General features: G+C 71.6%; 115 protein-coding genes and 7 pseudogenes. 59 read left to right on the forward strand and 63 right to left on the reverse strand.

Translation table 11 applies throughout. The features are described from left to right. Positions 1-234 precede the first annotated feature (234 nt). The 7 genes from PV410_RS33515 to PV410_RS33545 all read left to right on the forward strand — a co-directional run bounded on the left by PV410_RS33515 (position 235) and on the right by PV410_RS33545 (position 7,490). Positions 235-1,044 carry a DUF427 domain-containing protein gene (locus PV410_RS33515; RefSeq protein WP_500329550.1) on the forward strand — a complete coding sequence of 270 codons (810 nt, stop codon included), beginning with the start codon at positions 235-237 and terminating at the stop codon, positions 1,042-1,044. Between the two features lie 44 nt (positions 1,045-1,088). Beyond that, positions 1,089-1,601, forward strand: a complete 513-nt coding sequence (locus PV410_RS33520) for a molybdenum cofactor biosysynthesis protein (RefSeq protein ID WP_500329551.1) — start codon at positions 1,089-1,091, stop codon at positions 1,599-1,601. Between the two features lie 115 nt (positions 1,602-1,716). Beyond that, a complete protein-coding gene (locus PV410_RS33525; protein WP_500329553.1) occupies positions 1,717-2,670 on the forward strand; it encodes an endonuclease/exonuclease/phosphatase family protein in 954 nt (317 codons plus the stop codon). 413 nt (positions 2,671-3,083) lie between these two features. Then, positions 3,084-4,004, forward strand: coding sequence for a hypothetical protein (locus PV410_RS33530; protein WP_500329555.1), 921 nt, complete (start codon positions 3,084-3,086; stop codon positions 4,002-4,004). Between the two features lie 224 nt (positions 4,005-4,228). After that, the gene (locus PV410_RS33535) at positions 4,229-5,800 is read left to right on the forward strand and encodes an alpha/beta hydrolase (protein ID WP_500329557.1); all 1,572 of its coding nucleotides are present in this window, start codon (positions 4,229-4,231) and stop codon (positions 5,798-5,800) included. Between the two features lie 136 nt (positions 5,801-5,936). Continuing rightward, positions 5,937-6,821 carry a DMT family transporter gene (locus PV410_RS33540; protein WP_500329558.1) on the forward strand — a complete coding sequence of 295 codons (885 nt, stop codon included), beginning with the start codon at positions 5,937-5,939 and terminating at the stop codon, positions 6,819-6,821. 105 nt (positions 6,822-6,926) lie between these two features. Then, positions 6,927-7,490, forward strand: coding sequence for an Rv1733c family protein (locus PV410_RS33545; RefSeq protein ID WP_500329559.1), 564 nt, complete (start codon positions 6,927-6,929; stop codon positions 7,488-7,490). Between the two features lie 6 nt (positions 7,491-7,496). Here PV410_RS33545 and PV410_RS33550 read toward each other — a convergent pair whose 3' ends face one another. Both PV410_RS33550 and PV410_RS33555 read right to left on the reverse strand, forming a co-directional pair. After that, positions 7,497-7,712, reverse strand: coding sequence for a hypothetical protein (locus PV410_RS33550; protein WP_500329561.1), 216 nt, complete (start codon positions 7,710-7,712; stop codon positions 7,497-7,499). 153 nt (positions 7,713-7,865) lie between these two features. Continuing rightward, positions 7,866-7,988: a hypothetical protein gene (locus tag PV410_RS33555; RefSeq protein WP_500329562.1), complete on the reverse strand. Its 123-nt coding sequence runs from the start codon at positions 7,986-7,988 to the stop codon at positions 7,866-7,868. 401 nt (positions 7,989-8,389) lie between these two features. Between PV410_RS33555 and PV410_RS33560 the strand changes: the two genes are divergently transcribed. The 3 genes from PV410_RS33560 to PV410_RS33570 all read left to right on the forward strand — a co-directional run bounded on the left by PV410_RS33560 (position 8,390) and on the right by PV410_RS33570 (position 9,947). Beyond that, positions 8,390-8,797 carry an ArsR/SmtB family transcription factor gene (locus PV410_RS33560; RefSeq protein ID WP_500329564.1) on the forward strand — a complete coding sequence of 136 codons (408 nt, stop codon included), beginning with the start codon at positions 8,390-8,392 and terminating at the stop codon, positions 8,795-8,797. Beyond that, positions 8,794-9,432 (forward strand): SRPBCC family protein, encoded by a 639-nt coding sequence (locus tag PV410_RS33565; protein WP_500329565.1) that lies wholly within the window; start codon positions 8,794-8,796, stop codon positions 9,430-9,432. Before PV410_RS33560 ends, PV410_RS33565 begins: the two co-directional genes overlap by 4 nt. 68 nt (positions 9,433-9,500) lie before the next feature. Continuing rightward, entirely contained in the window at positions 9,501-9,947 is a 447-nt protein-coding gene (locus PV410_RS33570; protein WP_500329566.1) for a winged helix-turn-helix transcriptional regulator, read from the forward strand. Positions 9,948-10,072: 125 nt separating this feature from the next. On the opposite strand, the gene PV410_RS33575 is transcribed toward PV410_RS33570, so the two are convergent. Together PV410_RS33575 and PV410_RS33580 are read right to left on the reverse strand one after the other, a co-directional pair. Further along, positions 10,073-10,519: a nitroreductase family deazaflavin-dependent oxidoreductase gene (locus PV410_RS33575; RefSeq protein WP_500329730.1), complete on the reverse strand. Its 447-nt coding sequence runs from the start codon at positions 10,517-10,519 to the stop codon at positions 10,073-10,075. A 162-nt stretch (positions 10,520-10,681) separates the two neighbouring features. Continuing rightward, a pseudogene (locus PV410_RS33580) lies at positions 10,682-11,215 on the reverse strand (alpha/beta fold hydrolase); the annotation flags it as partial. Positions 11,216-11,445: 230 nt separating this feature from the next. Here PV410_RS33580 and PV410_RS33585 point away from each other — a divergent pair. Next, positions 11,446-12,039, forward strand: a complete 594-nt coding sequence (locus PV410_RS33585; protein WP_500329568.1) for a hypothetical protein — start codon at positions 11,446-11,448, stop codon at positions 12,037-12,039. Positions 12,040-12,156: 117 nt separating this feature from the next. Then, entirely contained in the window at positions 12,157-13,959 is a 1,803-nt protein-coding gene (locus PV410_RS33590) for a S8 family serine peptidase (RefSeq protein ID WP_500329570.1), read from the forward strand. A gap of 85 nt (positions 13,960-14,044) precedes the next feature. On the opposite strand, the gene PV410_RS33595 is transcribed toward PV410_RS33590, so the two are convergent. The 3 genes from PV410_RS33595 to PV410_RS33605 all read right to left on the reverse strand — a co-directional run bounded on the left by PV410_RS33595 (position 14,045) and on the right by PV410_RS33605 (position 16,437). Further along, positions 14,045-14,659 carry a class I SAM-dependent methyltransferase gene (locus tag PV410_RS33595; RefSeq protein WP_500329572.1) on the reverse strand — a complete coding sequence of 205 codons (615 nt, stop codon included), beginning with the start codon at positions 14,657-14,659 and terminating at the stop codon, positions 14,045-14,047. Continuing rightward, positions 14,622-15,833 carry a PP2C family protein-serine/threonine phosphatase gene (locus PV410_RS33600; RefSeq protein ID WP_500329574.1) on the reverse strand — a complete coding sequence of 404 codons (1,212 nt, stop codon included), beginning with the start codon at positions 15,831-15,833 and terminating at the stop codon, positions 14,622-14,624. Before PV410_RS33600 ends, PV410_RS33595 begins: the two co-directional genes overlap by 38 nt. A gap of 172 nt (positions 15,834-16,005) precedes the next feature. Further along, positions 16,006-16,437, reverse strand: a complete 432-nt coding sequence (locus PV410_RS33605; protein WP_500329576.1) for an ATP-binding protein — start codon at positions 16,435-16,437, stop codon at positions 16,006-16,008. Between the two features lie 198 nt (positions 16,438-16,635). On the opposite strand from PV410_RS33605, the gene PV410_RS33610 reads away from it, so the two are divergent. Continuing rightward, complete coding sequence (locus PV410_RS33610; RefSeq protein WP_500329577.1) at positions 16,636-17,400, forward strand: YqjF family protein; 765 nt, start codon at positions 16,636-16,638, stop codon at positions 17,398-17,400. A gap of 25 nt (positions 17,401-17,425) precedes the next feature. Here the strand turns inward: PV410_RS33610 and PV410_RS33615 are convergent, their stop codons facing one another. From PV410_RS33615 to PV410_RS33650, 8 genes are read right to left on the reverse strand one after another with little or no spacing between them, the layout of a single operon-like run. Beyond that, positions 17,426-17,824, reverse strand: a complete 399-nt coding sequence (locus PV410_RS33615) for a gas vesicle protein K (RefSeq protein WP_500329579.1) — start codon at positions 17,822-17,824, stop codon at positions 17,426-17,428. Beyond that, complete coding sequence (locus PV410_RS33620; RefSeq protein ID WP_500329581.1) at positions 17,821-18,048, reverse strand: gas vesicle protein; 228 nt, start codon at positions 18,046-18,048, stop codon at positions 17,821-17,823. Before PV410_RS33620 ends, PV410_RS33615 begins: the two co-directional genes overlap by 4 nt. Then, positions 18,045-18,848, reverse strand: a complete 804-nt coding sequence (locus PV410_RS33625) for a GvpL/GvpF family gas vesicle protein (RefSeq protein WP_500329582.1) — start codon at positions 18,846-18,848, stop codon at positions 18,045-18,047. Before PV410_RS33625 ends, PV410_RS33620 begins: the two co-directional genes overlap by 4 nt. Beyond that, complete coding sequence (locus PV410_RS33630; RefSeq protein WP_500329584.1) at positions 18,841-19,290, reverse strand: gas vesicle protein; 450 nt, start codon at positions 19,288-19,290, stop codon at positions 18,841-18,843. The genes PV410_RS33625 and PV410_RS33630 overlap by 8 nt, the downstream gene beginning before the upstream one ends. A 14-nt stretch (positions 19,291-19,304) precedes the next feature. Beyond that, complete coding sequence (locus PV410_RS33635) at positions 19,305-19,559, reverse strand: gas vesicle protein GvpG (protein ID WP_018559348.1); 255 nt, start codon at positions 19,557-19,559, stop codon at positions 19,305-19,307. A gap of 15 nt (positions 19,560-19,574) precedes the next feature. Beyond that, positions 19,575-20,288 (reverse strand): GvpL/GvpF family gas vesicle protein, encoded by a 714-nt coding sequence (locus tag PV410_RS33640; protein ID WP_500329731.1) that lies wholly within the window; start codon positions 20,286-20,288, stop codon positions 19,575-19,577. Between the two features lie 2 nt (positions 20,289-20,290). Next, positions 20,291-20,773 carry a gas vesicle structural protein GvpA gene (locus PV410_RS33645; protein ID WP_500329586.1) on the reverse strand — a complete coding sequence of 161 codons (483 nt, stop codon included), beginning with the start codon at positions 20,771-20,773 and terminating at the stop codon, positions 20,291-20,293. A gap of 29 nt (positions 20,774-20,802) precedes the next feature. After that, positions 20,803-21,165 carry a gas vesicle protein GvpO gene (locus PV410_RS33650; protein ID WP_500329588.1) on the reverse strand — a complete coding sequence of 121 codons (363 nt, stop codon included), beginning with the start codon at positions 21,163-21,165 and terminating at the stop codon, positions 20,803-20,805. Between the two features lie 126 nt (positions 21,166-21,291). On the opposite strand from PV410_RS33650, the gene PV410_RS33655 reads away from it, so the two are divergent. Beyond that, a complete protein-coding gene (locus PV410_RS33655; protein WP_500329589.1) occupies positions 21,292-22,035 on the forward strand; it encodes a histone protein in 744 nt (247 codons plus the stop codon). Positions 22,036-22,371: 336 nt separating this feature from the next. On the opposite strand, the gene PV410_RS33660 is transcribed toward PV410_RS33655, so the two are convergent. Then, on the reverse strand, positions 22,372-23,028 hold the full coding sequence (locus tag PV410_RS33660; RefSeq protein WP_500329591.1) for a class I SAM-dependent methyltransferase: 657 nt from the start codon (positions 23,026-23,028) through the stop codon (positions 22,372-22,374). 148 nt (positions 23,029-23,176) lie between these two features. Between PV410_RS33660 and PV410_RS33665 the strand changes: the two genes are divergently transcribed. Next, on the forward strand, positions 23,177-24,343 hold the full coding sequence (locus tag PV410_RS33665; protein ID WP_500329593.1) for a MalY/PatB family protein: 1,167 nt from the start codon (positions 23,177-23,179) through the stop codon (positions 24,341-24,343). 152 nt (positions 24,344-24,495) lie between these two features. Continuing rightward, positions 24,496-25,587 (forward strand): NAD-dependent epimerase/dehydratase family protein, encoded by a 1,092-nt coding sequence (locus tag PV410_RS33670; RefSeq protein ID WP_500329595.1) that lies wholly within the window; start codon positions 24,496-24,498, stop codon positions 25,585-25,587. Positions 25,588-25,630: 43 nt separating this feature from the next. Here PV410_RS33670 and PV410_RS33675 read toward each other — a convergent pair whose 3' ends face one another. Both PV410_RS33675 and PV410_RS33680 read right to left on the reverse strand, forming a co-directional pair. Beyond that, positions 25,631-26,599 carry a YihY/virulence factor BrkB family protein gene (locus tag PV410_RS33675; protein ID WP_500329597.1) on the reverse strand — a complete coding sequence of 323 codons (969 nt, stop codon included), beginning with the start codon at positions 26,597-26,599 and terminating at the stop codon, positions 25,631-25,633. Between the two features lie 83 nt (positions 26,600-26,682). After that, positions 26,683-27,204, reverse strand: coding sequence for a hypothetical protein (locus PV410_RS33680; protein ID WP_500329599.1), 522 nt, complete (start codon positions 27,202-27,204; stop codon positions 26,683-26,685). Positions 27,205-27,304: 100 nt separating this feature from the next. Here PV410_RS33680 and PV410_RS33685 point away from each other — a divergent pair, with 100 nt between their 5' ends. The 5 genes from PV410_RS33685 to PV410_RS33705 all read left to right on the forward strand — a co-directional run bounded on the left by PV410_RS33685 (position 27,305) and on the right by PV410_RS33705 (position 31,671). Further along, positions 27,305-28,786, forward strand: coding sequence for an AlkA N-terminal domain-containing protein (locus tag PV410_RS33685; RefSeq protein WP_500329601.1), 1,482 nt, complete (start codon positions 27,305-27,307; stop codon positions 28,784-28,786). Positions 28,787-28,890: 104 nt separating this feature from the next. Then, a complete protein-coding gene (locus tag PV410_RS33690; protein ID WP_500329603.1) occupies positions 28,891-29,406 on the forward strand; it encodes a methylated-DNA--[protein]-cysteine S-methyltransferase in 516 nt (171 codons plus the stop codon). Positions 29,407-29,417: 11 nt separating this feature from the next. Then, the gene (locus tag PV410_RS33695) at positions 29,418-30,155 is read left to right on the forward strand and encodes a 2OG-Fe(II) oxygenase (RefSeq protein ID WP_500329604.1); all 738 of its coding nucleotides are present in this window, start codon (positions 29,418-29,420) and stop codon (positions 30,153-30,155) included. Then, complete coding sequence (locus tag PV410_RS33700; RefSeq protein ID WP_500329605.1) at positions 30,152-30,988, forward strand: hypothetical protein; 837 nt, start codon at positions 30,152-30,154, stop codon at positions 30,986-30,988. Before PV410_RS33695 ends, PV410_RS33700 begins: the two co-directional genes overlap by 4 nt. After that, on the forward strand, positions 30,985-31,671 hold the full coding sequence (locus PV410_RS33705; protein ID WP_500329607.1) for an alpha-ketoglutarate-dependent dioxygenase AlkB family protein: 687 nt from the start codon (positions 30,985-30,987) through the stop codon (positions 31,669-31,671). The genes PV410_RS33700 and PV410_RS33705 overlap by 4 nt, the downstream gene beginning before the upstream one ends. On the opposite strand, the gene PV410_RS33710 is transcribed toward PV410_RS33705, so the two are convergent. Next, positions 31,625-32,839 (reverse strand): MFS transporter, encoded by a 1,215-nt coding sequence (locus PV410_RS33710; protein WP_500329609.1) that lies wholly within the window; start codon positions 32,837-32,839, stop codon positions 31,625-31,627. The two genes, PV410_RS33705 and PV410_RS33710, sit on opposite strands and share 47 nt — an antisense overlap. A 74-nt stretch (positions 32,840-32,913) precedes the next feature. Between PV410_RS33710 and PV410_RS33715 the strand changes: the two genes are divergently transcribed. The 3 genes from PV410_RS33715 (at position 32,914) to ddaH (ending at position 35,365) form a co-directional block, all read left to right on the forward strand. Continuing rightward, on the forward strand, positions 32,914-33,885 hold the full coding sequence (locus PV410_RS33715; protein ID WP_500329611.1) for a transcriptional regulator: 972 nt from the start codon (positions 32,914-32,916) through the stop codon (positions 33,883-33,885). 17 nt (positions 33,886-33,902) lie between these two features. Beyond that, complete coding sequence (locus PV410_RS33720; protein WP_500329612.1) at positions 33,903-34,406, forward strand: Lrp/AsnC family transcriptional regulator; 504 nt, start codon at positions 33,903-33,905, stop codon at positions 34,404-34,406. A 122-nt stretch (positions 34,407-34,528) separates the two neighbouring features. Beyond that, positions 34,529-35,365, forward strand: a complete 837-nt coding sequence (gene ddaH, locus PV410_RS33725; protein WP_500329614.1) for a dimethylargininase — start codon at positions 34,529-34,531, stop codon at positions 35,363-35,365. A 22-nt stretch (positions 35,366-35,387) separates the two neighbouring features. Here ddaH and PV410_RS33730 read toward each other — a convergent pair whose 3' ends face one another. Beyond that, on the reverse strand, positions 35,388-35,807 hold the full coding sequence (locus PV410_RS33730; protein WP_500329616.1) for a PaaI family thioesterase: 420 nt from the start codon (positions 35,805-35,807) through the stop codon (positions 35,388-35,390). Between the two features lie 35 nt (positions 35,808-35,842). After that, positions 35,843-37,432 carry an MFS transporter gene (locus PV410_RS33735; protein WP_500329617.1) on the reverse strand — a complete coding sequence of 530 codons (1,590 nt, stop codon included), beginning with the start codon at positions 37,430-37,432 and terminating at the stop codon, positions 35,843-35,845. A gap of 101 nt (positions 37,433-37,533) precedes the next feature. Here PV410_RS33735 and PV410_RS33740 point away from each other — a divergent pair, with 101 nt between their 5' ends. Beyond that, on the forward strand, positions 37,534-38,019 hold the full coding sequence (locus PV410_RS33740) for a winged helix-turn-helix transcriptional regulator (RefSeq protein ID WP_500329619.1): 486 nt from the start codon (positions 37,534-37,536) through the stop codon (positions 38,017-38,019). 63 nt (positions 38,020-38,082) lie between these two features. Here PV410_RS33740 and PV410_RS33745 read toward each other — a convergent pair whose 3' ends face one another. Both PV410_RS33745 and PV410_RS33750 read right to left on the reverse strand, forming a co-directional pair. Continuing rightward, entirely contained in the window at positions 38,083-39,051 is a 969-nt protein-coding gene (locus PV410_RS33745) for an SDR family NAD(P)-dependent oxidoreductase (RefSeq protein ID WP_500329621.1), read from the reverse strand. 46 nt (positions 39,052-39,097) lie between these two features. Continuing rightward, positions 39,098-40,126 (reverse strand): LacI family DNA-binding transcriptional regulator, encoded by a 1,029-nt coding sequence (locus tag PV410_RS33750; protein ID WP_500329733.1) that lies wholly within the window; start codon positions 40,124-40,126, stop codon positions 39,098-39,100. 444 nt (positions 40,127-40,570) lie between these two features. On the opposite strand from PV410_RS33750, the gene PV410_RS33755 reads away from it, so the two are divergent. The 3 genes from PV410_RS33755 (at position 40,571) to PV410_RS33765 (ending at position 44,279) form a co-directional block, all read left to right on the forward strand. After that, the gene (locus PV410_RS33755; protein ID WP_500329623.1) at positions 40,571-41,815 is read left to right on the forward strand and encodes a glycoside hydrolase 5 family protein; all 1,245 of its coding nucleotides are present in this window, start codon (positions 40,571-40,573) and stop codon (positions 41,813-41,815) included. 133 nt (positions 41,816-41,948) lie between these two features. After that, the gene (sthA, locus tag PV410_RS33760; protein WP_499509511.1) at positions 41,949-43,352 is read left to right on the forward strand and encodes a Si-specific NAD(P)(+) transhydrogenase; all 1,404 of its coding nucleotides are present in this window, start codon (positions 41,949-41,951) and stop codon (positions 43,350-43,352) included. Between the two features lie 150 nt (positions 43,353-43,502). Further along, the gene (locus PV410_RS33765; protein WP_500329625.1) at positions 43,503-44,279 is read left to right on the forward strand and encodes a class I SAM-dependent DNA methyltransferase; all 777 of its coding nucleotides are present in this window, start codon (positions 43,503-43,505) and stop codon (positions 44,277-44,279) included. A 391-nt stretch (positions 44,280-44,670) separates the two neighbouring features. Here PV410_RS33765 and PV410_RS33770 read toward each other — a convergent pair whose 3' ends face one another. After that, on the reverse strand, positions 44,671-44,931 hold the full coding sequence (locus PV410_RS33770; RefSeq protein ID WP_500329626.1) for an acyl carrier protein: 261 nt from the start codon (positions 44,929-44,931) through the stop codon (positions 44,671-44,673). 371 nt (positions 44,932-45,302) lie between these two features. Here PV410_RS33770 and PV410_RS33775 point away from each other — a divergent pair, with 371 nt between their 5' ends. After that, positions 45,303-46,526: an alpha/beta hydrolase family protein gene (locus PV410_RS33775; protein ID WP_500329627.1), complete on the forward strand. Its 1,224-nt coding sequence runs from the start codon at positions 45,303-45,305 to the stop codon at positions 46,524-46,526. A 32-nt stretch (positions 46,527-46,558) separates the two neighbouring features. Here PV410_RS33775 and PV410_RS33780 read toward each other — a convergent pair whose 3' ends face one another. Beyond that, positions 46,559-47,491, reverse strand: coding sequence for a 2-dehydropantoate 2-reductase (locus tag PV410_RS33780; RefSeq protein WP_500329628.1), 933 nt, complete (start codon positions 47,489-47,491; stop codon positions 46,559-46,561). Between the two features lie 68 nt (positions 47,492-47,559). On the opposite strand from PV410_RS33780, the gene PV410_RS33785 reads away from it, so the two are divergent. Further along, positions 47,560-48,192: a CGNR zinc finger domain-containing protein gene (locus tag PV410_RS33785; protein ID WP_500329630.1), complete on the forward strand. Its 633-nt coding sequence runs from the start codon at positions 47,560-47,562 to the stop codon at positions 48,190-48,192. Positions 48,193-48,201: 9 nt separating this feature from the next. Here the strand turns inward: PV410_RS33785 and PV410_RS33790 are convergent, their stop codons facing one another. The 3 genes from PV410_RS33790 to PV410_RS33800 all read right to left on the reverse strand — a co-directional run bounded on the left by PV410_RS33790 (position 48,202) and on the right by PV410_RS33800 (position 51,091). Further along, a complete protein-coding gene (locus tag PV410_RS33790; protein WP_500329632.1) occupies positions 48,202-49,101 on the reverse strand; it encodes a LysR family transcriptional regulator in 900 nt (299 codons plus the stop codon). A 137-nt stretch (positions 49,102-49,238) separates the two neighbouring features. Further along, complete coding sequence (locus tag PV410_RS33795; RefSeq protein WP_500329633.1) at positions 49,239-50,198, reverse strand: NAD(P)-dependent oxidoreductase; 960 nt, start codon at positions 50,196-50,198, stop codon at positions 49,239-49,241. Positions 50,199-50,629: 431 nt separating this feature from the next. Further along, the gene (locus tag PV410_RS33800; RefSeq protein WP_499509520.1) at positions 50,630-51,091 is read right to left on the reverse strand and encodes an ATP-binding protein; all 462 of its coding nucleotides are present in this window, start codon (positions 51,089-51,091) and stop codon (positions 50,630-50,632) included. 173 nt (positions 51,092-51,264) lie between these two features. Here PV410_RS33800 and PV410_RS33805 point away from each other — a divergent pair, with 173 nt between their 5' ends. After that, positions 51,265-51,501 carry a DUF397 domain-containing protein gene (locus PV410_RS33805; RefSeq protein WP_500329635.1) on the forward strand — a complete coding sequence of 79 codons (237 nt, stop codon included), beginning with the start codon at positions 51,265-51,267 and terminating at the stop codon, positions 51,499-51,501. Positions 51,502-51,590: 89 nt separating this feature from the next. Continuing rightward, on the forward strand, positions 51,591-52,499 hold the full coding sequence (locus PV410_RS33810) for a Sco1979 family transcriptional regulator (RefSeq protein ID WP_499509522.1): 909 nt from the start codon (positions 51,591-51,593) through the stop codon (positions 52,497-52,499). A 53-nt stretch (positions 52,500-52,552) separates the two neighbouring features. Here PV410_RS33810 and PV410_RS33815 read toward each other — a convergent pair whose 3' ends face one another. Next, the gene (locus tag PV410_RS33815; RefSeq protein ID WP_500329637.1) at positions 52,553-53,368 is read right to left on the reverse strand and encodes an SAM-dependent methyltransferase; all 816 of its coding nucleotides are present in this window, start codon (positions 53,366-53,368) and stop codon (positions 52,553-52,555) included. A gap of 238 nt (positions 53,369-53,606) precedes the next feature. On the opposite strand from PV410_RS33815, the gene PV410_RS33820 reads away from it, so the two are divergent. Together PV410_RS33820 and PV410_RS33825 are read left to right on the forward strand one after the other, a co-directional pair. Continuing rightward, positions 53,607-53,894 carry a DUF1905 domain-containing protein gene (locus tag PV410_RS33820; RefSeq protein ID WP_500329639.1) on the forward strand — a complete coding sequence of 96 codons (288 nt, stop codon included), beginning with the start codon at positions 53,607-53,609 and terminating at the stop codon, positions 53,892-53,894. Positions 53,895-54,033: 139 nt separating this feature from the next. Next, positions 54,034-54,417 (forward strand): VOC family protein, encoded by a 384-nt coding sequence (locus PV410_RS33825; RefSeq protein WP_500329641.1) that lies wholly within the window; start codon positions 54,034-54,036, stop codon positions 54,415-54,417. 655 nt (positions 54,418-55,072) lie between these two features. Here PV410_RS33825 and PV410_RS33830 read toward each other — a convergent pair. Both PV410_RS33830 and PV410_RS33835 read right to left on the reverse strand, forming a co-directional pair. Next, the gene (locus PV410_RS33830; protein ID WP_500329643.1) at positions 55,073-56,662 is read right to left on the reverse strand and encodes a site-specific integrase; all 1,590 of its coding nucleotides are present in this window, start codon (positions 56,660-56,662) and stop codon (positions 55,073-55,075) included. 26 nt (positions 56,663-56,688) lie between these two features. Then, positions 56,689-57,309 (reverse strand): helix-turn-helix domain-containing protein, encoded by a 621-nt coding sequence (locus PV410_RS33835; RefSeq protein WP_500329645.1) that lies wholly within the window; start codon positions 57,307-57,309, stop codon positions 56,689-56,691. 103 nt (positions 57,310-57,412) lie between these two features. Here PV410_RS33835 and PV410_RS33840 point away from each other — a divergent pair, with 103 nt between their 5' ends. Further along, positions 57,413-57,643: a DNA-binding protein gene (locus PV410_RS33840; RefSeq protein WP_500329646.1), complete on the forward strand. Its 231-nt coding sequence runs from the start codon at positions 57,413-57,415 to the stop codon at positions 57,641-57,643. 75 nt (positions 57,644-57,718) lie between these two features. Here the strand turns inward: PV410_RS33840 and PV410_RS33845 are convergent, their stop codons facing one another. Together PV410_RS33845 and PV410_RS33850 are read right to left on the reverse strand one after the other, a co-directional pair. Then, positions 57,719-58,024, reverse strand: coding sequence for a hypothetical protein (locus PV410_RS33845; protein WP_500329648.1), 306 nt, complete (start codon positions 58,022-58,024; stop codon positions 57,719-57,721). Between the two features lie 105 nt (positions 58,025-58,129). Next, on the reverse strand, positions 58,130-58,534 hold the full coding sequence (locus PV410_RS33850; RefSeq protein ID WP_500329650.1) for a hypothetical protein: 405 nt from the start codon (positions 58,532-58,534) through the stop codon (positions 58,130-58,132). A gap of 350 nt (positions 58,535-58,884) precedes the next feature. On the opposite strand from PV410_RS33850, the pseudogene PV410_RS33855 reads away from it, so the two are divergent. Beyond that, positions 58,885-59,091: pseudogene (locus PV410_RS33855) on the forward strand (ABC transporter ATP-binding protein); the annotation flags it as partial. Here the strand turns inward: PV410_RS33855 and PV410_RS33860 are convergent. Next, positions 59,071-59,151: pseudogene (locus PV410_RS33860) on the reverse strand (helix-turn-helix domain-containing protein); the annotation flags it as partial. The pseudogenes PV410_RS33855 and PV410_RS33860 sit on opposite strands and share 21 nt — an antisense overlap. 268 nt (positions 59,152-59,419) lie before the next feature. Here PV410_RS33860 and PV410_RS33865 point away from each other — a divergent pair. From PV410_RS33865 to PV410_RS33875, 3 genes are all read left to right on the forward strand, one after another. Continuing rightward, positions 59,420-60,367 (forward strand): NmrA/HSCARG family protein, encoded by a 948-nt coding sequence (locus PV410_RS33865; protein WP_500329652.1) that lies wholly within the window; start codon positions 59,420-59,422, stop codon positions 60,365-60,367. 58 nt (positions 60,368-60,425) lie between these two features. Then, positions 60,426-61,493 carry an MBL fold metallo-hydrolase gene (locus tag PV410_RS33870; protein WP_500329653.1) on the forward strand — a complete coding sequence of 356 codons (1,068 nt, stop codon included), beginning with the start codon at positions 60,426-60,428 and terminating at the stop codon, positions 61,491-61,493. 153 nt (positions 61,494-61,646) lie between these two features. Then, positions 61,647-62,504 carry a helix-turn-helix transcriptional regulator gene (locus PV410_RS33875; protein ID WP_500329655.1) on the forward strand — a complete coding sequence of 286 codons (858 nt, stop codon included), beginning with the start codon at positions 61,647-61,649 and terminating at the stop codon, positions 62,502-62,504. 226 nt (positions 62,505-62,730) lie between these two features. On the opposite strand, the gene PV410_RS33880 is transcribed toward PV410_RS33875, so the two are convergent. Further along, entirely contained in the window at positions 62,731-64,230 is a 1,500-nt protein-coding gene (locus tag PV410_RS33880) for an MFS transporter (protein WP_500329656.1), read from the reverse strand. A 168-nt stretch (positions 64,231-64,398) separates the two neighbouring features. Between PV410_RS33880 and PV410_RS33885 the strand changes: the two genes are divergently transcribed. The 7 genes and pseudogenes from PV410_RS33885 to PV410_RS33915 all read left to right on the forward strand — a co-directional run. Next, on the forward strand, positions 64,399-65,301 hold the full coding sequence (locus PV410_RS33885) for a LysR family transcriptional regulator (protein WP_500329658.1): 903 nt from the start codon (positions 64,399-64,401) through the stop codon (positions 65,299-65,301). A 282-nt stretch (positions 65,302-65,583) separates the two neighbouring features. Further along, positions 65,584-66,480, forward strand: coding sequence for an alpha/beta fold hydrolase (locus PV410_RS33890; RefSeq protein ID WP_500329659.1), 897 nt, complete (start codon positions 65,584-65,586; stop codon positions 66,478-66,480). 318 nt (positions 66,481-66,798) lie between these two features. Further along, positions 66,799-67,562: pseudogene (locus PV410_RS33895) on the forward strand (transposase family protein). Between the two features lie 245 nt (positions 67,563-67,807). Further along, a complete protein-coding gene (locus PV410_RS33900) occupies positions 67,808-69,013 on the forward strand; it encodes an IS110 family RNA-guided transposase (protein WP_500329661.1) in 1,206 nt (401 codons plus the stop codon). 40 nt (positions 69,014-69,053) lie between these two features. After that, complete coding sequence (locus tag PV410_RS33905; protein ID WP_500329663.1) at positions 69,054-69,272, forward strand: deazapurine DNA modification protein DpdA family protein; 219 nt, start codon at positions 69,054-69,056, stop codon at positions 69,270-69,272. Positions 69,273-69,645: 373 nt separating this feature from the next. Further along, a pseudogene (locus tag PV410_RS33910) lies at positions 69,646-70,694 on the forward strand (IS630 family transposase); the annotation flags it as partial. 132 nt (positions 70,695-70,826) lie between these two features. Beyond that, positions 70,827-71,267, forward strand: a pseudogene (locus tag PV410_RS33915) (DUF5959 family protein); the annotation flags it as partial. A 229-nt stretch (positions 71,268-71,496) separates the two neighbouring features. Here the strand turns inward: PV410_RS33915 and PV410_RS33920 are convergent. Next, positions 71,497-71,955, reverse strand: a pseudogene (locus tag PV410_RS33920) (DDE-type integrase/transposase/recombinase); the annotation flags it as partial. Between the two features lie 275 nt (positions 71,956-72,230). Further along, entirely contained in the window at positions 72,231-72,557 is a 327-nt protein-coding gene (locus tag PV410_RS33925; RefSeq protein WP_500329665.1) for a winged helix-turn-helix transcriptional regulator, read from the reverse strand. A gap of 357 nt (positions 72,558-72,914) precedes the next feature. Between PV410_RS33925 and PV410_RS33930 the strand changes: the two genes are divergently transcribed. The 4 genes from PV410_RS33930 (at position 72,915) to PV410_RS33945 (ending at position 77,134) form a co-directional block, all read left to right on the forward strand. After that, entirely contained in the window at positions 72,915-73,685 is a 771-nt protein-coding gene (locus PV410_RS33930) for an SDR family NAD(P)-dependent oxidoreductase (RefSeq protein ID WP_500329667.1), read from the forward strand. Between the two features lie 82 nt (positions 73,686-73,767). Further along, positions 73,768-74,328, forward strand: a complete 561-nt coding sequence (locus tag PV410_RS33935) for an NAD(P)H-dependent oxidoreductase (RefSeq protein WP_500329669.1) — start codon at positions 73,768-73,770, stop codon at positions 74,326-74,328. 631 nt (positions 74,329-74,959) lie between these two features. Next, the gene (locus PV410_RS33940) at positions 74,960-75,952 is read left to right on the forward strand and encodes an aldo/keto reductase (protein WP_500329671.1); all 993 of its coding nucleotides are present in this window, start codon (positions 74,960-74,962) and stop codon (positions 75,950-75,952) included. A 1,023-nt stretch (positions 75,953-76,975) separates the two neighbouring features. Then, positions 76,976-77,134, forward strand: coding sequence for a hypothetical protein (locus tag PV410_RS33945; RefSeq protein ID WP_500329673.1), 159 nt, complete (start codon positions 76,976-76,978; stop codon positions 77,132-77,134). A gap of 47 nt (positions 77,135-77,181) precedes the next feature. Here the strand turns inward: PV410_RS33945 and PV410_RS33950 are convergent, their stop codons facing one another. Then, positions 77,182-77,622: a winged helix-turn-helix transcriptional regulator gene (locus PV410_RS33950; RefSeq protein WP_500329675.1), complete on the reverse strand. Its 441-nt coding sequence runs from the start codon at positions 77,620-77,622 to the stop codon at positions 77,182-77,184. Positions 77,623-77,855: 233 nt separating this feature from the next. Here PV410_RS33950 and PV410_RS33955 point away from each other — a divergent pair, with 233 nt between their 5' ends. From PV410_RS33955 to PV410_RS33965, 3 genes are all read left to right on the forward strand, one after another. Next, entirely contained in the window at positions 77,856-78,800 is a 945-nt protein-coding gene (locus PV410_RS33955) for an aldo/keto reductase (RefSeq protein ID WP_500329677.1), read from the forward strand. A 361-nt stretch (positions 78,801-79,161) separates the two neighbouring features. Further along, positions 79,162-79,812 (forward strand): DsbA family oxidoreductase, encoded by a 651-nt coding sequence (locus PV410_RS33960; RefSeq protein WP_500329678.1) that lies wholly within the window; start codon positions 79,162-79,164, stop codon positions 79,810-79,812. An 808-nt stretch (positions 79,813-80,620) separates the two neighbouring features. Beyond that, complete coding sequence (locus tag PV410_RS33965; protein ID WP_500329679.1) at positions 80,621-84,337, forward strand: S8 family serine peptidase; 3,717 nt, start codon at positions 80,621-80,623, stop codon at positions 84,335-84,337. On the opposite strand, the gene PV410_RS33970 is transcribed toward PV410_RS33965, so the two are convergent. Continuing rightward, the gene (locus PV410_RS33970; protein ID WP_500329734.1) at positions 84,304-84,819 is read right to left on the reverse strand and encodes a transposase domain-containing protein; all 516 of its coding nucleotides are present in this window, start codon (positions 84,817-84,819) and stop codon (positions 84,304-84,306) included. The two genes, PV410_RS33965 and PV410_RS33970, sit on opposite strands and share 34 nt — an antisense overlap. Here PV410_RS33970 and PV410_RS33975 point away from each other — a divergent pair. Beyond that, positions 84,778-85,071, forward strand: a complete 294-nt coding sequence (locus PV410_RS33975; protein WP_500329681.1) for a MerR family DNA-binding protein — start codon at positions 84,778-84,780, stop codon at positions 85,069-85,071. The genes PV410_RS33970 and PV410_RS33975 overlap by 42 nt on opposite strands. Before the next feature lie 291 nt (positions 85,072-85,362). On the opposite strand, the gene PV410_RS33980 is transcribed toward PV410_RS33975, so the two are convergent. Then, a complete protein-coding gene (locus PV410_RS33980; protein ID WP_500329683.1) occupies positions 85,363-86,163 on the reverse strand; it encodes a GNAT family N-acetyltransferase in 801 nt (266 codons plus the stop codon). A gap of 157 nt (positions 86,164-86,320) precedes the next feature. Then, a complete protein-coding gene (locus PV410_RS33985; protein ID WP_500329685.1) occupies positions 86,321-87,136 on the reverse strand; it encodes a protein kinase family protein in 816 nt (271 codons plus the stop codon). A 157-nt stretch (positions 87,137-87,293) separates the two neighbouring features. On the opposite strand from PV410_RS33985, the gene PV410_RS33990 reads away from it, so the two are divergent. After that, the gene (locus PV410_RS33990; RefSeq protein WP_500329687.1) at positions 87,294-88,523 is read left to right on the forward strand and encodes an MFS transporter; all 1,230 of its coding nucleotides are present in this window, start codon (positions 87,294-87,296) and stop codon (positions 88,521-88,523) included. Positions 88,524-88,640: 117 nt separating this feature from the next. On the opposite strand, the gene PV410_RS33995 is transcribed toward PV410_RS33990, so the two are convergent. The 5 genes from PV410_RS33995 to PV410_RS34015 form a co-directional block, all read right to left on the reverse strand. Next, positions 88,641-89,069 (reverse strand): hypothetical protein, encoded by a 429-nt coding sequence (locus tag PV410_RS33995; RefSeq protein WP_500329688.1) that lies wholly within the window; start codon positions 89,067-89,069, stop codon positions 88,641-88,643. Between the two features lie 29 nt (positions 89,070-89,098). Continuing rightward, positions 89,099-89,791, reverse strand: a complete 693-nt coding sequence (locus tag PV410_RS34000) for a phytanoyl-CoA dioxygenase family protein (protein WP_500329689.1) — start codon at positions 89,789-89,791, stop codon at positions 89,099-89,101. After that, complete coding sequence (locus PV410_RS34005) at positions 89,788-90,288, reverse strand: hypothetical protein (protein ID WP_500329690.1); 501 nt, start codon at positions 90,286-90,288, stop codon at positions 89,788-89,790. The genes PV410_RS34000 and PV410_RS34005 overlap by 4 nt, the downstream gene beginning before the upstream one ends. Further along, positions 90,285-90,518, reverse strand: coding sequence for a hypothetical protein (locus tag PV410_RS34010; protein WP_500329692.1), 234 nt, complete (start codon positions 90,516-90,518; stop codon positions 90,285-90,287). Before PV410_RS34010 ends, PV410_RS34005 begins: the two co-directional genes overlap by 4 nt. A 179-nt stretch (positions 90,519-90,697) precedes the next feature. Continuing rightward, positions 90,698-91,936, reverse strand: coding sequence for a helix-turn-helix domain-containing protein (locus PV410_RS34015; RefSeq protein ID WP_500329693.1), 1,239 nt, complete (start codon positions 91,934-91,936; stop codon positions 90,698-90,700). A gap of 139 nt (positions 91,937-92,075) precedes the next feature. Here PV410_RS34015 and PV410_RS34020 point away from each other — a divergent pair, with 139 nt between their 5' ends. Both PV410_RS34020 and PV410_RS34025 read left to right on the forward strand, forming a co-directional pair. Beyond that, complete coding sequence (locus PV410_RS34020; protein ID WP_500329695.1) at positions 92,076-92,249, forward strand: hypothetical protein; 174 nt, start codon at positions 92,076-92,078, stop codon at positions 92,247-92,249. Positions 92,250-92,662: 413 nt separating this feature from the next. Next, positions 92,663-93,166, forward strand: a complete 504-nt coding sequence (locus PV410_RS34025) for a hypothetical protein (protein ID WP_500329696.1) — start codon at positions 92,663-92,665, stop codon at positions 93,164-93,166. 725 nt (positions 93,167-93,891) lie between these two features. Here PV410_RS34025 and PV410_RS34030 read toward each other — a convergent pair. Further along, the gene (locus PV410_RS34030) at positions 93,892-94,740 is read right to left on the reverse strand and encodes a GNAT family N-acetyltransferase (protein ID WP_500329698.1); all 849 of its coding nucleotides are present in this window, start codon (positions 94,738-94,740) and stop codon (positions 93,892-93,894) included. Positions 94,741-95,474: 734 nt separating this feature from the next. On the opposite strand from PV410_RS34030, the gene PV410_RS34035 reads away from it, so the two are divergent. After that, complete coding sequence (locus tag PV410_RS34035) at positions 95,475-95,984, forward strand: hypothetical protein (protein ID WP_500329700.1); 510 nt, start codon at positions 95,475-95,477, stop codon at positions 95,982-95,984. Positions 95,985-96,051: 67 nt separating this feature from the next. Here the strand turns inward: PV410_RS34035 and PV410_RS34040 are convergent, their stop codons facing one another. The 16 genes from PV410_RS34040 to PV410_RS34115 form a co-directional block, all read right to left on the reverse strand. Next, complete coding sequence (locus tag PV410_RS34040; protein ID WP_500329702.1) at positions 96,052-96,180, reverse strand: hypothetical protein; 129 nt, start codon at positions 96,178-96,180, stop codon at positions 96,052-96,054. Continuing rightward, entirely contained in the window at positions 96,177-96,542 is a 366-nt protein-coding gene (locus tag PV410_RS34045) for a hypothetical protein (protein ID WP_500329703.1), read from the reverse strand. Before PV410_RS34045 ends, PV410_RS34040 begins: the two co-directional genes overlap by 4 nt. Then, positions 96,539-96,772, reverse strand: a complete 234-nt coding sequence (locus tag PV410_RS34050) for a holin (protein WP_500329705.1) — start codon at positions 96,770-96,772, stop codon at positions 96,539-96,541. The genes PV410_RS34045 and PV410_RS34050 overlap by 4 nt, the downstream gene beginning before the upstream one ends. Before the next feature lie 15 nt (positions 96,773-96,787). Beyond that, entirely contained in the window at positions 96,788-97,723 is a 936-nt protein-coding gene (locus tag PV410_RS34055) for a LysM peptidoglycan-binding domain-containing protein (RefSeq protein WP_500329707.1), read from the reverse strand. Continuing rightward, positions 97,723-97,998, reverse strand: coding sequence for a hypothetical protein (locus PV410_RS34060; RefSeq protein WP_500329708.1), 276 nt, complete (start codon positions 97,996-97,998; stop codon positions 97,723-97,725). The genes PV410_RS34055 and PV410_RS34060 overlap by 1 nt, the downstream gene beginning before the upstream one ends. 10 nt (positions 97,999-98,008) lie before the next feature. Further along, a complete protein-coding gene (locus PV410_RS34065) occupies positions 98,009-98,533 on the reverse strand; it encodes a hypothetical protein (protein ID WP_500329710.1) in 525 nt (174 codons plus the stop codon). A 67-nt stretch (positions 98,534-98,600) separates the two neighbouring features. After that, a complete protein-coding gene (locus PV410_RS34070; RefSeq protein ID WP_500329712.1) occupies positions 98,601-98,963 on the reverse strand; it encodes a hypothetical protein in 363 nt (120 codons plus the stop codon). Between the two features lie 12 nt (positions 98,964-98,975). Further along, entirely contained in the window at positions 98,976-100,238 is a 1,263-nt protein-coding gene (locus PV410_RS34075; RefSeq protein WP_500329714.1) for a hypothetical protein, read from the reverse strand. A 123-nt stretch (positions 100,239-100,361) separates the two neighbouring features. Further along, on the reverse strand, positions 100,362-101,201 hold the full coding sequence (locus PV410_RS34080) for a hypothetical protein (protein WP_500329715.1): 840 nt from the start codon (positions 101,199-101,201) through the stop codon (positions 100,362-100,364). A 200-nt stretch (positions 101,202-101,401) separates the two neighbouring features. Beyond that, entirely contained in the window at positions 101,402-102,106 is a 705-nt protein-coding gene (locus PV410_RS34085; protein ID WP_500329717.1) for a glycine-rich domain-containing protein, read from the reverse strand. Positions 102,107-102,187: 81 nt separating this feature from the next. Further along, positions 102,188-102,643, reverse strand: coding sequence for a hypothetical protein (locus PV410_RS34090; RefSeq protein WP_500329719.1), 456 nt, complete (start codon positions 102,641-102,643; stop codon positions 102,188-102,190). Continuing rightward, complete coding sequence (locus PV410_RS34095) at positions 102,643-103,668, reverse strand: hypothetical protein (RefSeq protein WP_500329720.1); 1,026 nt, start codon at positions 103,666-103,668, stop codon at positions 102,643-102,645. The genes PV410_RS34090 and PV410_RS34095 overlap by 1 nt, the downstream gene beginning before the upstream one ends. 38 nt (positions 103,669-103,706) lie before the next feature. Beyond that, positions 103,707-105,026: a hypothetical protein gene (locus PV410_RS34100; RefSeq protein WP_500329722.1), complete on the reverse strand. Its 1,320-nt coding sequence runs from the start codon at positions 105,024-105,026 to the stop codon at positions 103,707-103,709. After that, the gene (locus PV410_RS34105; RefSeq protein WP_500329724.1) at positions 105,026-109,642 is read right to left on the reverse strand and encodes a hypothetical protein; all 4,617 of its coding nucleotides are present in this window, start codon (positions 109,640-109,642) and stop codon (positions 105,026-105,028) included. Before PV410_RS34105 ends, PV410_RS34100 begins: the two co-directional genes overlap by 1 nt. A gap of 57 nt (positions 109,643-109,699) precedes the next feature. Further along, positions 109,700-109,906: a hypothetical protein gene (locus tag PV410_RS34110; protein WP_500329725.1), complete on the reverse strand. Its 207-nt coding sequence runs from the start codon at positions 109,904-109,906 to the stop codon at positions 109,700-109,702. A 29-nt stretch (positions 109,907-109,935) separates the two neighbouring features. Continuing rightward, positions 109,936-110,487: a hypothetical protein gene (locus PV410_RS34115; RefSeq protein WP_500329727.1), complete on the reverse strand. Its 552-nt coding sequence runs from the start codon at positions 110,485-110,487 to the stop codon at positions 109,936-109,938. A gap of 148 nt (positions 110,488-110,635) precedes the next feature. Here PV410_RS34115 and PV410_RS34120 point away from each other — a divergent pair, with 148 nt between their 5' ends. Next, positions 110,636-110,857 (forward strand): hypothetical protein, encoded by a 222-nt coding sequence (locus PV410_RS34120; RefSeq protein ID WP_500329728.1) that lies wholly within the window; start codon positions 110,636-110,638, stop codon positions 110,855-110,857. Positions 110,858-110,953: the final 96 nt, after the last annotated feature.

Genomic DNA, 110,953 nt, shown 5'->3' on the forward strand with positions numbered 1-110,953 from the left:
CCCCGCGGCCCCGCGCTTCGCGGCGCTCGCCGCGCGCGTGCTGGCGCGGCACGGTGCGGTGGCCGAGGAGCGCAGCGCAGGCCCGGCTGCGGCGCCGGACGGGCCGCCGCGGCCGTGGTCGGTGGTGTTCGGCTGAGACGGCGGCGTGCCCCGGGCACCGCCGGGGTGGCCGATCACGCGGCCGCCGGAGAAGCTGGGCGTACGGAATCCGTGAACGGACCGAGGTGATCACCGATGGCGGACGAGAACGTGAACCATCCGGGTCTGATCGTCCCGGTCGGCCACGTCGAACCCGTCCCACGTCGCATCCGGGCACTGGTCGGGGGCCGTACCGTCCTCGACACCCGGCGTGCCGTGTACGTGTGGGAGTGGCCCGGCTATCCGCAGTACAGCATCCCGGTCGAGGACCTGACCGAGGGGGTGCTCACCGACGACGGCCGGGCCGGCCGGCTGGGCCCCGGCCCGGCACGCCGCCACTCGCTGCGCGTCGGCTCCGAGGTCCGCGAGGGCGCGGCCTGGGTCTGGGACGAGGGCTCACCGGACCGGCTGCTGGGGACCGCGCGCTTCCGCTGGGAGGCACTCGACGCCTGGTACGAGGAGGACGAGCAGGTCTTCGTCCACCCGCGCAGCCCCTACACCCGCGTGGACGCCCTGCGCTCCTCCAGCAGCGTGCGTGTGGAGGTCGACGGCACCGTCCTCGCCGACGCGCCGCATGCGGTGACCCTGTTCGAGACCGGCCTGCCGACCCGCTACTACGTCGAGCGCGTGCACGTCGACTGGACCCGGCTGCGTCCCTCCGACACGGTCACGCACTGCCCGTACAAGGGCACGACGAGCGGCTACTGGTCGTTCGACGGGGACGTCGCCACCCACAAGGACATCGCCTGGGCGTACGACTTCCCCACGGCGGCGTGCGCCCCCGTCGCGGGGATGGTCGCGTTCTACAACGAGCACGTGGACCTGTACGTCGACGGCGCGCCGCTCCCCCGCCCCATCGCGATGTCCCGGACGGAGTGGGACCGGCGTCGCCTCGGAAAGCCCTGAGACGCCCGCACCGGGCACGGCGGGCGGCGAATTAGGCTGGCCGCATGTCTCAGCAGGTCGAAGTCGTGCAATTGCTGGTGTCGCCCGCGCACCGGTACACGGGGCGGCCGTCGGAGGGGCCGTCGGCGGCGCCGGACGGCGAGCTCGTGCGGAGCGCCGAGGTGCGGAGCGGGCTCGGGCTCGTGGGCGACCGCTACTACGCGCGGCCGGCCCATCGGAACGCCGCCGTCACGCTCATGGCGGCGGAGAGCCTGCCGCTGGACATCGCTCCGGAGACCGACCTGCGGCACACCCGCCGCAACGTGCTGCTCCGAGGCGTCGACATCGACGCGTACGTGGGCACGACCGTGTCCCTGGACACCGGCGCGGGGCCCGTCCTGTTCGCGGTGCGGCGCCCCGCCCGGCCCTGCGCCTGGATGGACGCCGTCATCGGTCCGGGGGCCCAGCGCGCGCTGCGCGGCAAGGGCGGGGTGCGGTGCACGCCGCTGAGCGACGGCGTGCTCACGCTGGGGCCGGCGGAGTTCCGGGTCGTGGAGGACGAGAGGGAGACGGCGTAGCGGGGGCGTGCCGGCCCGTCACGGGGTACCACGGGAACCGGATCACGCGGCCCGGCGTGGTTGCTGCGTGCGATCACTGAGGCGGACGGTTCACGGGCGGGCCGATCACGGGCGGATGGACGCGGCAGGGGACGCCCGCGGATGGCGCGGCCCGCGGCGGTGGGACGGGCTCCTGGTGGCGCTTCCCCTCCTGCTGGCGCTGCTGCTCGTGTGCCACGCCTCGGTGCCGAACGGCCCCGGCCGGTGGGGGAGCCTGCTGGAGACGTTCCTGCCGTGGCTGGGGCTGGGCGTCCCGTTGCTGCTGTGCGCGGCCCTGTTGCTGCGCTCGGGAGTCGCCCTGTGCACGCTCCTGGTACCGCTGGCGGCCTGGCTCGCGGTCTTCGGTGATCCACTGGGCCCGCGCGGCGGGGCCGGGTACGACCTCGTCGCGGTGCAGCACAACGTCAGTGACGAGAACGCGGATCCGGCGGGTACCGCCGAGCAACTGATCTCGGCAGAACCGGACTTGATCGCCCTCCAGGAGCTGACGCCGTCCCTGCTGCCGGACTTCGGCGCCGTCCTGGACGCGGCGTACCCCCATCACGTGCGCTTCGGCACGGTCGGGCTGTGGTCGCGGTACCCCCTGGTGGACGGGCGCAGGATCGACATCCGGCCCGCGGACCTCGGCGAGGACTGGGACCGGGGCCTGCGGGCGACCGCCCGGATGCCGCGGGGGGACGTCGCCGTGTACGTGGCCCACCTGCCCTCGCTCCGCCTCGGCCCGTCCGGGTTCGGCTCCGGCAGGCGGGACGAGAGCGCGGCCCTCCTCGGCGCCGAGATCACGGCCGAGCGGCTGGACCGGGTGGTCCTGCTCGGCGACCTCAACGGCACCGTCGAGGACCGCGGGCTCGCCCCGCTCACCTCGCAGCTGGACGCTCCGGAGTCGGGGCTGGCGTTCAGCTGGCCGAGGCGGTTCCCGCTGGCCAGGATCGACCAGGTCCTGGCGCGGTCCGCGACGGTCTCGGACGTACGGACCCTGCCCGCGACCGGGAGTGACCACCTGCCTGTCGCGGCCCGCATCCGGTTCTGATCACGGGCGGCCCAATCCCACGCCCGCACACGGGGTCTGACGCACCGTCCGAACTCGATCGGGCCTCGCCCCACAGCCATGTCAGGGCACGACAAAGAACGCTGACGGACCATCAGCTTGAGCAGCCTCGGATGTCCCGAAGCTTCGCTGCCCTGCTGACGCAAGATTAGCTGATACTCCGTCACCCAGTTGGACATCTCTTCACATTTTTCTTATTCGGGCCACCACACCACCCCTGACCTGCAGAAACTTCCCGGGCGGCGGCGCGGCCCCACCCCATTCGGCCCTACCCCTCCGCCGGTCTCAGGGTGCGGAGCGGCTGCGGATGATCGCCATATAGGTCTCGAGGACGCGCTGGCAGTCGTGCCGGGGGCCACATCCCGCCTGCCCCGTCCACAAGGAGGTTCAGCTCCATGCGTGGTGCTCGCATCCTGGCCATGGCGACGATGACCGCTGCGGCCGTCATCCTTCCGAATTCGCAGGCCTTCGCCGTGGTCGACGTCAACGTCGCCCAGAACGGACGCTCCGTCACCGTCACCGCCAGTTCGGAGGTTTGCCAGGCGCCCGGCGCGATGGTGAACGCCAACGCCTTCCCGTCCGGCCTGCTGCGCAACGCCCTGTCCCTCAGCGCGGCGACCCCGGGCGGCCCCCTGACCGGCACGTTCACGATCCCCGAGGACGCGCCGGCCAACACGTACACCATCACCGTCAGCTGCATGATCGGCCCGAAGTCCGACCAGGGCAGCGTCGGCACCCTCACCGTTCCGGCTACGACCAGCACGGAGGGTGACCGCGACGGCGGAACCACCACGGACAACAACGGCACCAACACGAACACGAACAACAACACCAATAACAACAACAACGACTACGACAACGGCAACGGCAACGGCAACGGCAACGACGACGAGTACGGGGACGACTACGAGGACGACTACGGCAACTACGGCCGCGGCCACGACCGCGACAAGTGCTCGTGGGGTGGGCACGGCCGGGGCGGCCGGGGTGACGACCGCGGCGGCGACGACAACGGCCGCGGCGGTTACGGCGACCGGGGTGGCTACGGTGACCGCGGCGGCTACGGCGACCGGGGCCGCGACCACGACCGCAAGTGCTACAAGAAGCGTCACCACGGCCACGACCGTGACAACGACAACGACTACGGCAATGACAACGACAACGACAACAACGGCGGCGCGCCCGACACCGGCTTCGGCGGTTCGACCGGCATGAACACCGCCGAGAGCCTCACCGGCGCCTCCCTCCTCGCCGCCGCGGCGGCGGGCGGCGTGTTCCTCCTGCGCCGGCGTCGCACGCAGGGCGGCGAGGCCTGACCGCCCCGCAACCCCCGCGCACGACAGCACGGCACTCCGCCCCGGGCCCCGCACACGGGCCCGGGGCGGGCTGCTGTCCGCCGCCGGCCGGCCGTACGTTCCCGCCCCCGTCACGGCCCGGGCCCGCCCGCCGCGGTTCACTCCACCGGCGTACGCGAACGCTCCCCCGGACACGCTGCGTGGTGCACTGATCACGCACCGGAAGGTGAAGGAGAGACGTGGCGATGAAGGCAGCCCGGACGACCGGCCCCATATCCCCCGGACCCCGGCGCGGGCTCCACCACGCGGCGCTCGTCGCGCTCTGGGCCTGCGCACTCCTGGTGACCGCCTGCACGGCCGGTCCGCCGGGGCGGAGCGCGGGGCAAGGCCCCGCGGGGCCGCCGGGCGCCGCCGCGGCGACCGTTCCTCCCGCACTGGCCGGCTACTACCGGCAGAAGCTCGACTGGAAACCCTGCGCGGACGAGCCGTCGTTCGAGTGCGCCACCTTGCGGGCCCCGCTGGACTACACGCGTCCGTCGGCGGGCGACATCCGTCTGTCCGCCACCCGCAAGCGGTCCACCGGGACCGCCGCCCAGCGCATCGGGTCGCTGCTGTTCAACCCCGGCGGCCCCGGCGAACCCGCGATCACCTCGCTCTGGTCCTACGCCGGAACCTTCTCACCGGCCGTACGGGCCGCCTACGACCTGGTCGCGGTCGACCCGCGCGGGGTCGGCGACAGCACCCCGGTGCACTGCGGTACCGGCACGGCCGGCACCCGCCTGGGGGTGTGGGGCCTGCCCGGCGCCGACGCGCCGGACTTCGCCGCGGCCGACGAGGCGGCACGCGACACCGCCGCCGCGTGCGAGCGCGGCGCGGGGCGTCTGCTGCCGCACGTCGGCACGCTCGACTCGGCCCGGGACATGGAACTCGTGCGCGCCCTGCTCGACGACGAGCGGCTGCACTACCTCGGCTTCTCCTACGGCTCCTACCTCGGTGCGAGCTACGCCGGCCTCTTCCCGTCCCACGTGGGCCGCATGGTGCTGGACGGCGCCGTCGACCCCACGCTCGACGGCGTCCACAGCCTCCTGGGCCAGGCCCGGGGCTACCAGATCGCCTGGGACTCCTTCGCCGCCGACTGCGCCGCCCGCCCGGCCTGCCCCGTGGGTCACTCCGCCGACGGGGCGGGCCGCACCCTGGACGCCCTGGTCGAGACCCTCGACCGGAGCCCGTTGCGGCAGGGCAAGGACGTCGTGGTCGACGGCGACGCCCTCATCAGCGCGGTCACCACGGCGCTCATGGCGCCCGCGTGGGAGAAGCTGCGCGTCGCGCTCGGCGAGGTGCGCTCCGGGGGCACCACCACCGTGCAGGAACTCGGCGGGGCCTTCGGCGACTCCGGTTTCAGCGGTGACGCGTACGTCGCGATCAGCTGCCTCAGCGGCACCCTGGGACCACGGGCCACGCCCGCGCAAGCACGCGCGGCGTTCCCCGCGTTCGTCCGCGCCTCGCCCCGCTTCGGCGCGTACTTCGCGGACCAGTTGTCGACCTGCGCCCACTGGCCGGTCCCCGCGGACCAGCCGGCCGGTGCCCTCACCGCATCCGGCGCCGCACCGATCCTGGTCGTCGGCACCACCCGCGACCCGGCGACCCCCTACCCCGAAGCACGGACCCTGGCCCGCCTGCTCTCCTCGGGCCGGCTCCTCACCTACGACGGCGACGGCCACACCGCCTACCTCAGGTCGGTCGGCTGCGTCGACGACGCCGTCGACGGCTACCTGACGCGGGGCCAGTTGCCGCCCGCGGGCACGGTCTGCGCCTGACGCCCCCGACAAGGGTTCGGGGGCGGCTCGGGGTGGACCCTGATGCCCCGGCGGCGGCGCACACGATGTGCTGGGGGCCCGCGCCACCACCCCCGCACACCAGGAGGAGCCCCATGCCCGTTCGGAGGGTGCTCGCATGAACCCCGGCGTGCTGTCCCTGGCGGCGGCCCTGCTGTCGGCGGTCTGCTACGCGACGGCGGCGGTCGCCCAGGAACGTACGGCCGCTGCCGGGCGGAAGCCGACGGGCGGCCTGTGGACGCTGGCGCTGGTGCTCCAGGCCGCCGGGGCGGGGCTGCACGCGGTCGCCCTGCGGTACGGGTCGCTGACCGTGGTCCAGGCACTGGGCGCGCTGACCCTCGTACTGGCGCTGCCGCTGCACGCGGCCCTCGGCCGGCGCCGCGTGCGGCCCCGCGAGTGGGGCGGGGCCGGGCTGACCGTCCTGGGGCTGGTGGCCCTTGTGCTGTCCACGGCGCCGCCCGGTACGGAACGGGTACTGGGTGGTGCCGAGTTGGTCCTGCTGGCCGCGATCACGGCGGCGGCGTCTCTGGCCCTGACCCGGGTGCCGTGGGGGGCCGACCGTTCCGTGGTGCGCGCGCTGCGCTTCGCGACGGCGGCGGGCGCGGCGTTCGGAATCGCCTCGTGCCTGACCCAGGGTTTGGCGGTGCACCTGGCCGCGAGCGGGCTCGGAGCTGCCTTCGCCGACCCGATGCTCCTGGTGGCGGCCGGCTGCACCGGTGTCCTGGCGATCGCGGGGATGCTGTGGTCGCAGGAGGCGTACCGGGGTGGGCTGGGCGTCGTGCTGGCTGCGGTCACGCTGGCGAACCCCCTGGTCGCGGGGTGCGTCGGCGTCCTGCTGCTCGGTGAGGGTTTCCGGGGCGGCTCGGTGGGCCTGGCGGTGGCCCTGGCGGGGGCGGTGGCGGCGGGGCGGGGCGTGGTGGTCCTGTCCCGGCCGGCACCCGCGGCGGGCCGTGCGCACCGGGTCCCCGGTCCGCGGGCTGCGTCGCCTGCGGTCGCCGACTAGTAGGCAGCCAGGGGGGCGAATTCCCGGCGGGCGGCGGCCCCGCGGGTGCAGCATGTCGGCAGTCCGGTCGAGACCGGGCCGCGCGCCTCGTCCGAGGGGGGTCCCATGTTGCTCTGCGCCTGTCCTGCCGTGCTGCCGTCCCGGTGCCGCCCGTGCGCGCACACCCTTCCGCGGCTGGCCGCCTCCGCGCTGATGGTGCTCGCCGTACTCGTCTCGGCGTGCGCGGGGTTCGCCGTGCACCGGGCGGAGCGCGCGCAGGCCCTGGCCGAACGGGGCCACCGGCACCTCGTGGAGGGCACCGCGCTGTCCTCGACGGGGCCGGTCTTCCATGAGCACGGCATGCGGTCGTTACCGCCGGTGAGCGCCGGCTGGGAGTACCCGCACGGCCGTTCGCACACCGGACGGGTCCCGGTGGGGCGGCCCGTCGAGGCGGGCGAGCCGGTACGGATCTGGGTGGACGACCGGGGCTCGCCGGCGCCGGAACCCCGCAGTACGGCCGGAGCGCGGGGCGCGGGCCTGGTGCTGGGCATCATGTGCTTCCTGCTGTGGTCGGCCGTGGCCTGGGGCGTGCACCACGCCGTGGGCGCCCTCGTGCTGCGCGGGCGGCTGAGGACGTGGGAGCGGGAGTGGGCGCGCGTCGAGCCGGTGTGGTCCGGCCGGGCGCGCTGACCGGCGTCAGCGGAAGAGCCGCAGGACCCGCAGGCCTCGGACGTGGTCCTCGCCGGGACCCGCCCTGAGTTCCTGCGGGGGTTTCCAGTCGGCGTGCAGGGCGGCCCAGAAGTCGGTCCACGCCTGGGTCTCCGTCGGCCCGCGCCCGACCGCGTCGGTTCCCGGACAGGTGACCACGTAACCGTCGCCGTCCTGCCGGATCGTCACCGCTGGCTCGACCATGGCCACCTCGCGTCCCGGTGCACCCGAATCACGTCAAGGGTCACCCGGTCGGCGCCGACGCGCAACAGCGCTCCGCGTGGGCCGTCCGGGGGACCCCGCAGCGGCCCGCCGCGCCCCCGGGCACCCGGGGCGCGGCGCTGTCCGCCGGCCCCGTCACCCCGCCAGGGCCACGCGGCGGAAGCCCTCGGCGAGGTAGCGCAGCCGCCTCACCACGTAGGCGAAGACCGGGCGGAAGGCCGGGACGGTGCTCCCCGGCCGGTAGGACGTGTCGCTCATCTCGGGCGACCCTTCTGGACGTGCACGGTGTGCGTCGGGGGTGGGTGTCAGTACGGGAGGGGCTTCCCGGACGGTGTCCGCAGGTCGATCGGAGGGCGCGACGGCGCCGGCTTCTTCGGTCGCTGGACGCGGATGCGGCGCATGGTCATCACTCCTTCGGAAACGCGGCCCGTGGTGGGCGGACCCTTCCAGTCCTACGTCGTGGGCACTGTTGCCCGCGTCAGGGAACGTCCCTGAAGCCACCCCTATGCCCGGCATGTCCCTCCTCTCATGGGGTGAGTCCCGCGCAGGGTGCGTCGTGGCTGCTCAGGGACCCGGGGGAGGAAACGGAGATTTCCCTCACAAGCGTCGATACCGGTGGCCAATCTAAGTTCTTGCTTATATAAGCAGCTGCTGCCATAGTGACGGATGTGCATGCATTCGACGTACTCGGGGATCCGGTGCGGCGCCGCATCCTGGAGCTCCTCGCCTCCGGGGAACAGCCGTCCGGTGCGATCACCGAGGTCATCAGCGGGGAGTTCGGCATCTCACAGCCCGCCGTGTCCCAGCACCTGAGGGTCCTGCGGGAGAACGGCTTCGCCGCCGTGCGCGCGGAGGGGACCCGGAGGCTCTACGCCGTCCAGGCCGCGCCGCTGCGCGAGGTCGACGCGTGGCTGGAACGCTTCCGCGGTTTCTGGGAGCAGCGGCTGGACGCGCTCGGCACCGAGCTCGCCCGGGGGCGCCGGGAGCGCCGCCCGGCACAGGAACAGCAGCGACCGGGAACGGGACAGGCCCGAGACCCCGGGAAGGAACGGGAAGACACCGCATGAACATCGTCGACGAGATCAACGCCATCCACCGCGCGACCGGCAGCCGGGAGGTCTCCGGCGAGGAGGCGCGCACGGTGCTGCTGCGCCGTACGTACGACGCCCCGGTCGAGGACGTGTGGGACGCCTGCACCACCGCGGAGCGCATCGGGCGCTGGTTCCTGCCGGTCACCGGCGATCTGCGGCTCGGCGGCCGGTACCAGCTGCAGGGCAACGCCGGCGGGGAGATCCTGCGGTGCGAGCCGCCGGAACTGCTCCGGGTCAGCTGGGTCATGGGCGGGGCGCCCGGGTTCAGCGAGGTGGAGGTGCGGCTGACCGCGGAGGACGCGGAGCGTACGGTCCTGGAACTGGAGCACACGGCCGTGGTGCCGCCCGGCATGTGGGACCGGTTCGGGCCCGGTGCGGTCGGCGTCGGCTGGGACCTGGGGCTGCTGGGGCTCGGGCTGTACCTGGCCGGCGGCGGCATCGGGCCGGAGAAGGCGGAGGAATGGCAGTTCTCCGACGAGGCCCGGGACTTCATGACCCGCAGCAGCCGGGCCTGGGGCACGGCGTACGCCGCCTCGGGGGCCCCCGAGGACACCGTGGCCGCCGCGGTCACCGCCACGACCGGCTTCTACGTCCCGGCACGGCCCGAGTAGCCCCCGCCCCCGGTGCGGTGTTTGCTCCGCCCGACCTCTCGGTTTAAAGTCGCAACCGGGAGAGGGCGATGCAGAAGAAGGACTTCAGTGACGGACCGTGCCCGGTCGCGCGGACCCTGGGCATCGTCGGCGACTGGTGGTCGCTGCTGATCGTCAGGGACGCGCTCAACGGGGTGCGCCGGTTCAACGACTTCCACCGCAGCCTGGGCTGCGCCAAGAACATCCTGAGCAGCCGCCTCACCAAGCTCGTGGAGCACGGGGTGCTGCGCACGGTGCCCGCCTCGGACGGGAGTCCGTACCGGGAGTACGAACTCACCGAGGAGGGCAAGGGTCTGCGGCTGGTGCTGCTCGCCCTGCGTCAGTGGGGCGAGGCCAACCTCTTCGAACCCGGGGAGGAGCGGACCACCCTCGTGGACCGGGCGACCGGTCGCCCGGTGGCCCCGCTGGGGATGCGCGACGCCGACGGCCGGCCGCTCGGGCCCGACGACGTCGAGTTGCGGACGCCGGCGCCCTGACGACCCGCGGGTGCCGGACCGCGACGGGGGAAACGTGGCCCGGCACCCGCACCGCGCGCCTGTCCGCGATGACGCCGTTCATGCGCACCGGGCGCGGCCCGGTGCGCATCACCCCCGCGCCGCGCTCAGTGGGGACGGGCCGCCGGTTCCAGGACGAAGACCGGGATCTCGCGGTCGGTCTTCTTCTGGTAGTCCGCGTAGTCGGGGAAAGCCTCGACGGCCCGGTCCCACCACAGCGCCTTCTCCTCGCCGGACACCTCACGCGCCGTCATGTCCTGGCGCCGGGGGCCGTCCTGGAGCTCGACCCGGGGGTCGGCGACCACGTTGTGGTACCAGACCGGGTTCTTGGGGGCGCCGCCCAGCGAGGCGACCACGGCGTACTGCCCGCCGTGCTCCACCCGCATCAGGGGGGTCTTGCGGATCTTCCCGCTCTTCGCGCCGCGGGTCGTCAGGATGACCACGGGCAGGTCCCGCATCGTGGTCCCCTCGGTGCCCCCGGAGCTCTCGTACCGCTCGACCTGCTCGCGCGCCCACGTCTGCGGGCTCGGTTCGTACTCGCCCTCCAATGGCACGGGCTCCTCCTCGGTGTCGGTGGTGCTGTCCCGCCCCATCCTCCCCCGCCCGCCGCCTCGTTGCGACGCGCACCCCACCGCGTACGCGTGCTCACCCGGCCACGTCGTGCAGCAACGGCCGCAGGAAGTGCGCGAGTTCGACCGGGTGTGTGAGGTAGGGGGCGTGCGCGCCGGGGATGCCGACCAGCTCGGTTCCCAGCCTTCCCGCCAGCCACTCGGCCAGCGCACCAGTTCCTCCGGCGCGCCCCTCGGCCCGTCCGCCGCCATGCCCCGTTCGAAGGCACGGTCGAACCGGGCGCGCACCGCGCCGGGATCCGCGCTCACCGACAGGAGCGGGGGCTCGTGGACGATGGCTGCCCGCACCGTCTCCGGGTGGCGCAGCGCGAGGTTGAGCAGGATCACCGCCCCGCTCCCGGACCCCAGGACGGCCGCCGGACCGAAGCCGAGGCCGCGGAGCAGCCCGGCGGCGTCGTCGGCCTGCTCGTCGATGGACGTCGAGGTCCATCGCGGCGGACGCGGGCTGCGCGCGTTCCCCCTGCGGTCGTAGGAGACGACGGTGAACTCGTCCGCGAGCGCCTCGGCCGTCCTGGTCCACACACCCGCGTCGCCGCCCGCCCCGGAGACGCACAGGAGGGGCGGCCCCTGGCCGCGGCGCTCGTAGTGGAGCGCGACCCCGCCGACCTCGATCATGCCCATGGGGATGGTCTTCCCGCCGCGGCGCGCCCCCGGCGTGGGCCGTCCGGGTGAGGCGGCCACGAAGAGGTCGCTGCAGCTCGGCTGCCACGCACCCTCTGGTGGCGGTATGTCACGAGAAGCGCTTTTTGTCCGGTGGTGATTTGCTGCGCATGGCGGCGGACCGGTTCTGGGAGCCCCCTCCACGGAGCCGCCGTCTCATCCCTTTCCGTCACAGCTCAAGGAGGAGCTTGATGTCGGTCTACACCCCCCAGCAGTACGGTCAGCAGCTGCAGCAGCCGCACTGGCAGCAGTCCGGTCAGCAGCAGTCGCAGCCGTGGGCAGGCCAGCAGGGCTACGGACAGCAGGGCATCGGCCAGCCGTTCATGGGTCTGCAGGGCTACGGGCAGCAGCACTTCGGCCAGCCCGGCATCGGGCAGGGCCAGCAGCAGCTGCCGCTGCTGGTGACCGAGCTGTCGCTGCGCTGTGCGGCCACCGCGGTCAACGCCGTGGTCGAGCAGGTGCGCATCGACCCGCAGATCATGATGGGCATCCAGGCGCAGGGCCAGATCCCCCCGCACGCCTGGAGCAGCGTGCTCACCGAGTGCGCCCGCCGCATCGCGCCGGTCGTGCACAGCGCGCTGAGCCAGATCGCCCAGGGCCAGTCGCCGTTCGGCCAGTACGGCCAGCAGTTCGGCCAGCAGTTCGGCCAGTTCAGCCAGTACGGCCAGTTCCCGGGCCAGTTCCAGAACGGTCAGTTCCAGAACAGCCAGTTCCAGAACGGCCAGTCCCCGTACGGGCAGTCGCCGTACGGGCAGCACGTCGGTCAGATGCCGCTCGGCATCTGAGCGGTCTCCCGGTCGGCCGGGGCGGCCCTTGCGGCTGCCCCGGCCGACCGGGCCGTCCGGCCGCGGCAGCGGCGCGGTGTGGTCCAACGCAAGGTGATCGGTGAAGGCGGAAGCGTGATGAGTGAGCAGCAGGGCAACGGCGACATGGCGAAGGGGCACGGCGGCGCCAAGGGCGGCCGCAAGCCCGGTGCCGGATCGGAAGCCGGCGGGGCGAACGGACCGGTCGCGGCACCGGGCGACACGAAACAGGGCCCCGGGCACTACATGGGGATGGCGGGGACGCACGCCGGGCACCCGGGCCGCGCGGCCTGGGGCCGGTACCTGGTGGCACCCCGGCCGGTCCCCTGGCTGACCGCGGGCGTGCCGCCCGTCGAGGCCTCGGCGCTGTTCACGCTGCTCGAGGAGGATCCGGAGGTGGAGGTGGTCGCCCAGGTGCACCCCTCCCGCTCCCGCGGCCTGGAGGCGATCGCCGAACCCCACCCGGTGTGCCCCCCGGTGGCCGTGGTGACGATGCCCCACGAGCGCGCCCGCGCGCTGGCCGCCAACCCCCAGGTGGTGGTCGAGGCCGACCAGCCGCTGGCCTACACGCCGGCCCCCGCGACGCGGCCGGCCGCCGCGGCCGTGGACCCGGCGATGGAGGTCACCCTCCAGGAGCCGCCGCGGATCACGGTGCGCGTGACGAGTCGCGGTCAGGGCGTGCCCGACGCGCAGGTGTGGGCGACGGGCACCGGCACGACGGCGTACGCCGTCACCGGCGCCGACGGCCGGGCCGAGCTCGTCCTGCCGGCCGACACCCCGGCAACCCTCCGGTCCCTGTACGTGCGACCGGCGGGCGACCACTGGCCGGTGCGCACCGGCCGCCCCTTCCCGGACGACGACACCCTGTCCGGCGCCGAGGTGGAGGTGGTGGTCCGCTCCCTGGCGGAGACCTTCGAGGGCTTCCCGGACCGGCCGCTCACCGGCTGGGGCTGGCAGGCGATGCGCCTGCACGAGATCCCCCCGACCTACCGCGGCCACGGCGTGTCGGTGGCCCTGCTGGACTCCGGCGTCGACACCGCGCACCCGGACCTGAAGGACACCGTCCGCTCCGGCGCCGACTTCACCCCCGCCGCCGACGACGCGGGCTGGCGGACGGACGCGACCGGGCACGGCACCCGCTGCGCCGGGATCGTGGCCGCCGCCGACAACCGCACCGGGGTCACCGGCATCGCGGCGGACGCCACGGTGCACGCCCTCAAGCTGTTCCCCGGCGGCCGCGTCGCCGACCTGCTGCGCGCGGTGGATCACTGCATCTCCCACGACATCGACGTCGCGCAGATCAACGTCACCTACGACCAGCCCTCGCAGCTGGCGGCGTGGAAGCTGATGGACGCGCACGCGGCGGGCATCGCCGTCATCGCCCCGGCGGGCGACACCTCCGGTGCGCTCAGCCCGCTCGCCGCCCTGCCCACCGTGCTGGCCGCGGGCGCGCTCGCGCACACCGGCACGTACCCGCCGGACAGCCCGGCGGCCGCCACCCAGCCTCCGTGGCCCGGTCCGTACCCGGCGCCCTTCACGCCCACCGGGCCCGGCGTCGACCTCACCGCACCCGGAACCGCGATCGTCACCACGGCGCTCGGCGCCACCTACACGGTCGCCGAGGGCACCGCCATCGCGGCGGCCCATCTCACCGGGCTGGCCGCGTTGCTGCTCGCCCACCACGAGCAGCTGCGGGCGACGCCGCACCCCCGCGGCGCCGCGCGCACGGACCAGCTGATGGCGCTGCTCCGCGGTGCCAGCCGGCCGCTGCCCGTCACCGAACCGCTCCGCGTCGGCGCCGGGCTGCCCGACGCCCCGACCGCGCTCGGTCTCGCCGCCCCGACGGCGACGTTCGACGCGTCCGCCGACCCCCTGGCAACGGGCTCGTCCTCCCCCAACTGAGGCGCGCCCCGCACACCGGGCGGTGGTCCGGTCCCGTCTCCCGGACCACCGCCCCTCACGCGCCGCCGGCGTCGGGGGCGGACGGTCAGGGCGCCGCGCCGGGGGTGCGGGCGACGGTCAGCGCGACCGAGCGGTCGCCGATCCGGACGACGCGGGCGACCGGGGCGTGCAGGCCCGAGGCGGCCGCCAGGTCCGCGGCGTCGCGTGCCGTCACGGGGAGCGGCAGGTCGCGTGCGACGAGCGACGCGAAGGGGCCGGAGGCCCGGAAGCCGGACGCGAGGGGGAGGCTGTACCCGACACGGCCACCAGGCCGCAGGACGCGCCGCCAGTCGGCGAGGGCCCGCCCACCGAGGAAGTGCAGGGACGACGCGCACAGGACCAGGTCGAGCGCTCGGTCGGCGCAGGGCAGCGGCACGGCGTCCGCGACCCGCCAGTCGATCGCCCCGGGGGCCGCCAGGCGCTCGGCGCGCGCCCGGCCCGCGGCGATCATGGCCGCGGAGACGTCCACGGCCAGCACCGCGGGGTCGGCGGACGAACGGGAGCGGGCGAGCGTCAGGGCCACCGCCCCGGTGCCGCAGGCCACGTCGGCGACCCTCCGGTCCACCGGCGTGGGGTCCGCCAGCTCGATCAGGGCCGCGGCGACGGCGTCGTGATGGTCGTCGTCATAGTCCGCGGCCAGCAGGTCGAACGCCTGGCTCATCGGCGTCCGCTGCCGTGTCGGCTCCAGCGGGGGTCCGTGCATTTGGTGGCGGTCCTCCCAGGGCGTCGCGCACGATCGCGACCACGGCCATGTCGTCCTGCAGCGGGGCGGAGGTGTGGGCCAGCAGGTCGTCGGTCATCTCCCGTACGAGCTGGTCGGGGCCGCGGTCGCCCCACTCCGCGACCCGGCTGATGAGCGGGTAGAACTCCCCGTCGCCGTTCCGGGCCTCGGTCACGCCGTCGGTGTAGAGCAGCAGCCGGTCGCCGGGGGCGAAGGTGAAGGTGGTGGGAGCGTAGCTGCTCCCGGTCAGTCCGCCGAGTCCCAGCGGCGGCGCCGGTTCGGGGACGTCGAGGGTGGTGACCGTGCCGTCGTGGAGGAGGATCGGCGGCAGGTGCCCGCAGCTGACCACGTGCACGTACGGCTCGTCGTCGGGGATCTCGACGACGGCGGCGGTGACGAAGCGCTCCCCGACGTCGGTTTCGCCCGGCCCGTCCCACGCCTGGGTCAGCTCCCAGCGGACGCTGCCCTCCAGCGACTCCATCAGCTCCGCCAAGGGCGCCTGCCGGTGCGCCGAGGCGCGGAACGCCCCGAGGACGGTCTCGGTGTCGCCGATGGAACCCAGTCCCTTGCCACGCACGTCGCCTATGAGCAGGCGGGTGGCCCGGGCCGTGCGGGCGACGGCGTACAGGTCGCCGCCGATGCGCTCACCGTCGCCGGCGCTGCGGTACGCCGTGGCGATGGACACCGGCCCGGCTTGGCGCGGCAGCGGGCGCAGCAGCACGCCCTGGGTCGCCTGCGACACCGCGCGCAGCTCCGCGAGCTCATGTCTGCGGCGCTCGCGCAGGGCGCTGATGAGGACGAGCAGCAAGGAGAGCAGCACCAGGGAACCGAGCTGGACGAGGACGTTCTCGGTGAGGAGCGTGTGCCGCTCGGCGCCCGCGGCGACGAGGGCGAGCACCGCCGCGAGTCCCGTCAGGGCCCCGTACACGGCTCCGGCGAAGGCGGAGGCCAGCGCGACGGGGATGACCAGCACGTGGGCGAGGTGGATGTCCTCCGGGAGGAAGTGGTCGGCGACCGGCACCGCCGTGATGATCGCGATCATCACGGCGAGGAAGACCCTGCAACCCGATCCGATGGGATCCTGCATCGCCGAGAGACGGGACCCGAGCTCCATGCGGGTGCCTCCCTTCCCGCACCCGGGCCGGGTGCGACCACGACAAGCCCTCCCTCTGCGCGATCTCAACATACGGGCTTTTCGTTTTCTTCCGGACAAAATTCTCGTACGGGAATCCATCATCCGACGTCCGGAGGTATGGGCGGAAGATCCACGGGCACTTTCCGGGGGCTCAGGCGGCCAGCAGATCCGCCCAGCGCCCGCTGCCACGGCTGCGGGTACCGACGCCGGAACCGATGCCGAGGCTGTCGACGATGGCGGCTCCACGGCCGTGCTCGCCGGGGCCGCGGCCGGCGGCCCAGGTGCCGTGCCGCGGCGCGGGCCCGCCGTCGGTGACCTCGACGCGGATGATCGCCGTGCCGTCGACCTCGCCGCGGCGCAGGCGCAGGGCGACCGGTGGCAGCGCGTGCTCCACGGCGTTGGTCACCAGTTCCGAAACGACGAGGACGGCGTCGTGGACGGCCTCCTCCGGCACCGACCAGCCGGTCAGCACGGTGCGGGCGGTGCGTCGCGCGACGGCGACGGCCACGGCGCGGTGCTCGAGCTCGCACACGTACACGTCGGTGCGGCCGGCCGATGACGAGGTGGCGTACCAGTGCGTCATGTCCATCACTCCCCACGCCGAAGGGCTGCTCCGCAGCGTCACCGGTATGGGGAAGAACCCCCTGTCCGTCCCCAACGGATGCGGGGCCCCGGCACCCGCTCACATGGTGTACCCGGCTGTGACCTCCTGAACCCCACGTGTCACAGCGGTTGCGCAGCGCCTGCCGGAGGCCCGTGGCACGTCTGCGATGCTGGTCGCGTGCCGCCCCCGCAGACCACGCCCGAACCGATCACCGCGGACCCGCCCGACGTCGCCGCCGGCCCGCTGCTCACCCAGTCGTGGCTCGACCTGGCCTTCCTCCACTGGGCGGCCGACCCCGCCGATATCGCGCCGCTCCTGCCGGCCGGCACCGTCCCCGACACGCTCGACGGCGCCACCTACGCCGGCCTCGTCGCCTTCCGCATGCACCGCGTCGGCTGGTTCCGTCTCCCGGGCGTCCCCTACCTGGGCACCTTCCCCGAGACGAACGTCCGGCTGTACTCCGTGGACGCCCACGGGCGGCGCGGTGTCGTCTTCCGGTCGCTCGACGCGTCCCGGCTGATACCGGTGGCGGTCGCGCGCGCCGCGTTCCGCCTGCCGTACCTGTGGTCGCGGATGGCGATCCGCCGCGACGGCGACACCCTCACGTACACCAGCACGCGCCGTTGGCCGGGCCCGCGCGGGGCGCACTCGCGGATCAGCGTGCGCGTCGGCGAGCCCGTCGCGGAACCCACCGAGCTCGAGCACTTCCTCACCGCGCGCTGGGGACTGCACAACACCTTCTTCGAGCGGCAGCTGTACCTGCCGAACTCCCACCCCCGCTGGCCGCTCCACCGCGCCGAACTGCTCGAGTGCGACGAGAGCCTGATCACGGCCGCGGGCCTGCCCGCCCCCGTGGGCCCCCCGGTCAGCGTCCTGTACTCTCCCGGCGTCCCCGTCCGCTTCGGCCGCCCCTCCCGCCCGGGCGGCATCCCCACGCCCTGAGGCCTTGCGGCTCCGGGGCCGCGGCTCAGTCGGGCGGGAGGAGCGTGCCCAGGGGCCCGAGGTCGAGGTTGAGGTCGGACATGGACAGGCCGTACTGCACGCACAGGCCTTCCATGCGGTCGTGGAGGATCATCAACGTGGCGCCGAGGCGTTCCTCCTCCTCCTCGGTGAGGTCGCCCGCGTCGACGCGGTGGAGGGCCTGGCGTTCCATGAGCTGGCGGAGGAGTTCGACGAGGGTCAGGACGAGTTTCATCAGGTCGCGTTCGACCGTGTCGGGGTCGGTGCTGATGCGGCGCGCGGGGCGGGGGGACGGGGTGTCGCGCGGGACGGCGGGGAGCAGGCGGAAGGCGCGGGCGGCTGCGTCGGCGACCTCGCCGAGGCGGTCCGGGGGGTGGGCGTCGCCGGGGAGCGCCGGGGGTGTCATGGGCCGGGCCCCGGGCCCCACGGGGAGGGGGTGCGCTCGCTGACGGAGACGATCAGGGCGCGCAGGGAGATGCGGACGAGGTCGATGTCGGCGATGGAGAGCACCACGTCGCCGGTGAGGACGACGCCGCCGCTCAGGAGGCGGTCGAGCAGGTCGACGAGGGCCACCTGACGCTCCGCCAGGGGGTCGGGGGTCCGTTCGGGGGTCCGGTCGGCGGCGGTCACGGCGGCACGTCCGCCACGTCCGCGTCGGGGAGGGCGGCGAACGAGTACGGGGCCCAGGGGCCGGTGACGTCGACGCGCACCCCGGGCAGTCCTTCGCCGGCGGCAAGGACGCGGGCGCGGAAGGCCTCGGCCTGCTCGTCCGCGAGGAGGAAGGCGTCGTTGAGGACGTTCTCCCCCGCGCCGGCGGCGAGTTGCCCCTGCTGCACGCGGTGCCGGGCGTGCCCGGTGGCCAGTTCGCGGCCGATCGTCTCGACGCGTGCGGCGGCCTCCTCCGCCGCGCGGTAGGCCTCGTCGCGGGAGTGCCGCTGGGCGCGGCGGGCACGCAGGTAGGCGCGGCCAGGGCTGAGGTCCTCGCCGGCGCCGGCTCCGGCGGGGCCCGCGGACGCAGCCGCCGGGGCCTCCACGTAGATCTTGACCCCCCATTCGAGGTGTCCTGCGAGCCGCTCCAGGACCTGCGTGAACGCCGCGTCGTCGTCCCGCAGCACGGCCAGGACGCGTGCGTCGTCCAGGTAGACCGTGGCCAGCCGCAGGGGCAGCACGGTGGTGTGCGCCGAGAGCGCCTCGATGACGGTGTGGTGGGCGCGGGCGACGGTCTCCAGCCAGTCCAGGTCCTCCAGGTGGCGGCGGAGGGCGTCCTCCCGGAAGTCCGCGGCGGGCACCGGGCTGACGGCCGCGGCCAGCGGACCCGACGTCACGAGCCCCACCGGCGCCCCGGCGACGCCCGTCAGCGCGGCCAGGGCGCCCTCCGGAACGCCGCCGCCGCGCAGCACGGCGTACGCGTAGCTGACCCGGTCATCCATCGTCCGTCCCGGGATCGCCGCCGCGGCGGTGCGTCGCCGAGGAGGACCGCGTGCGGTGGCGGGAGGCCACGCTGCCCCGCGGCGTGTCCGTCAGCTCCCGCCCTTCCTTCAGTGCTTCGATCTCCTCGCGCAGCCTGCGGTTCTCCTGCGCGAGCGAACTCTCCCCGTGGGCCCGGGAGGACAGCGACGGATCGTGCTCCCACCAGTCGATGCCCATCTCCTTGGCCTTGTCGACGGAGGCCACCAGCAGTCGCAGCTTGATGGTGAGCAGTTCGATGTCGAGCAGGTTGATCTGGATGTCGCCGGCGATGACGATGCCCTTGTCCAGGACCCGCTCGAGGATGTCCGCCAGGTTGGCCGAGGACCCCTGCCCTTGGGCGTACTGCTGGGGAGCGGCCCTCGTGGGGTACGAGCCGAGCCGGCCCGCCGGGGAATCCGTCACTGCGTCACCTCGTCTCAGGGCGCGGGCTCACCGCGCCGGAAGGCCGCGATCTCGTCGAGCCGGTCGAGCAGTTCCTCCTCGCGGGCCTCGAAGGTCTCCTCGTCGATCCGTCCGGCGAGGAGCTCCTTCTCCAGGGCGGCGAGTTCGCGTTCGACGGGCTCGGGGTCGTAGTACTCCTGCTCCGCGGCCTCCAGTACGCGCTCGACCACCCAGCCCACCCCGCGCACCGGCGCCAGGGGGAGGGTGACGATCTGGGTGAACAGTCCCATGGGGGCCACTCCCTCTCACACGAAGCTGTACGGGGGCAGCGGTCCGAGCAGCCGGAAGTCGCACTCCTCGCCCACCTGGTTGGCGAGGCTCAGCTGCGTGGCCAGGAACATCTCCTCCTTGCTGTCGTCCACCAGGAAGGAGACGCTGAGGAAGTCCTGTCCGCCCGGCGGGGAGGCCACGTCGTCCCGGACGAAGGGGCGCAGCGCCTCGACGATGCCCGCCCCGAGGGCCTGCTGGCGGGCCTGCACCTCGTTGGCGAGCAGCTCGCCCAGCATCAGGGGGATGTCGGGGGACGCGGCTCCGCCGCGGATCTCCTCGTTCAGCCGGCGCGCCTCGTCGTTCTCCTCCAGGATCCGGCGCAGCAGGGAGTCCTCGTCCCACGAGACCTTCAGGTGGTACTCGGCGCAGCCCTGCAGGTTCTTCAGCTGCTCCCGGTACTCCACCGCACGGTCCTCCAGCGCGGCCTTCACGGCCTCCTCGTCGGGTGCCGTGAAGCCGAAGCGCAGTGGCAGCACGGCACCGTCGGCCATCAGCCGTTCCTGCACCTCCTGATGGGCGAGCACGTCCCTGCGCCGGGGACGCAGGTCCTCGGGGGCCTCGCTCACGACCGCGGAGAGCTCGGCATTCGTCACCGTGCGCAACTCCTGGCCCGATCCGCCGACGGCCGTGAGGCCGTCCAGGCGCAACGGGTGGTCCTTCGCGGTGATGGAGTAGACGTAGACGGCCATGCTCATTCCCTCTCCCGCCGGGAAGCCCGCCCGGTGCTCCTGCGCCGCGGCTGCCGGGGCTCCTCCTCGTACTCCGCTTCCTCCTCTTCGGGCTCTTCCTCGTACTCGTCCTCCTCCTCGTCCTCGTCGCTCCCGCCCTTCAAGGTGTCGGTCACGGCCTCGACGGCGCCGGACAGGGCACCCTTCGACTTGCCCTTGGCCCCGCCCTCGGTGATCTCACCCACGAGATCGGTGAGCTGGGTGGGCTGCTTTCGCCCGGATTCCAGGTCAAGCCGGTTGCAGGCTTCGGCGAAACGGAGATATGTGTCGACGCTCGCCACGACGATCCGGGCGTCGATCTTGAGGATCTCGATGCCCACCAGGGACACGCGGACGAAGACGTCGATGACGAGCCCCCGGTCCAGGATCAGTTCCAGGACGTCGTAGAGGCTCCCCCCGCCACCACCCCTCGACATGCCGCCCCCGCTCTGCGGCACCACGGTCATGGCGCCTCCCTTCAGCGCCTTGTGTCGGGTCAGGCGCGTCGGTCTATCTGCCCCCGCGTGTAACGGCGTGTCCGCTCGTACGCCACCAGGTCTCCTTCCTCGTCCAACGTCACGTGGTACGTGGCCATCACACTGGTCGTCTGGGGCACGCGCTCCAGTTCCAGGACCTCGACGTCCGCTTCCCAGCCGTCTTCGGTCGGTTTCACCGCGGAAACGGATTCCGGCCTGCGACCGAGGAGTTCGGAGAGTTGCTCGGACGCGGACCGCATGGCCCAGGCCGCCGAACGTTTGCGGGGCCGCCGGGACCGCTCGGCGCTCGAACGCCGTGCCGTGCCTTCGCTCCGGGTGGAGCGCGGGCCCCTTCCGGGGTCGCTCTTGTCGCTTGCGGCCATCCACATCTCCGGCTCTGGAGCGGCGCCACCCCTACAACAAAACGTACTATTTCAGCATATACACCTCACAAGGTGCGCGGCGACGGGTCGCCTCCCGCAGGGCGCAACTCCCGAAGGGAACAAGTGATGAAGGACTCGACCAGGCTCGCTCTGGCTGCCGCGGTAGCGGGCGGCTACGTTCTCGGTCGCACCAAGAAGGGGCGGCTCGCCCTCGGAATGGCGACCTTTCTCGCCGGTCGCCGCGCCGGACTCGATCCGCAACAGTTGGTGACCGAGGGTATTCACAAGCTCAAGGACCTGCCTCAGGTCGCCCAGCTCAAGGAACAGGTGGGCGGAGAACTGATGGACGCCGGGCGCAAGGCGGTCGTCGCCGTCGCGGACCGGAAGCTCGCGGATCTCGCAGGGACCTTGCACGACCGTACGGCCCGCATCGGCAGCAAGAAGGAGAAGCGCGAGGACGAGGAACCGGACGAGGAGGAAGAGGAGTACGGACCGGAGGACGAGGAGGAAGAGGAAGAACCCGAGGAAGAACCCGAGGAAGAGGAAGAGGAAGAGGAACTCGAGGACGAGGAACCCGAGGAGGAAGAAGAGGAGGAAGAAGAGCCGGAGGCGGACGAGCAGGCCCCTCGGCGCCGTCGCCCGGCCAAGCGGCAGGCCCCCAGGCCGCCGGCGCGCAAGACCGCGGCCAAGAAGGCGCCCGCCAAGAGGACCCCCGCCCCCGCCAAGAAGGCACAGCCGGCGAAGAAGTCCGCCGCCAAGAAGACCGCGGCGCCGGCCGGCAAGCGGGGGGCGAAGAAGACCGCAGCACCTGCGAGGAAGTCCGCCGCGAAGAAGACGGCCGCCAAGAAGGCGTCCACACGGCGGAGGTAGCCCTATCGCCATAACAGCACAGGACACCGGTGTGGCACCGGCTGCCGGCCTGGATCGATCGACTGCTGACGGCTCCCTCGGCTTCGTCGGGGCCCGAATGGAGAACCTGGCCGGCGGGCGACAAGGTCTCCACCGGGACAACGAGTTGATGCATCGTCCGGCGCCCTGCACTGACCCACATCGCCCTCAGCTGCCATGCCCAAGGCCGCGGTCGGCGGCTCGACTCCAAGCACTTCCAGCGGTACGTGAGGACGCCCGCCGCTGACGTCCCGTCACTCCGCCCCCACCCACAGTGCCCCGGCGGGCCGTGGTCGGCACGGCCCGCCGCGCGTCGTTTCACCGCTCCAGGCGGCGGATCTCCAGGGTGTTGTCCACACGCGTCGTGGGCCGTCCGTCGGGGTCGTTCTGGACGCGCTCGTGCTCGTCGGTCAGCAGCACCTCCCACTCCTCCTCGGCAAGCTCCAGGCTCCGCAGCACCTCTTCCGGCGTCGGGAAGTGCACCTCAGGGTGCGGCTCGGTCTGCCAGGCCGGGAACCCGGAGTGCCCGACGACGAGCAGCACGCCCCCGGGTGCCACGGCCGCCGCCGCGGCGCGCAGGATGCGCTCGCGCGGCATGTCGTTCGGCGAGTGCAGGAACTGCGCGGAGACCAGGTCGTAGGTTCCCCCGGGGAACGTCTCGGACAGGTCGTGCCGTTGCCAGTCGACGATGCCGTCGGGGATGCCCTCCGCCGTCGCGTGGGCGGCGGCACGCTCCAGGGCGACGCGGGAGATGTCGACGGCGGTGACCCGCCACCCCTGCCGGGCCAGCCAGACCGCGTCGGCGCCCTCGCCGCAGCCCAGGTCGAGCGCGGTACCGGGCTTCAGGCGCCCGACCTCGCGGACCAGGACGTCGTTGGCCTTGCCGCTCCAGACGCGGTCGCTCCCGGCGTACCGGGCGTCCCAGAACTCCGCCTCGGATGCGGCGCCGGTCGCGCTGGTGGTGCCGTCGGTCATGGGTGTCGTCTCCTCCGTGCCGTGGATGTGGACCTGCCCCGACCATGCGGTCCCGCGCACTCGCCGGGCAAGTCTTCTTGCCGGTTCGGCAACACGTCCACCGGCCGCCCACTGCCCCGGCGGCTGACCGGCACCTATGTTTGGTGTCATGGACACCGCGTCGACTGACGACCACCCGCTGCGCCGCCTCACGCTCGACCAGCTCCGGCGCCGGACGAGCATGAAGTGGCGCACCCATCCGGAGGACGTGCTGCCCCTGTGGGTGGCGGAGATGGACGTGCCGCTGGCCGGTCCCGTGGCCCGCGCGCTCACGGAGGCGATCGCGGTCGGCGACACGGGGTATCCGGCGGGCACCGCGTACGCGGAGGCGCTGGCGGACTTCGCCCGTGAGCGGTGGGGCTGGGACGGTCTGGCCGTGGAGCGCGCCTCCATCGTGCCCGACGTGATGCTGGGTGTCGTCGAGATGCTGAAGCTCGTCACGGACCCCGGGGACCCGGTGATCGTCAACTGCCCGGTGTACCCGCCGTTCTACCAGTTCGTGACGCACATGGACCGGCGCGTGGTGGAGACCCCGTTCGGCTCCGGCCTGCGGCTGGATCTCGCGGCGCTTGAGGAGACCTTCGCCCGGTCCACGGCCGGCGGCGGCCGGGCCGCCTACCTGCTGTGCAGCCCGCACAATCCGACCGGCACGGTGCACACCGCCGAGGAGCTGTCCGCGGTGGCGGCGCTGGCCGGGTCGTACGGGGTGCGGGTCGTGGTGGACGAGATCCACGCGCCGCTGGTGACCGCCGAGGCGGCGTTCGTGCCCTACCTGAGCGTGCCCGGCGGCGAGAGCGGCCTGTCGCTGATGTCCGCTTCGAAGGCGTGGAACCTGGCCGGTCTGAAGGCGGCCCTCGCCCTGGCCGGGCCCGCCGCGGCGGACGACCTGGCGCGCATGCCGGAGGAGGTCGGTCACGGACCGAGCCACCTGGGCGTCATCGCCCACACGGCGGCGCTGCGCGACGGCGGCCCATGGCTCGACGCCGTGCTGGACGACCTCGCGCACAACCGGCGGTTGCTCGCGGGGCTGCTGGCCGAGCACCTGCCGTCGGTCGGCTACCGGCCGGCCCCGGGCACCTACCTGGCCTGGCTGGACTGCCGGGAGCTGGGCCTGGACGACGACCCGGCCGCCGCCTTCCTCGCCCGCGGGCGGGTCGCCCTCAGCGCGGGGCCCGACTTCGGCACGGGCGGCGACGGGCACGTACGGCTGAACCTCGCGACGACGCCCGAGGTGCTCACGGAGGCGGTGCGCCGGATGGCGAAGGCGGTCGGCTGACGCCGCGGCCGGGGTCTGAAAGGTCCCTCGCCGGGTAGCCGCCCTGGCAGACCGAGGCACGTCGGACGAGGCCGCCGTCACGCCGGGCAGCGCGGTCCGGCACCGTGCGGTGCCCGGGCGCTCGCGGCGGCCCCAGGGAGGCGAGGAACGTGATGGACGACTCCACGCCCGGGAGCGGCGGCGGCCTGCGCGTCGTCGTCGTAGGGGCGACCGGAAACGTCGGGACGAGCCTGGTGCGGGCGCTCGGCGAGGACCCGGCGGTGGCCGAGATCGTCGGCATCGCCCGCAGGATCCCCGAGGACTGGCAGCCCGCCCGTACCTCGTGGGTGCACGCCGACCTGGGCGACGACAGGACGCGCCTGGTGGAGCACTTCCGCGGTGCCGACGCCGTCGTGCACCTGGCCTGGCTCCTGCAGCCCACCCACGACCCCGCGATCACGTGGCGCACCAACGTCCTGGGCAGCATCCGCGTCTTCGAGGCGGCCGCGGCGGCCGGTGTGCCGGCCCTGGTGCACGCCTCGTCGGTGGCGGCGTACTCGCCCGGCCCGAAGCGCTACCCGGTCGACGAGTCGTGGCCCACGCACGGCTGGCCGGGGGCCGCGTACTGCCGGGAGAAGGCGTACGTCGAGCGCTACCTCGACACCTTCGAGCGGGAGAACCCGCGGCTGCGCGTGGTGCGCATGCGGCCGGGCTTCATCTTCAAACGGGAGTCCGCGGCTCAGCAACGCAGGCTGTTCGCCGGGCCGTTCCTGCCGAACCGGCTCGTACGGCCCCGCCTGGTGCCGGTCGTCCCCGACCTGCGCGGTCTGCGCTTCCAGGCGCTGCACTCCGACGACGCGGCCGAGGCCTACCGGGCGGCGCTGCACCGTCCCGTGCGCGGCGCCTTCAACCTGGCGGCCGATCCACCGCTGGACGCGGGTGAACTCGCCACGCTGCTCGGGGCGCAGGTCGTCCGCATGCCGCGGGGCGCGGTGCGGGCGGCGCTGGCCGGGGCGTGGCGGCTGCACCTGGTGCCGTCGTCGCCCGGCCTGTTCGACGCCGTCGTCAGACTGCCGCTGATGAACACCGCGCGGGCCCGCCGCGAGCTGGGCTGGGAGCCCCGCCACACCGCCACGCAGGCGATCGAGGAGTTCCTCGCGGGTCTGCGCGAGGGCGCGGGCGACACCTCCACCGCCCCACTGGCACCGGGCGGGGCCGGCAGCCGGCTCCATGAGGTCGCGACCGGCGTCGGCTCACGGCCGTGACGGTCCACGGCCGCGACGGCGCGGCGGCCGTGGCGCCGTCCCGTCATCGCCCTTCGTCGGCGTGCAGCCGCTCGGTGTCCTCCGGCTCGGCCTTGGGCACCGTCTCGTCCGGACCGTCGTCCGGGCCTCCGTCCGGCCGTGCCCGCGCCCGTTCGAGCTCGGCGTTGAACTCCAGCCCGAGGAGGACGGCGATGTTCGAGATCCACAACCAGACGAGGAAGACGATGATCGCCGCCAGGCTGCCGTAGAGCCGGTTGTAGTTGCTGAAGTTGGACACGTAAAAGCTGAAGAGGGCGGAGGCGGCGGCCCAGATGGCCACGGCCACAATGCTGCCGGGGCTCACCCATCGGAAGCCGCCGTGCTTTACGTTGGGCGCGGCCCAGTACAGCAGCGCGAGGACCAGGCTGAACAGCACGAGCATCACGGGCCATTTGGCGATCCCCCACACGCCGAGCGCGGGGTCGCCGACTCCCAGCACCTGACCCGTTCTGCGGGCCAGGGCTCCGGTGAGGACCACGCCGAGCGCGATGAGCGCCGTCACCACCAACAACACCACGGGAATGACGAATCGGGCGGCCAGGGTCTTCCACACGGGCCTGCCCTCGTCGATGTCGTAGAGGGCGTTGGCGGCCCTCATGAAGGTCGCCACGTAGGCGGAGGACGACCACACGGCGACCGCGATGCCGACCGCGAGGGCGAGTCCCCCGCGGCCGGCGCCGTGCTGCAACTGCCCGAGCACACCGGTCAGCGTGTCGCGCACCGGTCCGGGCGCGAGTCCGCTCGCGTTGACGATCAGGGGCTTGACGCTGGGGCCGCCCAGCAGACCGACGACCGAGACCATGACGAGGAGGGCGGGGAAGACCGACAGGACGGCGTAGTAGGTCAGCGCCGCGGCCCAGTCGGTCAGGTGGTCCGCCCAGAACTCCTTCACCGTGCGCCGGAGCACCACGCGCCAGGACTCCTGGGGGAGCTCGGTCGGCTTGCTGACGCCGGTCTGCGGGTGGCGGGCCATGCGCGATCACTCCCCTCAGGGCACACGTCCCCCACAGGAAACAATGCAAACCGCCCCATAATGCATGAACGACGCACCGGCCCTCAGTGCTGGAGCGCGACCTTCGCCGCCACGATGACCAGGCCCAGCACCAGGTTCACGATCCCCACCGACACCACCGCCCAGCGGGAGGCGCCCACCCGGATGACGGCCGCACTGGCCCACACGACCTGCTGGACGACGGCTATGGCCAGGGCCAGCCAGGCCGCGCCCTCCAGCCCGAGCCCCAGCAGGGGGCTCACCGCGACCGCCGTCGCGGGCAGCAGCGCGGCCTGCACGATCGGCCACTCGCGGACGCACACCTGGCGGATCTCGTGCCAGGTGACCCTCCCCCCGCGCAACCGGTCGCCGACGAAGCCCGCGTAGACGTGGGCGGCCCAGAACACCAGGCCGGTGCAGATCAGCAGCAGCACCAGTTGCAGGCGCGGGTACGGCCCCGCCGAGCCGGCCCCGGCCACCACCGAGGCGGCCAGCAGCGACCCGTAGACGGCGCCCGTGTAGTTGGCGCGTCCCGTGCCGGGAGCCTCCCGGCCGGCGAGGTCCCGCGGGGCGGAGCCGGCTGTCACCCCTTCAGGATCACCGAGGCGACCCGCCCCCGCACGGCCGTGCCGGGCGGGCCACGCCCGGAACGCGACGTCCGAATCCCGCCAGCGTTCCGCCCCCGCGATGCCGCACAGTGGAGGGGTGACGAACGACGCGACCGACGAGGACAGCAGGTGCGAGGCGGTGTGCAGCCGCGACGCGCGCTTCGACGGCGAGTTCTTCTTCGCGGTGACGACGACGGGGATCTACTGCCGCCCGAGTTGCCCGGCGGTCACGCCCAAGCGGCGCAACGTCCGCTTCTTCCGGACGGCGGCGGCCGCCCAGGGGGGCGGTTTCCGGGCCTGCCGGAGGTGCCGTCCGGACGCGGTGCCCGGGTCCGCGGCGTGGAACGCGCGGGCCGACGTGGTGGGCCGTGCGATGCGGCTGATCGGCGACGGCGTCGTCGACCGGGAAGGCGTCGCGGGGCTGGCCGCACGGCTCGGGTACAGCGCGCGGCAGGTGCAACGGCAGCTCAACGCCGAGGTGGGGGCGGGACCGATCGCCCTCGCGCGTGCGCAGCGGGCGCACACCGCCCGGATCCTGCTGCAGACCACGGACCTGCAGGCCGCGGAGATCGCCTTCGCGGCCGGTTTCGCGAGCGTACGGCAGTTCAACGACACCGTCCGCGAGGTGTACGCGCTCACGCCGACCGTGCTGCGGCAGGCGCGCCCCGCCCGGCACGCGGTCGCCGACGCCGCCGCCGGGGTGCCGCTGCGGCTGGCCTACCGGGGGCCGTACGACACCGGGCAGGTCTTCGACTACCTGGCGGCCCGCGCGATCACCGGCGTCGAGGAGATCACGGGGACCCGCGGCCGGCGCGTCTACCGGCGCACCCTGCGACTGCCGCACGGGCCCGCGGTCGCCGAGGTCGAGGAGGCGGCGCCCGGCAGGGGCGGTGACTGGCTCGAGTGCCGGCTGCACCTGACCGGGCTGCGCGACCTGACCACCGGGACACAGCGGGTGCGGCGCCTGTTCGACCTGGACGCCGATCCCTACGCGGTCGCGGAACGGCTGTCCGCGGACCCGTCGATGGGGGCCCTGGCCCGCCCCCGCCCCGGGCTGCGCGCTCCCGGGGCGGCGGACCCGCACGAACTGGCGGTGCGGGCGGTGCTGGGGCAGCAGGTCTCCGTGGCGGCGGGACGCCGGCTCGGCGCGGCCCTGGTCGCCGCCCACGGTGAGCCGCTGGCGGCGCCGAGCGGTGGCCTGACGCATCTGTTCCCCGACGCAGACACCCTCGCCGGGGCGTCGCTGGAGGCGGTCGGGATGCCGCAGGCCCGGCGGGAGACGCTGCGCGGCCTGGCCCGCGCCCTCGCCGCCGGCGAGGTCGTCCTCGACCCGGGCGCGGACCGGGACGGCGCGGAGAAGGACCTGCTCGCGCTGCGCGGCATCGGACCGTGGACGGCCGGCTACATCCGGATGCGCGCCCTGGGCGATCCCGACGTGCTGCTGGAGGGCGACGTCGCCGTGCGCGCGGGGGCCGCGCGTGCCGGTGTGCCGCTGGAGGACGCCGAGGGCTGGCGGCCGTGGCGCACCTACGCGATGCACCTGCTGTGGGGCGCCGGTTGACCGGGAGGCAGCGGGAATGCGACGTCCGATTCCCGCCGGACATCGGTGATGAACCACCGCAGAATCGTAAATGTCACTGAAAGTGCGAGGAAAGGGAAAGACCGATGACGGTCTACACGACGCTCGACAGCCCGCTGGGCGAACTGCTGCTGGTCGGCGAGGAGTCGCCCACCGCTCACGGCGGCACTGCGCTCTCCTCGCTGTCCGTGCCGGACCAGAAGGGCGGCGTCCTCGCGGCGGACCTGGTGGACGGCGCGCGTGCCGACGACGCCGCGTTCACCGAGATCGCCCGCCAGCTGCGGGCGTACTTCGCCGGCGAACTGACCGACTTCGACATCGAGTTCACCACCGCCGGCACCGCCTTCCAGCAGCAGGTGTGGAAGGCCCTGGAGACCATCGGCTACGGCACCACGCTGACCTACGCGGACGTCGCCGACGCGATGGGCATCCCCCGGACCTCGTCGCGCGCGGTCGGCACCGCGATCGGCCGCAATCCGCTGCTCGTCGTCCGTCCCTGCCACCGCGTGCTCGGCGCCAAGGGCGCGATCACCGGCTACGCGGGCGGGGTGGAGCGCAAGCGGCTGCTGCTGGACCTCGAGGCCGGGCACGGTACGGCGTGAGGACGACGGCCATGACCACCACCGCCGCACCCCCCACGACACCCCTGCCCGAGCGGGTCGACGCCATGGACTGGCCCGCGCTCGCCGCCGGACTCGACGCCCACGGGAGCGCCCTGACGGCCCGTCCGGTCCTCTCCCCCGCAGAGTGCCGGGCCGTCGCCGCGCTCTACGACGAGACCGGGCGGTTCCGCTCGACCGTCGACATGGCACGGCACCGCTTCGGCTCGGGCCAGTACCGCTACTTCGCGTACCCCGTCCCGGAGCCGGTGCGGGCCCTGAGGGCGGCCTTCTACCCGCGGCTGCTGCCGATCGCCCGCGACTGGGCGGCCCGGCTCGGGCAGCCCGCGCCCTGGCCGGACACCCTCGACGCGTGGCTGGACGTGTGCCACGCCGCCGGCCAGACGCGGCCGACCCCGATCCTGCTGCGCTACGGCGCGGGCGACTGGAACGCGCTCCACCGCGACCTGTACGGGGACCTCGTCTTCCCGCTCCAGGTCGTGATCGGGCTCGACGCCCCCGGCGAGGACTACACCGGCGGCGAGTTCCTGATGACGGAGCAGCGGCCGCGGGCGCAGACCCGGGGCTCGTCCACCACCCTCCCCCAGGGCCACGCGCTGGTCTTCACCACCCGCGACCGGCCCGTACGCTCGGCCCGCGGCTGGTCCGCCGGCCCGATGCGGCACGGGGTGAGCACCGTACGCGCCGGCCGCCGCCACACCCTGGGCCTGGTCTTCCACGACGCGGCGTGACCACGTACGTGCTGACCGGCCCGGACGGGCAGCCGTACCGCAGCGCTGTCCCGGGGACGCTCGGCGGGCACCGGCGCGGCCGGCTGTACGGCCGCCTCGACTGCCCGGCCGCCCTGCGAGCGATCGCCCGCGGCGGATACGTGCGGGAGCGGGTGTTCTTCGCGGACGAAGCGACGGCGGTCGCCGCGGGCCACCGGCCCTGCGCCCGCTGCCTGCCCGGACGGTACCGACAATGGAAGGCGACACCGAGGGAGCGGAACGCCATGATCTACCCCGACGCACCCGCCGCGGCACCGGCCTCGCCGCTGGTCACGCCCGAGGGGATCGCCGTGCTCGACGGCGTGCCGGCGCCGCGGCCGCACACCGGCTCGGAGCTCACCGCCCTGCTCGGCCTGCTCGGTGACGCCCGCCCCCGCCCGCGCGCTGTCGCCGTCGGTCACAGCCGGGACGCCGCCTCTCGTACCGCCGCAGGGGCCTTCGCCGCGGCGTGGCGCGCGTCGGGCGGCACCGTGGTGACCGTCGTGGACTGGCCCGAACGGGCCGCGTCCTGGTTGCGGGCCGCCGGGCGGCTGACCGCGCCGGCGCCGGACGCCTGGGTGGTGGCCGCGGCGCCCGCCGGGTGGGCGCAGCTGGCCCGGCGTCTGCGGCACAGCACACCGTGGGACCCGGCCCGTACGTACGGCTTCGCCTCCCTCGGCGACGCGCGCGTGGTGGCCGCCGCGGGCGCGGAGACGCTCCAGGGCCTGCGCGGCGCGGCCGCCGACGGCGGGACCTGGCGCGTGGACCGGGGCTGGGTGACCGCGGCCGCCCCGGGGACGGGCGGCGCCCGGTGAGCGCGCTCATCCCGCGCCCCCGGCTGCAGGTGGCACCGGGCGCGGTGCACGTGCCGGGCTGGCTCACCCTGGACCAGCAGCGGGAGCTGGTCGTCGCGTGCCGTGCCTGGGCCATGGGCCCGGTCCCGATCCGGCACACCCGCCTCCCCCGCGGCGGGGTGATGTCGGTGCGCACGGTGTGCATCGGCTGGCACTGGCAGCCCTACCGCTACACCCGTACCGCGGACGACGTGAACGGCGCCCGGGTGGCCCCCTTCCCCGACTGGCTGGTGGACCTGGGCCGCCGCGCCCTGGTCGAGGCGTACGAGGACCCCGCGGCGGGTGACGGCTACACCCCGGACACCGCGCTGATCAACTTCTACGACGGCGACGCCAAGCTCGGCATGCACCAGGACAAGGACGAGCGCAGCGCCGCCCCCGTCGTATCGCTGACCATCGGCGACACCTGTGTGTTCCGCTTCGGCAACACCGAGAACCGCAACCGCCCCTACACGGACCTGGAGCTCGCCTCCGGCGACCTGTTCGTCTTCGGCGGCCCGTCCCGCTTCGCCTACCACGCCGTGCCGAAGGTCCACCCGGGCACGGGTGACCCGGCCACCGGTCTCGCCTCCGGCCGGCTGAACATCACGATGCGGGTCACGGGACTGGACGACGGGACGCAGGGGCGGGCGCGGCGGCGGTGACGGCGTCCGCGGGGCCCGGGCGCAGGCCCGGGGCCAGCGCCAAGGAGACGGCGACGGAGACCGCGGCCATGACCGTCATCGCGGTGGCCGGGGAGGTGTGCTGGGCGACGGCACCGGCGAGCGCGGCGCCCAGGCCCTGGCAGGCGAGCATGCCCGAGGAGTGCAGTCCGAGGGCGTGACCGCTCAGTTCGTCCGGGGTGAGGGCCATCAGACGCTCCTGCAGCAGCAGGCTCGCCGCGTAGCCGACGGAGGCGACGGCGACGACGGCCGCCGCCAGGGGCAGGCCCGGGTGCAGCGCGAAGAGCAGGTAGGGGGCCGCGAGCAGCAGTCGCAGCGCGGCGCCGGCACGTTCGCGCCACCACGGCGGGACGAACCGGCCGGCCGTCGTGTCGCCGGCGAGCATGCCGCAGGCCGCGGCGGCCAGCAGCAGCCCGGCGTGGTCGGGCGCGTAGGGCACGAAGAGCGACTCGCAGCCGACGATCAGGCCGTTGGGCACCCAGAGCGCGAGGTACACGTAGCGGCGGGGCCGGGCGGACCACAGGAGTACGTTGGTCCGCCAGGTCTCGGCCGCCGAGGGGCGGCCGCCCGCGCGCGGGGGCCTGGGGCGCAGTCCGGTCAGGGCGGCGGCCGCGGCCGCGAGGTAGAGCGCCGCGCCGGCGAGCAGGACCCCGCGGGGGGAGAGTGCGGCCAGCAGCAGGCCGCCGGCGGCGAAGCCGCAGATCTGCATGGTGCCGGTCGCCATGTTCAGCACGGAACGGCCCAGCAGGAAGCCGCCCTTGGGCAGGATCTCGTGGAGCAGTCCGTAGCGCACTCCGCCGCCCAGTGACGCCACCAGGCCCTCGACGGGCAGGATGACGAAGACGGCCCACATCGGCAGACCGGGGACGGCCAGAACAGCGGTGCCCAGGGCGAAGAGCAGGGCGACCGCCGTGAGCGCGGCACGCGGCGGCAGCCGGTCGGCCGCCGACAGCAGCGTCGTCGCGCCCACCACCTGCGCGAGGGACGGGCCGAACATGGCGACGGCGGACAGCAGCGGCGAGCCCGTGGCGTCGTAGACCAGGGTGCTCAGGGCCAGCCCGCTCACCGTCTGCGCCGCGACCTGTCCGGTGGAGACCACGAACAACGGGGTGAACTCCCGTGTGCGGAAGAGTTCTTGGTAAGTGCGCATGGACCTGAGTCTCGGCGGCGGCGCACAGGGCGGTTAATGTTTCGCGCAGACGCGAAAGGTGAGGAGGGCGGCGCATGGGCTGGTGGCTGGTCGACGCGGAGACGCTGGTGGCGAGCCGTTTCGTCGTCTCCCCACTGGCCGAGACCATCGCGGCACTGAAGCTGCTCGACCGGGGCACGGCCGCGCACCCCGGGGAGCGCGCCTGGCTCGACGTTCATTTGGCGGCGTACCGCGAGCGGCTGGCCGCCGACCCGGTGACCGGGCTGCTGGTGCGCGCCGCCCTGGGGCGCACCTGGAACGCGGACTTCCTGACGCCCACGCCCAGCGGCGAGGGCAGTCCGGGATTCGAGGAGGAGCTGAGGCGGATCCGGGAGACCTCGCCGGAGGCCGCCCGTGAGCATCTGGCGGTGTCGCTGGGCAGACCGCTCCCCGAACGGCTGCGCCGCGCGGACCTGCCGGAGCGTGCGGCGGACGTCGTCGCCTGGGTGTGGACGCACACGGTGCTGCCGGACTGGCCGCGCCGCCGGCGGGTCATCGAGGCCGACATCGTGGCGCGTACCGCCCAGTTGGGCCGCGGCGGCTGGGCGGAGGCGCTGGACGACATGCGCCGGGGGATGCGCTGGCTCGGTGAGGGCCGGTTGCAGATCAACACGCGGGAGTACCCGCCGCGCGACCTGTCGGGCGCCCGGCTGATGTTCGTGCCCGTCACCCCGCGCACCGGGTGGGTGTCCTGGGACGAGCACGTACGGTACGCGGTGGTGTACCCGTGCTCGGGGGCGCTGGCCGAGGCGGGGCGGCAGCGGGTCCCCGAGGCCCTGGGCCCGCTGCTCGGTCCGGCGCGGGCCGCGGTCCTGGTGCTGCTCGCGACGCCGATGAGCACGACGCAGCTGGTGGCCCTGACCGGTCAGGGACTGGGCTCGGTGGGGCGTCATCTGAGGGTGCTGCTCGACGCCCGTCTGGTGCGGCGGCGGCGCGCGGGGCGTTCCGTGCTCTACTACCGGACGGAGACCGGCGACGCCCTGGTCGCGGCCCAGCAGGACGGCTGAGGGAAGGAGCACCGGGCATGGTCCACAGACCCGTGCCGTTCGACGAGCTCGACCGCAAGATCGTCGCGGCCCTGATCCTGAACGCCAGGACGAGCTTCGCGGAGATCGGCGCGGACATCGGCCTGTCGGCGACGGCCGTCAAGCGGCGGGTGGACCGGCTGCGCGAGTCCGGGATCATCACGGGTTTCACCGCCACCGTCCGGCCCGCCGCGCTGGGCTGGCGCACGGAGGCGTACGTGGAGGTGTACTGCGAGGGCGCGGCGCCGCCCCGGCGGCTGGCCGAGGTGGTCAGGAACCACCCGGAGATCACGGCGGCCATGACGGTGACGGGCGGCGCGGACGCCCTGCTGCACGTCCGGGCCACCGACGTCGAGCACTTCGAGGAGGTCCTGGAGCGGATCAGGACCGAGCCCTTCATCCGGAAGACGATCAGCTACATGGTGCTGTCGCACCTGCTGCCGGAGAGCCCGGAGGCGGGGGCGGGGCGGTCCGCCGCGGAAAGCGCAACGGACCTGCGCTGACGGGCCCTTCGACGCAGCATCGCTGCGCCTGTGCGCAGCGTCCCGATCTTGTCGCCCGCGGGCTGCGGTTCCTACCGTTGAGTCATCCCCTGGCCGTCCCGCAGGAAGCGGAGGAGTTCGCCGTGCCCGAGAACCGTGTGGCCCGCCCCCGGCGTTACCTGGTCTGCCCGCCCGACCACTTCGACGTGCGCTACGCGATCAACCCCTGGATGCGTGAGGGCGTGCGGGTCGACACCGCGCTCGCCCGGGAGCAGTGGGCCGCGCTGGTGCGGGCCTACCGGGAGCACGGCCACACGGTGGAGTGCGTCGGGCCGGTCGCGGGGCTGCCCGACATGGTGTTCGCCGCCAACTCGGCGCTGGTGGTGGAGGGGCGGGTGTTCGGCTCCTCCTTCCACGCGCCCGAGCGGCGCCCGGAGGCCGACGAGTACGCGGCCTGGTTCAAGGCGGCGGGTTTCGAGGTGCACCGCCCGGAGTCGGTCTGCGAGGGCGAGGGCGACCTGGTGCCGGTCGGCGGGTTCGTCCTGGCGGGTACGGGCTTCCGCACGGTCCGGGCGGCGCACCACGAGGTGCAGGAGTTCTTCGGCGTGCCGACGATCGGCCTGCGGTTGACGGACCCGCGCTTCTACCACCTGGACACCGCGCTGTTCGTCCTGGACGACGGGGCGGGCGGCGGCGAGGCGAACATCGCGTACTACCCGGAGGCCTTCTCCCCCGGCAGCCGTGAGGTGCTGCGCCGGATGTTCCCGGACGCGGTCGTCGCCACCGTGGACGACGCGCTGGCGTTCGGCCTCAACTCGGTGTCGGACGGGCGGCACGTGTTCGTGGCGCCCGCGGCGGCGGGGCTGGTCGAGCAGCTCGCCGGGCGGGGCTACGTGCCCGTCCCCGTCGACCTCACGGAGTTCCACAAGGCCGGCGGGGGCATCAAGTGCTGCACGCAGGAGCTCCGCCCGGCGGTCTGACGTCGCCGGTCCCTGCCCGGGGTCACTGACCGGGCAGGGACCGGTTGAACAGCCGCACCTGCCCACGGGCGACGGTCCGGCCCTCGGCGTCCGTGATCACCACCAGCCACAGCTGCAGGCTCCGGCCCTGCTGCAGGGGTGTGCCGCGGACCTCGAGGCGGCCCTTGACGTACGGGAGCAGGAAGTCGGTCTGGTTGCTCACACCGACGGCGAACCGGCCCTCGGAGCGCACCGCGTGGGAGGCGCCGACGCTCGCCACGCTCTCGATGACGGTGGTGTGGAGGCCGCCGTGGGTGATCCCCCACGGGGTGTGGTGGTCCTCGGTGACCTCCAGGTGGGCGGTGACCTCCTGCGCGCTGATCGCGTCGAAGCGCAGCCCGACGGCGCGCAGGAAGGCTCCGGCGGCCTCCGGGTCGAGGGCGGGGTCGGTCGTCTCCGTCATCGTGGCTCTCCTGTTCGTCCTGGACGTGCGCGGGGTCAGTGGGCCTGCGGAGCGGGACGGTTGGCGATGAGCACGAGGGCCGCGACGGCGGCGACCGCCAGGCCGACGCCCGGGATGAGCACGGCCAGGTGCAGGGCTCCGGTGAAGGCGTCGCCGACGGCCGAGGTGACGGTGTCGCGGAGCGCCGCCGGCAGCGTGGAGCCCTGGTCTCCGGTGCCGACGGCCTGGGTCACCTGGTCGGCGATGCCGGACGGGACGCCCCGGTCGGCGAGTTCGCCGGGCAGCCGGGAGGCGAGGCCGCTGGTCAGCACGGTGCCCGTGACGGTCGCCCCGAGCGTGCCGCCGACCTGGCGGAAGAGGTTGACGGTACCGCTGGCCATGCCGCCGTCGGTGTGCGGCACGCTGATGACGGCCACGGCCGTGCTCGGCGGCAGGACCAGGCCCGCACCGGCCCCGAACATCGCCATCAGCACCGCGAGCACGGGTATGGACGCGGTGGGGGTCTGGGCGGTCATCAGCAGCGCGCCGGCCGCGGCGAGCGCCGCGCCCGCGCCGAGGGTGGCCTTGAAGCCGATCCGGCGTGCGATCCCCGCGGCGACGTAGCTGACCAGCACGTAGGAACCCATGATCGGCAGCAGCAGGAGTCCGGCGTCGAGGATGGACTCGTGCCGGATCCGCTCGAAGTACAGCACCTGGGCGAAGGCGGTGGCCACGAAGGCGTACTGGGCGATCATCGCGACGACGTTGGCCGTGGCGAAGGAGCGGCCGCGGAAGAGCCCGAGCTTCAGCATGGGCGTACGGGTGCGCGCCTCGTGGACGACGAAGACGACGAGCGCCGCGGCCGCGACGGCGAAGGCCGTGATCGCCTTGGCCGTGCCGAAGCCGGTGTGGCCGCCCTCGATCAGGCCGTAGTTCAGCGCGCCGATGGACGCGACCGCGAGCACCAGGCCCGGCGGGTCGAGGTGGCGTCCGGCCTGCTGGCTCTCGGTGACGAAACGGGGCGTGAGGACCAGCACCAGGACGGCGAGGACCACGTTGACCAGGAACACCGCGTGCCAGGACCAGTGCTCCAGGATCAGCCCGGCGGCCACGGGGCCGAAGGCGAGGCCGATGCCGGACACGGCGACCCAGATGCCGACGGCCCGGGTGCGGGCGTGCGGCTCGGCGAACATGTGCGTCACCAGGGACAGGCTGTTCGGCAGGATCGCGGCGCCGCCGAGGCCCATGAGGGCCTGGCCGGCGATGACGCCCGCGGCGCCGGAGGCCAGTGAGGTGACCAGGCTGCCCGCGCCGAGCAGCAGCATGCCGAGGGCGAACACGCGACGACGGCCGAAGCGGTCGCCGACGGTGCCGGCGGCGAGCACGAAGCTGGCGACCATCATCGAGTAGATGCCGGCGATCCACACGAACGCCGCACCCGACACCCGGAGGTCCTGTTGGAGCGGGGCGAGGACCGCGACGGTCTGGGTGATGTTCACGAACATCGCCATCTGGCCGAGGCTCGCGACGACGAAGCCGATCCAGCGCTTCCTCGACTCCCCCGCGTCCGGTGTCCTCGCGGTGGTCCTTGCTGTGGTCGCACCCACGGTCACGGCCTTGGCCGCGGCGGCGCTCGTGCTCGTCATGAACGGTTCCCTCCTGAGCTGAGTCCGCATTTCGAACCTAGCTGCGCAGCGAACGCTACCAGCCCTGAGTTCTTTCCGCGAACTCAGGTAGGATCCGGACCATGGAATACCTCGACCAGGACGTCTCCAACTGCTCCGTCGGCCGCGCCATCGGCCTCGTGGGCGACTCCTGGGTGCTGCTGGTCCTTCGCGAGGTCACCCGTGGGGTCAGGCGTTTCAGCGACATCCAGGAGCACCTGGGCGTGTCCCGCTCGGTGCTGACCGACCGGCTGAACGGCCTGGTCACCCAGGGGCTGCTCGAGCAGCGCGCGTACCGGGAGCCCGGCGCCCGGAGCCGCTCCGAGTACGTGCTCACCGAGAAGGGCCGCGACCTGTACCCGCTGATCACCGCCCTGCGGCAATGGGGCGACAAGTACCTCGCCGACCCCGAGGGGCCCTCCCTCCTGACCACCCACCACGGCTGCGGCGCGCCCGTCCGGGCCCGGCTGGTCTGCGACGAGGGCCATGTGGTCGACGCCCCGGAAGAGGTCGACCGCCGCCCCGGCCCCAGCGCCCGGCCCCGCCCCTCCGCGGGCGCGACGGCCTGAGACCGGCCGCGCGGCGCCCGGGGCGGGGGGCGGGGGCGTGCAGGCGCCCGGGGCGGGGGGCGTTCAGGCGCCCGCGTCGAACGCGTCGATGCCGGTCAGCTCCGCGGACAGCCGCCACAGGCGCGCGGCCTGCTCGGGGTCGGTGGCGTGGTCGCGCACCCCTCCGGTGAGCCCGTCCACGCCCTCGGTCAGGCGTTCCGCCACGTCGCAGTCCTCGCAGTAGAGACCGCCCCTGCCGGCGAGCATCGGTGACGCGGCGGCCCAGACCTGGGTCGCCGCGCCCTGCTGCGGTGTCTTGAGCGCCGGATCGGCGGGGTTGCCCTCCGCGTCGATCCAGCCCGCGGCGACCCTCTCCTCCAGCGGGACGTGACGCGCCAGGTCCGTGAGGATCACGCCCGGGTGCACCGAGAACGCCCGTACACCCCGCTCCCTGCCCAGCCGGTCCAGCTCGACGGCGAACAGCGCGTTCGCCGTCTTCGCCTGCCCGTACGCCGCCCACTTGTCGTAACCGCGCTCGAACATGACGTCGTCCCAGCGGATGCCCGAAAGCTGATGGCCCTGCGAGGACACCGAGACCACGCGCCCACCGCGCCTGGCGAGCGCCGGCCACAGCCGGTTGACCAGGGCATGGTGCCCGAGGTGGTTGGTGGCGAACTGCGCCTCCCAGCCCGGGCCCACCCGCGTCTCCGGGCAGGCCATGATCCCGGCGTTGCCGATCAGCAGGTCGATGCCGCGGCCGGAGGCGAGGAAGCGCTCGGAGAAGTCGCGGACGCTGTCGAGGTCGGCGAGGTCGAGCGCGTCGGCCTCCGTCCCGCCGATCCCCGCGAGGGCCTTCCCGGCCGCTTCGGGACGCCGGGCGGCCACTACGACGTGGGCGCCCGCGCCGGCGAGGGCGCGTGTGGTCTCCCGTCCGAGGCCCGCATGACCACCGGTGACGACGGCGAGCTTCCCGGTGAGGTCGATCCCGCGCAGCACCTCCCGCGCGGTCGTGCGGGCATCGAATCCGGTTCCGATCCTGGTCTGAGCTGTCATGCCCCCCATGCTGGGAGCTGGTGTGCGCTCCAGGGCAAGTGCCCGCTCAGCCGCGCGGCGGCGCCGTGCTGTCGCGGACGACGAGTGCCGGCGTCGGCTGGGCCACGTCGCGGGCCGGGCGGCCGCCGAGCAGGCAGACCAGTTCCTGCGCCGCACGCCGCCCGAAGGCCGTCGCGTCGCGGTCCAGGGCGGTCAGGCGCGGATGCGTGGCCCGGCAGAGCGCCGAGTCCTCCCAGGCGACCACCGACAGGTCGCGCGGTACGGACAGGCCCATGCCGAGCGCCACACCGGCGCCCGCGACCGCCATCACGTCGTTGTCGTAGATGATCGCCGTGGGCGGCTCGGGTCCGGCCAGCGCGAGGCGGGTGGCCTCGGCGCCCTGGCCCTCGGAGTAGTCGGTGGTGACCGAGCGGACACCGGACATCCCCCGGCGCGCGGCCCCCGCCCGCAGCGAGCCGATGCGGCGCGTGGTGTGCGCCAGGCCGGCCAGGCCCGCGACGTGGACGACACGGTGGTGGCCCAGCCCCGCCAGGTGGTCGACGATCGCGCCCATGGCGGCCGCGTCGTCCACCCGGACGGTGGAGATCACCGGGTACGGGACCGGCTCGTGCGGTTCACGGTCGACGTCGCGGCCGCCGACCACCACGGCGGGCAGGCCCAGGGCGTCCAGGAGGACCGGCCGGGGATCGCCGATCCGCGGGTCCACGACGATGACCCCGTCGACCCGCTGCTCGGCCCACCACCTGCGGTAGACCGCGCACTCCTCCTCGGCGTCCGCCACCACCCGGAAGAGCAGGCCGAGGTGGCGTTCCGACAGCACCTCCTGGATGCCCGAGACGAGCTGGAGGAAGAACGACTCGATGCCCAGCGAGCTCGCCGGGCGGGCGAGCACCAGGCCCACGGTGGCGGCGCCCTCCCCCGACAGGGCCCGCGCGGCGGTGCTGGCCCGCCAGCCGAGCTGGTCGGCGACCCGGCGCACACGCCTGCGGGTGGTCTCGGAGACCCCGGGGCGGTCGTTGAGGGCGAAGGACACGGCGCTCTCGGAGACGCCCGCCCGCCGGGCGATGTCCTTCATCGTGGGGCGCCGGGCGGGGACGCGGCGGCCGGTCCGGGCAGCGGGCGGCGGCTCCACCGGTGGCTCGTGCGCCGCGATCGTGGGCCCCCTCGGATCGTCCGCCTGACGTCGTACGCGCCGGGCCCGGGCGGCGCGACGCGGGGACCAGTATCCCCCAGCCTGGGAGGGTCGGGTACTAAAGCGCTTGAGCGGCACGGCCCTAAAGCGCATTAGCGCTGACGCCCGAATTCCTCTCGCATTCCGTTGACCTGTGGCTTCAAGGCCCCAAGACGTAGGCGTAAGAGCCGAGTTGACTTTCCCGGAGCGCGGTGTCACCTTGTCGTGGGCGCCGGCGGCGACTCCCCCAGCCGCGCCGATCACGGGACGGACATCCCCCGACCGCCCCGCGACCACCGGTTCCGCCGCCGCGCGCCCACCCCAGCTCGTACGATCACGGGAACCGCCATGACACCGCGCTTCGGCGTCAACTACACGCCCAGTCAGGGCTGGTTCCACCACTGGCTCGACTTCGACCTCGACGCCGTCCGCGCCGATCTGGACTCCATCGCCCGCCTCGGCCTGGACCACATCCGGGTCTTCCCGCTGTGGCCGCTGTTCCAGCCCAACCGCACCCTGATCCGGCCGCGCGCCGTGGAGCAGTTGGTCGCACTGGTCGACGCCGCAGCCGAGCACGGCCTGGACGTCAACGTGGACGGGCTGCAGGGCCACCTGTCCAGCTTCGACTTCCTGCCCTCCTGGACGGCCACCTGGCACCGCAGGAACATCTTCACCGACCCGGACGTCGTCGCCGCCGAGGCCGAGTACCTGCGCACGCTCGCCGCAGCGCTCGCCGACCGGCCCAACTTCCTCGGCATGACCGTGGGCAACGAGATCAACCAGTTCTCCGGCCCGCCGCACCCGGACCCGGACCCCATCGGCCCGGCCGAAGCGGAGGCCTGGCTGCGCCTGATGCTCGACGCGTGCGAGCGCGGCGCCCCCGGCAAGCTCCACCTGCACGCCGAGTACGACGCCGCCTGGTACCAGGACGACCACGCCTTCACCCCCGCGCAGGCCGCCCGCCTCGGCTTCGCCACCGCCGTCCACTCCTGGGTCTTCAACGGAACGGCCCAGCGCCACGGCCACGCGGGCGTGGCCACCGAGCACCACGCCGCGTACCTGATCGAGCTGTCGAAGGCCTGGGCCACCGATCCCCACCGCCCGGTCTGGCTCCAGGAGGTCGGCGCCCCCGCGCCGGTGGTGCCGCCCGAGCACGCGGCGGCCTTCGCCACCGCCACCGTCGCGGGCGCCCTGGACTGCGAGGACGTGTGGGGGGTGACCTGGTGGTGCTCGCACGACGTCGCCCGGTCCCTCGCCGACTTCCCCGAACTCGAGTACACCCTCGGGCTCCTCACCAACGACCGCGAGGTCAAGCCGGCGGGCACCGCCGTTGCCCGCGCCGTGGCGGAGCTGCGCGACCGCGGGTACGCGCCGCGGCCGCGGACGACCGCGCTCGTCGTCGACGTGGGCGACACCCTGACGGCGCCCCACCGGTCCGGATGCGCCCCCGGCGGCGAGGTGTTCGAGGCGTGGGCCGCGCTGACCGCCCGGGGCGTACGGCCCACCGTGGTGCTCGCCGACCGGGCAGCGGACGCGGCGCACCTGGCCGCCCGCGGCATCACCGAGGTCGTCACGCCCGCCCAGGCTCGCTGAGCCCCCCGTGCCCCGTCCCCCGGCGGGCCCCCGGGCACGGGTCCCGCACCCGTGCCCGGGGACCCGGGGACGCCACCGGCCGCATCGCCGACAGCCCTTTCCCGGGGACGCCGTGGCCTGACAGACTCGTCCGGTGACCGAATTCGACCTGCTCGTCATCGGATCCGGCCCGGGTGGCCAGAAGGCCGCCATCGCCGCGGCCAAGCTGGGCCGCCGGGTCGCCGTCGTCGACCGCCCCGACATGGTCGGCGGGGTCTCCATCCACTCCGGCACCATCCCGTCGAAGACGCTACGCGAGGCCGTGCTCTACCTGACCGGGCTCACCCAGCGGGACCTGTACGGCCAGAGCTACCGCCTCAAGGAGGACATCACCATCGCGGACCTCACCGCGCGCACCCAGCACGTGGTGAGCCGCGAGGTGGACGTGATCCGCAGTCAGCTCTCCCGCAACCGCGTCACCATGCTCACCGGGACCGGCCGCTTCATGGACGACCACACGGTCGCCGTGGAGGACCCCTCCGGCCGCGAGGTGCTGGTCACCGCCGGGAACATCGTCATCGCCACCGGGACGCGCCCGGCCCGCCCGTCGACCGTGGAGTTCGACGACCGCACGGTGATGGACTCCGACAGCGTGCTCAACCTGGACCGGGTACCGCGCTCCATGGTCATCGTCGGCGCCGGCGTCATCGGCATCGAGTACGCCTCGATGTTCGCCGCGCTGGGCAGCAAGGTGACGGTGGTCGAACAGCGCGACGGGATGCTGGACTTCTGCGACGTCGAGGTGGTCGAGGCGCTCAAGTACCACCTGCGGGACCTCGCCGTCACCTTCCGCTTCGGCGAGACGGTGGCGGCCGTGGAGCGGCATGCGACGGGCGCGCTGACCGTCCTGCAGAGCGGGAAGAAGATCCCCGCGGACGCCGTCATGTACTCGGCCGGGCGGCAGGGCCTCACCGACGCCCTCGACCTCGGCAAGGCGGGCCTGACCGCCGACAAGCGGGGCCGGATATCGGTGGACGAGCACTACCGCACCTCCGTGCCGCACATCTACGCCGTCGGCGACGTCATCGGCTTCCCGGCGCTCGCGGCCACCTCCATGGAGCAGGGCAGGCTCGCCGCGTACCACGCCTGCGGCGAACCGGTGAACGCGATGCATGGCCTGCAGCCCATCGGCATCTACACGATCCCGGAGATCAGCTTCGTCGGCCGTACGGAGGACCAGCTCACCGACGACAACGTGCCCTTCGAGGTGGGCATCTCGCGCTACCGAGAGCTGGCCCGCGGCCAGATCATCGGCGACTCGCACGGCATGCTGAAGCTGCTGGTGTCCACGGAGGACCGCACGCTGCTCGGCGTCCACTGCTTCGGCACCGGCGCCACCGAGCTGTTGCACATCGGCCAGGCGGTGATGGGCTGCGGCGGCACGGTCGACTACCTGGTCGACGCCGTGTTCAACTACCCGACCCTCGCCGAGTCGTACAAGGTGGCCGCCCTCGACGCCACCAACAAGCTCCGCCAGATCAACCGCCTCACCGGCTGACGCCGGGCCGTCGCGTGCGGGGCGCCCCGGCCGGGGCGCCCCGCACACCGGTACCACCCGTTCGGAGGGGGAACGGCGGGGGCGCTGCGTGGCAGCCTCCCGAGAGGGACGAAGAACGCGTCCCCCGTGACCCCCGAGGGAGTACCCGCCATGGCCACCAGGAAGAACCTCCGGGCCGACCGGACGAGCCTCACCCACAAGGTCGGCTACGCCCTCCGGCACCCCACGCGGGTCGCCGGGTACGCGCGCCGGGCCGCGCGGGACCGCTGGCTCGCGCACCGGCACCGCGACCACGTGGCGTACTACCGGGCGGTCATGGCCAGCGACACCGCGCGGGACCCCGAGGCCGCCGTCGGCAGCGGCAGCCACGACCGCTGGCTGGCGCTGGGCGCGATGCAGTTCGACTACCTGCGTGAGCACGGCCTGTCGCCCCGGCACCGGCTGCTGGACATCGGGTGCGGCAACCTGCGCGCGGGCTGGCGCCTCATCGAGCACCTCGACGCCGGCCACTACTACGGCATCGACATCTCCCCCGACATCCTGATCGCCGCCAAGCGCACCGTGACCGCGCAGGGCCTGCAGCGCAAGCTGCCGTACCTCACGCTCACCCACGACCTGACCTTCGACTTCCTGCCGGACCGCCACTTCGACGTGGTCCACGCGCACAGCGTCTTCTCCCACTCGCCCCTGGAGGTCATCGACGAGTGCCTGGCCCACGTGGCGCGGATCCTGGCCCCGGGCGGGTGGTTCGACTTCACGTTCGACCGCACCGAGGGGAAGGAACACCACGTGCTGCGCGAGGACTTCTACTACCGCACCGAGACGCTGATGGATCTGGCCGCCCGGCACGGGCTGCGCGCCCGCTTCATGGACGACTGGGAGCTGCGCGGCCACGGGCAGTCGAAGATCCGCGTCCACGCGGGCTGAGCCGTGCCGGACGTCCCGGCACGCCGGGGGCGGACCCCGGCGTGAGGCCGGAAGGGTCCTGCCGTCCGTGACGGCCCCTCGCGCGTACGACGGCGACGTGCTCAGGAGGCGCGTAGGCACGCAGGCTCCCGGCATCGAGGGAGCCGTCACCCGCAGGGCCGACGTCGGCCACGAGCCCGTGCGCGCGCGCTTACGGTCCCGGCTCCGCCACCGCGGCCGGGCGGCCGGTGTCGATGCCGCGGTGCCGCAGCGCGGCGTCCCCGATGCCGGCCCCGCCCGCACCCGCGTCCCGGACCTGCCGCGGGACACGGCCTTCCCGGTCCTCGGCGAGAGCTACGTGGTGCCGTGCGCGGTGTGGGACGACCACGCCGCAGACGAGGCGTGGCCGTCGTCAGGGGGCCTCCGCGGCCTCCTGTTCGGCGCGCTTGCCGGCCACGTGCTCGACGAGGTCGCGCACGGTGCCCATCCGCTCGACCTCGTCGGCCAGCAGCATCACGCCGACCTCGCGTTCGACGGCGTCGGCGGCACGCTGCTTGGCCCGGTCGCCCAGGCGCAACCGGGCGAAGGTCGTGTCCGGCCCGATCTCCTCCGGCGCCACGTCCGCACATCCGGCGACCACCCTGCGCACGATGCCGGCGACGTCTTCGGTCATGTTCCCTCTCCCCTCCGGTGACTGTCCGATACGCCTACCCCGCCGGCGGCGGAGGACCGCACCGGTGCGCCGGGCCGTTCGGGGGAACGGCCGGTGTCGTGGGCCGGCGTGCCGGGGCGCGGCTCGTACGTTCGGCCGGTATGACGCACCTTCCGCACGGCCCCGCCCCCGCGCCCACCCGTCGCACCGCGCTGGCCGGGCTCGCGGCAGGGGCCGGGGCCCTGGCGGCCGCCGGGTGCACGCCCTCGGGCGCCTCCCCCGCGGGCCCGCCTTCGCCCGGCGGTCCGGGAACGGGGCCCGGGTCCGGGTCCGGGTCCGGGCGGACGTCGGCCTCCGCTGCGGGTCCCGCGGGCGGCGCCACCCCCGGGGTGATGACCCTCTTCGACGACCCCGCCTACGACTTCAACGCGCTCCTGGCCCTCGGCGCCTGCGGCTACGGCTCCGCCGAGGCCGGTGAGGTGCTCACCGCCGTGAACGCCGTCACCACGGCGGGGGTGTCGGCGCAGTCGTACACCCGCACCTTCAGAGAGCTGGGCGACCGGCTGCTCACGACGCCGAGGGGCAGCATGCCCGGGCGCCAGACCACACGGTTCCGGACGCTGCGGGCGGCCCAGTACTACGGCCAAGCGCTGTTCTTCGTTCTCGGCTCCGAGGACCCGGGCAGCGAGGAGCAGCTCTACCGTGCCGGGCGCCGCGCCTGGGACGCCTTCTGCGAGCGCTGCGATCCGGCCCCGGTGACGGCGGGCGTGGCCTGCGGGAGGACGCGGATGCCGGTGTGGTTCTTCCGCCCGGAAGGGGCGCAACGGCGCAGGCCCACGGTGATCCTGACCAACGGCAGCGACGGCCAGAACGTCGACATGTGGACGTACGGCGTGTCGGCGGCCCTGGACCGCGGCTGGAACGCACTCGTCTACGACGGCCCGGGGCAGGGCCATGTGCTCTTCGTGGAAGAAGTCGTCTTCACCCCGCGCTGGGAGAAGGTCGTCACCCCGCTGGTGGACTGGCTGACCGCCCGCTCCGACGTGGACCCCGGCCGGATCGCCCTCACCGGGCTGAGCATGGGCGGCAACCTGGCGCCCCGGGCGGCCGCCTTCGAGCACCGGATCGCCGCCCTGGTGGCGATGCCCGGCTGTGTGTCCCCCTGGCTGGCCTTCCCCCAGGAGGTCCGGGAGATCCTCACCGCCGACAAGGAGCGGACCAACGCCGTCTGGACCAAGGAGGTCGTCCCGGCGCTGAGCCCGTCCGAGGCGGCGACGCTCAAGAAGCGCTTCGAACCCTTCTCCGCCCCGGCGATGACCGAGGCGCGGGAGGGCAGGATGTTCACCGACTTCTTCACCCCCGCCCGCCTCATCGCCTCACTGGACGTCAGCGACGTGCTGGGCCGGATCAAGGCGCCCACCCTGGTGCTGGACTACGAGTTCGAGCAGTTCTACCCGGGGCAGCCGCGCCGGATGTACGACGGGCTCACCGCCCCGAAGGACTACGTGAAGCTCACCGCGGCCACCGGGGCGCAGCTGCACTGCTCCCCGATGGCCCCCCAGCAGCACTGCGAGGTCGTCTTCGACTGGCTGCAGGACACGCTCTCGGTGCGCTGACCGGGGGCGGGACCGGCCGCCCCTTACGGCGGTCACGGCACGCGCGGCCGGCCCGGCACATAGGGCGCGAGGATGTCGGCCACGGTGCGGTTGCGGGGCGTGGGGACGCCCAGTTCGCGGCCGAGGTCGGCGACGCCTCCGCTGAGCCACGGCAGTTCCAGGCGGTTGCCCTGCTCCAAGTCGTTGTGCATGGAGGAGGTCATCGTGGCGGGCAGCGTGTCACAGAAGGCCAGTTGCTCGTCGACGAAGGACTCGTCGAGGCGCACGCCCGAGGCCCGGCCGACGGCGACGACCTCCGCCATGACGTCGCGCAGCAGCGACCGCGTCGCGGGATCGGCGCGGACGACGCCGATCGGCTGGCGCACGGCCGAGGTGGTGCCCGACAGGCCCGTGAGGAACACGAACTTCTGCCACAGGACCCGCGCGATGTCGGCGCTGACCTCCGCGTCGACGCCGGCCTTCTCGCACACCTCGCGGAACTCCTCCGCCCGGGCCGCCCCCTGCCCGTCGTACGGGCCGAAGACCAGCTTCTGCATCGTCCCGCGGTGGGAGACGACGCCGGGTTCCTCGATGACGGCGGAGATGTAGCAGACCCCGCCCCACACGGCCTCGGGCGGCAGGTGCCGGCGCAGGACCGAGTCCTTCTGGACGCCGTTCTGAAGGGAGATCACCCGCGCGCCCGCCTCGGCGAGGCCGCGCAGCCGGGTGGCGACGTCCTCGGTGTCCCACAGCTTGACCGCGACCAGCACGACGTCGGCGGGACCGACGTCACCGATGTCCGGCACGAACCGGTCGGCCGGTGCCCGGAACTCCCCCAGCGGGCTGCGGACGGCCAGCTCGCCGTTGGCCCGGATCGCCTCCAGGTGCCGACCGCGGGCGACGAAGGTGACCTCGTTGCCCGCCTCCGCGAGACGGGTGCCGAAGTAGCCGCCCACTCCGCCCGCTCCCACGACCGCTATGCGCATGGCGTGCTCCCTTCCCGGTCCGGCCTGGCCGATGGCTTGGTAACCGTCTTCAAGGTTACTATGGACACATGAGCGAGCGCGCACCGGCCACGGGGACCCCGGCCACTCCCCGCACCCGCGTCACGGCCAAGGTCCGTGCGCTGCGCTTCGACGCGGGCTCCCTCTCGCTCGACCTCGTCGCCACCGTCGGCCGCCGTCCCAGCACCCCCGTCGAGCGGCTCGGCGATCACGACCGCCTCCGCGCCTGGTGCGGCGGCGTCGGAGTGACGCTGCGGGACGGGGAGGACGGGACGGCCCTGCTCGACGCCCTCCACGAGCTGCGCGCCGCCGCCACCGACGTCGCCACCGCGGTCGTCGACGGCCGCACGCCGCGAGCGGAGTGCGTGGACCTGCTCAACGACCTGGCCCGCGTCGAGCCGCCCGCGCCCCTCCTCCGCGTCGACGCCCACGGGCGCCCGAGCGCCGGGACGGAACCGCTGTCGGCCGCCCAGTTGCTCTCCGCCGTGTCCCGGGACCTGATCGCGCTGGTCACCGAGCCGCGCCTGCGGGACCGGCTGCGCACCTGCGCCGCGGAGATCTGCGGCATGCTCTACCTCGACACCGGCAACGGGAAGCCGCGCAAGTGGTGCTCCATGGAGCGCTGCGGCAACAACGCGAAGGCCGCCCGGCACCGGCACCGCGCCTCCGCGGCCGCCCCGTAGCCCCACCGCCTACGGCGACACCGGCTGGGCGAAGGCCGCGATGAAATGCCCGAGGTCACGCCGGTGCGAACTGGACGGCCACACCGCCCAGGTCCTGCGGACCAGGGGATCTCCCACCAGGGGCGACCACACGACCGTTTCGGGGATCGGCTGCGCCCAGTTCGGCGGGGCCAGCGCGAACGCCCGCCCGGTGATCACGGCCGCCAGCTTCACCTCCGCGATCAGCGGCTCCCCCGCGCCCGCCTCGGGACCCACGTCCAGCCCGTGGCTGCGCAGCACCGAGGTCAGCTCGTCCCACCAGGCCGGACTCCCGGCGCGGGGGAAGCCCACCCACTCCAGCCCCGCCAGGCACTCCAGGCGGACGCCGTGCGGTCCGGCGAGTTCGGCCGCCTGGTCCGCCGCGAGCAGCACCCCGAGGTTCTCCCGGACCACCAGCATCGCGTCGAACTCGGGCCCGGCCGGGCGCTCACGCGTCAGACCGACGTCGAGCTCGTCCGCGTGCAGTGCCTCCAGCTGGGCCGCCGTGGACAGATGATGGGCCTGCACCCTCGTGTCGGGGTAGGCCCGGGACAACTCGGTGAGCACGGGGGTCAGCAGGTCGGGCGGCAGCTCCAGCGGGATGCCCAGCCGCAGGGTGCCCCCGCCCTGCGCCGTCAGGGCCGCCATCGTCCGCACGGCCTGGTCGTGGCGCGCGAGCACGGCGCGCGCCTCGGAGAGCAGGACCGCCCCGGCCTCCGTGGTCCGTACGCCGGAACTGGACCGCACCAGGAGTTTGACGCCGAGTTGACGCTCCAGCGCGGTGACGGTCTGCGACAGCGCCGACTGGCTCACGTGCAGCCGCCGCGCCGCGGCGGACATCCCGCCCTCCTCCGCCACGGCGACGAAGACACGCAGCTCCCGCAGTTCCATCCGGCCATCCCACCACGCGGCGCCGCAAGGAGGTCCCGACGGGCCAGGCGATTTCCCGATCGGGGAACACGCCGACCCCTGGGGGTGATTCGCCGGGCCGACCGGCCCCCGGGATGTTTCCCGGGGGCCGCCACCGCTCAGCGCGCGGCGGCCATCTGCGGCAGGACGTTCACCAGGGACTCGCCGCCCGCGTAGCGGGCCAGCTGCTGCGCGATGAAGGCGAGGGAGGTGGGCGTGAAGGCGTCGGTGAAGGCCCCGACGTGCGGGGTGATGAGGACACCGGGCAGGTACCACAGCGGGTGACCGCTGGGCAGCGGCTCGGGCGCGGTGACGTCCAGGGCGGCACGCAGCCGCCCGCGTCCGGCTTCGCGCACCAGCGCCCGCGTGTCGACGAGTTCCCCCCTGGCCACGTTGACCAGGACGGCCCCGTCCTTCATCAGGGCCAGGCGGGAGCCGTCCATCAGGTCGCGGGTCTCGTCCGTCAGGGGCGCGCACAGCACGACGGCGTCGGCGGAGGGGAGCAGCCCGGGCAGGTCCGCGAACCCGTGCACGTGGCCGTCCGCGGTGTCGCGCGCGGTACGTGCCAGCCGGACCACCCGGCAGCCGAACGGGGCGAGCCTGGCGGCCACGGCCCTTCCGACCGCGCCCTGGCCGACGATCAGGACCTCCTTGCCGGACAACGTGGGGAAGACACGCGGTTGCCACTGACCCAGGGCGTGCCGGCGGGAGAAGTCGTCCAGACCGCGACCCGCGGCCAGCAGCAGCGTCACCGCCAGCTCGGCCGTGGCCTCGCCGTGCACGCCGTTGGCCGTGGCGACGCGGGTGCCCGGGGGAAGCAGCCCCAGGAAGGGTGCGAGGTAGTCGTGCCCGGAGCTGAGGACCTGGAGGACCTCCAGCCGCTCGGCGTGGTGCAGCAGCCGGTCGAGGATCTGGTGCTGCTTGGCCGGGACGGGCGGGACGACGACGAACCGTACGTCCCGGGGATCGGAGGGGAAGGCCGAAAGACCGTCCCAGAAGTGGTACGACAGGCCGTCGGGCAGCGGTCCGGCGAATTCGCCGGACCGATAGGGCAGCCAGACCGCGCGGCTTTCTTGCATGATTCGCTGTGCTTTTCTGTGGAGCTCGGAGAACGGGCGTGCCACGCCGGGTGCGCCGGGGCTCCGTCCTTCAGAGCAGGGGCCCTTCCGTCGCGGACGGACGCGTCCGCGGGCCCGGAGAATCTGACATCGTTGTCAAACCGTGAACCTCACGAACGCTAGCACATCTGACGAAAGGGCCATTGACGGCGAGCGGCAGGAAACAGCGGCGCGTCAACAAAAGGTGAATTCCTTTCCCGGGAAAGGCAAAGACACAGTCATCGACCGCCCCCGGAGAGCGCCGGCGTCCTCCCGGCCAAGCGGAGCGGCCAAGCGGAGCGGCGAACCGTCAGGCCGCGGCGAGGCATCCCCCCGGTGCCCCGCCGCGGCGCTTCTGGCCCCCGTTCCCCCGTCCCACGGCGTCCGGTCTGCGGGACACCGTGGGGCGGAAGTCACATGGGCGCGGAGATCAGCGCCCAGACGGACTTGCCCGCCTCGTCGGGCGGTGTCCACCCCCAGGACTCGCTGAGCGAGTCGATGATGTGCAGCCCCCGCCCGGTCTCGGCGAACCAGTCCGGTTCCTTCACCACCGGGACACCCGTGCCGGGGTCGGCGACCGTACAGAGCACGGACTCGTCACGGCGGAGCAGGCCCAGCCAGACCGGCCGGCTCGACAACGGCGCGTACGCCGGGTCGTCGAGGCCGTAGCGCACGGCGTTGGTCAGCATCTCCGACACCACGATCGAGGCGGTGTCGACGATCGCGAGCATCCCCCAGTTGCTCAGGGTGGCACGCGTGAACTGCCGTGCGGAACCTGCTGCGTGGAGGTCACCGCTCAGGCCGCAGGCGGCAAAGCGTGACCCTGAGTCCTCGGTCAGGCCGTAGTCGAGGGGGATCGCCGGATGCGTAGTCATCGGGAACTCCGCAGAGCTGTCGGGCGGGGGGCGCGGTGCTGTCTGCGTCCACCACTATCCCCGCCGGATCCCTACCCGTGCAAGCACATCTGCAATTACAGTCGTAAGTGCAAGGGTAAGTACATCTGCACGTGCATCTGCACGTGCAGATGGCCCGTCAAGGAGGCGTAGCCATGCGGGAGTTCGACAACGGCGTACCGGCCACCGACATCGAGGGCGCGGACTGGAGGAAGAGCGGCCGGAGCAACCCCAGCGGCAACTGCGTCGAGCTGGCGGCGCTGCCCGGTGGAGGCTTCGCGATGCGCAACTCCCGCCACCCGGGCGGACCTGCGCTCATCTACACGCGCGCGGAGATCGAGGCCTTCCTCGGCGGCGTGAAGGACGGCGACTTCGATGACATGACGGGCTGACAAAACGTCGGCATGCCATAAGATGCGGCTGTATTCGGGCACCACTCAGTGAGACACTGACGGTCCGCCCAGTCACCACGGGAGCCGGCATGACCGCGACGCGGCCGAGCAACGAACCGTCGATAAGGCAGTACCTGGAGCACCCGCGCGGTGGTCCGACGGTGCTGCGCATCGTGCTCGGCACCCAGCTGCGGAGGCTGAGGGAGTCCCGGGGCATCACCCGCGAAGCGGCGGGTGACGCGATCCGCGGCTCCCACGCCAAGATCAGCCGCCTCGAACTGGGCCGCGTCGGCTACAAGGAGCGTGACGTCGCCGACCTCCTCACCCTCTACGGCGTGACCGACGAGACCGAGCGCGCGGACTGCCTCAAGCTCGCCCACCAGGCCAACACCCCCGGCTGGTGGCACCGGTACGCCGATGTGCTCCCCGGCTGGTTCGAGACGCTCGTGGGCCTCGAGGAGGCCGCCTCCGTCATCCGTACGTACGAGGTGCAGTTCATCCCCGGTCTGCTGCAGACCGAGGAGTACGCCCGCGCCGTCATCCGGCTGGGGCACCCCAGGGCGTCCGGGGTCGAGGTCGAGCGCCGGGTCGCGCTGCGCATGGAGCGCCAGCACCTGCTGAACGGGCCCAACGCGCCCCGGCTGTGGGCGGTCGTGGACGAGGCGGCGCTGCGCCGTCCGATGGGCGGCGCCGAGGCGATGGCGCGCCAGCTGGAGCGGCTCATCGAGGCGGCCGCGATGCCGAACGTGACGCTGCAGGTGGCGCCGTTCAGCGTCGGCGGCCTCGCCACCGCGGGCGGACCGGTCACGATCCTGCGTTTCCTGGAGCCGGACCTGCCCGACATCGTCTACCTGGAGCAGCTCACCAGCTCGCTGTACCTGGACAAGCAGGACGACGTCGACAACTACCTGGCCGTGATGGACCGGCTCAGCGCCGAGGCCGAGCCCCCGGTCCGGACGCCGGACTTCCTGCGCGACTTCCTCAAGCAGTTGTCGTGAGCTGACGCGGTTCCCCGGGGCCGGCCCTTCCGGCCCCGGGACCCCTGACGTCCTCAGGCCTTGTGGCCGACCCCGCCGAACTCGATCCACTCCTGGGTGGCCTGTCGGGGCGCAAGGTCGGTGTCGGGGCGCCAGGTGGACACCTCGACCAGTCCCGGCTCCAGGATCCGCAGACCGTCGAGGAAGCCCTCGACGTCGCTCTCCTGACGGACCCGGCCCCAGTTGCCCTGGGTGCTGGCGTCCATGAACTCGGTGACGAAGTCGCGCACCGCCTTGTCCTCGCTGACCAGCTGGCACACCACGAGGAAGCTGCCCGGCGCCAGCCGCTCCGCGACGCGCCTGACCAGGCCCGCCGGGTCGTCCTCGTCGGGGATGCAGTGCAGGACCGAGACGAAGAGGGCGGCGACCGGCTGGCTGAAGTCGATCAGCCGCTCCACCTCGGAGTGGCCGAAGATGCCGTCGGTGTCACGGAAGTCGGCCTGGATGACGGCCGTGTTCTCGTTCTCCTCCAGCAGCGCACGGCCGTGCGCCAGCACGATCGGGTCGTTGTCGACGTAGACGACGCGCGCGGCCGGGTCGACGCGCTGGGCGACCTGGTGGACGTTGTCCTGCGTCGGCAGGCCTGACCCGTGGTCCAGGAACTGGCGTATCCCGTACTCGCGGGCGAGCACGCCCACGACGCGCTGCAGGAACCTGCGGTTGTTGACCGCCAGTTCCTTGGTGCTCGGGACGACCTTGAGCAGCTCCTCGGAGGCCTCACGGTCGACGGCGTAGTTGTCCTTGCCGCCGAGCAGGAAGTCGTACATCCGGGCGACGCTGGGAATCCCGGTGTCGATCGCGGTCGGCAGCGGCTCTCGCTCCTGGCTCATCCGGCCCCTCACAGTCCTGCCCACGCCCTGAACGCGGGGTGATCGCGGAAGTCCCATTCTAGGCTCAAGTCACCCTGCCGCCCTGCGGTTTCACCCATGGGAAGTGAATTGATCGCCAACATGTTTGACTCCTGAAACACCATCAGTCACCGCGCTACCGGACGTATCCCCCTCGCTACCGGGGCGCCACCTGTACGCTGAGGCGGTCCGGCCACCCTGCAGGAACGGGACCGACCCCATGGAGCTCGTCTTCGCCGGCCGTGTGATCGAGTGGCGCGGACCATCGCCGTACTACTTCGCGACCGTCCCGGAGGAGGAGTCCGAGCACATCCGCGAGGTGGCCGCGATGGCCACCTACGGCTGGGGCGTCATCCCCGTCGAGGCCCGCATCGGGGACACCGCCTTCACGACGTCGCTCTTCCCCAAGGACGGCGGTTACCTGCTGCCGCTGAAGGTCGCCGTGCGCAGACCCCAGGGCATCGCGGCCGGGGACGAGGTGACCGTGGAGATGACGGTCCGCCTCTGACGTGACGGCGACGCCCCGGGCGGTTCGGTCCCGTTGGGGGCGGCGCGCGCTCAACCGACCCGCCACCGGTCGTCGCAGGCCGAACGCCCTTCTGCGCGAAGGCGTGGACAACCCCCCGGCGCCGCGACAGACTACGGCCGTGCGATCACGAACGCTGGGCATGTGGTGGGGCACCGCCATGGAAGCACCGGATCCCGCCGCCCTCGCGGCGTTCTACGCCGAGCTGCTCGGGTGGCCCGTCGTGCACGAGGAACCGGGCACCTCCGTGGTCGCCGCGCCCGAAGGTCCGGCCTACCTCGTGTTCCAGCAGGCGACCGGCTACCGGGCCCCCACGTGGCCGCCCGCCGACGGCGATCAGCGGCCCATGATGCACTTCGACTTCCAGGTCGGCGACCTCGACGGCGCCGTCGCCGACGCGGTCGCGCTGGGCGCCTCGCTCGCCGGCCACCAACCCCGGGAGAACGTCCGCGTCCTCCTGGACCCGGCCGGCCACCCCTTCTGCCTCTGCCTGGACGAGGAGTAGGCGCGAGCGGTGCGGTGGACGCGTGCTCCCGGCCGCGTCACGCTCGGCGCCCCACCTCATGCGATCCCACATCGCAAGACAGCGTGTCCTGGAATGCGAGACCGAGGTCAGGGTCGGCCGGGCGGGGACGAGGCCAATCGAGCGGTAGGACGAGTTGATCGCCGACGACGACGTCGTGGGCACGTGCGTCAACGCCGCCCGCGCAGACGGGGTGGAGTCCGAGCTCGTACGCCGCGGCCTCGCCTTACGCGTTGCCCGCGACGAGTTCCTGCGCTTCACGTTGGAAGGCGCCACCGTGATCACCTTCTGGCGTCACGGCCCTTGCGCATGGGCCTCCTTCGCGGTGCGAACGGGGTCCATGTGCGGCCGGGGCCGTGTCAGTTGCTTGCAGGGGCGGCAGGATTCGAACCTGCGGCGTGCGGGTTTGGAGTCCGCTGCTATGTCACGCCGCTCCATGTCGGCTCATGCCGCTTCGTGCGCCACGTACCGGAACATTCAGGTCAGTCTCCTCTTCGGCGTCCAGGACTTCCCCTGTTGGTGACGGCTCATGCTGCCCGGTATCGGCTCGTTCCGCATCGTCCGAGCGAGCACTGAGCGAGCAGAAGGACTCGTCGACCTGCAGCAACAGGTACCCCGACGGCTGCTGACTCCGGCCCTATCCATCGGCCGAAACGGCATCCTCGCGGCTGCGCCGGGCGCGCGGGACCAGGGCCGCGGCTCGCTCCGCGATATCCCGGTCCGTTTCCTCCAGCAGCTCGGTGTACGTGTCCGATGTCAGCTGGATCGTTGAGTGCCGTAGCGTCGTCTTGACCGCATGGATGTCGCCGCCGCCAGCGTGGATGAGGGTCGCCGCCAAGTGCCGGAGGTCGCGGAGGTTGATCGGGGGCAGGCCTGCTCGCCGGTAGATCCGCCGGAACTCGCGGCTCACCTTGGCAGGGTGGAGCCACGTGCCGTCGGGCTGGGTGAACACCTTCCCCGTGTCCTGCCAGTCCACGACGTCCTCCCCCGCCTGCCGCCTCTCGGCCGCTTTCCGGTTCCAGCTATCCCGCTCGGCGAGCTGCCGCGCCCGGTGTTCCCGCAGGACGCCCACGTTCAGCGAGTCGAGGGCGATCGTGCCCGCGGACTCCTCGGTCTTCGGGTCGTCCTCGAACACCTCCCAGGAGTCAACGACCAACTCCTTCCCCACGGTGAGCGCATTGCCGTCGAGGTCCACGTTGCGCCAGTCCGCCCCGACGCCCTCACCGCGGCGCAGGCCTCGGAAGGCGATCAGATGGAAGAACGCGTACAGGTGGCTGCCCATGGCCTCATCGAGAAACGTCCCGAGCTGCTCCGGGGTCCAGACCATGACCGCACTCGGCTTCTCTCCGGTGCGCTCCCAGTGCTCAACGTGTCGGTCCGTCCACAGCTTCGCCTTGGGTCGCTTGCCCGGGGACAGTTCCACCCACTTGGCCGGATTGAACGTGATGAGCTGCTTCCTGATTGCGGCGTTGAGTGCGGCCCGCAGCGTCGCCCGGATGCGCTGCAGCGTCGCGGGACCTGTGATGATGCCATAGGGCGGCATCGCGGCCAGTCTCTCGCGCTCGGCCGCCAGTTGCTCGGACTCCGCCCGCGAGGGCCGACCGTTCTTTCCCCAGCGGCAGCGGGCCTCTTGTTCTCGCCGCGCGGCGTTTTGCGCCGCAATCACCTCGTTGCGTTCCTGGTAGGCGTCGAAGAACGCCTGACAGTGGGCAATGTTGAAGCGGTCGAGCCTGTACTGCCCGACCCCGGGCTTCAAGTGCACGCGGATGTGAGACTGATAAGCCTTGGTCGTCAAGCGCTTCGTCTTCTTCGCCTCGGCCCACTGCTCCAACCACTCGCCGAGGGTCACGGTGCAGTCGAGGGCCACTCCGCCTGCAAGACGGCGCTTAACTTCCGAGGAGTCCGGGATGCTGGCCCGGTCGCGTCCAACCGCCGCCAGGAGATCACCGATCCGCGTCTCTCGCTGCTTGTCGTCGGCGGCGTCGACGAGGTCCAGGACCGCACGGAGCTTGTCAAGGTCGCTCTGCGCGTCCTTGACCGTCGCGTAGCCGGTGCGGCGGAAGATCCGCCGAGACCCGTCCGCAGCCGCCGGGATTTCCTGTTGGAGCTGGTAGGTACCGTGGTTCCGCTTCGACATCATCGGGCACTCCTTGCCCAGCCGTTTGCCGTCCCTTCCCCGGCACTCGCAACGCCTTGTAATGCTGCCAGCACGGCGTGCGGCGGCCATTCGTCCTCCTCGTATGGGATGTGTGCCTACTGGGCCGGCGCACGGTCGCCGCCGGGCGGCAGCGGTGCCACTTTGTCCAGGCCCGCCAGTGGCGGCAGCCGCAGTCCTCGGCGGGCAATCTCGTCGCGTAGCTCATGAAGTTGGATCGTCAGGTCGCGGGCAACGTCACGGGCCGCCTCAGCCTCCGGGCCGTCCGGCTCACCGTGCCACTGGTACTCGGCGATGGCCTGCTCCCAGATCCCCCGGTACAGGTTGCGGATGCGGACCTCGAGGTCGCGGTGGCGACGCAGCAGCGCCAGGGGCGAGGAGGCAGGTGCAAGGAGGCCGTGCCACCACTCGACCGCGGCCAGGGGCGGGACGGGCTGGCCGGGCAGGTGCTCGACCTCGTCGACGTGACCAACGGGGAACACCAGCGTCGCCGGCGGCACGTCCAGGGCGGCGGCCAGGACCATGACCTCCGCCACCGTGATGCTGCCGCGGCGGCCATTCTCCAGGTTGGAGATCACCGTCCGGGGCATCGGCGCGCCCAACGCCTCGCACGCGTCGGCAAGCTGCTGGGCGCTCATGCCGCGGCCAGTGCGATGCCGGCGGATCTCGTGGGCGATCGTTCTGCTGACTCGCGTTGTCCAGTCCGGGCTCTGCTCCATGGTGACCCAAAGTACGCGCACGATTGCTCTGCGCCAACCCATGCCATACTGTGCGCCGGAAATACCCATAGCCGCGCATTTTGCCCTCAGGAGTTGTGCCGAAATGACCCAAACCTTGACGGCGGACGAAGTGCTCCGCCTGCCGGCGACGACGGACCTCGAGACCGCCGCCGCGGCATTCGGCATTGGGCGAACCACGGCATACGACCTCGCCCGCAAGGACCAGTTCCCGTGCAAGGTGATCCGGGCCGGGCGCGTCCTGCGTGTCGCCTCGGCGGACATCATCCGCGCCCTCGGCCTGGAGCACCGGGTCCCCGTCGCGTCCCAGGGGTAAGCGGCCCGCTCCCCGGGACGTCGCGGGCCCGGCAGGCTCACCGCTGCCGGGCCCGTCTTCACCTCCGCCCCCGCCTCATGCCGAGGCGGCAACCGGCTCGTTGACCAGGGCCGTGCCCAGCAGGATCACCAGGTCCGCCGCCGACGGCCGCCGGTAGTCCGGCTGGGACATCACGTGACTGAGCACGTGCTGGGCAGCGGGCCACACTGTGGCGTCCCGGACCGGGATCACGTGGGTGGCGATCGCGTGCCGCAGTGCGGCGGCGTCCATGGCGCGCGGGTCGACGATGGCCTCCGCGTAGGCGGGCGGCCACTCGTCGGTGATCGCCCACCACAGGCTCGCCGCCAGTGGGTACACCTCGTCCGTGGAGGTGACGACCACGGACTGGTGTCCGCGGTGGACCTTCCACGCCAACTCGGGGGCGAGGAGGTGGGGCAGGCCGCCCCGGAACAGGTTGGACGGGCCGAGGGTGAGCTGGTGCCACGCCTATGAGCAGTCCCGGAACCGCACGCCGGCGGGGGTGTGCACGAGGTGGTCGGGCTCGATGTCGCCGTGTACCCACCCGACCGCGTGGAGGGCAGCCACCGCTTCGCATAGCGCGACCACGGCGTCCCGCGCGGCAGCCAGATCGATGGTCCCGTCGCGTACGCCGGCGAGCACCTGCTGGGTCGACGGGCCCTCGTGCCAATCCGTGAGCATGCACGCGGCGCCCGGGCTGCGGCCGTGTGCCCTCACCGCCGAGGCGCCGTAGATGCCGGCGACCGCGGCGGACTCGCGGAGCACGATGACCGTCCCCTCCACGCCCGCGCCGCACTTCACGGCTGCGGTCCGGAGCGGGCCGGTCGCCTGCCACACCATGCAGCCGCGCCGGTCACTGACCGGTTCCAGCACGGTTCCGTCACCACATGTCGCATCTCCACGTCCGCCTCCCGGCCCGGCTCCCCGCCGCGTACTGCGCGGTGTGGGCCGTGTCCCGGGCTGCTCCTCGCCCTAAACGGACTTGCCGGGAGCCTGCCGGTGCTGCTGGTCCTCGCTGCCGTCTAGGGGATGATGGCCCCGTTCTGCGGCGTCACCCTGCGAACGTACCTCGCCAGGTTCCCGGCCGGGCCGCGGCGCCGACTGATGTCGCTGGACTCACGGTCATCCGCACCGCCGGGACGGCGTCGATGCTGGTCGTCCCCGCGCTCGCGGCGGGCTCCCCCGCGGCCGGGTACCTGGCCGGCGGCCCGGGCACGGTGGCCGTCTCCGCCCTCGCGCTGGCCCTCGTCTACGGACTGGGCGGCCGCTTCGCGGTCACCGGCGCCCTCGACGCCGGCTCCGTGGTCACCCTCGCCCTCCTCCTGGCCCGCCTCTACGCGCCCCTGACCTCCCTCGCGGGCGCCCGCGTCGACATCATGAGCGCCCTGGTCAGCTTCGAGCGGGTCTTCGAGGTCCTCGACCTCAAGCCGGATCCGTTCACGTAACGCCCGCCGCTCAGCGGTCAGGCCCCCACCCTGCGCATACCGCATAGCAACGGCATACCGCAGGGATCATCACCCGTCACCACCCGACGCCCACACGAAAACCTCAGTAGGCGGGGATGGCCGGCGCCCAGGGAGTGCAGGAAGGCAGGCAGGACGCCGGTGACCTCCCCGCCGGCGGTCGACCACCGGGCGCGCCGGTCCGCCATGAGCCTCGCCCAATCCGTGCCTGGTTGGCCGTCCGGAGTGCTCGCACCATCGAGTCGTGACAGGGCAGCGGAGCCCGTCGCGTTCACACGATGCGGAGTGATCGGCAATGTCGCAGAAGAAGATCATCGCGGTGCTCGGGGCCACGGGTGCGCAGGGTGGCGGACTGGCCCGCGCCATCCTCGCGGAGCCGGACGGCCCGTTCGCGGTCCGGGCGATCACCCGTGACGCGGATTCGGACAAGGCGCGTGCTCTGGCCGGGCGCGGCGCGGAGGTCGTCGAGGCCGACCTCGGCGACGAGGGGAGCCTTCGCCGGGCGTTCGACGGCGCGCACGGCGCGTACGTGGTGACGAACTACTGGGAGGGCATGTCCGCCGAGACGGAGCTGGCGCAGGCCGGCAATGCGGCGCGGGCTGCGAAGGACGCGGCGCTGCGGCATGTGGTCTGGTCGACACTGGAGGACACCCGCGCCCACTTCCCGGTCGCCGAGGCGCGCGTGCCCCTGCTCGACGGGGCATACACCGTTCCGCACTTCGACGCGAAGGCCGAGGCGGACCGGTTCTTCATCGACCTCGGCGTGCCGACGACGCTGCTGCGCACCACGTTCTACTGGGAGGCGTTCCTGCAGGGCTTCGCCCCGCGTCGCGACGACTCCAGGGATCTGGTGCTGAGCCTGCCGATGGGCGGGAGCGCGCTGGCCGGGATCGCCGCGGAGGACATCGGCAGGGTGGCACTGGCGATCTTCGGCCGTGGTGAGGAGTTCGTCGGGAGGACGGTCGGCATCGCCGGTGAGCATCTGACCGGCGAGGAGCTGGCCTCGGCGTTCGCCGAGCTGTACGGCGAGCCGGTGGTCTACCGCCCGCTCACCCACGACCAGTTCCGTGAGCTGGGCATTCCCGCCGCCGCGGAGATTGGCAACATGTTCCAGTACTACACCGAGGCGGCGGGGGCCTTCACGGGAGCCCGCGACCTGGGCCTCGTCCGGGACCTGCACCCGGGTGTGCAGACCTTCCGCGAATGGCTGACCGCCCACAAGGACGCCCTCACCGTCGGCTGAGACCACCACCACCGCGTTGCCGCCGGCAGCGCGCCCCCCACCTTCACCGGAGAGAAGCATGTCCACGTCCGACTCCTCCACCAGCCGACGGTCGTTCCTCGCCCGCACCGCCGCAGTCGCGGCCGCCCCGTCGGTCGCTGCGCTGGCGACCGGCACGCTTGCCCAGCCCGCGGCGGCCGCGGCCGCCGCCCTGCCCGACTACGCCCCCGTCCCCGAGTCCGCGCTCGGCCCGGCCCTCAACGAACAGGGCTACTACGTCGGGCGGGTGGAGCGGAACCTGTACTGGGTCACCGACGGCACCTACCAGGCGGCGTTCCTCACGACCCGCGACGGCGTCGTACTCTTCGACGCTCCCCCGAGCATCGGCCACATCCTGCAGCGGGCCATCGACCGGGTCGCCGTCGACAACGGCGTCTCCCGCGAGGTGACGCACCTGGTGTACTCGCACCACCACGCCGACCACCTGGGCGCCTCCTCCCTGTTCGGCCGGCACGTCACACGCATCGGTCACACCGAGACCAAGCGGTTGCTGCTGCGGGACGGCGATCCGACGCGGCCGGCGCCCGACGTCACCTTCCAGGACCACCACACGCTCCGCGTCGGCGGGGAGCGCGTCAAGCTGGCCTGGCACGGCACCAACCACAGCCCGGACAACACCTACATCCACCTGCCCGACCACGACACGCTGATGCTCGTCGACATAGCGCTGCCCGGCTGGGTGCCCATCTACAACCTCAACGTCAGCGAGGACATCCCCGGATTCATGGCCGCCCCGGCCACCGCGCTGTCCTACCCCTGGAAGCACTACATCGCGGGACACCTGGGCCGGCTCGGCAACCGCGACGACGTGATCCTGCACCAGCGGTACGTCGCGGACATCGCCGCCGGCGCCCGTACCGCCCTCGCCACCGTCGATCCCACGCCGTACTTCGCGAAATACGGCGCCAACACCTGGGCCGCGGTCAAGACCTACCTGGACGCCGTGACCGACTACGCCGCCGCACCCGTCATCGCGAAGTACACAGGCGTGCTGGCCGCCGCGGACGTCTTCACCACGAGCAGCACCCTGGTGATCCTGGAGTCGATCCGTCTCGACCTCGGCTACGGCTCGCAGATCCACCCCTAGTGCACCGATCCGCGGCACACCTCAGCACGGCGTCGAGCCGGCCGGCGAGGCGTGCCGCGGATCGGGTTTGGTGCCTTCCGCAGGCCGGCGCCCGGACCATCCACGCCCAGTCTGTACCTGGCAACGTGCTCGGCGAGAGCGATACTGGCGTGCATGGACCGCAATGACCTGGCCGAATTCCTGCGCACCATGCGGGAACGGCTGCAACCCCAGGACGTCGGCCTGCCGGCGGGCACCGCGCGGCGGACACCCGGACTGCGCCGCGAAGAGGTGGCCCGGCTCGCGCACATATCCGTCGAGTACTACGCGCGCCTGGAGCAAGCACGCGGCTCCAGCCCCTCCCGCCGTATCCTGAGCGAACTGGCCCGCGCCCTGCGCCTGGGTACGGACGAACGCGCCCACCTCTTCGAACTCGCGGGCGTCGCACCGGAGTCGCCGACGGGACCACGCTCGGACGTGCCGGACTCGGTGCTGAACCTGCTGGAGCACATGACCGAGATCGCGGCATTCGTCGTCAATGCCCGCTACGACGTCGTCGCCTGGAACTCACTCGCCACGGCACTGTTCGAGGATTTCTCCGCCGTCCCACCGGCCCGGCGCAATCTCATCCTCCGCCATTTCCTGCATCCCGATCCCGCCTCACGGCACTACGGCATGACCGGAGCCAAGGAGTTCGGCCGCCTCGCGGTGGGCCACCTGCGCGCCGCCGCCGGCCGGTACCCCTCCGACCCGCGGATCCGCACCATGGTCGGCACACTACACAAGCAGAGCACCGAGTTCGCCGAGCTGTGGGACGGCCATCACGTGGAAAGCGGTGCCCACCACCGCAAGACCATGCAGCACCCCCTGGTCGGCACCCTGCAGCTGAACTGCGACACCCTCGCCGTGCCGATGCGCGACCAGTTCCTGGTGTGTTTCACCGCCGAGCGCGGCAGCCTCTCCCACAACGCGCTCCGGCTGCTCTCCGTCGTCGGCACCCAGGACATGACCCCAACGCCGGACAACGCCTGACGGCGCGGCGTCCCGGACCGATCCCGGATCGGCCGCCACCCGAGCCCGGACATTCAGCTGCCCTTGGGCAGATCCTGTTCCGCCCACACCACCTTCCCCCCCCGTGGTCCAGCGGCTGCCCCACCTATGGGACAGCTGGGAGACCAGAAGCATGCTCAGCGCGGCGTCGGCGACAGCGCCCATCAGCCCGAGACGGCCCCCGCCGTACAGGAGATGGACGCCCCGTTCAGTCGGTCCTGTCACCTCTCGTCGAGCTGCGCCGCGGTCCGCGCATTGGGCGTTCCGTCAGGCCGGGCTGCCGGCATTGGGGTTCGAGGCGGCGGGGTGTCGAGCCGAGCTGGTGCGCGACGATGATCGTGGCGAGGACCGCGAGAGCGGTCGCGATGTGGAACGACAGGCGGTAGCCGTCCACCGGAGAGCCGCTGTGGCCGGTGGAGGCCGCGGCGGCGGCGAGGATCGCCAGCCCGACCGCGGCGCCGGTCTGCTGGCTGGTGGTGAACAGCGCCCCGGCCAGTCCCTGGTCGCGGGCCTGGACCCCGCTGGTGATCGCGATCGACGCGGTCGGCAGTGCCAGCCCGACCCCGGCCGCGGTCAGTATCAGGCCGGGCAGTACGGCCGCCGGGTAGTCGGCCCCGGCGGTGATCTGGGCGAGCCACAGCTGCCCGGCGCCCATGCAGGCCAGCCCGGCCAGCAGCACGGTCTTGATGCTGAACCGGGTCAGCAGCCGGCGGGTACCGAAGGTGGAGACGAGTACCACGGTCACGGTCGACGGGGCCAGTGCCAGGCCGGTCGTCACCGGGCTGAACCCCAGCACCTTCTGCAGGTAGAGCGACGCGAAGTACACGTAGCCGGCCAGGATGGCGCCGATCAGCAGCATGGCAGCGATCGCGGCCCGCCGGGCCGGCTCCGCCAGGATCGGCAGGGGCAGCATCGGAGCCGTCGACCGCTTCTCGGCGCACACGAAGCCCGTGGTCAGCAGTACCGCCAGGGCGAGAGCGATGAGGGTGGCGGGCGTGGTGAAGCCGTGCTGCTGTCCGCTGCTGAGGCCGAAGATCAGCGCCGCGATGCCGGTGGTCACCAGCAGTGCCCCGCGCACGTCGAGGCTGCCGCCGCCGGACCGCTTCCCGGCCGGCAGGCGCGGGACCAGCGCAAGGATGACGGCGATGACCGGCAGGTTGATCAGGAAGACAGCCCGCCAGCCGAAGTACTGGGTGAGCAGCCCGCCGGCCACGATCCCGGCGGTCGCGCCCGCCGCGGTGGTGGCCTGCCAGATCGCCAGCGCCCGGTGGCGCGCTGCCCCTTCCGCACTGGTCGTCGTCAGCAGCGACAGCGCGGCCGGGGAGACCATCGCCCCGGCCGCGCCCTGCACGATCCGGGCGGCGATCAGCATGATCGGCCACTGCGCGAGCCCGCAGGCCAGCGACGCGATCCCGAACAGGGCAAGGCCGACGGTCAGCACCTGCCGTCGGCCGAGCAGGTCCGCCAGGCGGCCGCCCGGCAGCAGCAGTGACCCGAAGGACAGCGCGTAACCGGTGACGATCCACTGCAACTGCGCCGCGGGCATGCCCAGCTCCCTCTGAACCGACGGCAGCGCCACGTTCACGATGCTGAAGTCCAGTTGCAGCACGAACTGGGCGGCGCAGATCAGTGCGACGACGAACGCGGCCCGCTGCGATCCGCCTCCGGCGGGTTGAGGCACGTCGTGCTTCGCCGAGTGGTCCGGCATGGGCGAATCCCCTGTCCTTGATGGTGTTCCTTACTGGTTCGTCGGTGTCAACCACGCCGGTCGGAACGTCGATGGCGATCCGGCGGCAGCGTGCGGAGATAAGCTGCATCTGTCCGACAGATGGAACTGTCCGGATGCACTGCAATGCAGTCCTGGAGGCGGCGGCCGATGGAACTCCGACAGCTACGGCACTTTCTGGCGCTGGTCGATGAACGCAGCGTCACCCGCGCCGCAAAGCGAGAGCTCATCGTGCAATCGGGCCTGTCGAACTCGCTCCAGGCCCTCGAACGCGAACTCGGCACCCCCCTCTATGTCCGCGGGACCCGGCCGGTCCGGCTCACCGCAGCCGGCGAAGCCCTGGTCGGCCCGGCACGCCGGACCGTGATCAGCGCCACGCAGGCGGAAGAGGCCGTGCACCACACCCGTGACGTGCTCATCGGCACCCTGCGTCTGGGCGTCGGGCTCTCCGCCCAGCATCTGGTGCCGTTCGCCTCCTACCTCGGCGAGTTCACCCGCGATCACCCCGGTATCGACCTGCGCCTCCAGTACGGGCCCGCGCTGACGATGATCTCGATGATCGGGACCGGAGAGGTGGACTGTGTGATCGGACCCGCCGTCGACCGGGTCCCCGGCATCCGGATGACCGGCCTCGCGCGGGAGCCGCTGCGCCTCGTCTGCCGTGCCGATCACCGCCTGGCGGAGCGGTCCGACGTCACCATCGTGGAACTGGCCGACGAGCGGTTCGTCGAGGTGCCCCCGCGGTGGACGGCCCGCCTGCTCAGTGACGCCGCGTTCGCCACCGAGGGGATCCAGCGCCGGGTCGTCTGTGAGGTCGGCGACTGGGAACTGTTCCTCGAACTGGTCGGCGCGGGCGTCGGCATCGGCTTCGCTCCGACCGGCCTGCAGTACCCGGTGCTGACCGCCCCGGACAGCGTCCTGCGGTTCGTCGAGGTCGAGGGCGTGCGTCTGGAGCGACACATCCACCTGATGCTGCCCCCAGCGGGCGAGACCAGCCCGGCAGCAGCGCGGTTCGCCGATCAGCTGCTGCGCGTCCGCTCGGCGGGCGGCTGACCCGCAGCCCGTCGGCGACCGCAGCCCTGCCGACCCGGGAGCGGCGCGGCTGCGGAGGCGCCCGCGCTGCCACCATCTGATCGTCAGATGGACTCCATCTGGGGAAAGCACGACGCATGCGACATCAGCGGCGATGGAGGCGCGGTTGCATGGGGGTGAAGCTTTCACGCCGACCGCGGACACCGGCTGGACGGCGGCGAAGAAACGCCGCTCCGGAAGATCCGCCACACGGTCTGCGCCTGCACAGCCCATGAGAAGAAGAAGAAGAAGGAGGTCACTGAGGTGAACCTCACTGACCACGCCGGAGCCCGGCTCACACACGGCAAGCCCAAGGTCAACGGTGTGGAGATCCACTACGCGATCGGCGGCACCGGCGAGCCGGTGTTCCTGGTGCACGGCGTGCCGAAGACCATGGCCTACTGGCGTCACGTTGTACCGCTGCTGACCCCGCACTACACCGTCATCGTGCTCGACAACCGGGGTGCCGGCGGCTCCCAGCGCCCCCTGCGCGGCTACGACACCTCCACGATGGCCGCCGACGTCGCCGCACTCGCCACCCACCTCGGCTTCGACCGGTTCCGCGTCGCCGGCGAAGACTGGGGCGCGGCCATCGCCTATGCCGTCGCCGCCTTCCACCGGCCCCGGGTGCAGCAACTGGTCTTCCAGGAAACGCTCCTGCCGGGACTTCCGGTCGGCCCGGGAATGCCGGGCGGCGGCCCCGACCCCTCGCTCGCCCCCGACGACGGCCGCACCGGCTGGCACTTCAGCTTCTTCAGCCTGCCGCACATCCCCGAACTGCTGCTGGCCGGACGGGAACGGTCCTTCTGGACGTACTACGCCCGCCGCCAGATGTGGGACCCCAGCGCGCTGGCCGAGGAAGACGTCAACGAGATCGTGCACTCGGCCGAGCAGCCGGGCGGCACCAGGGCCATCCTGGAGATGTACCGCGCCCGGCAGACCGACGCCGAACAGAACCGCCCGCATTACGCCGACCCGCTCAGCTGCCCGGTCCTGGCCGTCGGAGCCGAGGAATACCTCGGGGAAGCGGTAGCACAGCAGATGGCGCAAGTGGCCGACGACGTCCACGGCGTCGTCATCCCCGCGGCCGGTCACAACATCGCGCTGGAGAACCCGACCGCTCTGGCCCAGGCCTACCTCGACTTCTTCGCAGCCGGCTGAGGTCCGGCACCGTCCCGTGCCGCGACGTCCGGACGTGAGCAGGCCGAAGGTGGCGTAACGAAAGGGCCGGGCGCGGCGCCGGACGGACGTTCCCCGGCGTCACCGCGGCCTGCAGTGTCGCCGCACCCGGTGAGGCGGCCCGGCGTCACGGGGCTTCGTGACTGGAGACCGTGCTCCGCGGAACGTTAGAAATGAGACGTCCACTCAGTCAGCATTTCCAACCTGCTTCCCTTGTCTCGGAGTTGGCCTGACACAAGGGTGAAGCCCCTGGTAGATGGATTTTCGACCAAGAGCAACCTGTCCCGCCCGGAGCTTCACGTGCTTGTCTACCCATCGGGGATCGATCTGTCCACCTCGACCCTGCGGTACCTCTCCCGCCTGCTGGCCACCCGACGCCGTGAGTGTGGCACGCGGTGGCGCAGGCTCCCCGCGGACCGGCAGGCCCTGCTGGTCCTGGCCCATCTGCGGTGCGGGCACACTTACGCTCAGCTCGCGGCCGGGTTCGGTGTCGGGATCGCCACCGTCTACCGCTACGTCACCGAGGCGGTGGAGGTCCTGGCCGCCGTCGCCCCCGACCTTGCCACGGCCGCCCGGACCGCCGCACGCAAGGCGTTCGTCATCCTCGACGGCACCCTGCTGCCCATCGACCGCATCGCCGCCGACCGCCCGTACTACTCCGGGAAGCACAAGAAGCACGGCATGGACGTCCAGGTCATCACCGACCCGTTCGGGCGCCTGCTGTGGGCCTCACCCGCCTTACCCGGCGCGGTCCACGACATCAAAGCCGCCCGCACCCACGGCGTCATCGACGCCCTGGCCGAGGCCGACGTCCGGTGCTGGGCGGACAAGGGGTACCAGGGCGCCGGGGCACCGTGCGTGTCCCCTACCACGGCCGTTGGGAGAAGCTCTCCGCAGGCCAAAAAAACGTCAACGTCACCCACGCCAAGATCCGCGCGGTCGGCGAGCAGGCGATGGCCACCCTGAAGTCCTGGCGGCTGCTGCGCAAGCTCCGCTGCAGCACCACCCGCGTCACTGACCTGATCAAGGCCGTACTCGCCCTTCACCTGGCAACGCCGAGCTGAGGTTGGAAAAGCCTCCCTACCTTGTTCGTGGGCTTCATCCTGGTCATTCGTAGGATCGGGAGGCCCAGGGGTTTCGGGTGTGGCTCAAAAGGCTCATGCCACTGGTGTGGCTTCCACTGATTGGCCGCCCGAGGCCCCGCGACGACACGGCCACTGATTGGGATGCGCGAACAGTCGCTTCGTAGGGACACGTCGGCGTGGTCGTCCGCAGGGACCAGTACACGTTTCGACGAGGGGAGAGGCCGGTGCCCGAGCTGTGGGCGGGAACGGACGCGGGAAAGGCCGAGCACCACTGCCCGGTGATCGATGGGGACGGGGTGAAGGTCCTGTCGCGTCGGGTGTCGAACGACGAGCACGAGCTGCTGGAACTGATGAGTGACGTGCTGGACCTGGCCGACGGTGATGCGGTGACCTGGGCAGTCGACCTGAACGCCGGCGGGGCCGCGCTGTTGATCGCTTTGCTGACCGGACACGGGCAGCGACTCTTCTATATCCCGGGCAGGACGGTCCACCACGCCTCCGGCTCCTACCGCGGGGACGGCAAGACCGACGCGAAGGACGCCTACGTCATCGCAGACCAGGCCCGGATGCGCCGCGACCTGCAGCCTTTGCAGGAGTGGGACGACATCGCGATAGACCTGCGGATCCTCACCGCCCGCCGCTACGACCTGACCGCCGACCGCACCAGGGCGATCAACCGGCTCCGCGCGCAGATCCTGGAGTACTTCCCGGCCCTGGAACGTGCCTTCGACTACAGCACCTCCAAAGCCGCACTCGTCCTGCTGAGTGGCTATCAGATGCCCGCAGCACTCCGCCGCATCGGCCGGTCACGGCTGGCCACTTGGCTGTCGAACCGCAAGCTTCGCAACGCCGAAGCGGTGGCGGCCGCCGCGGTCGAGGCGGCCCAGGCTCAGCACACCGCGGTTCCCGGCGAGAGGACGGCAGCCGCCATGGTGCACACCCTCGCACGGGCGGTGATGGCCCTGGACGAGGAGATCGCCCGCACCGACGCGGCGATCGAGGCCCGGTTCCGTCAGCACCAGCACGCCGCGGTGATCACCAGCATGCCCGGCATCGGCACCCTGCTCGGCGCCGAATTCATCGCCTGCACCGGCGGCGACATGGACGCCTTCGGCAGCTCCGGCCGGCTTGCCGGTGTCGCGGGCCTCGCACCCGTGCCCAAAGACTCGGGCAGGATCAGCGGCAACATGCGCCGGCCACACCGCTACCACCGCCGCCTGCTACGCGTGTTCTACCTCTCCGCCCAGGTCGCCGCCCGCTGCTGCCCCACCTCACAGGCCTTCTACCAGCGCAAACGAAGCGAGGGGAAAACCCACAAACAGGCGATTCTCGCGCTCGCCCGGCGCCGCCTTGATGTCCTCTGGGCCCTCATCCGAGACCAACGGACCTTCACCACCGAGCCACCCCAACATGGCCGCACAGCGGCGTGACCTGATCGCCCAGCGTCACCGAAGTCCTTGACAAACACCATTGGGAATCAGTGCCTACGGCCACCTGCTGGTCTCCGCCGACTCTCTCGCCTGGAGCACTGGCGCCCGCTACGGCGAGCGCATGTCCGGCTGCACTCACCGAGCTGCAAAATGCCAGAACTGCAAGCGGTACGCGCTTCGGTGGCGCAGCCGCATCGTCAACACCTCGCCCGGCTGGCGCCAACTCGCCCTTTCCGAGGCCGACGACAGCCAGCCCTGATCCCGGCAGCGTTGTACGCGTTGCCCTTGCACGAGGCTTCATGACTATCTCGGGTGAGGGCCTCGAAGTCCGGAGGGGAAACGGACTTCGAGGCCCTCGGTCATGTGTGCTTGGCCATGCTGCGAAATCGAGGAGCAGGAATGATTATGAGAGCAGCATCGAATGCGGCTAGACAAATAGCCACTGGATTGGCCCGGGAGGGTGGCAAGGGCCATATCCCAAGGGACTGCCGATCTCGTGGTGTAGCCACAGCATGAGGCCAGGAGAAGGTCCCCGGCAGAGAGTGGGCTCTGCAGGTGGCTACTGAACTTGATTGGGTGATGTCGGAGCCGTTCGCCTGACGGTGGGAGGGCCGTTCCGGTAGCCCTGGACTGTGAGATACGCGCAGGGCGGCGGGCTGACCGACGCCGGGAGGGCCGCCCGGGAGCGGATTCGGCTGCAGGCCGTGGAACGCTTCGAGGGCGGGCAGAAGAATCGGGAGATCGCTGCCGCGCTGCGGGTCAGCGAGCGGTCCGTGGAGCGGTGGCGTCGCCAGTGGCGCGAGCGTGGGAAGGCTGGCGTCCTGTCGAAGGGATCCCCGGGCCGACCGAGGCTCAGTGATACGCAGATCGCCCGGTTGGAAAGGGAGTTGGAGCGCGGACCGCTGATCCACGGCTGGGTGGACCAGCGGTGGACCCTGGCTCGGATAAAGACACTGATCGGTCGCCTGTTCCACGTCTCGTACACGGTCGAGGGCACATGGCTGCTGCTCAAGCGGCATGGCTGGTCGTGGCAGCAGCCTGCCCGGAGGGCCATCGAGCGTGACGACACCTCGGTCGAAGTCTGGAAGAAGGAGACATGGCCGCGGGTAAGAGCATCGCGGCGGAGCGGGGGGCCTGGATCGTCTTTGAGGACGAGGCCGGGCAGTCGATGACTCCGCCGCGTGCCAGGACCTGGGGCCGCCGGGGCTGCACACCGGTGGTGCGGGTGCGCGGCTGCGGGTCCGGGCGAGTGTCGATGGTGGGCATGACCTGCTACAAGCCTGGTGAGCGGTCCCGGCTGTTCTATGCGGTCCGGGAGTACACCGGGCGCAAGGACCAGCCGAAGGGCTTCGGCTGGCGCGATTTCCGTGATCTGATCGTCCGGGCCCGCATCCAGTTGGGTGGCCCAATCGTGCTGATCTGGGACAACGTCCGACTGCATCTGACGAAGCCGCTGCGCGAGTTCATCGACGCGAACGCCGAGTGGCTTACCGTCGTTCAGCTGCCCACCTACGCGCCCGACCTCAACCCAACCGAGGGCGTGTGGTCCCTGGTCAAGCGCGACATCGGCAACCTTGCCGCCGCCAGCCTTGGTCAAGTCACCCGCGCGGTCAAGGATCGGCTCAAGAAGCTCCAGTACCGGCCAGACGTGATCGACGGCTGTCTTACCGGCACCGGCTTGGCCCCTGGGCACGTGACTCTCCAGGGCTGGGCACGACTGTTTCGCTCGTCCGGCGATAGGAGACGATGCAGCCCACGCCAGCGCACGAAAGCGAGTAACTCAATGACGGAACCTGCTCCGATGGATCTGATCCACCTCGCCGATCCGGATGGGAACCGCTGTATCGTGCGCGTCACAGGACGGTCCCAGCCGGGCGTGCTGACCGGCCACGACATTCTGCACGCGGACGTGCTCGTCTCCGCGAGTTTCGTCGATGCCCGGCTGGACCTTTACCTCTTCCAGCATGACCTGGACTCCTGGGAGCAGGAGCTCTCCAACCTGGGACCAGGCCAGACGGTCAGCATCGGCGGAGACCGCGGCCTGAGCCTCGACATCCACGTGCACGAAGACGGCTGGCTGTCGATCCAGGTCAGCGACCCGGACCGCCTTACGACAGCCCTGGGAACCCGACCCCAGGAAGACTGGATCGCCGAGCATCGCGGGCGCCTGGAACAGGTCCGACTGACCTGGCCCCGCGAAGTCATCGAGACGGCACCAGGAGCTTACGAGTGGAGCCCCAATCGCAAGCGGTGACCACCTGATCCCAGCAACCGACATCACGCTTTCAAGTTCATTAGTCGTGCTCGGAGTCCTCGCTGCTCTGGGCCCTTCAGGGTGCGACGTGTCCGGTGATCGAACCATCGCGTGGTGCTACCCCACCCCGACAGGACAGGCAGCACCACGCGGGCTGCACCGAACAAACAAAACACTGGCAGCGAGAACGCGGTCCCGCCACGAGACCCAGCCTTCGCTCGGCCGTCCGGGCCCACTCCTCGAGCAGGGTGCGGTGGAAGCGTTCGACCTTGCCGGCCGCGCCGAGGTCGGCGAGCGCCTGCTGCCAAGCGAAGCTCTTGCGGTAGGGCCAGTCGTTGTTGGTCAGGACCCGCTCGACGTCGCCAATACCCGACGCTGCGAAGAACGCCGTGGCCTGGCGTAGGAAGCCAGCGCAGGTGTCGGCCTTCTCGTCGGTGTGGATCTCGCGGTAGGCGAGGCGGCTGTGGTCGTCGACGGCGGAGTGGACGTAGTCGAAGCCCATGTTGCTGCGTCGGGCCCGGCCAGCCTGGCGGCCGAGGACCTTGTGGCCGCCGCTGTCGGGGATCCGGCCGAGTTTCTTCACGTCGATGTGGATCAGTTTGCCGGGCCGGTCGCGTTCGTAGCGGCGGATGACCTGGCCGATGGGCCGGTCCAGGTGGGCCAGCCGGTTCAGACCGTGGCGTGGGAGATGCCCATTTCGGCGGCCACATGCGCAACGGCGACCCGAGCAGACACGCTCGACCAGCGACCGCCTGACATGAACGGTCAACCGGGCATCACGGAGGGGCACGAAGACCTCCGGGTGGTGCAGTCCTAAACAGCTCCACCACACCGGAGGTCTTCGCCATGATCAATCCCGGGCCAGTGTGAACAACGCTCATGATCAATACAGCTAGCCCATGCCGCCACCAGCTGACCAGCCCGAAGTCCGCAAAATGATCACACGGACATCAAGCCTCCGCCTCACGCCAGGCACTCACTCCGTGTGGCGGCGTTCGTGTCGTACGCGTCCTGGTGGCGTCGGATCTCGGCGTGCTGTTCGACGCACCAGGCGGCCAGGTGCTCGACGGCGGAGACCAGGGAGGCGCCGAGGCTGGTGAGGGAGTACACGACGCGGGGCGGCACCTCCGCGTGGGCAGTGCGGTCAACCAGCCCGCTGCGCTGCAGGCGCTTGAGGGTGAGGGTGAGCATGCGCCGGGAGATGGCGGGGATCTCGGTGTCGAGGTCCGAGTAGCGGGCGTCGCCATCGGCCAGGGCGCGGATGACCAGCATGCTCCACTTGTCGCCCACCAAGTCGAGGATCTCGCGAATAAAGTCCGCGTCCCGCGCCCAGCGCTCACACGGACCCGAGAGGCGCACTACGTTCGCCCGCGACGCGCCAGTGCAGGCCGCCTGGCCCTCATGGTTGCTCACTGATGACGCCCTTCCGATGTTCCTCAGGAACATAGACGTACCTTTTGTAACCCTCGTCGCGCTCCTGCACAGTGGCCCTACGCACCAGGCGTCAACGCGGTCAAAGCGGTCATTTCCTGCACATACCGGTAACTGTCGCGCATAAAGGTGTATTCCCGCCTCATCGCCTCCGGCGCTGTTCCGACCTGCCGCGTCGGCGCCGCACCCTCGCAAGCCGAAAGGATGTGCCCAGCAATGGAAGGGCTCAAGGGCAAGGTCTTCATCGTCACAGGGGGTGGATCGGGCATTGGCGCGGCCACCGTGCTGCGACTGCTGGCCGAAGGCGCCCGAGTGACCGCGGCCGGTACCAGCGTCGAGAAGCTCGCGTGGATCCGCGAGCAGGCATCGGAAACGGCCGATGGGCTGCTTACGGTCCAGTTCGATCTTCGGGACGAGGATTCCATCGTCGGTTTGGTCGCCCAGACCACTGACCGGTTCGGGCGGCTCGACGGCGTCGCCAACGTCGCCGCCGCTGTCAACGCGGACCTCATGGCCCGCGATCAGGGCGTGGACTCCATGGACCCCGACGTGTGGGCCGAGATGATGCGGATCAACGTCACCGGCGCCGGGCTCGTGATCCGCGAAAGCCTGCCCGAGCTGGTCGCCGCGGGTGGCGGCTCGATCGTCAACGTCTCCTCCCTGGCTGCGTGGCAGCGGGAATCGGCGCTCGCCGCGTACGCCTCATCCAAGATCGCCCTGCACGCGCTCACCCGCCACACTGCCCAGGCGTGGGGCCAAGTGAACATCCGGTGCAACGCCGTCGCCCCCGGGGTCGTCCTCACGGAGAACGTCCGTGCCGGCACGCCCCCCGAGGTTCGCGCGGCTCTGCTGGAGAAGACCGCGCTCCCGCGCCTTGGCAAGCCCGAGGACCTCGCTTCCATGCTCGCTTTCCTGCTGTCTGCGGAGTCCGGTTGGATCACTGGCCAGATCTTGTCGGTGGACGGCGGTTTGACCATGCGCGAGTAGCGCTGCTCGCTACCGCGGACCGAGATCCACTCCTCTCGCGGTGCTTATTTGTTCCGTCGGCACGTTTATGTATGGAGTACCCATGTCTGTCCACATCCTCGCCCTCGTCGGCAGCCTACGGTCCGGCTCACACAACCTTCAGCTCGCCGAGGCGGCCGTCAAGCACGCACCCGAGGGCGTCGAGGTCACCCTCTACGAGGGCCTGGCCGAGGTGCCCTTCTACAACGAGGACATCGACACCGACGAGCAGCGTCCTGCCGCCGCCACCCGCCTGCGTGAGAGCGCCGCGCGCGCCGACGCGTTCCTGCTCGTCACCCCTGAGTACAACGGCACCATGCCCACCGTGCTGAAGAACGCCATCGACTGGCTGTCCCGCCCGTTCGGCTCCAGCGCCCTGGCGGGTTCGCCGACTGCTGTCGTCGGTACCGCCTTCGGTCAATACGGCGGGGTGTGGGCCCAGGACGACGCCCGCAAGTCCGCGGGTATCGCCGGCGCCACGATCCTGGAGGACGCCAAGCTGGCGATACCCAGCTCGGTGACCCGCTTCGCCGAGACCCACCCGGCCGATGACACCGAAGCCGTCGCGCAGCTCAGGCAGGTACTCAGCGCCCTTGCCGACACCGTCGAGGTCCGTGCGTCCTGAGCCCCCTATCCCCGGCACGCTCCGAGCGGAAGCGTTCCGGTGCCGGGTGGAGGGCAGGGGATGGCCCTCCACCCGGCGTTATCCGTACACAAGACGCACGGGCGGCCGGGAACCTGGGCGACGCCCTGTTCCCCGCACCGGCACCGTAAATGACCGGGCTTACCGCACTCGGCAGTCGGCGCGGGGCCATCTGAGGCCGGCCACCCTGCTCGTGCGGATGGTGGATGTGGCAGATCACGAAGGCGGTGGATTGCCTTGTGGATGCCGCCGCGTTACGCAGCGATTCGGTAGGGGGCACAGTCTTCGCCATCCACGAAGGTGCCTAATTCCGGTGCCCCTCAGGAACATAAAAGTACCTTTTGTAACCATCGTCGCGCTCCTGCACAGTGGACTTACGCACCGGGCGTCAACACACCGGTCGAAGCGATCACTCTCTGCGCACAGGGCGGAAACCACCGGGCACTACAGGCGGCGCATTCCCGTCTCGTCGCCTCCGGCACTGTTCACACCTCCGCGCAAGCGCCGCACCCTCACTTGCCGGGATATGCCCAGCAATGGAAGGGCTCAAGGAAACGGCGAGCCTCGCCGCCATCGAATACGAGATCGGTCTCTATCAGGAAAGGCTATCCGCATGAAGAAGATCACACTGGGAGGCGAGGGGCTCGAGGTCTCGCGTCTGGGCCTCGGCTGCATGGGTATGTCCGGGGGCTACACCGGCGCCGGCACCGACGACCCCGGGTCGATCGTCACGATCCACCGCGCCATGGAGCTGGGCGTCACCTATTTCGACACCGCCGAGATTTACGGTCCGTACACGAACGAGGAACTGCTCGCCAAGGCGTTCGCCGGCCGCCGTGACGAGGTGGTCATCGCCACCAAGTTCGGTCAGATCAACCACCTCGTGCCCGAGGAGAACGGTGAGCCGGTCCTCGGGCTGAACGGTACCCCCGAGAATGTGCGGCGGGCGGTCGAGGGCTCGCTGCGACGCCTGAACACCGACTACATCGACCTCTACTACCAGCACCGGATAGACCCTGAGACGCCGATCGAGGACACGGTCGGGGCGCTTTCCGAGCTGATCGAGGAAGGCAAGATCCGCCATTACGGGCTGTCGGAGGCCGCGCCCGCCACCATCCGGCGTGCGCACGCCGTGCACCCGGTGACCGCCATCCAGACCGAGTACTCGCTGTGGACGCGCGACCCCGACGCCGAAGTGCTCCCCACCGTGCGCGAGCTCGGCATCGGCTTCGTGCCCTACTCGCCGCTCGGCCGCGGCTTCCTCACCGGTACGATCCGCTCGCTCGACCAGTTCGACGCCGACGACTGGCGCCGGTCCAACCCGCGCTTCGAGGGGGACAACCTGGAGGCGAACATCCGGATCGTGGAACAGGTGGACGGCATCGCCAAGCAGCTCGGCGCGACGCCCGCTCAGGTTGCGCTCGCGTGGCTGCTCGCGCAAGGCGACGACATCGCGCCCATCCCTGGCACGCGCCGGGTCGCCAACCTGGAGCAGAACGTGGTGGCGGACGAGCTGGTGCTCTCGGCCGAGCAGCTGGATCGGCTGTCCGAGGTGGCGGCACCGGTCGGCGACCGGTACGCCGACATGAGCCGCATCAACCAGTAGTCCACGCCCGTTCGGAGGGGTCCCGGCTCGCGTGAGCCGGGACCCCTCACAGGGCTGGTCTGGAACGCCATCGTTATGCGCGCTTTGGTGAGGGATGTCGCGTGTGCGGGTCCGGAGAAGGATCGGCGTACAGCAATCCAACTCCAAAGGCCATCCCCGCCCCGTACACCCTTCTGCGGCCTTGAGGCGATCGGTACGACCACCGTCGACCGATTCGGCTTTAGCTGCGAAGCAGAAGGTTCGCCAGCAATTTCGACAAGTCCAGGCCGCAATTCTGATATCCGTTAACGGTTCAGGCTGCAATTCCCTCCATCAAAAGAGCAGGCGCGCCACGGTCATAGGGTGTCGACGCTCACGAACAGCTATGCCGGATTCCCGCAAAAGTCGGGCAGCGTAGTAGCCTAATGACGGGTCGGGCAGAGAACAGTAATATCGTGCGGTGCGTGCCCCGAATCGACCAAGGGCTTACCTCGCGCGGCGCGCGGGCGCGGGGCTCGTTCCGTTAAGCGGTGCTGGTGCCGCGCTGGTTCTGTGACGCGGCTGCGTTCACTGCCTGGCCCGGGAGGTCGGGATCATCCAGGCCGCCGGCTACCGCTATCTGCACGACGGCATCGAAGACCCCGCCGACCAAGCCCCGGTCTCCCATGAGGTGTTGGACCGCTGCCGCGCCAGAGCATGACGCATGTGGTGCTGGACGGCACCCTCATAGATCCGGCTGGGCCTCCGGGGTCCGTGAGAACGGCAACGACCTGTGCTTCAGCCAGAAGCACAAGAGCTTCGGCGGCAACATCCATTCCTGTCCGCTCCGGACGGCACCCCGCTATGAGTCTCCGATGTCGAGCCGGGCCCCACCCCGGACATCACCGTCGCCTGCCTGCACGCGCTGCCCGCGTTGCACAAGGCCGCCGCTGACGGCGTGCCCACCCTGGCGGACAAGGGCTACATCGGAGCCAGGATCGGCATCCGCGTTCCGGTCCGCCGCCCCAAGGCCAGTCCGAGAAGGCCCTTCCCGTCGATACCCGCATGATGAACGAGCTGATCAGGCACATCCGAGCGCTCGGCGAGCGCACCGCCGCCGAACTCAAGGAACGCTGGCGTGCGTTCGAGCACATCAGCCTCGGCCCCAGCCGCATTGGCGACATGGCCCGCGCCGCTCTCGTGCTCAACAACCACTGGAAGTGATCTTCGAAACTTCACGGTGGCACGGGATCCACTCCGCCTCACGCCGGTCACGCACTCCGTGTGGCGGCGTTCGTGTCGTACGCGTCCTGGTGGCGTCGGATCTCGGTGTGCTGTTCGGCGCACCAGGCGGCCAGGTGCTCGATGGCGGAGAGCAGGGAGGTGCCGAGGCTGGTGAGGGAGTAGACGACGCGGGGCGGCACCTCCGCGTAGGCGGTGCGCTCGACCAGCCCGCTGCGCTGAAGGTGCTTGAGGGTGAGGGTGAGCATGCGCCGGGAGATGGCGGGGATCTCGGTGTCGAGGTCCGAGTAGCGAGCGTCGCCGTCGGCCAGGGCGCCGATGACCAGCATGCTCCACTTGTCGCCCACCAGGTCGAGGATCTCGCGAATGAAGTCCGCGTCCTGCGCCCAGCGCTCGCACGGGCCCGAGAGGCGCACGACGTTCGCCCTCGTCGCGCCAGTGGAGGCCGCCTGGCCCTCATGGTTGCTCACTGATGACACCCTTCCGATGTTCCTCAGGAACATAGACATGCCTTTTGTAACCCTCGTCGCGCTCCTGCACAGTGGGCCTACGCGCCAGGTGCCAACGCGGTCGACGCGGTCGTTTTGTGCACAGGCTGCAAGCTACCGGGCACCCATGCGTATTCCCGCCGCACCGCCTCCGCCACTGGTCCCACCTGCCGCGCCAGCACCGCACCCTCACGAGCCGAAAGGATATGCCCGTCGTGACTGCACTCCACAAACTTGGCACGTCCGACCTCGCCGTCTTCCCCCTCGCCCTCGGTGGCAACGTCTTCGGCTGGACGGCCGAAGAGAAGCATTCTTTCGCCGTGCTCGACGCCTACACCGCGGCCGGCGGCAACTTCCTCGACACTGCCGACGTCTATTCGGCCTGGATCGAAGGTCTCAAGGGCGGTGAGTCCGAGACCGTCATCGGCAAGTGGCTGGCCGCACGCGGCAACCGCGACAAGGTCATAGTGGCCACCAAGGTCGGTTTGCACCCGGACTACAAGGGCCTGTCCGCGTCCAACATCAAGGCCGCGGCCGAGCAGTCGCTGCGCCGCCTCGGCATTGACCACATCGACCTCTACTACTCCCACTACGACGACCCGTCCGTGCCCGTGGAGGAGATCGTCACAGCTCTGGACGACCTGGTGAAGGCCGGCAAGGTGCGCGCCGTGGGCGCCTCGAACCTCTCCGCGAAACGGCTCCAGGCATCCCTCGACTTCGCCGAGCGCGAGAACCTCGCCCGGTACGTGGTGATCCAGCCGGAATACAACCTGGTCTCCCGCGACACCTACGAGGGCGCGCTCCAGGACACCGCCGAGGCCGCCGGCCTCTCCGCCCTGCCCTACTTCTCGCTCGCCACCGGCTTCCTGACTGGCAAGTACCGTCCTGGCATCACCGTCGACAGCGCACGCGCCGATCGCGCGGCCGGGTACGCGTCGACAGAGCGGGGCGTCGCGGTGCTCGATGCGCTGGACACTGTCGCCGCGGCACACGGCGCCGAGCTCGCCACCGTCGCTCTCGCATGGCTCCTCACCCGCCCCACCGTCGTCGCCCCGATCGCCAGCGCCCGCAACCTGGAACAGCTCCCGGGACTGCTCGCCGTCCAGGACCTCACCCTCACCGACGAGGACATACGCGTCCTCACGAAGGCCTCGACCTGAAACACCAGCCTCCGCGAGGTTGACGGCTCTGCCGACGGTGGACCTTTCGCTACGGCGTCCCTGGGCCCGAGCCGCTCAGCGCACGGACCCGACACCTCCGGAATGCCCCCCGCCCGGCCCCTGCGGTGCCCTTTGCGGCAGGACCGCGAGCGCGCACGGCGCTACCCGAAGTCGAACGCTGCGCGAACCCCAGATGCGGCAACCGTCGATCCCAACCTCGCCCTGCACCTCATCGGCCATCGACTTCGACGAATCCCGGACGGCCTCCAGCGGCTGGAGCACCGAACCGCCGGCTCCCGCCTCATCGCAATCCCCACAAACCTGAACCCACGACCGCAGCAGCACCGCTGAAGGAGATCTGGTGGCAGCACAGACCGACAAATTGCACATCGACGTCTGGGCAGACGTGGCCTGCCCGTACTGCTACGTCGGAAAGCACCGCCTCGAGACCGCGATCTCGCGGTCGGGACGCCAGGACGAGATCGAGCTGGAGTTGCACACCTTCGAACTTGACGCCTCAGCTCCGAAAGAGCCGGCCGGGATTGCGAGCTACACCGCCCAGAAGATGGGAGTGAGCCTGGAGCGGGCGCTCGAGATGGATCGCCGCGTGAAGGTCATGGCTGATCAAGATGGGCTGCCGTACGAGATGGAGCGCATCCATGCCAGCAGTTTCGACGCGCTGCGGCTGCTCCAGCTGGCCAAGCAGCACGGGGTCGCCAATGAGCTCATGAGCCGGTTGCAGCGCGCCCTGTTCAGCGGCCGCCAGGACACCTACGACCACGCCGCCATGACTGCCTCAGCGGTCGTGGTGGGTCTCCCTGAGGATGAGGTTCGCACCGTGCTGGCCGGGAACCAGTTCGCCGCCCAAGTCCGCCGCGACCAGCAGGCGGCGCTCCGTCTGGGGGCTGCAGGCGTCCCGTTCGTGGTGCTCGCCGGTCGTTATGGCGTCCCCGGTGCCGGGACCGTTCGGTCATACGCGGATGCCATCCGCACGGCGTGGGAGAAACGATGAGTGACAAGTACGATCCGCTCGAGCCCCTCGAGTTGCTGTCCGACGCTGTCGCGGGGTACTGCGACCTCGAAACCGGCGAATGCGTCACCTCGCCGCTTCCAGCGGACGACAAGTCGGTGACACCCGACCCGTCGACTGTCGCTGAACGCGAAGCCCTTCACCTGGACCGTCACCGCCGACGAGATCCTCGCCAAGGTCCGACTCGTCCAGACCAGCGCGAAGAAACGCGTCAATAACACCTCGAAGTAACACAATCAGGATCACGAGACGCTAGCGCCCGAGCGCCATGGGTGCACGCCGGCGGGTGTCCACCCGCCACAGCACGATGGCGGAGCACGATCAAAATCAGCCGTGCACCGAGGCGTCGCCCAGTTCCACCAACCGGGCCACCGCATTTCGTATCCGGCTGAGTGTGGTGCCCAGGTGTTCGGCGATCTCCCGCGCTGTCCGGCTTGGCCAGTTAAGCGAGATAGACCCGCTCGTCGAACTCGCCGATCCCGAGGGCGCCGAGCACCGGGCGTCCTCCTGGTCCCAACCGCTCGGCGGGCCGTCGGGCCGGTAATGGCGCGATTCGCCAGCTGGCGATTTCAGCCACGAGTCTGATCAATACACCTCCCGGCTACAAGCCTTAAGTCTGATCGTCCACGCCAACCGGCTTCGCGATCCCAGAACCCCCGCGATCGGTCCACAGCGTCGGCCATCCGATCCCCCGCCGATCCGTCACTTCAGTCATGAATCGCTCGCGGGCCGACTCGGCCCTACGGAACATTGAGGGAATGCCTTGAGATCATCACAGAGACGCTGGAGCGTGTTCGCCGTCGCCGGCGCCGCCCTCCTGTCCCTCGCGCAACCCGTCGCCATGTCCGCCGCGCATGCCGCGGCGTCCGCGACCACCGACTCCGCCGCTCCCGCCGCGCAGCGCAACGTGCCTCCGGGCGTCCACTCGGTCACCCTGATCACGGGTGACGTGGTTGTCACGCGGCAGTCCGGCGCTGGCGGGCGTACCGTGCAGGTGCGCAGTGCCGCCGGGACACAAGCCCAGGCGCGCATCACGGAGTCGAACGGCGACCTGTACGTGTATCCCGAGTCCGTTCTCCCCTACGTGGCGGCGGGCACGCTGGACAAGCGCCTTTTCAACATCAGCAAGCTGGTCGCGGACGGCTACGACGACGCACATCGCGACCAGTTGCCGCTCATCGTCTCGTACGGCAGCAAAACCGCCTCGGGGCTGCGTTCCGCAACCCCGACGGGCGCCACCCGCGTCAGGGCCCTCGGCAGCGTCCAGGGTGCCGCGCTGGCTGAGGACCGGGACCAGTCGGCCGACTTCTGGCGGGCCATCACCTCCACGCCGGCGTCGGGCTCGAGGATCGCGGCAGCCACGTCCGCGTCCGGCACGCCGGCCTTCGGCGCGGGTATCGTCCGGATCTGGCTCGACGGAGTCGTCAAGGCGGATCTCGCCGAGTCCACGTCCCAGATCGGCGCGCCGCAGGCGTGGGAGGCCGGTGACACCGGGCAGGGCGTGGACGTCGCCGTCCTGGACACCGGCGTCGACGCCGAACACCCCGACCTGGCCGGCCGGATAGCGGCCTCGCAGAGCTTCGTCCCGGACGAGGACGCGACGGACCGGCATGGGCACGGCACCCATGTCGCGTCCATCATCGCCGGCACGGGGGCCGCGTCGGACGGCAAGGAGAAGGGCGTCGCGCCCGGCGCGGACCTGCACATCGGCAAGGTGCTCTCCGACGAGGGTGCCGGCGAGGAATCCTGGGTGCTGGCCGGCATGGAGTGGGCCGCGGTGGACCAGCACGCGGACATCATCAACATGAGCCTGGGCGACCCGGCTCCGTCCGACGGCACCGACCCCCTCAGCTCGGCGGTGAACCGCCTGAGCGCCGAGACCGGGGCCCTGTTCGTGGTCGCCGCGGGCAACACCGCTACGGACCACAGCATCGGCAGTCCGGCCGCGGCTGACGCCGCCCTGACCGTGGGGGCCGTCGACTCCTCGGACGACCTCGCCTACTTCTCCAGCCGGGGCCCGCGCGTCGACGGCGGGCTCAAGCCGGAGATCAGCGCGCCCGGCGTCGACGTGCTGGCGGCCCGCTCCCAATACTCGCCGTTTGGCGAGGGCAGCTACCTGACGTTCAGCGGGACCTCTCAGGCCACCCCGCATGTCGCGGGCGCCGCTGCCCTGCTCGCGGCCACGCACCCCGGGCTGACCAGCTCCCAGTTGAAGGACCTGCTGGTGAGCAGTTCGAAGCAGCTGCCCGCGTGGAGCGCCTTCCAAGCGGGCAACGGCCGGGTGGACGTCCCGTCGGCGCTGAGTGCCGGCGTCTTCGCCTCCGCGACCGCGTTCGCCCCCCTGGTGCCGGCGGACGGGTCCGGCGCGGTGAAACGCCCGATCGCGTACACCAACATGGGTGACGTACCGGTCACCCTCGACCTGTCCGTTCAGGCCCCCAACGCCCCAGCGGGAATGTTCCAGTTGTCCGCCCCCCAGGTCGTCGTGCCGGCGCGCGGCACCGCTTCGGCCACGCTGACGATCGACGCGTCCAAGGCCACCGGCAGGGCTCCCTGGTCGGGGCAGATCGTCGCGACCGACGCGGCGGGGAATGTGGCCACCCACACGGCCGTGTCGCTGGGCGACATCTCCCACAAGCTGACCGTGGTCCTCAAGGACGCTCACGGAAAGCCGATGTCAGGGGTCGTCGACCTGCTGCGGTCCGGCGACGACGCGCCCCAGCAGTGGATAGTCGACGAGACCGGCACGGCGGAGGGCTACGTTGCGGGCGACGTCTACTCGGTGCTGGAGTGGAAGGCCGTGCAGGGTGTCCACGGCTCGCACTCGATGGGGATGGCGCTGCTCGGTGACCCCGATGTCGTGATGGACCACAACACCACGGTCACCCTGGACGCCTCGAAGATCGAGCGGATCGACATGACCACGCCGCAGCGGACCGAGGCGACCTACCAGCGCCTGGAGTACACCCGCTCGATGGGCGGCCAGCTTTACCGCGACTACATGGAGACCCAGACCAACTACGACAGCCTGTGGGCCCAGCCCACCACGCACAAGGTGACCCACGGCGACTTCGACCTCGGCGCCCGCTGGCGCAAGGAGCAGCCGGCACTGGCTGTCGCCACCAAGACCACCGAGTTCACCGACGCCCTTCGGCAACAGGACGTCACCCCGCTGCCCCAGGGTCACTACAGGCTCCCGCTCGTGGCAGCCGGCGACGGCACGAGGGCGGACTACGCCGGTGTGGACGCGAGGGGCAAGGCGGTGGTCGTCCGCCGCAACGACACGATCAGCGACGCCGACCAGGCAATCGCGGCGATCGAGGCGGGCGCCAAGCTCCTGCTGGTCGTGAACAACACACCCGGGCGAGGGTTCCGGAGCTACAGCAACGACGAATGGACTCACACCCCCGCCCGAATCGACGTCACGCTGTTGAGCACGGACGAGGGCGAGAAGCTCTTCGGCCAGGCCTCCGATCACGGGGCGACGCTCTCGGTGGACTCGCAGCCGGTCAGCCCTTACGTGTACGACCTGATGTGGACGTGGCACAACGAGATCCCGGACAACCTGGTCGTCCAGGGCGGCCCGAAGAACCTCGCGCGGGTGAACGTCACCTTCGACAGCCCCGACCCGTCCCTGGGCGGCGGCGAGTTCCGCTACGACTGGCCGGTCTACAACCCGAGGTGGGGGATCGGTATGCCCATGTCGGAGCCGGTGAACTCACAGCGGGTTGACTGGGTCTCCACTCAGCCCGCGTACTCCTGGGGCCAGGAGGCGTACGTCGACGACCTGCTCTACGAAATCGAGCCGCGCACCACGTACCGGGCGGGCAGCACGCAGATGCAGGAGTGGTTCAAGCCCATCGAGCGCCCGTACCTGAACAACAACTACATGCTGCCCACACGCAACGGGAGCCACCTGGTCCTCGACGTCCCCGCCTGGGGCGGCTCGGACCACGTCGGCATGTCCCTGGACTACCGGGACGCGCATCACACCCTCACGCTCTACCAGGGTGACACCCAACTGGCCCAGAACTCGCGAAACACCATGGTGCAGGCCGACGCACCCGACGTCGGAAAGCTGCCGTACCGTCTCGTACTGGATGCCGACCGGGACAGCACCGTGAGCCCGTACTCCTCCACGACGCACACCGAGTGGGACTTCACCTCCCAGGCCCCGTCGGGCGACGAGCAGGCGGTCCTGCCGCTCCTGCAGATCTACTACGGCGTCGACACGGACGAGGCAGGCAAGGCCGCGAGGAACGCGAGACTGACGGCGTCCGTCGCCCACCTCGCCCACGCCGCGGGCGCTGGCACCCTGTCGGCGGTCACCTTGGAGGTGTCCTACGACGACGGCCGGACCTGGCGGAAGGTCACCAGCGGAGAAGACGGCCGGTTCGGGCTGTCCGCCCCGAAGCAGGCCCGGTTCGTCTCGATGCGGGCGCAGGCCCACGACAGTGCCGGCAACGCGGTCACTCAGACCGTGATCCGGGCCTTCGGTCTCCGCTGACCAAGAGTCGGCCACTTACACGCGGGACCTGAACCACTTGTGCGGCGGACCGCCCCTCCAGGGGTGGCCCGCTGCACAAGTTTGCCCGCGCGCGAGGATCCGGATCGTGCGGACCCGCAGGTTTCCCACCCGCGGGTCGGCGTAGGCGGTGTCGTCCAGCAGCCCGGCGACATGGTCGTCGGGCCCGACGAGCGCGTCGGAGAGATGCCACGCCCGGCACTCCGGCTGGTCGAGGAAGTGCCGTCCAACGCGACCACCAGCAGGCCGCGCCATCGTGTCCCGGCTGCCCGCACATCGGCCCCGGGGCCTTTCAGCATGTCGAACAGCCACCGCAGGGGCGTGGCGCCGATCCGGCGGCGGGCCTGGGCCAGTGCGCTCGCCGAGGGCACGGCGACCCGCAGACCGGCCAGCGCGCCAGTGAGCTCTGCGACATCCGGCGCATGGCAGGCGGGCAGCGCGTCTTCACCGAGGACGACCTCGATTGGCTGGGCGTGCTGCGCTGCCTGCGCGAGACGGGCATGCCGATCGCGGACATGCGCCGCTACGCCGAACTCGCCCGGCACGGCGAGGCCACGAACGCCGAGCGCTTGCGGGTGCTGCGCGAGCATGCGGTGCAACTCCGTGAGCACATAGCGATGTTGCTCGACCAGCAGCAGCACCTGCACGCGAAGATCCGGTGGTACGAGTCGCAGGCGGGCGGCGAGCTGGACGACGCTTCCGCTGGGACGCCATGAGCGGCGACCCGCTGGGCACCGCTGACGGGGCTTCGAGGTTGTGTCATGGCCGCGGGCGCGGGGAGCAGACGCACCACCACGACGACGGGGTGACGTTTGCGGGACCATCCCCGCGGGCGCGGGGAGCAGTTCGGGCTTGATCACTGGCTTCCCCCGGTCATGGGACCATCCCCGCGGGCGCGGGGAGCAGACTCGGCGACCTGCGGATTTCCCCGCCTGGAGCACAGGAATCTAGCACTTTCAAGAGAAGCGACAAATTGGATGAATGACACCACATTCCAATCATCCACGCTAGATCGACTTCGAATAGACGATTCCGAGCGATGTCAAGCCCTCGCTGCGGCACAGCCGATCGGATGCGCCACCGACCTCTGTCTGCAGCAGTTGGTATCCGGCACCGTGCTCCTGGCCCCAGTGCATCGCGGCCCGCCACAGGGCGCGGCCGTAGCCACAGCCGCGGTCCTCGGGCAGTACGCCGAAATACTGGGGCATGAGCTGGCGGGCGCCGACAGCGTCCGGCCGGATCTCCATCGGGCCGATGGCGCCCGCCACGCGGCCCTCGTGGACGGCGACGAGGACCGGGCCCACGGCTCCGGCGAGCATCTGCCGGTGCAGGAACGCGAACCCGTCCGCGGCCATCTGCGCGGCGAAGGCCGTGAAGCCGGCGCGCACCGGACCGGGGCAGTCGTCGAAGGGCAGCACCGTGCCGGGCTCGGGTTCGGGGCTCGGCATGCTGGTGAAGTCCTTGAGCTGCACGCGCGTCCCGGCGCCGTCGCATCTGGTGTGCTCCGGGCCGAGGAAGGTCACCACGCGGGCCTTGGCCGCGTCGTGGCGGGCGCACAGCTTGGCGGCCAGCTCCCCGGCCACCAGCGGGGAGTCCGGTTCGACGCCGTAGACGTGGACCTTCACGGTGCCCTTGCCGCGCCGCACCAGCGTGGGGACCAGGGTCTCCCCCGGCCGGTGCGCGATATCCTCGGCGAGCACGGTCTCAACCTTGACGTCCGACCAGCGCACGTCCTTGTCATACCGCAGGAACCGCCGCTGCTGCTCGGCCGCGCGGACCACGTCCGCGAACAGGTCCTCGGTCAGCACCGAGGGATGGAGGGCCCAGCGTCGGCACGTACGGCACCGTCAGTACAGGCCGCAGCCATTCCCAGCGGAAGAGCATGGGTCGCACCTTACTTCTCGGGGGCAGGAGGCGCGGGCCCGGCAGCCTCACCGCTGCCGGGCCCGTCCCCATGTCCGGCCATCACACCGTGGCGGCCACGGGTGCGTCGACCAGGACCGTGCCCAGCAGGATCGCCAGGTCCGCCGCTGACGGACGCCGGTAGTCAGGCTGGGACATCACGTGACTGAGCACGTGCTGGGCGGCAGGCCACGCCGTCGCCGGCCGGACCGGGATCCCGCGGGCGGCGATCGCGTGCCGCAGTCCTGCGGCGTCCAGGGCGCGCGGGTCGACGTCGGCCTCCTCGTAGGAGAGCGGCCACTCGTCGGCGATCGCCCACCACAGGCTCGCCGCCAGTGTGTACACCTCGTCCGTGGACGTGACGACCACGGGCCGGTGACCGCGGTGGACCTTCCACGCCAACTCGGGGGCGAGGAGGTGGGGCAGGCCTCCGCGGAACAGGTTGGACGGGCCGAGGGTGAGCGGGTGCCACGCCCAGGAGCAGTCCAGGAACCGCACGCCGGCGGGGGTGTGCACCATGTGGTCGGGCTGGATGTCGCCGTGCACCCACCCGGCCGCGTGGAGGGCGGCCACCGCCTCGCACACGGCGACCATGGCGTCCCGGGCGGCGGCCAGGTCGGCGGTGCCGTCGCGGACGCCGGCGAGGAGCTGCCTGGTCGACGGGCCCTCGTGCCAGTCCGTGAGCATCCACGCCCCGCCCGGGCTGCGGCCGTGTGCCCGCACCGCGGAGCCGCCGAGGATGCCGGCGACCGCGGTGGTCTCGCGGAGCACGATGACCGTGCCTTCGACGCCGGCGCCGTACTTCACCGCGGCGGTCCGGAGCGGGCCGGTGGCCTTCCATACTGCGCAGGCGCGCCGGTCGGTGACCGGCTCTAGCACGGTTCCGTCGCCGCATGTCGCGTCTGCTGCGATACGCGCCTCAAGGGGGATCGGTGGTGTCGTCATGTCTCTTCCGTCTCGTGAGGTGCCCTAGGGTGTGGGGAGTCCCGGCACGCCCATCGGCCGGGACTTCGCGCTTTCCTGGGCGGGAGTGATCATGGGGTACGTCCGACTGCTGCGCCGCCGCCGCGTCTTGGCCCTGTGGGGCGCACAGGCGCTGTCGGTGTTCGGTGACCGCCTGTACGCCATGGCGATCATGTGGCTCGCGTGGGAGAAGTCCGGCGCCGCTGCGATGGGCCTGGTCGCGGTCGCCGAATCGGTGCCGTACATCGTGATGGGCACCGTCGGCCGCCGGCTGATGGACCGCTTCGCGTCGCTGCGGGCCCTCGCCGCGGTAGACGCCTCCCGGATCGTGCTCGTCGCCCTGCTGCCCGTCGCCTGGGGCGTGTTCGGCCTGCCGGGCATGCTCGTCCTGGCCGTCGCCGTCGGCGCCGCGGGGGCGCTGTTCGATCCCAACCTCGGGGCGCTCGTCCCCGACCTGGTCCGCCCCAGCGAAGTGCAGGCGGTGTACGGGCTGATGGACCTCACCGGCCGCGTCGCCCGCATCGCCGGACCCGGCACAGCCGGCGTCCTCCTCGCGGTGATGCCGCAGAGCGCGCTGTTCTGGCTGGACGCCGCGACGTTCGCCGTCTCCGCCGCGGTGCTCGCCCGCCTCGGCCGGGGCGCCCACAGGACGGCCCCGACCGGGAAGCGCCCGGCCGCGCCCGAGACGCTCGGGGTGCGCGTCCTGGCGAAGTCGCACCCGGCGACCGGCGCAGCGATCGGCGTGCACGGCGCGGCGATCTTCGCCCAGGCCGTCGCCCTGGCGCTGCCCGCACTGCTCGCGACGATGGGCGCGGGGGCCGGGGCGTACGGGCTGATCCTGGCGACGACCGGCGCCGGCGCCCTGGTCGGGAACCTCGTCGCCGGGCACGTCCGGCTCCCGGCCCGGCTCCCTGCCGCGTACTGCGCGGTGTGGGCAGCCGCCGGGCTGCTCCTCGCCCTCAACGGCCTCGCCTCGAACCTGCCGGTGCTGCTGGCCGTCGCCGCCGCGTCGGGGTTCGTGGCCCCGTTCTGCGGCGTCACCCTGCAAACGCACCTCGCGGGGTTCCCGGCCGGCCCGCGGCGCCGCCTGATGTCGCTGGACCTCACGGTGATCCGCACCGCCGGGACAGCGTCGATGCTGGTCGTCCCCGCGGTCGCGGCGGGCTCCCCCGCGGCCGGGTTCCTCGCCGGCGGCCTGGGCACCGTGGCCGTCGCCGGCGTCGGCGCGGCAGCCGCGTGGTGGTGGACGCGCGACGAGGGCCTGCGCGTGCCGCAGCCCGAGCGCGAGATGTCGCAGGGCTGACGCCCCCTCATCCGGTTCCTCCCCTCCACAATGCGGAAGGCCGGGCCCGCACCTCCTCCCCCCAAGGGAGGCCGCGGCGGACCCGGCCGCTCACCCCTGCGTCAGCCCGTCAGCCGCTCAGGCGACGAGGCTCCAGTGGGTGACCTCGATGTCGTCCAGCGGGATCCCGAGCCCCTGGTAGATGCGCTGGTGCATCGCGCCGAACCACGCCTCGCGGCGGTCCTCGAAGAACTCCGCGTCGTACCAGGCGACGCCGAGGATCACGGTGCCGCCGCCGTTGGGGTTGTCCTGCTCGGCCTCGAAGTACGTGGACTGCCAGTCCCAGAGCATCAGCTCCTCCGGGCGCTCCCGCAGCCGCTTGTCGGACTCGGCCAGGGCCTCGATGCACCGGCGGGCCGTGACCTCGTCCGGGCAGTAGTAGGTGCACTCGCTGCGGAACAGCGGCTTCTTCCCGGCGCGACGCTCGACGTCGTTGTCCTCGCCGGTCAGCACGCGGACCCGGGTGGGCGCGTTCTGGTCCAGGAACTGTTGGGTGATCGTGGACAAGGTGGTGCTCCTTCCTTCGGTGGGGGGGGTTACCAGCCCGTGCCGCAGATCGGGGCCAGGCTGGGGCTTGATCCGTCGCGCATGTGGCAGCCGCCGGGCGCGACGTAGCGGATGTTCAGGCCGACGCGGGCGCCGGTCCCGGTGTTGGAGTGCGAGCAGTGCAGCAGCCGGGTGTCCATCAGGACCCCGCTCCCGGCCCGTACCGGCACGGCGACCTGGGTCACGGAGTCGTCGACCCGGACGCCCAGGGCACGGCCGCGCCGGGCGCCGCTGGCGGCCTCGGTCTCGTACGGCAGATAGCCGGTGCGCTGGGACTCGGGCACGACGTGCAGGCAGCCGGTGGTCTCGTCGGCGTCGGTCAGCGCGACCCACGCGGCCACGGCCCGGTACGGGTCCAGCTCCAGGCGGTTGTTGATGCCGTCCTGGTGCCACGGCACCTCGAAGTCCCGGCCGGGCCACTTGATGACGAGGAACGTGTTCTCGACCGCGACGTCTGGGCCGATGACTCCTTGGACGGCGGCCACCATCCGCGGGGCGCTGACGATGGCCTGCGCCCACTCTTCGGTCAGGTGCGGGTTCCGCACGATCTCCTGGGCCTCGGCCCGGTGGGCGGCGATGAGCTCGGCGGCGCGGGCGCGGGCCGCGGCCGGCGTGGTCCAGTCGTGGACGTGGCGGTATCCGGCGGCGGACACCAGGCCGGCGGCGTAGGCGGTGGTCGTCATCGGGCCGCCTCCGCCCGCATGGCACGTCCGCACTTCACCAGGTTCGCGACCTCGCCGGGAACGCACAGGTCGCCCGGGGAGTCCATCGGCACCGCCCAGCGGGAGCGGCCCGGACGGTGCTCGGTGCGCTCAGGGCTGGGAACGCCCAGGCATGAGGCGCGGCCCAGGCACAGAGTGTCGGCGACGTTCCACCGCAGGGCGGTGCTGGCGGGCACCAGTGCGTAGTACCGCTGGCTGACCGGGTCGACGATGACCGGGCCGCCGCCGAGGACGCTCGTCAGGTAGGAGCTGACGGCCTGCGGGTCGCTGGTCTCGGCGGCGGCGTGCACGAGGTCGGCCGGGATGCGGACGGCGGAGAACAGCGTCCCGCATTCCAGGAGGGTGAACCCGCGTTCTGCCCACTCCTCTCGGGCCTGCTGCGGGTTGAGGGCGGCGGCCTGGAGCCAGTGCCCGACCGCGGTCCGCCGGTCCTGGCCGGTGACGACAACGGCGGTCACCGTACGACCTCCGGCCCCCGGAACACGGCCTCGGCGGACGCGGCCAGTGCAGCGCGGAGCGTGCTCAGCAGGCCCTCGCCCTCGATGCGCGACAGGACGAGGTCCACGTCGCCCTGGTGCTCGTCGACGGAGAACAGCGACAGCGGGACGCGGATCTCGCCGGTGCCCGGGTCGCTGACCGGGTCGGCTGCTCGCCGCGGTGAGGCGTGCCAGGTTGCTGGGCGAAGCACAGTGGACCCCTGAGGTGTAGACGCTGCGTACCGGGAGCGTCACCGTATGAGGTCGCCAAGGGGGCAAGGGGGACAGACTGTCCCACGTACACAGGGGGTCCCCCTTGCTGACGGGTCGTCGGGTGGGGGGCAGCACTGTGCCCCCGGACGTCGTCCAGGGGCACGGGTGTTGCTGGTGGTCAGGCGGTGTTGATTCCGACCGCTTCCGCGAGGCGGCCGGCCTCGGGCCGCAGGGCGCGCGGGGCCTTGCGCCACAAGTCGGCCGCGACGACGCGGGCTGACGGGGTGTACGCGACGGTCTCGGCGCCGATGGAGTGGGCCAGCTTCATGACGTGCAGGGCGGCCGTGCGGTCGCCGCGCTGGAGGTGGCCCCGGGCGACCTCTACCCACAGCCGGGCCCGGCGCTCCCGCGACGGCATCACGTCGGGGTCGATGTCGTCCGCCAGACCCAACGCCTTCTGTGCCTTGCGCAAGTCGGTCGCCACGGACACCTCGTGGAAGTCCACGTTCGCGCGGCCGAACACGGTCGACGGGTGAACGTACGCGGCCGGGAGGGACTTGGCTACCTGGTTCCCCTTGTCCCAGTACCGCCAGGCGTCGCCCTCGTTGCCCTCGCGGGCGTGGGTGACGGCGGCGTGGAGCTGGAGCGCGCCGTAGATGCCGCGCCAGTCCTCCGGGGCGGTCTCCAGGTGGGGGCGGATCAGGTCCGCCGCCTCGATGACCACGCGCAACGCCTCCTCGGCGTAGCTGGTCTCGCGCAGGATGTTGCCCAGGTTCCAGGCGGCTGCCGCTATGGCGGCGGGCTGGTCGGCCTCCTGTGCCGCGGCCATGGCCCGGTCCGCGACGACCCACGCGAGTTCGGACGGCGCGATGTACGCGGTGGCCTGGCCGGTAAGGCGGTAGGTGTCGGACAGGGCGACGAGGGCGAACCTGCGGTCCGTGCCGCCCAGGGCCCGGACGGCGGCCTCGGCGTCGCGGATGAGGTCGGGCAGTAGCGCGCCCACTTCGGTGCGGTTGTGGTCCGAGGAGTGCCACAGCCGCCACGTCTGGTCGACCCGGCCTTGCAGGGTGCTCGTGTCCAGAGACGCCAGTCCGCCGGCGGGGGCTGGGGTCAGGGAGCGGTTCATGACCGCGCCCCAGATCCCGGGGAGGCCCGGGTGGTTGAGCCTGCCCAGGGGCACGGGCTGGACGACGTCGGCGCCGCCGCCGGTGAGGGCGGACAGGTCCGTGACCTGGAGCGCGGCGGCCAGGCGCATCAGCAGCGTGTGGGACCTCAGCTCACGCTCGCCGGATTCGATCTTCTTCAGCCAGTCCGGGCCGCGTCCACACAGGCCGGCCAGAACAGGGCGCGACAGCCCGCGGGACTCCCGCAACAGCCGGATGCGCTCGCCCACACTCAGCTCGTCGGAGATGTCCACGGGCGCCCCCTTTGGTCGACGTTGGCTCCTCCCGCCAGCGTACGGCCACGGGGCCCACCTCATAAGAGGGACAGTTTGGGGCTGTTGACCGGCCGGCGGGATTGAGGGTGGTGTCAGTGCCGCCCCGTATGGTGGCGGTATGTCCTCCCCCTTTCGCCCTGGCCCTTCGTCGCGCCTGCGCGCGGTCGACGTGAACGAGCTGATTCGGCGCCTGATGGACGAGCCCGCCGGCGAGCGGCGGACCCTGGAGTACCAGCGACTGTTGGGCCAGTGGGCGGAGGTGACGCGGGCTCAGGTAGTGAAGGCTGCGTGATCGGTCCACCCCTGAGGAACGGGCACGACGGCCCCGTATCTGTTAGGCGTCGCGCGCCACCAGGGCGACCGGGCGGCGTAAGGCCCAGCGCTCGGCCGGAACCAAGCCCGGTAGGCGAAGGCACTCCTCTTCGATCGAAGCTGTTAGCACTTAGCGTTTTCCAAGACCGGCGATATCCTGAGATTGGACCGCGCTATCGCGGACGCGCCCCAACGTTGCGGCCGTCAACAATCCATTTCACCCCTCAACTTCTCGGCACGGTGGACCGCATCCGAAATGATGAGACGCAGCCGCCGTCACGCGTGTGGAAGAAGTGCGGACACGCGGTTATCCATGCAGCACCCGGGCAAGCCACACAAGGGCTCCTCAGCTCGGCGGCAGAAGTCTGAGCGGCTGGAGCAAGGTAGGTCATCATGCGCAATCGGAAGATGCTCATATCTGGGGCGGTAGTCGTGCTGATGGGGATTGTTCCCGCAGCATCAGCAGCCACGACGCCGTCCGCCGCTCAAAGCGCAGCACCTACTGGGGCTGCACTCGACCTGGCGCTCCCCGCAGCAGCTATCACCAGTGTGACACTCGACGTACAAAAGAAGGGCGACTTGTGGACACTGACGGTTAAATGGAATATCAACTACTCCGCAGCGAACATCGCGGATCAAACCACATACAGGACCTACTCCGCAATATACGAACAGGACGACGTCGATGATGATCTCGTCGCGGGCGGCGGTCGCCAGATAGTGAGCCTCAAACCGCGAACGCAAGGACACAGCCTGTCACAGGCGTTCACTTTGAACGACGAAGCGCTCCACACCGAGATCGGCGACGAGGAAATTTACGCGCGGGCTTCTGCTCAAAACATGAAAACTGGGAACTGGATTGAACTGAACACCCGCCGTGTCATTTTCGATGTCTGACAGTACGTTACGGCCTTCACGCGGCAGGTAGCGCCAGGCGCTCAGGACGGGGACCAGTCGCCGTTGGCCGCGGGTGACAACCACGGCAATCCAGACGCCCCACCCGGGGTTCCACGTCGGGCGGGGCGGCGCCGGGTCCGAGAAGCCTGGGATACGGACGAAGCGGCACCTTACGAGGGATACGGGCTCCAGTGCGGCGACCTGCGGTGGAGTGCTCAGCAGCCGGGCGAAGTTCGTCATGGTGGCGAACAGCATGGTGCGGGCCCAGGTCTCCGCACGGTCCGCGCAGGAGATCCGCACGTCTTGCCCGCGCGAGCAGACCCGGACTCCGTCCTCGATGGCGTGGCGCTGCACGGGGTGGTGGCACCGGCGGCAGGTTCGGACGTGGGAGGCGCGCTCGATCTGGTGGAGCGCACGGTCGGCGAAGACGCGGGCGGCGGACGGGACGGGTGTGCGGCCTCATGGGTTACCCCGGGGCGGTGGGCGGGCGGTTAGGCCCCAGATGATGACATAGACCGTCAGATCGCTAGCGTGAGCTGCTGGTTGTCACAGATCGGCGGGCTGTCCGGTCTCAGTGGGCGCAGGCTGCATGACAGTGCAGTCGGCGCCGGCCCGGACTGATCACCCGCGCCGCGCGGTGGCATCCGGCCCGGCGTGAAACGGGCCGGCCCCACCCGGTGCGCCCGCCCCCGACGGTGGAGGCGGGCGCTCTGCGCACTGCACGGTCAGGCGAAGTCGAACGCGGTGAAGTCGGTAACGGGGACGTACCCGATGCGCTGATAGACGCTGTTGCTGGTGGGGTTGGCCAGGTCCGTGAAGAGCACGACCTCCGAGGCGCCTGCGTCCAGTGCGGCGCGGCTCACCTCGGCTGTCACCGCACACGCGTAGCCACGGCCGCGCAGGTCATCCGGGGTATAGACGGGGCCCACCCGCATCTGGCCCGCCACCATCGGAGTCACACCCGCCATGGATACCGGGGTGCCGTCCGGGAGCTCCCAGAACATGAAGCACCTGCCGCTGCCACCCTTCCCAGCCGAGGGGCCGGCGGGAGCCTCGCCAATGGCGGCGGCGAACTCCTCGTTCCATCGGCCGAGCTGCTCCCGGTCCTCGTCGCCGGCGACCCGGCCACTCCCCTCCGGGAAGGGCGCGGGTGGGGTGAGGGTGCCGAGACGGTACAGACGTCGCCGGTCGCGCACCGCCGAGGCTGCACCGGTGCGCCGCTCCCAGGCCTGGGCGAAAGCAGCGGCGGTGTCGTCGACGGCGGTGACGCCGGGGACCGGGAGGCCGAGGCGAGAGAGCCGGGCGGCGAGCAGGTCAGCGTGCTCGTGGCTGAGCGGGGTCACGTTGAGACGGCGGGGCGGGGTGCGGAAGAGGGCCGCGTGCACCTCGCCCCCGCACTCCAGTAGGCCGAAGAGGGGCGCCTCGGCGCCGGACGGGCCGGGTCCACGTGCGCGCAGGGCCTCCGTCACCGTCAGCACCAGCGTGTGGAGGGCAGGGCGCGAGTACAGGAAGTCCCGAGCCCCGGTTAGGAACTCCTCGACGTCCTCGGTGAGGTGCCAGTCATCCGCCCGCATAGTTCGTCCTCACGCTGACGTCATTTCCCCCGGAACGGCAGTGGCTCCGCCGCGACGGGGGAGAGACGGCGGAGCCAGGTCCAGTGTGTGACGGGCGATTGCGGGTGGGGGTGGGAATTGCCGAATCTCAGCCCTGGCGGGTGGCGCCGACGACGCAACGCCCGCCCCCGGAGTCGCGGGGCGTGTTCGGCCCTGGAGTCCCGCCCGCGCACGGGGCCGGGTATCACCTGCGGTCCCCGGCGCGGACGCGGACGATCTCCACCACGACCCGGATAGCGGCCAGGCGATGACCGTCCCGCCGGCGAGCGGCAGACCGCGGAGTACCAGCGACTATTAGGTCAGTGGGCTGAGTTGACCCGCGCTCGGGTTGAGCAGGCCGCCCGAGCGTTCACCTTCGGGGGAAACCGCGACACCGCCGGCATCTGTTGGGCGTCGCGGACTCCCAGAGGCCACCGGGCGGCGCACGGTCCCGCGGGGGGCCCACCGGGGTTGGTCAGAGCCGCTTGCACTTAGCGATTTCCAAGACCCGGGATATCCTAGTCTTGGACCGCGATATCGCGGACGCACCCCTCGTTGCGGCTGCCAACAATCCATTTCACCCGTCAACGTCTTGGCGCGACGAATTGGCTCACATCCAAGCCACTCAGCCCTCGAGCGCCGCCATGAGTACAGGTACGAAATCGGAATCACGGGGGTATCTCTACAACGCTCGGGGCTTACCGAGGTAGATCACCATGCACTGTCGGAAGACGCTTATAGCCGGGGCGGTAATTGTCATGCTGACGGGGGGCATCCCAGCGGCATCAGCAGCCACGCCTCCGGACACCACTGAAGGAACAGAACCCTCCGGGGCTGCAATCGACTTGGCGCTCCCCGCAGCAAAGCTCACCACTGTGGGGCTCACCGTACGGAAATCGACCGGCGAATGGTGGGAGGTGGCGGTCAATTGGAGCATTAGCTACACTGCGTCGGATGTTGCGGCGCAGAACACATACAAGACTTGGGTAGATATATGGGAGGACGACAACGTCTACGACGACCCCATCGCGAACGGCTCGTCAAAGCCGGCATTCCTCACGGCGCGAGCACAGCCGCACAACATCACGCAGAAGATTCTCGTAACCAGCGGCGCAATCGACACCGAAATAGGAGACGAGGAAGTTTACGCGAGGGCTATTGCCCAAAACCGAAAAACCGGGGCTGAGTTCGAGTTGTGGTCCTTCACCTTCGTTGTCGACGACTGACGCCCGCCCCGGAGTCGTGGGGCGGGCGTTCGGCCCTGGAGTCCCGCGCCGCACGCGGGGCCGGGTATCACCTGCGGTCCTGTCCAGCGCGGATGCGCCCGACTTCCACCACGGCCCGGATAGCGGCCAGGACGACGACCGTCCCGCCGGTGACGGCGTCCAGGATGACGAGGGTCAAGGTCGTGTTGCTGCTCACTCCCCACCGCCTCCTGTCTGGTCGTGGTCGCAGTCCGGGCACATCAGGCTCAGGCGACGGTTCGCCTGGTCGACCGCGTCGCGGAGGCTGCCGCCGTCGTTGGGGTGCAACTCGTGCACGACGCCGGCGAGCGTCTCCTCCACGCCGCTGACCCGCTCCAGTAGGCCCGGCCGGGCCGGGACGCCGGGGCGGGCCTCCTCGCCGTAGAAGTCGTCGATGAAGGTGTTCACCTTGCGGCCGAGGAGGACAGCCCAGCGGACAACCCGCCATACCACTGTGCAGAGGCCGGCCAGTGCCGCGGCCACCGCGCCCCACAGGAGGATCGCGTCGAGGAGGCCATTGCCGGTCGCGTCGATACTCACCGCGGAGCGCCCCCGATCCGTGGCGTGTGCCGGGCCTTCCAGCCGGCCGCGAAGGTGATCAGCGTCGGGACCAGGGCGAGGACGAACGGCGCCAGGCTGTCGGGCAGCGGGTCCAGGAGGCGGGCGTGGTCCTGGACCACGGCCAGGACGCCGAGGAGGCCGGTCGACGCCAGGTAGGCGCCGGCGCTCGCGGCGGTCACCTTCGTCTCGATACGGGCGTGACGGGGCATGAGGTCGTGGCCCTTTCAGGAGTGGAGGAGCTTCCAGGTCAGCGGATCCGGGTAGCCGTCGGGGTCGCTGCGGAGCTCCGCCTCGCTGCGCTGGAAATCGGCGACGTTCTGTCGCGTGTACTCGGTGAAGACGTCGCCGCGCTGGTAGCCGTCGCCGTCGTGGTGCTTGGTCCACCCGCGGCGGATGAGGCAGTCGTCCAGCTCCAGGACCGCGGGGTGCCGGTGGCCGATGTAGAACGCCGCCGCCCCGGGGAACGGCGGGACCTCGAGCGCCCCCGCCCTCGGGGGAAGGCGGAGGACCTGCCGGGGGTGGATCGTGTACGGCGGCCGCAAGCCGTTGACCGTGGCGAGGTCCTGCCATGCCAGGTCCAGGCGCCGGGCGATCGCCGAGAGGGTGTCGTTGTCCCGCACGGTGTAGGAGTTCGCCGGCGGCGGGGGCAGGGTGGCGCCCTCGGGGCGAGGAGCGCCGCGCTTCACCCACGCGTACAGGGCGTCCCCTGGGCACTCCGTGGGATAGCCGTCCTTGTGGCCGCCCAGCCACAGGCCGGCGTCGCCGCTGCGGCGCAGCCACTCGATCGCGTCCACGAGGCCGTTGAGCATGGGGTCCGTGGGGACGGTCATGCCCTTGCTGCCGAGGAGTGCGCACACGGCATAGTCCTGGCTGTTGAGCGTCGCGTTGCCGTTGGCGCCGGGCCGCTTGTGCGTCCCGCGGCCCTCGAACACCGACCCGTGCTCGCAGACCAGGGCCGTGTAGGCGATGTCGACGTAGTTCTCTTTGACGTTGGCCAGGTGCTCCGCGCGGACGGCGCGCACCATGTCGTCACACAGGCTGTGCGTGCGGCTGGTGTACGGCACCCCGAGATAGTGGATCTTCACGCCGCGGGTGCCGGCGAGGTAGTCGGCCGGCGACGTCGCCGGCGCGCCCCATGCTTCGCGAACTACGAGATCCATCACACACGCTCCGGCCAGTGCCAGGTGCCGCCCGTGGGCGGCTGCTCGTCGACCGCCAGGTGACGGCAGCCGCCGGCGGACAGGGGGTGGAAGAAGGTCCCCGTCGGGTTGTGGACGGCCAGGCCGACGCGGGTCGGGTCGGCGTCGTCGACCTCGGTGACGGTCGCGGCCCGGCAGGTGGGCGGGAACTGTTGGGTCCCGTCCTCACGGATCGGCGTGCCGTGGCTGACGTAGTGGACGGCCCGGCCGACTGACGGCCGCGGAGATTCAGGCATGGATTTCCCCTCAGGCGGCTTCGTGAATAACGAGTTTGAATTCCGCGAGATTCAACAGGCGCGGATTGGCGTCGTTATGGGTGACGCGGACAGCAACGGGCGTGTCCGGCGAGACAAAGATGCCGTGGCTTTTCGAGAAAAAGTTTTGCCCGATGGACGGCGCCCTATGGTCGGTCGCGGTGGTGTCGTTCGGGGTGGGCGAGCCAAGGCTCAGCGGGTCCCGAACATACTGATCGCGGAGTTCGCTGTATCCACCGGTGGGACTCGCCGCCTCCCACTGGAGGAGGGCGTACAGGTGGCCCCATCCGGATTTGGAAGGCCAGATGAGGCCGGACCTGTCGTCCGTGGCGTAGTCGGTGACCACGTAGCCGTCGGGCTGCACGGCCTGATGCATGCCGAATCGGTCGGACGGCTCGGCGCCCCCGAAGGGGAAGCGGACGATGCGGTACGTGGTCCCCGGCGGGATGAGCTGCGGGGTGTCCACCTTGAGAGAGCAGACCTGCACGCCTTGCGTGGACTGCGCGCGCGTGGCCAAGGGTCCTCCAACCCGGAGAGATCTTGGCCCGGCCCACAACCAGCGGCCCCCGCAGTGTAGCCGCCGGCTACTTCTTGCTCTTGGCCGTCGCCGCTGGGGCGACCGCCTCCTCCTCCAGCTCCGGTCCCGTGTAGCCGGACATCCGGCGGGCTGTGGCCTCCGGGACGCCGGCCGCGCGCAGCGCCTCGTAGTCCTCGCGGGTGCGCTGCTCGTCCTCGGCCTGGAGCTGCGCGACGTGCGCCTCGTTCGCCGCCCGCAGGGCCTCGAACACCTCGTTGTATTCGGCCTCGTCGACCAGGCGGCCGGGCTTGGTGAGGAGGGGCTCCTCCCCGGTGGTGGTCTGCACGCGGCCGGCTGACCCGTCCTCGTAGAGGATCCAGTAGGTGACCGGCTCGGCCTCGGGCTCGTCTGTGGGAATGGGGAACGTCATTGCTCTCTCCCGTTAGTGGCTGATCATCAGGCCGCGAAGAAAAACCTGAATGCGGTTGTAGGTGGCGCCTCCTGAGCCCCGGCCGAGGGTGACGGGGAAATTGACGGTGGCGCTTCCGCCCGGCGGGACATTCGTGGTGTGCAGGAAAACCTTCGTGGTCTGCACGTGGGCATCGTTGATCTGCGTCGTCCCGGTGTTCCGGGTGTAGTACATCTCGTCCGTGTCCTGGCCGTACGCGGCGCCTGCGGTGGCCGGGAGGTTGAAGTCGACGTCCAACTCCCGCTCGACCATGAGGAGTGCGGGCCGGCAGGTGTCGGGGTTCGTGAAGGTCGTCGAGAACGTGTCGACCACGTTGTCGAACCCGGCCGGGACGGCGAGGTCCGCATAGTTCCGCTGCTCGGTGAAGGAGAAGAACGAGACCTGCGCGCGGGGCTCGCCACGCAAGACGCCGTTGCTGTCACAGGTGACGACGCCGCCGAGGGTGTCGACGCTGCACGGGTACGGCCAGGCTGCGGTGGCGGCCGCCAGGGGGTCGCCGGCGGAGCCGTCGCCGGTGAGGCCGCACGCTGTCTGGACGGTGGGCTCCGGTGCCGGCGGGGCGTACAGGCCGCCGTCCCCGCCCAGGGTCAAGGTGTTGCCGGCGTCCGCCGAAAGGTCCGCGGTGATCACCCCGGTCGCGGGGTCGTAGGCGACGCCGTCCTCACCGGAGATGCAGCCGCGCACGTCGGCGCACTCGACATAGACGCCGTCCGCGCCGACGTGCAGGAGGTTCGCCCCACCACCGGGCGGCGCGGGGTCCGGGACCACCACGGCGCCGACGAGGTACGGGTCCCCGGCCGCGCCGGTGCCCGACACGGTGACGTCCACGGACGAGGAGTCCGCGGCCTGGACGACCGTCGGGTCCGCGTCGGGTACGTACAGGCCGCCGTCGCCGCCGAGGGTCAAGACGTTGCCGGCGTCCCCGGACAAGTCCGCGGTGAACTCCCCCGACAGGGGGTCGTAGGCGACGCCGCCGGTCGCGGTGAGGCACGTACGGACGCTGGCGCACTCGACGAACAGCCCGTCGGGGCCGCTCTGGAGGAGGTTCGTGCCGCCGCCGGGCGGGGCCGGGTCGAGGACCACCGCGGCGCTCATGATGTACGGGTCGGCCATGGTGCCGGTGCCGGACACCGTGGCGTCGACCGAGGGGGTGTCGGCGGCCTGGAGGACGGTCGTGGACGGGCCGGCGGCAACCACGTAGGGGGCTGAGGTGCTGCCGTTACCCGTGACGGTCACGCCCGGGCCGGCGGTGACGGTGCAGGCGCATCGCCTGCTGCTGCAACCGCAGGAAAACATGGGGGGCACTCCCTTTGGGGGTGTTGCGCCCGGCCCACAACCAGCGGCGATTGGAGTTTACGGCTAGCGGCTGATCATCAGGCCGCGGATGAAGACCTGGATGCGGTTGTAGGTGGCCGATCCGCTGCCCCTGCCCAGGGTCACGGGGAAGTTGACGGCCACGGACGCGCCCGGCGCAACGCTGCTCGTGTGAAGGAACACCTTCGTGGTCTGGGCGTGGGCGTCCGTGATCGCCGAGGTGCCGGAGTTGCGGACGTAGTACACCTCGTCCGTGTCCTGGCCGTACGCGGCGCCCGCCCCGGCGGGGAGGTTGAAGTCGACGTCACACTCCCGCTCCACGATGAGCATCGCCGGGCGGCAGGTGTCGGGGTTGGTGAAGTTCGTCGTGAACGTGTCGGCCACGACATCCAACCCGGCGGGGACCGCGAGGTTCGCATAGTCGCGGGACTCGGTGAAGGAGACGAACGACAGTTGCGCGCGCGGCTCGCTCCTGAGATTGCCGTTGGCGTCGCAGGAGACCACGCCGCCGGCGGTCTCGGCCGCGCAGGCGTACGGCCAGGTGAGGGCGTTCACCCGGGCCGGGTTGGCTCCGGAGCCGTTGCCGGTGAGGCCGCAGCCGGTGGTGATGGTGGCCGCGCCGGTCGGCACGTACAGGCCTGCCGGGCCCACCTGGAGGTTGTTGCCGACGGCCGGTGAGATCAGGGCAGCGATCACGCCGGTGGCGGGGTTGTAGGTGATGCCGTTCCCGGCCGAGATGCAGCCGCGCACGGCGGTGCAGTCGGTGCCGCCGTCGGAGCTGATGATGTACGGGTTCGCGACGCTGCCGGAACCGTCGATCGTGACACCGGGGCCGGCGGCGATCGAGCAGTTGCACGCGCCTCCGCCGCAGCCGCAGCGAGCCATAGGGGCCTCCCACATCGGGGGTTGCTCGCCCGGCCCAGAACCAGCAGCACGACGAGTCTAGCGACGGTGTCCGGACACGCCTGGACGTGTCCGGACACCCTGTCCTTGGCCTGTCCGTGCGGTCACGAGGACACGGCCGCGACCTGCGCGGACATCGTCCGGACACTGTCCTGGACGGGCGTCCGGATCTTGTCCGGACATCAGCCGTGGAGTTCGATGATCACCGCTCCCTTACCGCCGTCCGCTCCGGCCTGTGCGCCCCCGTACGAGAGGGAGCCGCCGGCGCCTCCGCCGTAGCCGCGGGGTGCGGTGCCCACGCCGTCCGATGCGCGGGCGAACCCGCCGTGCCCCATCCTCGACTCGCCGCCGGCGCCGGACAGGCCGTTGGTGCCGGACAGGCGGATGCCGCCTGCGCCTGCGCCGCCGCCGGAGATCAGTTGCCCGGTCCCGCCGAACGGGCCGGCGACACCGCTGACCGCGTCCGCGCTGGTGCCCGAACTCTGCGCCGCCGTGCCGCCGTCGCCCCCGGAGGCGATGGCGATGCCGCCGAAGGAGGAGTTCCCGCCCGCGCCGCCCGGGGAGTTGCCCGTGCCCGCCAGGCCGCCCGCCCCGACGACGATGGTCTCCGACGCCCCGAGGGAGCCGACGGCGACCAGGGCCTCCGCGTACCCGCCGCCCGCGCCACCAGGCCTGACGATGCATTGGTTCGCCGCGGCGTTCGCGCCGGCCGAGCCGCCGCCCGCGCCCTGGACCAGCACCCGCACGCGGGCCGCCCACGGGTATGAGGCCTTCGTGAAGGAGTACGTTCCGGGCTCGGTGTAGATGAGGACCTGCCGCAACCCCTGCTGGCCGGGGACGAGGCACAACTCCCCGTCCCCGTTGACCACGAAATACTCTTCGCACACGCATACGCTCGCCAAAGCTCACCCCTTGGGAGTGAAGTGAGCCCGGCCCAAAACCAGCGGCACCGAGCAGGGTAGCCCGCCTCAGGTGGCCGGGGTCGCGGTCAGGTGCACGGCCAGGCCGGCGTCCGCCGGCGTCTGCTTCGTCCCTCGCCGCTGCCACACGGCCACGACCGCGCGCTCCGCGGTGACCTCCTCCAGGGTCACGGTGAGGAGTTGCCCGCCGCCGGGCGCCACCAGGAGCGCCCCCATCACCGGGGGCGCGTCGAACGGGGCAGGGAAGTCCCAGCGTGCCCGGCCGTCTGTCGTGGTCTCCAGGACCGCCGCGGCGGCCCTCGGCGGGGGCGAGGCCGGACCAGACGGCGCGGGTGGGGCGACGGGTCCGGGCGGGGTTTCGCGGTCCGCCGCAGGGGCAGGTGCGGGCGCGCGGGTGCTGAACCTGGTCGTGGACCGTGAGCGCCGGTCCAGCTCACGCATCACCCCGACCAGCGGGCCGCCCACGACCGCCGCCCGCCGCGCGGGCGTTCCCCTCATCGCCATCAGGCCGCCTCCGCTCCACTCGCCGCTACCTGCACTTGCACGCTCTCCCCGCCAGGCGCGGTCTCGGAGCCGCCGGTCTCGGTGACCTTGAGCCCGACGATCTTGAGTCGCTGGGCGACGGTCCGGCACGTCGCGGTGCTCGTGACGTCCAGGCACCAGCCGGGCACCAGCGAGCTGACGTCGAGCGCGGTGTCCGGGCTGATCGTGACCTCTTGGGTGTCGACGAACACCGGCACGGTCAGCCCGGATCGCTGGATGGCCTGGGCCGCCGCCGTCGCCGACGCGGTGTCGGTGATGCTGCTCTGGGACACGTACCGCTCGTGCAACCCGTAGTAGTCATCCACGCCGCCGGCCTCGCCGATGACGGTGTCCGTCACCGTGCCGTCCGCCGCGGTCTGCTCCTGACCCGCGACGACGACCCTCGTGACGAGGCCCTTGCCGTCCTCGGAGACCTTGAGCCCGTCGGGGAAGTCCGCGTCCGTGAGGCGCCCGACCCGCTCGCGCCACGTCTCGGGGAGCAGCAGGATCGTGGACCCGATCGCGGTGAAGTCCAGCCCGGCCTCCGCCAGATCCTTGATGTGGTCGAGGGTCTGGCCGACGTTGCGGGTGTACGCGCGGGAGCCGGTGACGCCGGCCGCGGCGACGACCTCCACGTCGTGGCCAGGGTCGTCCGGGAAGAAGCCGTCCGCGATGAGCTCCGCGGCGATGGTGTTGAGGTCGGTGTTCTTGAAGCTGAGGTTCTGGTGAACGACCCGGTTGGCCAGCCAAGACAGCACGTCTTCAGCGAAGATCTCGACGCTGTCGACGCCCCAGTCCACGTTGGTGATCGGGCCGTCCCACACGTACCGGTCGTCCCGGTAGATCACCAGGCGGTGCCTCCACGAGCGCACGTTGCCCAGCGGCCCGCAACAGTCCCCATCCGGATTGATCACCACCCGAGCCGTGGACACGTCATCGAGCACCCTGGACCATTCCACCTCGGTCAGCACGGACCCGGTGGCGACGATGCCGCCGCCCCTGTCCACGACCCGGACCTGATGCGACCCGCACCCGGCGACCGCCATTACCGCCCCCGTCCCGACAGCCCGAGCGTCACCATCGCCCCATCCGCCGGCGGGTTGCTCACGTCAGAGGAGAGGCACACCACGTACGAGGCGCACTCGAAGAGGCGCCAGGTCGGCGGCAGCCCGTCCCGGCCGTAGACGTCCGGCGAGGACTCGCACGTCCCGCCGCACTCCACGGTGGCGCGCCCGACCTGGCCGTCCAGGGTCAGCGCCCCGCCGGCCGGGACGTAGATCACCGAATACACCGAATGCGGCGAACAGCGGCCGTTGTCGGCCACCTCGTCCGCGGTCAGCCCGACGTCGTTCGGGGACCGCTCGAAGATCTCGATGGTGAGGTTCCGCAGGTCCGCCGACCCGGCCCGCACGGTGATCATGGGGGCGTCCGCCGACCACGCCGGACGGCTGGTCAGGTCCAGCTCGTAGCACTCCCGCTCGATGGCGACCGGCAGGCAGTAACAGGTCTCGCTCGGCAGGGTCGGCGTCGGGGGCGGGGGCGGCAGGCACCGCGGGTCAGCGCACAGGGCGGTGGGGTCCGGGCACGGCGCGAACCGGCACGGGCCGGAGCAGCCGGGCCCGTCCGGCGGGTGCACGCACCAGGTGATGCACGTGTCGTCGTCATCGCCCGGCGGGGCGACCTCGAGGACGGGAGTCGTATCAGTCCACAGCCACGGCGTGGCCGCGGTGAGGACCCACTCCACGGTGATGATGTCCGCGCCGGACTGGCAGTCCCCGGTGTCGCAGCCGGTGCCGGCGCGGGCGACCACGGTCGGGCCCTCGACGAGGGCGACGCGGCGCAGCGTGCGCCGGTGCTCCGCGTTGAAGTCCTCCGGCGTCATGTCCTCGCCGGGGCAGCAGCTGTAGAGGGTGAGGCAGTCCCCATCACAGTCACCGCCGCTGCACCCTTGCAGCACCTCCCCGAGCCAGTGGAGCCCGTACTCCACGCCGCAGCATGTGGACCCGAGGATCAATGCGGTGACGGTGATGGTGCGCGGCAACGCCCGCGCGGGGCCGATGGAGCCGCCGCCGACGATGCCGCCGGTGACGGTGCGCCGCACGGGGCGGTCGTCGATCCCGGCGACCTCCAGGATCATGACGCCGGCGAACTCCGCGGACTCCGGGGCGTCCGGGTCGTACCAGGGGGCGGCGTCCTCCTCCGGGGTGGAGTACGGGGTGTCCCCGAAGTGCTCAGCCGTGACGGTGGGGCAGCCGCACGGGCCGTAGGAAGACAGCGGCGACCCGACTGTGTCCAGGTACACCCCGAGGCGCGTGTGGTTCGCCACCTCCACGCCGCCGTAAGCCATGTACCACTCGGCCGTCATCAGCTCACTCCTGCCGCGTAGGTGAGGCGGTTAAGGACGCGGTGCGCCGTCGCCTGGCCGTCGCCGGCCTCGGTGATGTGGAAGGTGTTGTGCATCACGGTCTCGGCCTTGCCGGCGCTGCCTCGGCCGCGCGCCAGGTCGCGGGCGGCGGTCTCCACCGCGGCCTGGCGGCGACGCTGGGCCGTGGTCAGCGGGATCACGTTGGCGCCGGCGCCCAGCCCGTCGAGGGAGGAGCCGACCCGGCCGGGCAGGACGTCGAACTGCCCGGACACAGCGTCGACCACGGCCCGCGCCGCCACCCGGGACGCCTTGGCGACGGTGGCGAGCCGCTTGACGAGGCCGATGTGCAGGCCCGCGCCGGTCATGTCACCGATCGCCATGAACACCCGGGACGGGGACTTGATGCGCAGGGCCGCGCGGATCGCCTTCTGCATGCTCTTGGCGATGTCGACCATGAGCTTTTCGATCGCCTTGCGCTGCCCCTGCAACCCGGCGAGGAAGCCTTTGCCCGCGTTCTTGCCGGCGTCGAACAACACGTCAGCGCCCGTGCGGCCGAGGACCGTGGACGCGTCGGTCAACTGGGTCTGGAGGCTGTTGATTCGCTTGAACGTGGCCTTGTCCGCGGTCGCCAGGACCCGGGCGAGTTCCGCGCCCTGCTCCGGGCCGAGGCCGATGATCTGCTGCAGCAGGTCCTTACGGAGCCCGCGGCGGGCCAGGGCGTTGATCCGGCTGGTGAAGTTCTTCACCTTGGACAGGGCGTCGTCCAGGCCGGCGACGATGCTGTCCGCGGTGATCGGGCCGCCCTGAGTGAGATTCTGCAGCGAGAACGACGACAGGGCGTTCGCGGTGGTGTCCGCGCCGAACTTCTGCGCCTCCGCGATCTTGGCGACCAGGGCGTCACGCTGGGCGGCGAGGGTCTGGAGCTTCTTGTTGCCGGTGGTCAGCATGGACACGAGGCGGTCGTCCACCTTGGACGCCTTCCCCTTGAAAGCATCCGTGATCTGCTTCGCGATCTTCTCGGTGGTCTGCTTGATCTGGTCGGCGGTACCGGTGAGGCCGAGGATGAACCCCTTCCCGGTGTCCTTGCCGATCTGCCGGAACACCTTGCTGGGGCTCGCGATGCCGAGGACCTGCTCCGCGGTGACAATGGCCGTGCCGACCATGTCCTGTGTCGCCCGGTCCAGGTCCCCGATGGAGCCGCGGATACCGGCGATGAGGCCGGCCGCGATCTGCCGGCCGACGTTCTCGAAGTCCTTCGCGGAGCCACCGCCGCTCAGCTTGGGCAGGCTGCTCGCGGCGAGGGTGGCGGCCTGTGCCGGCGCGGCGAGGAGGTTGAGCAGCCCGGACTTTGCCGCCAACTCCCGGGCGCGCTTCGGTTTGGTCAGTGGGATGACGACCTCGGGGCGGCTGCCCTCGCCGAGCATGGCGAACGTGGGCCCGGTGACGATGCCGCCGTTCGCCAGGCCAGGGATGAGGCCACGCACAGAAGCGGGCAGCCCGCCGGCGATCTTGCGGCGGATGGCGCCCCCGATGTCGCCGATCTTGGCGAGGATCAGCCCGGGCAGCCGGGTAAAGGCGTTCGCGATGTCGGAGACCAGTTGCCGCGCCCCGCGGATCGCCGAGGAACCCGCGCTCTTGATCTTCTCGACGAGCTTGGAGCCCAGCGAGGACAGGCCGCGTGCCAGGCGCTCGGGCAGCTCCCGGAAGAAGTTGACCACGGTCGTGCCGAAGCTCCGCGCGGCGGAGAGAGCGGAGGTGCCGGCGGACCGGAAGAACCCGGACACCCGCCCGGGCAGCGCGGACAGGAACGAGGCGATCTGCCCTGGGAGCTGGGCGAAGAACGACCCGACTTGACTGATGAAGCTGGACACCGCGGAGACGACGGTGGTGAAAGCCGTGGTGAAAAAGCTCAGCAGGGTGGAGCCGAGCGACGCCAGGGCCTGCACGATCAGCCCTGGCAGCCGCGTGAAGATGAAGATCAGCGCGGCGATGCCGGTGAGGATCGCGATGCCCAGGCCGGCGATTGCGTTGATGAAGAGGTCGAGGAGCAGGCCGGGCAGAGCGGCCAGGCCGGCGACGATCCGACTGGGGAGTTGGGTGAAGAAGTCGACCACGGCGGTGAAGCCGGTTGACACGGCCTCGGTCACCGTGGTCCACAGGCCGGAGAAGAACGATCCGATCTTCTCGGGCAGGCTGGTCAGGGCGTCGAGGATGCCCGAGCCCAGGTCGGAGAAGGACCGGATCGTGCCGGTGAAGAACTCGCGCGCCTTCGTCTGGACCGTCGTCACGATGCCCACGAGCCCGGTGAGGGCGTCGACCAGGCCTTGCAGGAGGGGGAACGTGGTCTTGGACGCCACGAACTGCGAGATGGTCGTGAACAGGCGGAGCAGCGGCGGCAGGATCGGCACGACTGCGGCCAGCGCCAAGACGAAGTTCGCCGACAGGTCGGCGATCATGTCGACGAGCTGGGGCAGCATCGGCAGCAGTGGCTCGATGGCCATGACGACGAGGTTGACCAGCTCCGGGATCAGCGGAGTGACCGCCTCGGCGAGCGCGATCCAGGCCGGGACCATCTTGCCGGCGATCTGCGGAATCAGTTCCAGGATCGGCGGCAGGAGGCGCGTCAGGGCGTCACCGAGGCTCTTGCCGAGGACTTCCGCGACGGGGCCCAGGGCCGCTCCGAGGGTCGTGAACGCGGCGGCGACCTGCGGCAGGACGGGCAGGAGCGCGGCCACGAGGGCGTCGATGATCGGCGACAGGACGGCGGTCACGGCGTCCAGCGCAGGGGCGAGGATGGCCGCCAAGGTGGCGGCGATCTCGCCCGCCAGGGGCAGCAGTGGGGCCAGTGCTGACACGGCACGACCGATGGCCTCGCCCAGTGGGGCCAGGGAGGGGCCCAGCCGGCCGAGCCCGTCGGCGAGGGCCTGGCCGACGGTGGCCAGGGAGGGGGCGATCGCGGCCAGGGCAGGACCGAGGGCGTTGACCAGGTTGACGATCGCCGGACCGAGTGCGGTAAAGATCGGCTGCAAGGCCGGCGCGATGGCACCGACCTGGGTCAGGACCGCGGTCAGGATCGGGCCGAGCTGGGCGCCGATGGTGGCCAGCGTCGAGAAGATGTTGCCGATCGCCTCTTGGCCCTGGGCGCTGTTGGCGAACTCCGCGAACGTCGCCGTGATGCGCTGGAGGTTGCCGAGGAACCCGGCGCCGTCGGCGTTGGCGGCCTGGAACACCCCGGACAAGATCGAGCCGACGTTGCCGAGGACGTCGCCGAGCTGACGGAACGTGGCGAGCGCGGTGTCCACCCACGCCACGGCCTGCCCGTTGTCGGCGATGCGGGTGAGGAAGTCCCCGAAGCGTTGGCCGAGGCTGCCGATGCTCGCGCCGAGGCGCGCCCCGAAAGCGGTGGACACCGACGAGGCGACGTTGAGGAAGCCCTGTGCCAGGGGGGTTACCGCGTGCTGCAGACCCTCCACGGCGTCGGAGGTGCCGGACAGGATGCCCCGCAGGGACCCGAACGCCTCCCGCGTCTGGAGGAACTTCAGCCCCTCGGACGCGGCCTGGCCGAACCCCGCGGCGATGCCCTCAAGCCCGGACCGCAGGGGCAACAGGTTCTTGATCGCCCCGGAGATGTCGCCGGAGAACTGGGAGAAGAACCGCTGCTGTACGGCCTGCTGGACTGCCTTGAGTTCCGGGGCGAACTCCTTGACCGCCAACACGGCCTTACGGGCGGCCGGTGACAGCTTCTCCAACGCCTCGGCGAACTTGGCCGCGTCGCCGCTGAAAGCCGCGCCGAGGGCGTCGCCGACGCCGACCACGGCCAGGCGCAGCGTGCCCATGGCGGCCTGCGCGCCGGCGAGCACGGCAGGGAGGGCGGCGATGATGCCGACCGTGGGGGCGAGGGCGGCCCCCAGCCCAACCACGCTGGTCGTGGTGCTCGCCGCGGCAATGCCGATGGCGCCGAACCCGAGGAGCCCCGTCAGGCTCTTGCCGACCGTCCCGGCGATCTTGCCCAGGCCGGACAAGGCCTTGCGGAACCGGTTGTTGTCGACATTCGTGTCGACGTCGACCTCGACGGACGGCGGGTTGTGAGCGCGGATCCGGGCGTCGAAGCCGTCCATGTCCGGGACGACCCGGATCGAGACCTCTTGCCCGGCCAGGTGGGCGCGGATGGCCTCCACGAACCCGGTGAGGTCCGGGGCCACGGGCAGGTTGATGCTGTCCAGCGACCGCAGGCCGGTAAGGAGGCCGGCGTCGAACCGGGACAGGTCCGGCTGCACCTGGACGTGCAGCTCCTCGCCCGCCAGGTGGGCGCGCAGCCGCTCGGTGAACCCGGTCAGGTCCGGCTCTACCGGGACGCTGATGCTGCCCAGGTCCCGCAGGCCGGTCAGGAGCGCCGACTCGAACCGGCGGAGGTCCGGCTCGACGCTGACAGAGACGGAGGCCGCGGCCATGCCGCGCTCCACGTTGCGGCGGATCAGGTCGCCGGCGTCGCGGGTCGCGCGGTCCAGTGCCCGCCGGATACGGAGCCCGAGGACCCGGGCGTCGTCGACCGCCTCGGCGTCGTTGAACTCGATGGTGATGCGCGCTGAGCCGTAGTCCTCGACGTCGTCGGCCACCGGGCAACCTCACAGATCGTGATGGTTGCCCGGCCCAAAACCAGCGGCGCGACCAGACTAGCCGGTGCCGCCCCTGGTCATCTGTGCGTCCTGTGCGGCCATCTGCGCCATGAGCGCCCGCGCGTCACCCATGCGCATCGCCCCCGGCCCGGGCACGGCACGCTGCCCGTCCTCGCTCCGCCGGCGCCGTTTCCCTCCGGGTGGGGCGTACAGGCGGGCGCGGTTGCGGGCCCGCTCGGCGTCATCCTCCGCGGCGTTGTCCATGGACGCCTCGGCGGCGGCGAGGAGCTGCCTCAGCGTCCACGTGCGGCAGTCGACGCCCTGGAGGAGGAGACCCCCGTCCCACGCCTCCCAGCCCTCGGCGACGGCGTCGCAGAGTCGGATGATGACGTGGTAGGGCGCTCGGCAGCACCCCCGCCGTAAAGCTCGACGACCCACTCCAGGAGCTGCACCAGGACGCGGTCCGGGAGCTGGAACGCGTCGACCACCCGCGCGCCGCCGTCCTCGACGCCGTCGGCGTACTCCTCGGCCTCGGTGCGGTCCGCGAACGCCTCCAGCACCTTGCCGTCCTTGACGACGTGGAGGCGGGTGAAGAACTCCGCGGACTCCGGCATCATCACGCGGGCCAGGAACGCGCGCATCGCCCGCGCGGCGCCGCGGAGCTTCTCCGGGTCGATGCCGTCCGGGTCCTCCAGGTCGATGCCGGTCGCAGCCTTCTGCGCCTGGACGAGTTCGGTGTAGGCGTCCATGAACTCATCGCCCATGACCTCGGGCTGGAACTTGAGCTCGGTGCCGCCGACGTCGGCGACGTGGGGGGTGGTGTGCAGCGCAAACGTCTTCTTCACGGGTGTGCCCTTCGTCCTCCCGCGTGGTCGCCCGGCCCAAAACCAGCAGCGCAGGAGGAAGGGTAGCCGCACCGGGCACAACGCCTGATAAGCGCTGATCTACCTCAAATCAGGGTGGACCACCCGAGGCCGGCGGAACAGTGCCGGCATGAGCATCTTCCGCCGCCGCAAGCCGGCCACCCCGCCCCGCTCCTCGTCCTCGTCGACCACCGCCGCGCCGGCCGCGCCCGCCGCCTCCTTCGGCTCCACGCCGTACACCGACCCGGGCCCCGTCCACTACGGCGGGCACCACGACTCGGGATCCTCGTCCTCGGGGTGCGACTCCACGTCGGGGTCGGCGTCCACAGGCTGTGACTCCAGCAGCTACTAACTGATCGTTTCAGAATGAGATCGGCGTGTCGGCTGGCAGTCAATGATCTTCATCGGCAGGGTCTGCGGAGTGTCCGATGATCTTGTCCCTGATGAC

The sequence above is a fragment of the Streptomyces sp. PA03-5A genome, assembly GCF_033792725.1.
Classification (GTDB): domain Bacteria; phylum Actinomycetota; class Actinomycetes; order Streptomycetales; family Streptomycetaceae; genus Actinacidiphila.

Bases quoted from the DNA above. Each gene is read 5' to 3' on its own strand.
- PV410_RS33515 (WP_500329550.1), top strand. From the start codon at position 235: ATGGCGGACGAGAACGTGAACCATCCGGGTCTGATCGTCCCGGTCGGC.
- PV410_RS33520 (WP_500329551.1), top strand. From the start codon at position 1,089: ATGTCTCAGCAGGTCGAAGTCGTGCAATTGCTGGTGTCGCCCGCGCAC.
- PV410_RS33525 (WP_500329553.1), top strand. From the start codon at position 1,717: ATGGACGCGGCAGGGGACGCCCGCGGATGGCGCGGCCCGCGGCGGTGG.
- PV410_RS33530 (WP_500329555.1), top strand. From the start codon at position 3,084: ATGCGTGGTGCTCGCATCCTGGCCATGGCGACGATGACCGCTGCGGCC.
- PV410_RS33535 (WP_500329557.1), top strand. From the start codon at position 4,229: ATGAAGGCAGCCCGGACGACCGGCCCCATATCCCCCGGACCCCGGCGC.
- PV410_RS33540 (WP_500329558.1), top strand. From the start codon at position 5,937: ATGAACCCCGGCGTGCTGTCCCTGGCGGCGGCCCTGCTGTCGGCGGTC.
- PV410_RS33545 (WP_500329559.1), top strand. From the start codon at position 6,927: ATGTTGCTCTGCGCCTGTCCTGCCGTGCTGCCGTCCCGGTGCCGCCCG.
- PV410_RS33550 (WP_500329561.1), bottom strand. From the start codon at position 7,712: ATGGTCGAGCCAGCGGTGACGATCCGGCAGGACGGCGACGGTTACGTG.
- PV410_RS33555 (WP_500329562.1), bottom strand. From the start codon at position 7,988: ATGAGCGACACGTCCTACCGGCCGGGGAGCACCGTCCCGGCCTTCCGC.
- PV410_RS33565 (WP_500329565.1), top strand. From the start codon at position 8,794: ATGAACATCGTCGACGAGATCAACGCCATCCACCGCGCGACCGGCAGC.
- PV410_RS33570 (WP_500329566.1), top strand. From the start codon at position 9,501: ATGCAGAAGAAGGACTTCAGTGACGGACCGTGCCCGGTCGCGCGGACC.
- PV410_RS33585 (WP_500329568.1), top strand. From the start codon at position 11,446: ATGTCGGTCTACACCCCCCAGCAGTACGGTCAGCAGCTGCAGCAGCCG.
- PV410_RS33590 (WP_500329570.1), top strand. From the start codon at position 12,157: ATGAGTGAGCAGCAGGGCAACGGCGACATGGCGAAGGGGCACGGCGGC.
- PV410_RS33595 (WP_500329572.1), bottom strand. From the start codon at position 14,659: ATGAGCCAGGCGTTCGACCTGCTGGCCGCGGACTATGACGACGACCAT.
- PV410_RS33600 (WP_500329574.1), bottom strand. From the start codon at position 15,833: ATGGAGCTCGGGTCCCGTCTCTCGGCGATGCAGGATCCCATCGGATCG.
- PV410_RS33605 (WP_500329576.1), bottom strand. From the start codon at position 16,437: ATGACGCACTGGTACGCCACCTCGTCATCGGCCGGCCGCACCGACGTG.
- PV410_RS33615 (WP_500329579.1), bottom strand. From the start codon at position 17,824: ATGACACCCCCGGCGCTCCCCGGCGACGCCCACCCCCCGGACCGCCTC.
- PV410_RS33625 (WP_500329582.1), bottom strand. From the start codon at position 18,848: ATGGATGACCGGGTCAGCTACGCGTACGCCGTGCTGCGCGGCGGCGGC.
- PV410_RS33635 (WP_018559348.1), bottom strand. From the start codon at position 19,559: ATGGGACTGTTCACCCAGATCGTCACCCTCCCCCTGGCGCCGGTGCGC.
- PV410_RS33640 (WP_500329731.1), bottom strand. From the start codon at position 20,288: ATGGCCGTCTACGTCTACTCCATCACCGCGAAGGACCACCCGTTGCGC.
- PV410_RS33645 (WP_500329586.1), bottom strand. From the start codon at position 20,773: ATGACCGTGGTGCCGCAGAGCGGGGGCGGCATGTCGAGGGGTGGTGGC.
- PV410_RS33650 (WP_500329588.1), bottom strand. From the start codon at position 21,165: ATGGCCGCAAGCGACAAGAGCGACCCCGGAAGGGGCCCGCGCTCCACC.
- PV410_RS33655 (WP_500329589.1), top strand. From the start codon at position 21,292: ATGAAGGACTCGACCAGGCTCGCTCTGGCTGCCGCGGTAGCGGGCGGC.
- PV410_RS33660 (WP_500329591.1), bottom strand. From the start codon at position 23,028: ATGACCGACGGCACCACCAGCGCGACCGGCGCCGCATCCGAGGCGGAG.
- PV410_RS33665 (WP_500329593.1), top strand. From the start codon at position 23,177: ATGGACACCGCGTCGACTGACGACCACCCGCTGCGCCGCCTCACGCTC.
- PV410_RS33670 (WP_500329595.1), top strand. From the start codon at position 24,496: ATGGACGACTCCACGCCCGGGAGCGGCGGCGGCCTGCGCGTCGTCGTC.
- PV410_RS33675 (WP_500329597.1), bottom strand. From the start codon at position 26,599: ATGGCCCGCCACCCGCAGACCGGCGTCAGCAAGCCGACCGAGCTCCCC.
- PV410_RS33685 (WP_500329601.1), top strand. From the start codon at position 27,305: ATGCCGCACAGTGGAGGGGTGACGAACGACGCGACCGACGAGGACAGC.
- PV410_RS33690 (WP_500329603.1), top strand. From the start codon at position 28,891: ATGACGGTCTACACGACGCTCGACAGCCCGCTGGGCGAACTGCTGCTG.
- PV410_RS33695 (WP_500329604.1), top strand. From the start codon at position 29,418: ATGACCACCACCGCCGCACCCCCCACGACACCCCTGCCCGAGCGGGTC.
- PV410_RS33710 (WP_500329609.1), bottom strand. From the start codon at position 32,839: ATGCGCACTTACCAAGAACTCTTCCGCACACGGGAGTTCACCCCGTTG.
- PV410_RS33715 (WP_500329611.1), top strand. From the start codon at position 32,914: ATGGGCTGGTGGCTGGTCGACGCGGAGACGCTGGTGGCGAGCCGTTTC.
- PV410_RS33720 (WP_500329612.1), top strand. From the start codon at position 33,903: ATGGTCCACAGACCCGTGCCGTTCGACGAGCTCGACCGCAAGATCGTC.
- PV410_RS33730 (WP_500329616.1), bottom strand. From the start codon at position 35,807: ATGACGGAGACGACCGACCCCGCCCTCGACCCGGAGGCCGCCGGAGCC.
- PV410_RS33735 (WP_500329617.1), bottom strand. From the start codon at position 37,432: ATGACGAGCACGAGCGCCGCCGCGGCCAAGGCCGTGACCGTGGGTGCG.
- PV410_RS33740 (WP_500329619.1), top strand. From the start codon at position 37,534: ATGGAATACCTCGACCAGGACGTCTCCAACTGCTCCGTCGGCCGCGCC.
- PV410_RS33745 (WP_500329621.1), bottom strand. From the start codon at position 39,051: ATGACAGCTCAGACCAGGATCGGAACCGGATTCGATGCCCGCACGACC.
- PV410_RS33750 (WP_500329733.1), bottom strand. From the start codon at position 40,126: ATGAAGGACATCGCCCGGCGGGCGGGCGTCTCCGAGAGCGCCGTGTCC.
- PV410_RS33755 (WP_500329623.1), top strand. From the start codon at position 40,571: ATGACACCGCGCTTCGGCGTCAACTACACGCCCAGTCAGGGCTGGTTC.
- PV410_RS33765 (WP_500329625.1), top strand. From the start codon at position 43,503: ATGGCCACCAGGAAGAACCTCCGGGCCGACCGGACGAGCCTCACCCAC.
- PV410_RS33770 (WP_500329626.1), bottom strand. From the start codon at position 44,931: ATGACCGAAGACGTCGCCGGCATCGTGCGCAGGGTGGTCGCCGGATGT.
- PV410_RS33775 (WP_500329627.1), top strand. From the start codon at position 45,303: ATGACCCTCTTCGACGACCCCGCCTACGACTTCAACGCGCTCCTGGCC.
- PV410_RS33780 (WP_500329628.1), bottom strand. From the start codon at position 47,491: ATGCGCATAGCGGTCGTGGGAGCGGGCGGAGTGGGCGGCTACTTCGGC.
- PV410_RS33785 (WP_500329630.1), top strand. From the start codon at position 47,560: ATGAGCGAGCGCGCACCGGCCACGGGGACCCCGGCCACTCCCCGCACC.
- PV410_RS33790 (WP_500329632.1), bottom strand. From the start codon at position 49,101: ATGGAACTGCGGGAGCTGCGTGTCTTCGTCGCCGTGGCGGAGGAGGGC.
- PV410_RS33795 (WP_500329633.1), bottom strand. From the start codon at position 50,198: ATGCAAGAAAGCCGCGCGGTCTGGCTGCCCTATCGGTCCGGCGAATTC.
- PV410_RS33800 (WP_499509520.1), bottom strand. From the start codon at position 51,091: ATGACTACGCATCCGGCGATCCCCCTCGACTACGGCCTGACCGAGGAC.
- PV410_RS33805 (WP_500329635.1), top strand. From the start codon at position 51,265: ATGCGGGAGTTCGACAACGGCGTACCGGCCACCGACATCGAGGGCGCG.
- PV410_RS33810 (WP_499509522.1), top strand. From the start codon at position 51,591: ATGACCGCGACGCGGCCGAGCAACGAACCGTCGATAAGGCAGTACCTG.
- PV410_RS33815 (WP_500329637.1), bottom strand. From the start codon at position 53,368: ATGAGCCAGGAGCGAGAGCCGCTGCCGACCGCGATCGACACCGGGATT.
- PV410_RS33820 (WP_500329639.1), top strand. From the start codon at position 53,607: ATGGAGCTCGTCTTCGCCGGCCGTGTGATCGAGTGGCGCGGACCATCG.
- PV410_RS33830 (WP_500329643.1), bottom strand. From the start codon at position 56,662: ATGGCCGCCGCACGCCGTGCTGGCAGCATTACAAGGCGTTGCGAGTGC.
- PV410_RS33835 (WP_500329645.1), bottom strand. From the start codon at position 57,309: ATGGAGCAGAGCCCGGACTGGACAACGCGAGTCAGCAGAACGATCGCC.
- PV410_RS33840 (WP_500329646.1), top strand. From the start codon at position 57,413: ATGACCCAAACCTTGACGGCGGACGAAGTGCTCCGCCTGCCGGCGACG.
- PV410_RS33865 (WP_500329652.1), top strand. From the start codon at position 59,420: ATGTCGCAGAAGAAGATCATCGCGGTGCTCGGGGCCACGGGTGCGCAG.
- PV410_RS33870 (WP_500329653.1), top strand. From the start codon at position 60,426: ATGTCCACGTCCGACTCCTCCACCAGCCGACGGTCGTTCCTCGCCCGC.
- PV410_RS33875 (WP_500329655.1), top strand. From the start codon at position 61,647: ATGGACCGCAATGACCTGGCCGAATTCCTGCGCACCATGCGGGAACGG.
- PV410_RS33880 (WP_500329656.1), bottom strand. From the start codon at position 64,230: ATGCCGGACCACTCGGCGAAGCACGACGTGCCTCAACCCGCCGGAGGC.
- PV410_RS33885 (WP_500329658.1), top strand. From the start codon at position 64,399: ATGGAACTCCGACAGCTACGGCACTTTCTGGCGCTGGTCGATGAACGC.
- PV410_RS33930 (WP_500329667.1), top strand. From the start codon at position 72,915: ATGGAAGGGCTCAAGGGCAAGGTCTTCATCGTCACAGGGGGTGGATCG.
- PV410_RS33935 (WP_500329669.1), top strand. From the start codon at position 73,768: ATGTCTGTCCACATCCTCGCCCTCGTCGGCAGCCTACGGTCCGGCTCA.
- PV410_RS33940 (WP_500329671.1), top strand. From the start codon at position 74,960: ATGAAGAAGATCACACTGGGAGGCGAGGGGCTCGAGGTCTCGCGTCTG.
- PV410_RS33945 (WP_500329673.1), top strand. From the start codon at position 76,976: ATGATGAACGAGCTGATCAGGCACATCCGAGCGCTCGGCGAGCGCACC.
- PV410_RS33975 (WP_500329681.1), top strand. From the start codon at position 84,778: ATGGCAGGCGGGCAGCGCGTCTTCACCGAGGACGACCTCGATTGGCTG.
- PV410_RS33990 (WP_500329687.1), top strand. From the start codon at position 87,294: ATGGGGTACGTCCGACTGCTGCGCCGCCGCCGCGTCTTGGCCCTGTGG.
- PV410_RS34000 (WP_500329689.1), bottom strand. From the start codon at position 89,791: ATGACGACCACCGCCTACGCCGCCGGCCTGGTGTCCGCCGCCGGATAC.
- PV410_RS34020 (WP_500329695.1), top strand. From the start codon at position 92,076: ATGTCCTCCCCCTTTCGCCCTGGCCCTTCGTCGCGCCTGCGCGCGGTC.
- PV410_RS34025 (WP_500329696.1), top strand. From the start codon at position 92,663: ATGCGCAATCGGAAGATGCTCATATCTGGGGCGGTAGTCGTGCTGATG.
- PV410_RS34030 (WP_500329698.1), bottom strand. From the start codon at position 94,740: ATGCGGGCGGATGACTGGCACCTCACCGAGGACGTCGAGGAGTTCCTA.
- PV410_RS34035 (WP_500329700.1), top strand. From the start codon at position 95,475: ATGCACTGTCGGAAGACGCTTATAGCCGGGGCGGTAATTGTCATGCTG.
- PV410_RS34050 (WP_500329705.1), bottom strand. From the start codon at position 96,772: ATGCCCCGTCACGCCCGTATCGAGACGAAGGTGACCGCCGCGAGCGCC.
- PV410_RS34055 (WP_500329707.1), bottom strand. From the start codon at position 97,723: ATGGATCTCGTAGTTCGCGAAGCATGGGGCGCGCCGGCGACGTCGCCG.
- PV410_RS34060 (WP_500329708.1), bottom strand. From the start codon at position 97,998: ATGCCTGAATCTCCGCGGCCGTCAGTCGGCCGGGCCGTCCACTACGTC.
- PV410_RS34070 (WP_500329712.1), bottom strand. From the start codon at position 98,963: ATGACGTTCCCCATTCCCACAGACGAGCCCGAGGCCGAGCCGGTCACC.
- PV410_RS34080 (WP_500329715.1), bottom strand. From the start codon at position 101,201: ATGGCTCGCTGCGGCTGCGGCGGAGGCGCGTGCAACTGCTCGATCGCC.
- PV410_RS34090 (WP_500329719.1), bottom strand. From the start codon at position 102,643: ATGGCGATGAGGGGAACGCCCGCGCGGCGGGCGGCGGTCGTGGGCGGC.
- PV410_RS34100 (WP_500329722.1), bottom strand. From the start codon at position 105,026: ATGACGGCCGAGTGGTACATGGCTTACGGCGGCGTGGAGGTGGCGAAC.
- PV410_RS34110 (WP_500329725.1), bottom strand. From the start codon at position 109,906: ATGGACAACGCCGCGGAGGATGACGCCGAGCGGGCCCGCAACCGCGCC.
- PV410_RS34120 (WP_500329728.1), top strand. From the start codon at position 110,636: ATGAGCATCTTCCGCCGCCGCAAGCCGGCCACCCCGCCCCGCTCCTCG.